The organism is Ancylobacter aquaticus, from assembly GCF_004339465.1.
GTDB lineage: Bacteria > Pseudomonadota > Alphaproteobacteria > Rhizobiales > Xanthobacteraceae > Ancylobacter > Ancylobacter aquaticus.
The window spans coordinates 1,063,260-1,172,230 of sequence record NZ_SMFY01000002.1 but is presented as its reverse complement, the minus strand read 5'-3'; the positions used below and the strand labels follow the sequence as shown (position 1 = coordinate 1,172,230).

The window sequence follows — 108,971 nt, the reverse complement described above, 5'->3', positions numbered from 1 at the left end:
CCAGGCGGCGACGTCGGAAAAGCCGGATGTGAAGCGCTTCGTCGGCTCGGATGGCGCCTATGGCGAGAAGCTCGGCCTGACCAAGGACTGGGCGACGCGGATCGTCAAGAGTGTCGGCAATTACGGCGAAGTGTTCGAGCGCAATATCGGCGCGCAGTCGAAGCTCGGCATTCCGCGCGGCATCAACCAGCTGTGGAGCGCCGGCGGCATCCAGTACGCGCCGCCGATCCGCTGAGGCCGATCGTTTGAACGTCATCCCGGAACGGCCTCAGGCCGTATCCGGGATCGCGCAATGAGCGGGGAGCGATCCCGGCTCTTCGGCCGGGACGACGGCATGTGCCCCGGCTATTCCCCCCGCCACTGCGCCGGGCGCTTGGCGAGGAACGACTCCACGCCTTCGCGGAAATCGGCGCTGCCATAGATCTCGCGCACAAGGTCGGCGTCCGGCGCGTGCGGGTCGTTCGCGAGGCGAGCCAGCATCTGCTTGGTGACGCGTAACGTCAGCGGTGCATTGGCGGCGAGGCGCGCGCACAGCGCGTCCAGCGCCGCGTCGATCTCGCCCGGCGCGTGGATCGCGACATAATCCCCCGGCATCTCCTCGGCGGTCGGCATCTCGGCGGCCAGCAGCATGCGCCGCACAAGGCTCACTCCCAGTGTCGTGACGAGGCGCTGGAGGTTCGAGGCCGAGAGGCAGTTGCCCAGCGTGCGGGCGATGGGCACGCCGAAGCGCGCCCCCGGCGTGGCGACGCGGAAATCGCAGGCATTGGCGATGGCCATGCCGCCGCCCGCTGCCCAGCCCTCGACCACCGCAATGGTCGGTACCGGCACCTGCTCCAGCAGGCTGATATAATGGTCGACCTTCTCCTCATAGGCGATGCCGTCCGCGCCGCAGGCGAAGGCACGGAACTGCTCGATATCTGTGCCGGCGACAAACGCCTTGCCGCCGGCGCCGCGCAGCACGGCGACGCGGATGGACGGGTCGGCGGCAATGGTTGCGCAGGCCTGCGCCATCTCGTCATACATGCGCCAGGTCATGGCGTTGCGGGCGGTGGGGCGGTCGAAGACGAGGCGGGCGACAGCGCCCTCGCGGGTCAGGTGAACGCGGCCCTCGCCGGGTGCGGTGCTGGAGTCCATCGGGGTGGCGAGGTTCGGGGTGGCGAGGTTCATGGCGCAAAGGCTCCGCGCGCGGCGAGGCTCTCGACGGCTTCGGCGTCGAGGCCGACTTCCTTCAGCACCTCGTCATTGTGCTGCCCGAGCAGCGGGGGATGGCGGCGCACTTCCTGCGGCGTGCCGGTGAGCTTCACCGCGAAGCCGATATTGGAGACGGTGCCCTCGTTAGGATGGTCGATCTCCATCCGCATCTGCCGGTGTTGGCCGTGTTCGCTCTCGAAGGCTTCCGGGTAGGAATACATCGTGCCGGCCGGGATGCCGACGGCGAGCAGGCTCTCCACCCAGTCATCCGAGGTGCGGGTGACGAAGCTCTTCTCCAGTTCCTCGATCAGTACCTCGCGATGGGCGAGGCGATCGGGGTTGGTGGTGAAGCGCGGATCATCCACCAACTCCGGGCGCTCCAGCGTCTCGCAGAGCTGCAGCCAGAGCTTCTGGTTGGTGGCGCCCATGACGAAATAGCCGTCCTTGGACTTCACCGCCTGATAGGGCGCGCTCATCCGGTTGGCGGTGCCAAGCGGGATCGGCTCCGTGCCGCGACCCCAATATTCCGAGATGTCCCACACCGAGAAGGCGAGCGCCGCCTCGAACAGCGAGGCGTCGATATACTGGCCCTCGCCGGTGTTCTTCGCGCCGATATAGGCACCGAGCACGGCATAGGTGGCGAACAGGCCGCAGCCGATATCGGCCACCGGAACACCTGCCTTGACCGGCGGGCCGCCGGGATGGCCGGTGACGCTCATCACGCCGGACATGGCCTGCGCCATCAGATCGAAGCCGGGGCGGCCGGCCCAGGGGCCGGTCTGGCCGAAGCCGGAGATGGAGGCGTAGACGAGGCGGGGATTGTATTTCTGCACCGTCTCATAGTCGCATTTCAGCTTCTTCATCACGCCGGGGCGGTAGTTCTCGACCAGTATGTCGGCGGTCTTCACCAACTCGTAAAACGCCTCGCGGCCGGCCTCGGTCTTGAGGTTGAGGACCACGGAGCGCTTGTTGCGGTTCATGTTTAGGAAGCCCATCGAGTCGGGCCCCTTCATCTTGAAGCCCATGGCGCCGCGCGTCTGGTCGCCGGTGCCGGGCGGCTCGATCTTGATGACGTCGGCGCCGAGATCGCCGAGCAGCATGCAGCTATAGGGGCCGGCCATCACCTGGCTGACATCGAGCACCCGCACGCCGGCCAGCGGAAGCGGGCGGGCCCCGCGCGGCGTTGCGGCAGGGGTCTCGCCGATCGGGTCTCGAACATCGCTCATCGGGTGTCCTTTCTGCGGATAGCGGCCGCATTCACAATCAATAATTACAGATTGACCGCTTCGCTCCCCATGGGGAAGTAGAGGATCAGGAAGTGCGAAGGGCCGCCATGCGCCCGGCGCGGGAGGCAGGGGCCTTTTCAGTGCGGGCGCGTTCGTCCGCCTCGCTGCGCTTGGCGGCCTGGCTGCGTTCGATGAAGGCGTGGGCAATGCCGGCGGTGGTGCCGGTGACATGGCGCTCCAGCAGATCGGCCAGGCGCGGGGCGTCGCGGGCCTCCAGCGCCTCGATCATCGCCTTGTGCTCGTTCACAGCCGCCTCCCAGTGCGCGCGGCTCTTGCGCACCACGAAGCGGCAGGCATGGATGCGGGTGAGGATCTGCTGGTAATAGGCCGACAGGGTCGCGTTGCCGGCGATATCGAAGAAGGCTTCGTGGATCAGCCGGTTGTGGCGCAGATAATCCGCCTCCTCGTCGTTCTCGAAATGTCCCATCATCCGATCGTGCAGCGCGCGCACGCGGGCGATGTCGGCGTCCGAGGCGCGGGCGCCGGCGAGCAGGCCGGCAAGGCGCTCCAGCGACGCCATGATCGGGAAAAGCTCCTCGATCTGCTCCTCGGTGATGCGGGCGACGATGGCGCCGCGATGCGGCAGGATCTGCAGCACGCCCTCCGCCGCCAGCACCTTCAGCGCTTCGCGGATCGGCGTGCGCGACACGCCGAAGCGCTCGCAGAGCTGTTCTTCCGGCACCTTGTCGCCGGGCCGCAATTCGCCCTGCAGGATCATCTCGCGCAAAGGCGCCACCAGCGATTCATGCAGGGAATGTCGAACGATGGTGGATGACGGCATGCGGTAGTCCTCGGGCGGCCCGGTGCCCCGGCCTGCTTCCTCGCCAGTGAGAGCCGGGCGCGTTCGCCTCACACGGCGCTCGCTCGACGAACGGGCTGCGGATGTCGTTTGCTTAGCGCATTCGGGCGTTCTCATCAATAATTACGGATGGAGCGCGCGCCCCGCCGGGCGTGCAGAACGGCGTCAGCCCGGCCGCGGCGTCTGCGCCGGGGGCGCGTCCGGCGCGCCGCCACGGCGGTCGAAATCGGCCTGCGCCTCGGCGATGCCGGCGAGGTTGGCCTGCGCCCATTGGCCGAGCGCCATCACCGGCTCGCGCAGCGAATGGCCCAGCGGCGTCAGCTCATAATCCACGCGGGGCGGGATGGTGGGGAAGACCGTGCGCGAGACCAGCCCGTCGCGCTCCAGCCCGCGCAAGGTGAGGGTGAGCATGCGTTGGGAAATGCCGTCGACCATGCGCTTCATCTCATTGAAGCGGCGCGGCCCCCCGGCCAGCAGCATGACGATCAGCACGCTCCATTTGTCGCCGACGCGGGCGAGCACGCGGCTGACGGCAAGACAGCCCTCAGTGTGGAAATGCGTTTGTTCCTCAGTCACTTCCCTGTGCCTCAGGTTCAGCGATGTGCGTTCTTGCGGACTATACGAACAGGCACGTAATTAGTCCAGGTTACAAATCGTAACTAGCAAATCACGGTCGTCCCCATGTCCCTCGCTCTTCTTCACCTCGATTCCTCCATCCTCGGCGATCATTCGGTGAGCCGGCAGGTCAGCGCCGCCATTGTGGCGCGGCTGACCGCCGCCGATCCCTCCCTCGCCGTCCTCTATCGCGATCTCGCGGCCGACCCGCTGCCGCACGCGACGCCCGCCAGCATGCCGGCCGACCACCCGCTTTCGGGCGGCAAGGGCGATGGGGCGAGCCAGCAGGCGCTCGACGATTTCCGCGCCGCCGACATCGTGGTGATCGGCGCGCCGATGTACAATTTCTCCATTCCCACCCAGCTGCGCGCCTGGATTGACCGCATTCTCGTGCCCGGAAAGACCTTCGCCTATGGCGATGGCGGCAAGGTCACGGGACTGGCGGCCGGCAAACGGGTGATCGTGGCGCTGGCGCGCGGCGGCTTCTATGCCGACCCGGCCTTCGCAGTGGCGGCCGAGCATGCCGAGACCTATCTGCGCTGGGTGTTCGGCTTCATCGGCATCACGCCGGAATTCATCATTGCCGACGGCATCGCGGCCGGCCAGCGCGAGGCGGCGCTCGAAAGCGCGATGAAGAGCGCCGGCGAACTGAAGGCGGCGTGAGGGGCGGGCGCGAGGCCGAGGGTCCCGCCCTTTCACGTCATTCCGGCCAAAGGCGAAGCCGCAGGGCCGGGATCGCGCACCCGCATGACTACGGTCCCGGATCGGCCTTTGGCCGTCCGGGATGACGCGGTATCGGAGGTGCGGTGACGGGCCTATTCGGCGGCGCGGGCGAGGTCGACGAGCGATTCATGCACCATCGCCGCCTTGTGCCGCAGATGCTGCTTGAGGATGGCGCCGAGCCGGGCGCCGTCGCGGGCGTGGAGCGCGGCCATCATCTCCTCATGGTCCTCCACCGCCTCGCGCCAGCGCTCGCTCGATTTCTGCGCGACAAAGCGCACCGCGTGGATGCGGACCATCAGCGTCTGGTAGAGCTGGGTGAGGGCGTTGTTGCCCGCCATGTCGAAGAAGGCTTCGTGGATGCGGCGGTTGAGCCGGAGATAGGCAGCGGGGTCGCTGGCGCGGTAATGCACCAGCATCTCGTCATGCAGCGCCTGCACGGCGGCGATATCCGCATCGCTGGCGCGGGCACAGGCGGCCTCGCCGGCCAGCGCCTCCATCGCACCCATGATGGGGAAAAGCTCGTCCACCTCGTCGGGAGAGACGCGGGCGACGCTGGCGCCGCGATTGGGCGAGAGAATGACAAGCCCCTCATTGGCGAGCACCTTCAGCGCCTCGCGCAGCGGTGTGCGCGACACGCCGAAGCGCTGGCACAGTGCCTGTTCGGAAATCTTGTCGCCGGCCTTCAGGTCGCCGCGCATCAGCATGTCGCGCAGCTGCGCCGCCAGCTCGTCATGCAGGCTGCGCCGGGGAATGATGGCCGTGTCCGACATCGCCACAGGCGAATCTCCAGGTCGCCGCGCACCCGGCGCGGCATGACGTTCTATGTACCCTTAAATCGCTCCGGCCGGCGAATTTCGCAAGGTCAACGAAGGTCGCGCGCCTGCCGGAGCGATGGATCACGCGGCCGCGCTGAGCGTGCCGCGGGCGCAGTCGGCGAGGTAGTCCATCGCGGCCTGCGCTCCGCCCTTCTTGTGCGGCACGCCGGCCACCGACAACCCCATCTCGACGCCCGACAGCGCGCCGAGAATGGTCAGGTCGTTGGTGTCGCCGAGATGGCCGATGCGGAACACTCGGCCCGACAGCTTGGTGAGGCCGGTGCCGAGCGACATGTCGAAATGGTTCAGCGTCTTCTCGCGGAAGGCGTCGGCGTCGTGGCCCTCCGGCATCAGCACGGCGGTGAGCGAGGAGGAGTAGTATTTCGGCTCGCGGCAGAGGACTTCCAGGCCCCAGGCGCGTACCGCACGGCGGGTCGCCTCGGCATGGCGGTCGTGGCGGGCGAAGACGTTGTCGAGGCCTTCCTCGTGCAGCATGTCGATCGCCTCGGCGAGGCCGTAGAGCAGGTTGGTGCCGGGCGTGTAGGGAAAATAACCCTTCTCGTTGTGCGGCAACTGCTCCTCCCACGACCAGAACAGCTTGGGCGTGGTGGAGGTCTTCGCGGCAGCCAGCGCCTTGTCGGAAACAGCGTTGAAGGAGAGGCCGGGCGGCAGCATCAGGCCCTTCTGCGAGCCGGAAACCGTGACGTCGACGCCCCATTCGTCATGGTGGAAGTCGATCGAGGCCAGCGAGGAAATGGTGTCGACCATCAGCAGCGCCGGATGGCCGGCATTGTCGATGGCCTTACGAACCTCGGGGATCAGCGAGATGCAGCCGGTGGAGGTCTCGTTGTGGACGACGCAGACCGCCTTGATCTCGTGCGCCTTGTCCTCGCGCAGCCGTGCCTCGAGGGCGTCGGCATCGGCACCGATGCGCCAGTCGGATTCGATGAAAATCGGGTGCAGGCCGAGCTTGATCGCCATGTTCCGCCAGAGCGTGGCGAAATGGCCGGTCTCGAACATCAGCACCTTGTCGCCGGGGGAGAGCACGTTGGCGAGCGCGGCTTCCCACGCGCCGGTGCCGGAGGCGGGGTAGATGATGACCGGGTTGGCCGTTTTGAAGACGGTCTTCATGCCCTCCAGAACGCGCTTGCCGAGCTTCTGGAACTCGGGGCCGCGATGGTCGATGGTCGGCATGTCCATCGCGCGCAGGATGCGGTCGGGCACCGGGGTCGGCCCCGGAATCTGCAGGAAATGACGACCCGCGACCCGGGCGGCATTGCTGGACATTTTCTTCTCTCCCTTGGTCGGCGCGGCTGATGCGCCTCTTCACGGATGCGCGGGGGTGGCAGGCGAAGGCCCGCTTCGGCGTCCCCATCTTGCATAAATGAATTATGAATGCAAAATGCGTTTAAGTCCATGGCGGCGCGCCGGCGCTGCCGAGACGGGCGTGAGGGAGTGAGCGATCATGGCGGCACGGCTGACGCCCGGACTGGAGCGGCGTCTGAAAGCGGACGTCTCGGGAGACGTGTGGTTCGACCGCTTCAATCGCGGACGCTACGCCACCGACGCCTCGTTCTACCAGATCATGCCGCTGGGGGTCGTCGTGCCGCGCACGACGGAGGAGGCCGAGCGTGCCATCGCGCTGGCGCGCGCCGAGGGCATTCCCGTCACCCCGCGCGGGGGTGGCACCTCGCAATGCGGGCAGACCATCAATGATTCGCTCGTCATCGACGGTTCCAAGCACCTCAACCGCATCCTAGAACTCGATGTGGCGAACCGGCGCTGCGTGGTCGAACCGGGTATCGTGCTCGACGACCTCAACCGCGTGCTGAAGCCGCATGGGCTGTGGTTTCCGGTGGATGTTTCCACCGCCAGCCGCGCCACCATCGGCGGCATGGCTGGCAACAACAGCTGCGGCGGGCGCTCGCTGCGCTACGGCACGATGCGCGACAATGTGCTCTCCATCGACGCCATGCTGGCAAATGGCGACAAGGCGTATTTCGGTCCGGTGGACCACAACCTGTCGAGCCTGCCGCCCGATTCGCCACTGGCCCCGCTCGCCCGCGACCTGTTCGATCTCGGCGCCCGCGAGGCAGGGGAGGTGGCGGCGCGCTTCCCCGCCGTGCAGCGCCGGGTCGGCGGCTACAATCTCGACGCGCTGGTGCCGAATCCACGCGGCGCCAACCTCGCCCATATCCTCGTGGGTTCGGAAGGCACGCTCGCCTATTCCACCCGGATCGAGCTGAAGCTCTGGCCGCTGATCGGCAAGAAGGTGATAGGTGCCTGCCATTTCGGCAGCTTCTACCAGGCGATGGACGCCGCCCAGCATCTGGTGAAGCTGAAGCCCATCGCGGTCGAGTTGGTGGACGCGACGCTGCTGGCGCTGGCCGGCGAAATCCCGATGTTCCAGGCGACGCTCAAGCAGTTCGTGCGCGGCACGCCGGACGCCATCCTGCTGGTCGAGTTCGCCGAGGACGAGGCGGAGAACGAGCGCCGGCTCAAGCTGCTGGAAGACACGGTGGGCGATCTCGGCTTCGGCTGGGACCGCGAGGGCGCCAACTGGGGCGGCGTGGTGAGCGTGCGCGAGGCGGGGCTGCAGGCGGCGATTGCCGACGTGCGGACCTCCGGGCTCAACATCATGATGTCGATGAAGCAGGCGGGAAAGCCCGTCTCCTTTGTCGAGGACTGCGCCGTGCCGCTGCCGCACCTTGCCGACTACACGGCGCGGCTGACGGAGGTTTTCGAGAGAAACGGCACGCGCGGCACCTGGTACGCCCACGCCTCCGAGGGGTGCCTGCATGTGCGCCCGGTGCTGAACCTGCGGCTGGAGAAGGACGTGAAGGCGATGCGCGCCATCGCCGAGGAAGCCTTCGCCATGGTGCGCGCGTATAAGGGCTCGCATTCCGGCGAGCATGGCGACGGCATCGTGCGCTCGGAATTCCACGAGACCATGTACGGCACGCGGCTCGTGCGCGCCTTCGAGGAGGTGAAGGACCGCTTCGACCCCGGAGGGCTCTACAATCCCGGCAAGATCGTCCGCGCGCCGAAATTCGACGATCGCAGCCTGTTCCGCTACGCCCCCGACTACAAGGTGGCGCCGATCAAGGCGGCGCTCGATTGGTCCGGCTATTCCGGCGAGGGCGGCGGCCTGCAGGGCGCCATCGAGATGTGCAACAACAACGGCGCCTGCCGTAAGGCGGTGGGCGGCGTCATGTGCCCGAGCTACCGGGTCACCCGCGATGAGAAGGACGTGACGCGCGGGCGCGCCAACACGCTGCGCCTCGCCCTTTCCGGCCGTCTCGGCCCCGACGCGCTGGCCTCCGACGAGATGATGGAGACGCTCAAGCTCTGCGTCTCCTGCAAGGGCTGCCGGCGCGAATGCCCGACCGGCGTCGACATGGCCAAGATGAAGATCGAGGCGCTGGCGGCGCGGGCGAAGGCGAAGGGCATCACCCTGCACCAGCGGCTCGTCGCCTATATGCCGCGCTATGCCGGCCTCGCCTCGAAAGTCCCGTGGCTGCTGAACCTGCGCGACACCCTGCCGGGGGCGGCGAAGCTGTCGGAGATCGCCGCCCAGTTCAGCGCCCGCCGCACCCTGCCGCGCTGGCGGGCCGACGCCTTTCGCCAGACCGACATTGCCTTCGGCCCGGAGGGCGGGCGCGAGGTGGTGCTGTTCGCCGACACCTTCAACCGCTGGTTCGAAAAGGAAAACGTGGTCGCCGCGCTGGAGGTGCTGGTTGCCGCCGGCTACCGCGTTCACATGCCGCGTCCGGTGGATGGCGGCCGGCGCGCGCTGTGCTGCGGGCGCACCTTCCTTTCCGCCGGGCTGGTCGACGAGGCGAAGGCGGAGGCGCGGCGGGTGGTCGAGACCTACGCCCCCTTCGTCGCGCGTGGCGTGCCGGTGGTGGGGCTGGAGCCGAGCTGCCTGCTCGCCTTTCGCGACGAACTGCCCTCCATGCTGCCGGGGGAGGGGGCGCAGGCGCTTTCCGCCCATGCGCTGCTGATCGAGGAGTTCATCGCCCGCGAGATCGACGCCGGGCGCTTCGACCTGCCGCTGGCGCCGCTGGCCGAGAAAGCGCTGCTGCACGGCCACTGCCACCAGAAGAGCTTCGGCGCCATGGGCGCGGTGGAAAAGGCGCTGCGTCTCGTGCCGGGGCTGCATGTGGAGACGGTGGAATCGAGCTGCTGCGGCATGGCCGGGGCCTTCGGCTATCACAGCGAGACCATCGACACCTCGCTCGCCATGGCTGAATTGTCGCTGCTGCCGGCGGTACGCAAGGCGGAGGCGGGAACGCTCATCGTCGCCGACGGCACCTCCTGCCGCCACCAGATTCATGACGGCGCCGCCCGCGAGGCGGTGCATGTGGTCGCCGTGCTGGCGCGCAGCCTCAAAGCCGCACGAGCTGAAGGGCTGGTGGGCCAGTTGACGGCGGCGGAGTAGACCCCAGGCGCCCGCCTGACCTTCTCAAGGCCCCCGCGCTCGCGCGGGGGCCTTTTTCATTGGCTCGGTCGCCCGTGCATGCGGACAAAAAAAGACCTCCCCGGCGTTGGCCGGGGAGGTTGGGGGCGTTCGGTCGTGCGGCCGTCAGTTGGCCGGCATGGCGCCGATGGAGGGGTCTCCATAGAACCACTGCGTCGGCGCCAGGGCGAACCAGGGCACATAGGTGCAGATCATCAGCACCGTGAGCAACACGAGCAGGAAGCCGAGATTGGCCTTCGTCGTCTGCCAGATATCCGACTTGGCGATCGAGCAGGCGGCGATGAGCACCGAGGCGACGGGCGGTGTCTGCTGGCCGATGGCGAGGTTCAGCGTCAGCACCAGTCCGAAATGCACCGGGTCGATGCCCACCTGCTGGATCAGAGGCAGGACGATCGGCACGGTCAGGATGATCGCCGCCGCCGAATGCAGGAACATCCCGAGAATGAGGAACAGGATGTTGAGCAGCAGCAGCACGAGGTAAGGGTTGGTGGTGAAGTCGGCGATCGAGCTGGCCAGCGCCTGCGGCACCCGGCTCTCGGTGAGGAACACGCCGACCAGCGCCGAGGAGGCAACCAGCAGCATCACCACCGCCGTCTGCAGCGCGCCGTCGACCAGGGCACGGTACAGCGCCATGAAGCTCAACTCGCGGTAGATGACGACGGCGATGAACAGCGCCGCGCACACGGCGACCGCCGCGCCCTCGGTGGCGGTGACGAAGCCGCCGAAGATGCCGCCGAGAATGATGACCGGCAGCATCAGCGCCCACAGCGCTTCCCGGAACGCCGTCACCAGCCGGCTCCAGGCGAAGCGCTGCTCAATGGGGAAGTCGTTCTTCACCGCGTAGTACCAGCTCGCCAAAGCGAGGCCGGCGCCGCCGAGCAGGCCGGGCAGCAGGCCGGAGATGAACATCTTCACCACCGAGACCTGCGCCATAACCGCGTAGAGGATCATCGGAATGGACGGCGGCAGGATGATTGCGAGACTTGCCGAGGAGGACGAGATCGCCGCCGCGAACTCCTTGCTGTAACCCCGGCTCTTCATGGCCGGGATGAGCAGCGAGCCGAGCGCCGCGACGCCGGCCACCGCCGAGCCGGAAATCTCGGCGAAGAACATCGAGGAGCCGATCGTCACCATGGCGAGGCCGCCGCGCACGAAGCCGAGCATGGCCGAGGCAAGGTTGATCAGCCGCCGCGAGATCGACGACGAGTTCATGATGCCACCCGCGAAGATGAAAAGCGGGATGGCGAGCAGCGGGAAGTTGGTGGCGCCCTCGAACATGACCAGCGCCACGTTCGGCAGCATGTCGGCACCCTGTGTCGCCCAGATGGCGATCACTGCCACCATGCCGAGCGCCACCGCGATCGGCACGTTCAGCAGCACCATGCCGAACAGGCCGAGGAACATCAGACCCATTGTGCTGCTCATCGGGGCGTGCCTCCGCTTGCCGGGGTCTCTTGAATGGTTTCCAGCGCTTCCTTCAGCTCATGGTCCTCGAAGCCGGAACCCCGGGCGGCGGCCAGCACCTCCGGAAAGCGCATCAGTTCGGCGATAATGAACAGCACCGCCGTGATCGGGATCACCGACTGGGTGACGACCAGCGACACGTTTGGCAGCGAGACGAGCGTGCTGCCCTGGAGGATGTCCAGCACCTCAAGGCCGGTAACGGTGAGGATGACGAAGAAGACGAGCACGATGATTTCCGCCACGATGGTGGAGGCCACGCGCAGCGACGGCGGGAAGGCGTTCACGATGCCGGGAAAGCCGATATGGGCGCCGCGCAGGGCGGCCAGGGCGCTGCCGTAATAGGTCAGCCAGCACAGGCCGATCGAGGCAATCTCGTCATACCAGACCAGCGACAGGTCGATAGCCCGGAAGACGAAGCCGAGCACGATGATGACGGTCAGGGCCGCCATCAGCACTGCGGCGATGATTTCCAAGATCCGGTCGTAGGATCTTCTGAGTGCGAGCATGTTCCTGTTCCACGGGCGCGGGCGCTCGGCCGCGCGTTCTGTAAGGAGCGGGGGGAAGGTTCGTGCGGCGTTCCGGCCGGCGCGCCGCTGGGGCTGCCGGCCGGAAGCGGGCTCAGGAGCCCTTGCCGAGGGCGAGGGAGTCGTCGACCAGCTTCTGGCCGCCCGGCACTTCCTTCGCGAACTCCTCATAGACGGGCTTCGACGCCTCGATGAAGGCGGCCTTGTCGACCTCGTTCACCTGCATCCCGGCCTCCTTGAGCTTGCCGAGCAGTTCGTCGTCGAGTCGGGCCGCGATCTCGAGAGCGACAGGCTGCATCTCGACGGCGGTCTCGGCGAGCGCCTTCTGCACGTCCGGCGGCAGACGTGACCAGCTGCGCCCGGCGGTGACATAGGCCGGCGTGTAGACGTGGCCGGTCATCGACAGGTACTTCTGCACTTCCTGGAAGCGCGACGGATAGATCTGGGCCAGCGGATTCTCCTGCCCATCCATCACCCCGGTCTGCAGCGCGACGAAGACTTCCGACAGCGCCATCGGGCTCGGCGTCGCGCCATAGGCCTGGAACATCCGCACCCGCCACACGCCCTGCGGGACGCGCAGCTTGATGCCCTTAAGGTCATCGGGCTTGTCGATCGCCCGAGTGTTGTTGGTGACGTGGCGGATGCCGTTCTCCCACACGCCGATGATCTCGTAGCCCTTATCCTTGGCGATGGGCACGAGGACCGGGGTGATGACGGCGTCGCGAATCTTGGCGGCGTGGTCGCGGTCCTTGACGAGATAGGGCATCTCGAACACGCCGAACTCCGGCGCGACCGTCGTCATCACGGTCGAGGGGAGGGCGAGGTCGACGGTGCCGAGCTTCAGCTTCTTGAGCAGTTCGGTGTCGCCGCCGAGCTGGCTCGAGCCGTAGATGGTGACATGGGCCTTGTCGCCGAGCTTGGCGTTGGCGCGTTTGGCGAATTCCTGCGAGGTCTGATCGAACAGCGAACCAGGCTCGCCCACATGGCCCAGCTTGATTTCGATCGGCGCGGCTGCCGCCGTGGCGGCAAACAATACGGTGCCGGCAATTGCCGACACGATTCGCGTGAGGCGGATCATGGCGTGCTCCTTGGGTTTCCGTGTGCCCGGTTTTCCGGTGCTTGTGTCTCGCGCGGCAGGGCCATGGACGGACGCCAGACGGGCATCCGCGATCCTCGGCCAAACCGAACTATGAATTATGAATGCAAAATTTAGCCGTCATGGCAAGGCGAGACTTGACGGTCGGGTCGCGAAAGGCACAGTCGGGGTCGGAAAAACACGCCATACAGGGAAAACGCATGCCCGATCTCAGCCTCGACGCCGCCCAGACCATTCTCTCCACCGCGCTTGGCCATTGCCGGGCCGGCGACTTCAAGCCGATGGCAGTGGTCGTGCTCGATGCGCGCGGCGCGGTGAAGGTATCGGCGGCGGAAGACGGCACCAGCCTGAAGCGCTTCGAGGTCGCCCATGGCAAGGCCTATGGCGCGCTCGCGCTCGGCATTGGCTCCCGCTCGATCTTCAAGCGGGCGAAGGAGCAGGCCTTCTTCGTCGCCGCCGTGGGTCATCTCGCAGGCGGGGCGCTGGTGCCGGTGCCGGGCGGCGTGCTGATCCGCGACGGGGCGGGCGAGGTGATCGGCGCCGTCGGCATATCCGGCGATACCTCGGAAAATGACGAGGCGGCAGCGGGCGCGGGCATCGCGGCGGCGGGCTTTACGGCCGATCCCGGCGCCGACTGACGTTCAACGTAAATAAATACCGCTGATGGAAGGCGCGCGGGAACCCTGCGCGCCTTTTCGCGTTATGGCCTTCGAGGGCCGCGCTGTGGCTACTATGAACGCTTGTTCAGGAATCTGTCGTATTAAAATAGATTTCGTTCAGCCAGCATTCATCGGCAGGCCGTTATTACATAGCAACGGTCAAGATAACGGAGGAATGCTACGATGAAAAAGTTTTCCATTGCCATTGCTGCGGCCGCGATGGTCTTCACATCTGTCGCCGCGCCTGCTGTGGCGCTGCCGATGATGCCGCAGACAGTGGCTCCGGCTCCGCTCACCGCGACCAGCCCGATTCCGGGCGTGGAGAATGTCCAGTATCGCCAGGGCAACCGCCGCGCCTATAGGCAGGGCTACCGCCAGGGGAACCGTCAGGGTTACCGCCAGGGCGCGCGCCGTGGTTATTGGAACCAGGGTGGCAACCATTACTACAATGGCTACCGTGGCTACAATTATTACCGCCCCGGCTACCGCCAGTATAATGGCTGGTACTTCCCGGCCGGTGCTTTCGCCGCTGGCGCGATCCTCGGCGGCGTGATCGGCGCGGCTGCGTCCCAGCCCTCTCAGTCCTACTCGGGCAATGGCCATGTTCAGTGGTGCGCGAGCCAGTACCGCTCCTACCGCGCGTCGGACAACACGTTCCAGCCCTATAACGGCCCGCGCCAGCAGTGCGTTTCGCCGTGAACCAGCCGCGTCAGCGGTGAAGAAAAGCCCGGCTTCGGCCGGGCTTTTTTATGCCCACGGCAAGGAGATGCCGCGACGCACAGCGCCCACCCATAGGAATCGCGTCGCGCGTTCAGCGGGTGGAAGACGGCCCGGCAGTGCCGACGCGGCCGTTGGTGCGCAGGCCCGGCCGCGATATCATCCGGCCATGGACCCGATCCGCATTCTCCTGGTCGACGATCATCCGATTGTACGCGAGGGCTACCGCCGCCTGCTCGGGCGTCAGCCCGGCTTTTCCGTGGTGGCCGAAGCGGGAGACGGCGTGGACGCGCTGAGTGCCTTCGCCGAGCACCGGCCCGACATCGTGCTGATGGACCTTTCCATGCCGGGGGGCGGGGGCTTCGCGGCGGTGGAGGCCATCCTCGCCCGCGATGACCAGGCCCGCATCATCGTCGTCTCCATGCATCAGGGCGCCGTTTTCGCGCAGAAGGCTATGGCGGCCGGGGCGAGGGGCTTCGTTTCCAAGGCCAGCCCGCCGGACGAACTCGTGCGCGCCATCGCGACGGTGATGGGCGGGAGGCGTGCTCTTTCCACCGACATGGCGCAGGAATTCGCCCGCGCGGTGGTCGAGGCCAGCCCCGTCGCGGGCCTGACCCCGCGTGAGCGCGACATCCTGCTGCTGCTGATGCGCGGCATGAACGGCCGGGCGATTGCCCGCGATCTCAATCTCTCCTCCAAGACGGTGCAGAACAACTTGTCGCAAATCCGCGCCAAGCTCGGCGCCTCGGGCGACGCGGACCTCGTTTTGAAGGCGCAGCGCGCCGGCCTCGTGCCCGCGCTATGATGCGCGGCCTGCTGCCTCAGCTGGTGCTGCGGGTGCTGGCCGCCGGGCTGCTCACCCTGTTGGTCGCCGCCTTCTGGGTGCTGTGGGACACCGGGAACGCGGCGCGCCGGGATGCCCAGACCACCGCCACCCTCGTCGCCGACGCCATCGCCGCCCGGCCCAGCTTCGAGGGGCTGGCCTTCGGCGGCGTGGCGCCGACGCCGGTCTTCCGCGACTGGCAGGAGTTCCCCGCCTGGAGCCTGATCGCGCCGGGGATCTGTGTCGAGCTCGGGCCGCGCGACCACCCGATCCAGCGGCGCTGCGGCCCTTATGTGGCGGCGCCCACGCCCCCGGAATGGTTCGTCTGGCTGGCGCAGCGTCTCGGACTGGTGCCGGGATCGGTCGCCGTGCCGGTGCGCACCCGCTATGTCACCAACGCCTATGTGACCGCTATCGCCGACCCCGGCGTCATCGTCACCCGCGCCTGGGCCCGCACCGGCGACCTGATGCGCGTCGCGCTGGGTATGGCAATGGGCGGGGCGCTGCTGACCGGCCTGTTGGTGATGCGCCTGCTGGCACCGTTCCGGCTGCTGCTGCGTGGCATCGAACGCCTGCAGCGGGGGGATTTCGCCGCCCGCCTGCCGCCGCTGCGTGTGGCCGAATTCGATCGGCTGAGCACGGCGGTGAACGACACGGCCGCCACCCTGCAGGACGCGCAGGCCATGCGCGCCGAGCTTACGCGGCGGCTGTTCACCGTGCAGGAGAGCGAGCGGCGGGCGCTGGCGCGGGAACTCCATGACGAGTTCGGCCAATGCCTCACGGCGACCCGCGCCATGGCGGCCGCGATCGCGCAGTCCGGCGAGACCACCGCGCAGGACGGGGCACGCATCGCCGAGATCACCGGCCAGATGATGGACAGCCTGCGGGCCGAACTTGCCCGGCTGCGTCCGCCGGACCTGGACGATCTGGGCCTGCGCCCCGCGCTGGAGCGGATGGTGGCGGATTGGCGCGCGCGCGTGCCGGCGGTGCGCTTCGGGCTGGAACTCGCCGGCCCTGTGGACGCGGTACCCGACGATCTGGCGCTCAGCCTCTACCGCATCGCCCAGGAATGCCTGACCAACGCGATCCGGCATGGTGCGCCCACCACCGTTGCCCTGCGCATCGCGGTCGGCGAGGACATCACCCTGACCGCGACCGATAATGGCTCGCCCCGCCATGACGGCGAGATCGGCGATGGCTTCGGCCTGCTCGGCATCCGCGAGCGGGTCGACGCGCTCGGTGGCAGCTTCGCGTTGACGCCGGTGGCGGGCGGCATGCGCGCCCTTGCCCGCCTGCCGCTCTGACCCGGGCGATCTTCCCGGGTCGGCCGGGAAGGCCTCTCTGGCGGCCTGTCCCACCCGCCCGCATCCTCGGAGCCGCCGGGGAATCGGGCACGGGAAGATCGCCACATGAACGACATGAGCCATCCGATTGCGCGGCTCGGCGCCGCCGTCGCTGCCGGGCTTATCGGCCATGAGGAACTGGTCGAAAGGCTGCTGATCGCCCTTCTCGCCGGCGGCCATGTGCTTATCGAGGGACCGCCGGGCATCGCCAAGACGCGGGCGGTCAAGCGGCTCGCCGCCCATCTCCCCGGCAGCCATGCGCGCATCCAGTGCACGCCGGACCTGCTGCCCTCGGACCTCACCGGCACGCAGGTGTTCCGCCCGGAAAGCGGCGGCTTCGATTTCGTGCCTGGCCCGCTGTTCCACGCGCTGGTGCTGGTGGACGAGATCAACCGCGCCCCGCCCAAGGTGCAGTCTGCGCTGCTGGAAGCCATGGCCGAGGGCCAGGTGACGAGCGCGGGCATCAGCCGCCCGCTTCCCGATCCCTTCATGGTGGTGGCGACGCAGAACCCGATCGAGCACGAGGGCACCTTTCCGCTGCCCGAAGCACAGATGGACCGCTTCCTGCTGCATCTCTCCCTCGGCCTGCCGCTGGCCGAGCAGGAGCGCGCCATTCTTGACCTCGTCTCCGCCGAGCGGATCGCCGGAGCGACCTTTCTTGCCAGCCCGCTGACGGCGGAGGCGCTGCATGAGGCGAAGGCCGAGGTGGCGCGTGTGCATCTGGCGCCGGCGCTGAAGGACTTCATTGTCCGGCTGGTCATGGCGTCGCGGCCCGGCGGTGCGGTTGCGCAATGGGTCGAGCATCCGGTCTCCCCGCGCGGCACGCTCGCCCTCGCCGTGGCCGCGCAGGCGCGCGCCTGGCTGAAGGCGCGTGACTATGTGCTGCCGGAAGACGTCATCGCCCTCGCGCCCGACGCGCTCGCCCACCGGCTGATACCGAGCTGGTCGGCCATCGGCGAAGGACGCAGCGGGCGCACCCTCGTCACCGACATATTGCGCCTGGTCGAGCCATGGTGAGCGCCGCGCTGGAGGCGCCCGGAATCCGGCTTCACGCCCGCGAATTGCTGGCGCTTCGCGAGGGGGCTCCCAGAACGGGGCGAACGCAGCCCGCGTCCCGTCGGCCGGGTGCCGCTGCCGCCAGGCCGCCGGGCGCGGGGATGGATCTGCGCGAGATCCGCGCCTTCGCCGAGGGCGATGACGCCCGCCGCATCGACCCTTCCGCCACCGCTCGCACGGGCGCCCCGCATATCCGCGCCTTTCACGAGGACCGGGACGACACGCTGCTGCTGATCGCGGATTTCCGGCCGCCCATGCTGTGGGGCACCGGCGCGTCGCTGCGCTCGGTGCGCGCGGCGCGGCTGGCGGCGCGGCAAGGGTGGGAGGCCGTGGCGCGGGGCGCCTCGCTGGCGGCGATCGCCGTCACCGCCGAGGGCGTGGCGGCGGTGCCGCTGGGCGGCGGCACGCCGCAGATGATCCGCATATGCCACATGCTCGCCAGCCGCCACGACCAGGCTCTCGGCTCCGGCCGCGAGGCGCCGTCGCTGGAGGAAGCGCTGATCCGCGCCGCGCGGCTTTCCCCGCCCGGCGGCGCGGTGCTCATCGCCACCGGCCCCGAGGGCCTCGCGCCGGAGGACGAGCCTGCGCTGGGCCGGCTCGCCCGCCGGCGCCGGGTGCAGGTCGTGCTGCCGCTGGACCCGCTCGAGACCGCGCCGCCGCCGGCGCCGCTGCCCGTCCAGGCCGGCGCGCTCACCCGCCTTGCGCGGCTGGCTCCCTTCAACAGCGCGGCGCTGGCGCAGCGGCTGCGGGCGCTGAATGTGAGCCTCAAGGCGATGGCCGATGACGCAGGCTGAACTCATCGCCGCCCTGCCGGAGGGACGCCTGCCGCCGGCGCTCATGCAGGTGAACGCGACCGACCTGCTGGCGCTGTTCGGTGCGGGGCTGTTGCTCGCGGCGTTGCTGGCGCTGCTGGCGGCGCCGTTCCTCGCGCGCCGTCCCTCGCGGCGGGCGCTCATTCGCGCCACGCGCGGAATGCCGCCGCAGGAACGGGTGCTGGCGATCGGCCGCCTTCTCGGGCACCTGCCGGAGGAGCTGCGCGCGCTGGCCTATGGCGGCGGGCCGCCGCTCGCGCCGGAAGCCATCGAGCGCATCGCGCTGAAGGCGAGCGAGCGCATTGCGCTCAAGGCGAGGCGTGCGCGCCGATGACGCTTGCCTATCCGCTCGCCCTGCTGCTGCTTCCGATCCCGTTGCTTGCGCGGTTTCTTCTCGCCGTGCGGGCGCCGGCGGAGGCCGCGCTGCGCGTGGCACCGGGTGCCTTCGCCGCAGCGCTGCCGGCGCGCGGAGGCGGGGACAGGGCTGGGCAGGCGGTCCTCCTCGCCGCCTGGATCGCGCTGGTGCTGGCGCTCGCCGGCCCGCAGATGGCGGCGACGCGCGAGGTGGTGACGGCCTCGGGCCGGGAGATCCTGCTGGCGCTCGACCTCTCCGGCAGCATGCTCAAGGAGGACTTCGTTCTCGACGGCAAACCGCTCTCGCGGCTCGATGCGGTCAAGCGCGTCGCCGCACGCTTCGTCATGGCGCGGCGGGGCGACCGGATCGGGCTCGTGATCTTCGGCGACAGGGCCTATGTGGCGCAGCCGCCGACCTTCGACGTCGCTTCGGTGGCGCGTGCCATCGACATCGCCCAGATCGGCATTTCCGGCCGCTCCACCGCCATATCGGACGGGCTGGGGCTGGCCACGCGGCGGATCATGGGCAGCGATGCCACGAGCAAGGTCATCGTCCTGCTCTCCGACGGGGTGGATACATCGGGCAAGGTTCAGGCAGCGGACGTGGCGCGGCTCGCGGCGAGCCATGGCGTACGGGTGCACACCATCGCGCTCGGCCCGGAGGATAGCGAGAACCAGCCGGCCTCGCGCGACGCGGTGGACGCCGTCGCCCTGCGCGCGATTGCCGAGGTCGGCGGCGGCACCAGCTTCCGCGTGCGCGACATGGCGGATCTCGAAGCCATGGCCGCCACGCTGGACCAGCTCGAACCGAACCCGATGAAGCGCCCCCCGCTGCTCTACTGGCGCCCGCTCTGGATGTGGCCCGGCGCGCTGGCGCTGGCGCTGATGCTGCTGCTCGCGACGTGGAGGCGGGCGTGAGCGAACTGGTGCTGCTGCGTCCCCTGTGGCTCGCGGTCTTGCCGCTGCTCATGGGCATTGCGCTGTGGCAGTGGTGGCGCGGTCCCGCTTCCGGAGGGTGGGAGCGGGTGATGCCGCCGGCCATGGTGGGGGCGATGCGGGCGCTGGGACAGTTGCGGGGAGGGGCCGACAACCGGCGCGTGGCCTCGCTCGCGGCGGCGGCCTTGCTTTGCCTCGGCCTCAGTGGCCCGGCCGTGCCACGCAAGAACGCGCCCCTTCTGGCGGGGAGCGGGGCGATCCTGATCGCCATCGACCTGTCGCCCTCGGTGGCGGAGGGGCCGGCCCTCGCCGATGCCCAGGCCGCTGCCGCTGCCCTGCTGACCGCCGCCGCCGGACGTCCGGTCGGCCTGCTGGTCTATTCCGGCGAGGCCTATGAGGTGGCGGCGCCGACATCCGACCCGGCGACGCTGGAGAGCCAGATCGCCGTGCTCGGCCGCGAGACCCTGCCGGGCGGCGGCAGCCGACCCGCCAGTGCGCTGGCGCTGGCGCGGCAGATGCTGCAGGCGAGCCGTGACGCCGACCTCGTGCTGATCTCCGACGGCGGCGGCCTCGACGACGCCGCCCGCGCCGAGGCCGAGCGCCTTGCCGGCGAAGGCGTTCGCCTCTCTATATTGACGCTGGATGGCGCTGCCGGGGGCACGGCCGACATCGCCGGGCTGGAGACGCTCGGCAGCCTCGCCGCTGCCGCCCGCGCGCCCGCGCCGGTGTTGCGGCGCCTCGCGCGGCAGGGCGCGCTGGAGCCGGACCCGGTGCTGGCGACGCTGGCGTTCCTCGATCTCGGCCCCTTTCTCGCCGGGCTGGCCGGGCTGTCGCTGCTCGGCCTTTTCCGGAGGCGCGGATGAACCGTCCGGTGCTCTTCCGCCTCGCCCTCGTCGCGAGTGCGGGTCTGGCCTGCATGCTCCTCGCCGGTCCTACCGCCTGGGGGCGTTTCGCGCTGCGGATCGGCGCGCCGAGCGCAGCCGCGCGGCTGCTGGACGAGCCGGCCGCGCGCGGCCTCGCTTTGTACCGGGCGGCCGACTTCGCGCGTGCCGATGCGGCGTTTGCGCAGGCGGGACGCAGCCAGACCTTCAATCGCGCGCTGACGCTCGCCGCCAACGGCCGGCACGCCCTCTCGGTCGCCTATTTCGACGCGGTGCTCTTCGCCAATCCGTCGGATGCCGACGCACGCCGGCTGCGCGACATGGTCGATGCCATGGTGCCGAAGACGACAGGCGAGTCGACCGTGCCGGGCCGGCTTCCGGGGGAAGGCGGTCTCGGCCCCATGCCGCAAGAGGGCGGCCCGACACTGGCCGGCACGCCCGATCCCGAATGGAAAAAGCCGATCGACGCGCGCGGCTTCGCCGCCTCCGATGCGTGGCTGGAGACACTGGCCGACGATCCCGGCGAATTTCTGCGCCTGCGGTTGCGCAAGGAATATGAGCGGCGGGCCGGACTCGGCCTGCTGCGGCCCGAGGAGGGCGAGAGATGGTGAGGTGGATCGTCCTGCTGCTGCTCCTGATCGCCGGCGACGCCCATGCGGACAGTCTGCGTCTCCTGCTGCCGGAGGGCGCGCATCCGGTCGCCGGCGAGATGATCCCGGTGACGCTGAGGGGCGAATACACCAGCCGGATCGCGCTGGAGACGCTGAACTTCCCCGGCTCGGCGGCGTATGACTGGATGCAGCTCGCGCGCGACCAGTGGCGGGACGAGGAGATCGCCGGGCGCACCGTGCGGGTGTTCGAGCGGCGCCTCGCGGTCTTTCCCCGTCACGCGGGGACGCTGACGCTGGGGCCGGTGACACATCACCTCACCGTGGTCGATGAGACGAATCTGCGCGCCCCGCTCGATGTGACGGCGGCGCCGGTTACTCTTGCGGTGGCCCCCTATCCCGGCGAGGGAACGCCGCTTTCCGCCCGCAGCCTCACCGTCGAGGACACGCTGTCCGCCGCCCCGGGGGAACTGCGCGACGGCGAGACGCTAGTCCGCCGCGTCACGCTGAAGGCCCAGGGTGCGCTGCCGCACATGCTGCCGCCGCGCCCTATCCTGCGCGAGCCGTGGCTGATCAGCTTCGCCGCGCCGGAACAGCGCGAGATGCTCCCGACGCCGGCGGGTCCGGTGACGACGGTGGTCTGGGAATGGCACCTGCGCCCCACAACCGGAGAGCCGGGCGTGCTGCCGCCGGTGCCCATCGCCTGGTTCGACACGGCGGCCCGCGAAATGCGAATGGCGGAGATCACAGCTCTTCCTTTCGGCTATGCCAGTTTCCGGGATAATCGCAGCGGCACGGAGCGGCTACCGGCCGCCGAATCGGGCGCGGGCTGGCTTGCGCTGGTCGCGGGTGGCCTGACCGGCATCAGCCTCTGCGTCACCGGGCTGGCGCCGCGCCGACGGGCGCAGATCCTGCGCGACCTGCGGCGGCTCTCCCCCTTCGATCCGACGCGGCGCTGGCTGAAGCGGGCGGCCCGCACCGGCGACCTGTTCGCAATCCGGCGTGCCGCGGAGGCGTATCTGCGCCGTCGGCGCGAACTCAACCTGCCGGTGAACGGGTGCGAGACCACCGAACTCGACGCCATGCTGTATGGGCGGACGGCCGATGCGACCGGGTTCGACCGGGAGGCGGTGATAAGAACCATCCTCGCACACGCACCGAGGGACCGGCGGGCGTGATCGCTGCCGGTCCTCCAGGGCTCACGACGCGCCGGCGTCCCGTGCGGCGTGCCGGCCGTTCCGGTGAGCGGCACGCGTCCGGCGCGCCGGTTTCGGCGGCGCGGGCCATTCGGCGATTGTACCGCTCGCAGGTGGCGCGATAGGGTCGCGCTTCCGTTGCGCGCGGCCCCATGGTGTAGGAAGACGGGACAGCGACCACCGGGTCGTTGCACATGCGTACCCCTGAAAAGAGCCGCCTTCTCGGAGAGAGAGCATCATGGTGAAACACGTCGGGCAACGCCCGCTGAGCTGGCTGCACATCACCGCCGCAGTGCTCGTCAGCTCTGTTCTTGCCGTCCCGGCCCTGTCCCAGACCGTGCCGCTGACGCTGGGCGCCATTCCGCCCGAGGATATGGTGCCGCTGGCGAAAGGCGGGCTTGAGAAAGCCCTGGCGGACCTGCCCGCCGCCGTGGAGAGCGTGCTGAAGCGCAGCGGGGTCCCCGGCGCCGCCGTCGTCGTGGTGCAGGGAGGCAAGACGGTCTTCGCGCGCGGCTTCGGCGTTCGCGAACTCGGCAAGGACGCGCCCGTCGATACCTCGACCGTGTTCCAGATCGCCTCGATGTCGAAGCCGATCGCCGCCACCATTGCCGCCATCGAGGTGACGGCGGGCAAGGTGAGCTGGGACGACCCGATTGAAAAACACCTGCCGGGCTTTGCCGTAGGCGATGCCTATGTGACCGCCCATGGCACGGTGGGCGACTATTATTCGCATCGCTCCGGCCTGCCGCACGCGGCGGGGGACACGCTTGAGGATATCGGCTTCGACCGGAAAACCATCCTCGAAAGGTTGCGGATGCTGCCGCTGGTGGCGTTCCGGACCAGCTTCAACTACTCAAATTTCGGCTTCACCACCGGCGCCGAGGCGGTGGCGGCAGCGGCCGGCAAGACGTGGCACGAACTGGCGCAGCAGGCGCTGTATGGCCCGCTCGGCATGACCGCCACCAGTTCGCGCTATGCCGACTTCCTCACGCGCGACAACCGGGCCACGCTGCACACGCTGCAGGACGGGCATTTCGTCGCCGGCTTCACGCGCGATCCGGACCAGCAGTCGCCCGCCGGCGGCGTGACCTCCAATGTGGTCGACCTCGCCGAGTGGCTGAAGCTGCTGCTGGCCGATGGCGAGCGCGATGGCAAGACCCTTATCTCTCCCGCCGCGATGTTGCCGGCCCTGCGTCCACAGGCGTTCAGCTCGCCGGCCCGGACCATCGCCTCGCGCTCCGGCTTCTACGGCTTCGGCTTCAACGTGGCGGTCAATGCGAACGGCCGGCCCGACATGAGCCATTCCGGCGCTTTCGTCACCGGTGCCGCCACCAATGTGCATATCCTGCCCTCCGCCGATCTCGGCATCATTGTCCTGACCAACGCCGGACCCGTCGGCGCGCCGGAGGCGATCACCGGCCATTTCCTCGATCTTCTCCAGTTCGGGGAGGTGACGCGGGACTGGTACGCGCTGATGCACCCGCTGCTGATGCAGAACTATGACCCGGTGGGCGATCTTGTGGGGCAGACCGCGCCTATCTCCCCCAGGCCGGCCCGCCCGCTGGCGGAATATGTCGGCACCTATGACAGCGCCTATTTCGGCCCGGCGACCATCTCGCAGGGGGAGAGCGGCCTTGTCCTCACGCTCGGCCCGGGGGCGATCAAAATGCCGATGACGCATTGGGACGGCGACACTTTCTCGATCGCGCCCCGCAGCGAGAACGCGCCCTATGGCTCGCTTTCCTCGGTGCAGTTCAAAGGTCAGGGCAAGCCGGAAACGGTCCGCATCGACTATCTCGACGACGCGGGACTGGCGATCTGGACGCGCTAGGGTCCGACCCGTCGATCCACCAGGAGCTTCTGGCTCCACTCGTGACGAATAACGATGCTTGGGCGTGAGGACGTGAGCCATGGTGGCCGACGTGGATGTTCTTGTCGTGGGCGCTGGCCCCACGGGCCTGCTGCTGGCCGCCGAGCTTGTGCGGCGGGGCGTCGGATGCCTGCTGATCGACGAGCATGATCGGCCGCTGTCCTGGGACCGGGCGACCGTGGTGCATCCGCGCTCCGTCGAGATTTTCGACGCGCTTGGCCTTGCCGGCCCGCTGCTTGAGGCAGGGGTTCGCCAGCGTATGGCGCGAATCCACTCCGATGGGGCGGTGCTCGGCGAGATCGACCTTGCGCTGTCGGGGAGCCGCTTTCCCTTCAATGTCGGCGTTTCCGAAGAAGTCACCGAAGGCATACTCACCCGCCACCTCGAAGGGTTCGGCGGGCGGGTGACGCGCGGTACGCGGCTGGTGGGCCTGGAAGAACAGGACGAGCAGGTGATGGCCACCGTGCGGGACAAAGCCGGGGAGCGCACACTGGCCGCCCGCTGGGTTGTCGGCTGCGATGGGCATCACAGTCTGGTTCGCACGCTTGCCGGCATCGAGCAGGACGGCCATGCCATCGAGGAGCCGTGGGCGGTATTCGACGCGGCCATCGACGGCTGGCCGCACTCGCATGAGGGCAATTTCGCCTATTTCGACTCTCCCCCGATCATCCTCACGGCCCTCCCGGGCCAGCGTTGGCGCGTATATGTCCGGCCCAGCGCCGAGAATTCCGATCTTGTGGCGGATGCCTCGCTCACGCTGAAGCGCTATTTGCCCGACGCCGCCTTCTCCGCGATCGCCAATCCGGTCCGCTTCCATTGCTACAGCCGGGTCGCACGGCAGTACCGGGCGGGGCGGCTGCTGCTCGCCGGCGATGCCGCCCACACCTGCAGCCCGCTGCAGGGGCATGGCATGAATACCGGGCTGCAGGACGCCTTCAACCTCGGCTGGAAACTTGCGCTGGTCAGTTCGGGCCACTGCGCCGAGACGCTGCTGGACAGCTATGAGGCGGAGCGCCGCCCTGTCGCGCAGAAAGTGACGGATATGGGCGACGAGATGGACCGCGCGCAGCTCTTTCTCGACGCCGGCCAGCGGCTCCAGCGCGATGCGGCGATCCGGGGCGCGCTCTCCGACCCCGTCACCCGCCATCAGGAGGCGACGGCGGAAGCGGAACTCGACATCGACTACCGCTCATCGCCGATTGTCATCGGGAGTGCTTCCGATGCGGGCGTCGGCGCCGGGGCGCTCTGGCCGCATCACCCCCCTGCCGCTGGCCACGCCGGGCCGGACATGATCGCCGCACGGGCGGGACACATGGCGGTGCTGGTCGCCGGGGCGGCGTGCGCGCCGGAGAGCCTCGCGGACCTCCAGCGCGCCGTTGCCCGCCATGTCGGCGGCGCCATCGTGGAGATGGGTTTCACCCTTTCCGCCCATGGCACACACGTCGATGGAAGTGACGGCCTGGACCCCGCGCTGGCGGAACGGCTCGGCGTCGAGGGCCTTGCCCTCTTCATCGTTCGGCCCGACGGCTATCTCGGCCTGCGCGCCGACGAGCGCCAGAGCGAGGCGCTTGCAAGCTATGTCGCAGCGCTGGGGGCGACGTCGCCCGCATAGGTGCCGCCGTTCGGCCGGGGCGGTCGCGCGGCGAACTGGCTTCTTCCGGAAGACTTCGCTAACCCATTGAAATATCATGGGTTCGAGTGGTAGCGGGAGAGGGACTTGAACCCCCGACCCCAGGATTATGATGCTTTGTCGGATGCCCGTGATTTAAGGGTTTCCGGATCTCATGTCGCGTCTATGTCGCGTGCGGCATGAGCAGCGCCCGCTCTGCGGCCGCCATTTCGTCGGCATCGTCGGCGCGAGGAAAAAGATGGCCGTACACGTCGCCGGTCATGCTGATCGTGGCATGGCCCATGCGTTCCTGCACCACCTTCAGCGGCAGGCCGAGCCCTCCATCACGGGGTCTGTTTATGCACCAAGACGCGAAGAAGTGCCGCAAGGCGTGCAGGCCTCCATACTTCCCGGCGAGGATCGGCTGCCCTTCCTTGTCGATTTTCCCGGATAGGACCGAGACGCCGGCAGCGATCTGCACGGGCCCGAAGCCCCGGCGCAGAATATTCTTGTAATTCTCGACCTTGCCCAGCCCGTTGGGAAACACGAGGTGCAGCTCTGTCGCTGCCTTCCCCGTGTCATCTGTCCTGCGGGTTGCCCGGCGCGGGCACGCCAGTCTCCACTCCCGCAAGGTGTGGACGACGATGGGCGGCACGGGGATGTCCCGGATTCCGGCTTCCGACTTCGGCGGGCCAATGATGCCGTATTCATCCGCGCGCTGCCGCACGCGGACTGTGCGCTCGTCGAAATCTATGTCCTGCCAGCGCAGCCCGCGGAGCTCCGAGGCTCGCATCCCTGTGAACACCGCAGTGATGAGCAACGGCCGCCAGCGGCCGGAGGCGGCTTCAAGGATCCTCCGAACCTCATCGGGTGTCGGGATGTCCTCGCCGACCGTCAGCCGGCTCTTCTGGCGCCCCTCCGCACGGCGGCCGCTAGCGCCGCGCCGCGATTTCATATCCCTGACGGGATTTTTCGCCGCAAGGCCGCGCTCTTGGGCGTCCGACAGGATCGAGCCGAGACTGACCACTAGCTTCTTGACCATGGCGGCAGAAGTGCCCTTCGCCCGGAGCTCGTCTTCGAACGAGCGCACCGCTGGCACCGAGATTTTGCTGACGAGGGTAGGGCCGATCAGCGGGACGATATGGAGAGCCAGGTGGCGCTTCCGTTGGGCGATTGATGATCGCTCGAGCCCGTTGGCCTCGCCGCTGGCAAGCCACATGTCCCCAGCTTTCGCGACAGTGATGCTGGCGGAATCGGCGACGTGGGTTCCCTCGCGTACCTCAACGTTCGCCGTCGCGGCGAATGCGTCCGCGTGCTTCTTCAGCTTGAACGTCTTCAGCCGGCGCGTGCCTTTGGCGTCGAGATAATCAGCAACCCAAGCGGACTTTTCTTCGCCCTTCGGTGTAGTCCAGACGCGCTTGCGGACGGACATAACTAGTCCTCTGTATTTTTATCAATACGGCGCAATAATTCTAGCCCAACGTCCGTCTTCGCTCCGATGTGGTAGGCGGCCTTCGTCACAAGTCTATTGACTAGATCTTCCATTGATAGGCCGCGTTTCTCGGCGGCTTCTCTTAACGTCTGCACAGCCGCCGCCGGCAATTCTACTATATGCTCGTCCTCGAGAAGTTTATCGCCAAGAGCGGCTAGTGCTTGCAAGAGCATGTCCTGCGGCGGGCCGAACGAGGTCTCCAGTCGGGAGATCATCTCGGCAGTCATGCTCCGGTTGTTCGCATCGGCACTGGCCGAAATGCGCCCCTTCAGAGCCTCGGGTATCCGTAACCGGAAATGCAGATCTTCTCTCGACATGCCGCACCGATGCCACACTTTTTCCTTGACGGCCATGCCGCACCGATGACACACATTGGATGACACACGGATGCCGCACGCACAAGGAGCTTTGCATTGGAACAGCGCAGTCAGGATCTCGATCTAATCTGGGGGCTTGAAGCGATCGCAGTCGCGATCGGCCGGACCGTTCGTCAGACGCATTATATGCTCTCGAACGGCAAGCTCCCCGCGAAGCAGATCGGCAACCGATGGGTCGCCGAACGCAGCGAGTTGGTGCGTTTTTTCCGTCAAGCCGCGTGAGGGGGCCCATCATGACAGGCACCCGAGAGCGCTACACCGCAATTTACCGATTTGAAGGTCAGACGGCCGACGACAGGTTCGTGACCGTCCTCATCGAACCTCATGGCAAGTGGTGGCCGATCTCGCCTCACCTTGCGGATCGCTCGCTCGCGATCGAGGTTGCGCAGAACCTGGCCGAGGCGCTCGCCGTTCGTTGCGAGCCTATCCCGATGCGAGCCGGCACGTGGTCGCAAGGCGGTGCCGCATGACGGGGGCCCTTGAAACGCAAAACGCCCCCGAGGGTGGCTTCCTCGGGGGCGCTGCAGAAGATAGGCCGCGGAGAATAGCCTTCAGGAAATCTAATCTCCGGAAGGCCAAAGCGCAAGTTTTTCTTATCGAGCACCCCACAGCTATCTATGACGGCATGACGCGCATGGGCGCGTTCGCCGAGGTCGGTTCACGCCATTTCCAAGCGTTCGATGCCGCCGGCGAACTGATCGGTGAACACCCGACGAGGCAGGCGGCTCTCGCCGCCGTCTCCGATCGCCACCGCCAGCGCCCGCTCTGACGATCGGGCCGGCTTCGGCCGGCCACTCCAATTCTACGATCGTCGGCAGCGGGCACCTGGTGAGTGGTGCTCGGAGGTCCCGCCACTCTCGAAGACCCGCACCGCGATCGTGGCACCTGCCGCGGTCTCGACCAGACCTGCCCCGCGGCGGCGCCTTAGAGCGCCTCGATGAGCGTCTGCGCACCTGCCGGGAGTGCTCAAAAACTCCGGAATAAAAATGCGGGCGCTGGTGTGCCCATTCCATCCCGCAGCCTGAACGGTACCCGGCACCACCGGGGAAAGGTCGAGGAACGGCAGTTGCGGTCATCTGGGTGGCTTCCAGACACGCAGCTCTCGTGGAGGCGCCTGAAAAAGCCTCCGGCGGACGGTGCGGGGACAACGCGCCGGGGACCATCAGGTCCAAGGGGTAGCAAGTACGCGGCGCGCTCAGGCGCGCTCCCCATGGCCAGGGGCTCGCGGTTTCCGAGGGGAGACCGGGAGGCGGAAAGGGCGGAGCCGTGCCTAGAGCGATGCAAACGAGGAACGAGCGATGGAAGTCGAGACGGAAAAGACCAGCCAGCGAGACGGCCGCCCGGGCTCCGGGTTTGCCGGCTTTGCCGCCTGCCGCCTGGCGCACCCCTTCACGCTCGGCGGTCGCCTCGTCGAAGAGATCAGCCTGCCACCGGTGGCGCTTGGTATCGCGCTCGATGTGCAGTCCGGCATGCATGAGACAATCTTGGACGTGTTGGCCGCCACCACGGGGGAACCGCTCAGCCTCTTCCGCGCGCTGCGCGGCGGCGACGAGCAGGCAGTAATCGGCACTTTCGTATCAACGTTGCCGGAATCGATCCGAGCCCTCATTGAGGGGGCCCGGTAATGGCGAGCCTCACCTCAATTCTCAGCGTCCGGCTCGTCGACGGAGTGACCGCCCCAGCTGCAAAAGCGGGCGCTTCCGTTCGGCGTCTGCAAAGCACCGTGACGCGCGCCAGCGTGGCAACGGCAATGGCTGGCAGGGCGAGCGACGCGGCGGCGATCGCATCGACGAGGGTGCTCGGCGCCGTGGGTGGCATTGCCGGCGCTGCGATCGGAATGCGCGCGGCGATCACGTCGTTCGCTGAACTTGAGCGGACGATGACCCGGGTCGGGATCACCGCCGGCGCGTCGGCCGGCGAGGTCAAGACAGCCACGGCGGATGTCGGCACGATCGCCGACAAGGTAGGGGTGCCGCTCGATCAAGTCGTCAGCGGTCTGGAAGCCCTCGTCGCCGCCGGTCGATCGCTACCTGAGGCGATGGCGTTCCTGCCCGCCGTCGTCGCCACGGCCCACGCCGCCGGCGCGCAGACGGCAGACATCGCCAGCACTGCCGATGCTCTGGCGACGAGTTTCAAGATCGCCGGGAGCCAGATGCAAGCGGCATTCGACATTTTGGTTCAGGGCGGCAACCTGGGGAAATTCGAGCTCCGCGACATGGCCCGCTATCTGCCCAGCCTCGCGGCTAATGCCGCCGCGGTCGGCCTGCGCGGCGAAGAAGGTGTCCGCAAGTTAGTGGCTATGCTGCAGGTGATGCGGTCGCAAATGGGGAATTCTGAAGAAGCCGCGTCGTCGATGTCAAACATCTTCGCCAAGATGGAATCGCAGGAAACCGCCAAACGCTTCATGAAGTTCGGCGTCAACCTCCGGAAAGAGATGGCGCAGGCTCGGCGCGAGGGCAAAGACCTGCTTGAGGTCTTTATCGACCTCGCCGCCAAGGCGACCAAAGGCGATCTCTCGAAAATCCCGCAACTTTTCTCAGATATGGAATTTGCGAGAGGCATGAGATCGCTGCTCGCGCAGCGTGAAGAGGTTGGCAGGATCGAGGCCCAGCTGAAGAACTCCGCTGGATCGGTTGCCGGCGCGCTGTCGCAGCTCTCGGGTGACACGATGACCGAGCTCGACCGCCTTTCAAACAAATGGGACGACTTCGTCCGTGAGATCGGCGCGCTGACCGCAGCGCCAGGCGTCGGCCTCATGGAAGGGATTTTGCAAGACATCCGGGGCGCCAAGGGCGAGCTCGACGACTTCAGCAACTGGTTGCGATCCACGACCGGCATGTCCCTGGCCGACGTCATGGAGGTCGCCCGCAAGGGGCTGGGCATCGCGACGCCGGAGGAGAAGAAGGCGGCCAATGATCGCCGCGACGCCGAGCGCGCCAATCCTGATCTCGCCCGAGCCCGGGAGATCGATGCCCGCGATGCAGCGCGGCAAAAGGAAATGGCTACGGTCGAGAAACAGATTGCAGCGGCGCAAGCCGATTATGCCGCCCTGACACCGACGGCGAAGGATCTCGGCTTCGGTGCGGAGATCGTCCGCGATATTGAGAAGCTGACCGAGGCGCTCAAGCGCCTTCGCGAAGCCAGCCAGTGGGACAAGATCGCGGCAGAGAACCTGCGGACGCCACCGCCGCCGGTAGAGGTACCGATCGACGCTGCAACTGGCCGGGCTTCCTTCCACAACTGGCGGGCACGGCAGGCGGAGAAGACGGCGCAGCCGGCGCCTCCTGCGGCGCCGATGCCGGAGCCGAACCCGCTGCGCGGCCCGGCCATCACCGTCCCGCCGGCGGCCTTCGACGAGCCAGCCCCGCCCAAGGTGCCCGGCGATCTCGGCGCCGCTGGTGCGGCCGCTCTGGGCGATCTATCGGCGAAGGCCGGGGAGGCGAAGAGCGCCCTCGACCAGGTCGGAGCGACGCGGGTCGCCCCTGCCATCGACGCGGGCTCGATCGACGAGGCGCTGGCGAAGATCAGGCTCCTGCGCAGCGAGATCAACGCGGTGAATGCGTCCACCGTGGCGCCGCGCATGGGGCGCGGAGACCTCGGGCAAAGCCTTCGTGGCATCCATTCTGACGCCGGTATCGATTGACCCGGCCCGGCAGCGGGACAGCCTTCAGAACCCTCGGTGGTCAGGTTGCTCGCTCAGCTGCTCTTTTGTCCAAGACGTTACCGCGTGAACCGATCCGTCGTTATCTCGCATGAAGTCGAGATTGCTGATCGGCAGGGCCACCGGCTTTGCCCCAGCGCCCAACATGCTGTGCAGGTCGACGTCGACAACCACCCGGCTGTCGGGACCGGTCCCGTGCAGCTGAGAGACGATCCCGATCTTCTCGTTGTGAGGACCGAAGACCGCCGCGCCTTCGAGGTTCTGCGGGATGAGCTCTGTCGGGGTGAGCCTGACGTGTTTGCTGTGATCCATTCAGCGGCACTCCTAAGGTAGTGCCTTATCAAGCCGGCCTGAGCCGCGGCAGTTCCGATCCGGCTTCGTGGAGGCGTCACACGCTCCAGCCATGTTGTGCTTTGGCGTGTCCCTCTCTTGTTACTATGCTGCCACAATGGACCTGGAGAACGCGACCCTCGGCGAATGCATCGACCTCGGACTTGGGGTCAGAGCGACATGTTTGGTGTGTTGGAAAACCCGCATGCTCGATCTCTCGTTTCTAGCCCTCCAGCTTGGTCGTGATCATCGCGTGTCGCATAAGGCGATGGTGCGGCAGTTTCGGTGCGGCGAATGCGATAGCAGAAAGATCTCGCTTGTCGCGGTTCCAGCCCCCAGCCGCTGATCGTCGAGCGAATGTCTCGCGGCGGGTCGCCAGGTCGAGATCGGCGCACCCGTGCCAGCGTTTCCAGGGCCCGCCTGTTCCAAGAATTCATGTCCTGGCGGAAACAGAACCGGCGGGTCCGGGTTGCTGAAGGGGGAACGTGCGAGGTGCGACGTGCCAACTTACTCCTTCAAATGGTCCGACCGTCGTCCGATCCATGAGATCGAACTGACCAGCGATGACCACGCGTGGTCGGAAGCCGTCGCCTCTGTCGGACAATTGCTTCGGGATGTTGACGGGAGCATGGCGCCCGGCGAAGGCGTGGCCCTAGAGGTTTTCGATGGCGAATCCAGGCTGATCGCTTCCGTCTCTGTCAATGCAATTCGGCACCGCGGCGGATTGTGAGCGACGCCTGTCGCGGTGCGCCGATACTCCGGTAGATCAGAGCGACGTTGCGCGGTATCCCTGCCCTGACGTGTTTGTCATCATCGTGACACTAGGAGCTCGGTTTGGAATCGGCGATAGGAGCGGGTGTGACATCGCGATCTGGAATGGAGTCAAGCATGGCCGAGAGTGCAAAGTCCGTTCCGAAGCGGTCAGTGATTACGAACGGGCAGAAAACCAGCGTATCCCTCGAGGACGAATTTTGGTCGTCGCTGAAAGACATTGCCCGCGACCGCGGGCAGTCGATCGCGGAGCTCGTCTCAAGCATCGATTCACTTAGGGTATACGGAAGTCTCTCCTCAGCGCTGCGCCTATTCGTTTTGCAGCACTACCGGCACAATCCCGGCTCCTGAGGAAGCCCGGTCGGGAGCGAGCGACATTTATGGTCAGAACAGTACACGCCACAGGATGGCTTCGCGCAAGCGGCCTCGGCTCATCGACCGCCACCTTCGAAATCAGCTTCGAGGATGGGAGGGCGAGCGGAAGGGTACTCTCCGAGATGATCATGATCATCGAGGCGCGCGCGGCTGGCAGGGCCATTCTCGTGACGGAAGCCGGACGCTGGATCAACATCAAGCCGACCGATCTCACGGCCGCCGGCCTCGGCTTTATAGTGCTCCAGGACGCGGACGAGGTTTCCCGCTTTTTCATCTGAGGCATGCAGACTACTCTGGCCCGAGAATACCTCTTGGCAGAGAGAGTATCTGCCCTGATATAGTCGCCGCCGGCACATGTGTAGGTGGAAATGTCAGGAGCACCACCGTGAAAAAGACTGAAGATACCGCCAGGGAGCTCTGCGCCATTGATCTGCGAAACCGAAATGTCAACGAAGCTGATATTCCTGCGCTGGTGGATCGCTATTGGCCGGTCCTCGCCAACGAAATCCGGCAGGGTATCGTCGACGGCGTCTGGCCTTTCAGCGCCGAGGAGATCGAAACGATGACGGCCGAATACCTTGAACTCATTAAAGAACCTTGAGCGAGATCAGACGTCCTCGCTCTGGCGCTACCGGCATCATCGCTGACCTAACGATCTCGCCCACCTTCATATGGCTGCAGTTGATGCTGCAGAGGGAACATGCGTTGTCCCCGCCCGTTCCTCCCCCGCCGAACTTATCGGTAGGAGGAACGCCATGAAGATGATCGCACTCTGCGCCACGTTGTCCCTGATGGCCGGCGCCGCTTACGCCGGTCCATGCACGGAGCGTATCGCCCAAATTGAGAAGGACCTTTCCGCGACGGACGCCGGGTCTGGGCCCACACAATCGGCCCCGGCGGCGACGACTGCTTCGGATCCCGGCGTGCCGCGTGCTGGGGAAGCACCCGGAACCGGCGGCACTGCCGGCATGAACGCCACCGTCGGAAACAAAGCCACGTCGCCGGCCGATGTCCGGGCCCAGACCTCTGGGCAACCGACGGCCGCGCAGGGAGGTGCCTCTTCGGCCAAGCAGGTCAGCGACGCCGTAGCCCGCGCCAAACAGGCTGATAAAGCCGGCGACGACAACGCATGCCAGAAAGCACTCGACGAGGCGGAAAAGCTGATGCGCGGCTAGTATGGGGCTGTTCGCGGTAAGGAGGGCGCCAGCGGTGCCCTCCTTGTTCCATCACCGGATTCGGAGGCTTTCGTGTCCAACGCCAATGATGACCTGCAATCCTATGCCGATCCATTGGAAGCCCGGTGTAAGCCGGAGCCCATCGACAAGGCCGTGCAGCGGATCGAAGACGCCGCCGTATATATCCGGCAGCAAGGCGCACAGGTATATCGAAGCACTAACCAGACGTTTCGTACGACAATTTCCCCCCTCAACGGGGTCCTAATCGGCGCGGCGCTTGGCTTTGTCATCGGTGCCTGGTGGCAGGCCCGACGGTAACCATTCTATGTTGGCCAGACCCCTTCAGTCGCCAGTGAAGCTTCTCGCGAGTGCGGAGGAGGTTAATTCCGCTCGGAATGCCGCCAGAGCTGGCGTCAAACGTAGAATTCTAGCGCTCTACCGGCTGCGGCGGCTTCGTCCCACCCGCGGCTCGAGTTGAATGCGTCGTGATGCGTTTGTGGCTGTCGGTTCCCAAACAAGGCCTCCGTCGGCGAGTATTGCCGCCGCCTGCAGCGGAACGCTCGCATCGGCGCGCTGTTTTTCCTTCGCGACTGGAGGACCGCAAATGGATCGTTTCGAGAGCGGCTTGGCCCGCACCATCTCAGCCGGTCTGGCGAGCGGCACGGCCTTTCATCTATGTCTCGACATGCAGCGTCTTTTCTCGCCTGAAGGGCCCTGGCCAACGCCATGGATGGTCGGGGTACTGCCGAACATTGTTGCGGTCGCGGAGCGCCTCGCTGAGCGGACAGTCTTCACCCGCTTCATCCCGGCTGCCGATCCGGAAGCTGAGATCGGCACATGGCGGCAATATTACCAGCGCTGGTCACATCTCACGCTGGAGAGACTCGACCCGGCGGAGATTGCGTTAGTCGAGGATCTGGCTTGCTTCGCGCCGCCGGCCCGCACGGTGGACAAGCGCCGCTTCTCTGCGTTCTCAGCGCCCGCGCTGGCGGCAATCCTCAACCGTCACAGCGTGGACACCCTGATCGTCACCGGAGCGGAGACCGACATGTGCGTGCTGGCCACCGTCATGGACGGGGTCGACAGAGGATATCGCATTGTGATTGTGGATGATGCTGTCTGTTCGTCATCAGATGAGGGACATGAAGCGGCGCTTACAATTTACCGAACCCGCTTCGCCCAACAAATCTACATGGTCGCCACGGAAGATTTTCTGGGAGCGGTATCCTCATAGCCTTTATCAACGCCGGGAACGAAGAGCTTCTCACGCGGTTCTCCGCTCGAGCTTGGGAGAGAAACGCACGGAGATTGGAAATGGCCGAGAAAAACCTCGAAGTACTCTTTCACGAGACCCTCAAGGACATTTATTACGCCGAGCGCAAGATCGTGAAGGCATTGCCGAAAATGGCGCGGGGCGCGCAGTCGCCCGAGCTGAAGGCGGCGTTCGAGAAGCATCGGGATGAAACCGAAGGCCAGATAGAGCGCCTTCAGCAGGTATTCGAGCTGCTCGGCAAGCGCCCGCAGGGCAAAACCTGCGCCGCCATCGAGGGCATCCTCGAGGAAGGCGAAGAGATCCTTGAGGAATTCAAGGGCCAGCCGGCCCTCGACGCCGGTCTTGTCGCAGCTGCCCAGGCTGTCGAGCATTATGAGATCGCTCGCTATGGCACGCTCAAGCGCTGGGCCGAAGTGCTCGGCATGAAGGACGCCGTCAAGCTGCTGGACGCGACGCTCCAGGAAGAGTCGCTGACCGACGACAGTCTGTCGGCGCTGGCCGACCAAGTCGCAAACCAGAAGGCCCTCAAGGCCGCGTGAGGGTGTATGGGCGCCGGCCGGATGGTTGGCGCCCGCCTTGCCTGCCTAATAGTCCAAATGCGGCGAGGTGCCGCCCTGAACCTTCGAGGAGCCCATGAAAGCGCTGACCTGGCACGGCAAGGGCGACATACGCTGCGAGAGCGTACCCGATCCCAAGATCGAGGATGGCCGCGACGCCATCATCAAGGTCACCGCCTGCGCCATCTGCGGGTCGGACCTTCATATCTATGGCGGCATCATTCCCGGCATGGAGCAGGGCGACGTGCTCGGCCATGAGACCATGGGCGAAGTGGTCGAGGTCGGTGCCGGCAACAGCAAGCTGAAAGTCGGCGACCGCGTTGTGGTGCCCTTCACCATCTCCTGCGGCGAGTGCTTCTTCTGCAAGCGGGGTTATTTCTCCGGGTGCGAGCGCAGCAACCCCGACCGGGAGAAGGCGGCCAAGCTCTGGGGCAATTCCCCCGGCGGCCTGTTCGGCTATTCGCACCTGCTGGGCGGGTATGCCGGCGGTCAGGCCGAGTATCTGCGCATTCCCTATGCCGATGTCGGGCCTATCAAAGTGCCGGACGGGCTGAGCGACGAGCAGGTTCTCTTTCTGTCTGACATCTTCCCCACCGGTTACATGGCCGCCGAATTCTGCGAGATCCAGCCGGGCGACACGATCGCGATCTGGGGCTGCGGGCCGATCGGCCAGATGGCGATCCGTTCCGCCTTCCTGCTCGGCGCCGAGCGGGTGATTGCCATCGACACCGTGCCCGAGCGTCTCGCGCTCGCGCGGGCCGGCGGCGCGCTGACGCTCGATTTCCACGAAGAGGATATCTATGAGCGCATCATGGAACTCACCCATGGGCGCGGGGCGGATGGCTGCATCGATGCGGTGGGCACCGAAGCAGATACAACGGCCAGTGCCGATTCCGTGCTCGACCGGGTGAAGACCGCCCTGTTCATGGGAACCGATCGCCCGCATGTGCTGCGCCAGGCGATCCATTGCTGCCGTAACTTCGGCACCGTTTCCATTGTCGGCGTCTATGGCGGCTTTCTCGACAAGGTGCCGATGGGCTCGGCGATCAATCGAGGCCTGCGTTTCCGCATGGCCCAGACGCCGGTGCAGCATTATCTGCCCATGCTGCTCGAGCGGATCGAGAAGGGCGAGATCGACCCGTCTTTCGTCATTACTCATCGGGCGACGCTGGAAGAGGGCCCCGATCTCTACAAGACGTTCCGCGACAAGCACGATGGCTGCATCAAGGTCGTGCTGAAACCCTGAGGAAGCCATGGCCTACGTTGCCAAGCTGCTCGCGCCATGATCAGAAAATTGCAGCGCGAGCCTTCCATCGAGCAGGCGGCGCAGAACTGCGCGGCGAGGCGCCGACGTTGTCGGGGTTGAGACCGAAATCAGCGCAGAGAAGCGCCACAGGAATGCCGCTAATAGGCAAGGCGCACGCTGCGGCAGACGGTGATGCCGACACCGATACGAGGTGCGGTTCGGTTTCTGTCTGGCCGGCTGGGGACTATGGCGCCATCGCCTCGGCCGCTCCCGCTGCGCCGCGGCTGACGCTCTTTCGAGCGCATCCCGGGCGGCAGCCTTTGCTCCGCAGGAGTTCGGACAGCAATTGCATCCGCGCGAGGGGGGAGCGCGCCTCGGGTCCGGACTTGGCAAGCGTGCCGGCCTCAAAGGCGGAGATCACGCTATCATGGACATAGCTGGTGCGGCAGACCACCAGCGTGTTGGCGAGTTCGTCGGCCAAGGGGGCGATCGCCTGCCGGATCTGCTGACGCCTGCCGCGCTCATTTCCGGCCGGCTCCAGCCGGCCGAGCCGATCGAGCACGCCGAGCGATGCGGTGAGGGTGCGGAAATCCTTCAGCGAGATTGCCTGCCCGCTGATAGCTTTCAGAAAGGCGTTCACGTCGGCGCCACGTACCGCGTAAACGCCGCCATCCTCGCCCCGGTATTTGAACAGGCGCACGCCGGGAATCTCCTTCAGCCGCGCAAGTGCCCGGGCGAGATCGGCGTCGCGGCACTGCTTGCGGATGGTCTTGCCGCCCTTGCCCTTGAAGGCCAGTGCCACCTCGTCGTCGTTGAGCCGCAGATGCGATTTCAGCAGCGTCGTCGCTCCGCGCGTGCCGTGCTCACGCACATACTCCTCGCTGCCGGCGCGGATCGCGGTGAGCGCGACGAGTTGCACCACGGCGGCGAGCGCGAAGCGGCGGGGAGACGACGGCTGGCGCAATTCCCGGCGTACACAGCGCAGGATGCGAGGTAGCGCCTGCGCGAGGCCGGAAAGCCGGTCGGCCTTCAACGTCTCGCGCACCAGCGTCCAATCCGGATGATAGCGGTATTGCAGCCGCCCGGCGGCATCTTCGCCGATCGCCTGGAGATGGGCGCGCGGATCAGCGGCGAAGCACACATTGCGGTAGGCCGGCGGCACGGCGAGGCCGCGCAGCCTTGCCAGTTCCTGAGCGTCCTTCAGCTGTACGCCGTCGGCGGTCTCGTAGCTGAAGCCACGTCCGCGACGCTTGCGGCGGATCGTGAGACTTGCGGGTGAGACGATCTTGAGATCGAAGCGGCGCGCCAGGCGCCGGATGGTGGTTTTTTCTGCCATGTCGATGAACGCGCCTCCGCACGACTGACGCTCAACGTGCCTCGGTGTCGCCGGTTCCGGCCGGAACGGTCCGGGCCTACAGCGCGTTCTCGCTAAACAAGCGGGAGGAACTCCATGGACGAACGTGACGAAACCATACGCGCGCGGGCCCACCAGATCTGGGAGCAGGAAGGCCGCCCGGAAGGCCGGGCTGAGGATCATTGGGTCCAGGCCAAGGAGATTCTGGCGATCGAGGAAGGGCGGCCCGAGACGCTGCTCTCGGTCGAAGAGACATCCGGCACACCGGTTGAGCCGATCGAAGCGCTGGTGAATGCCGGCGAGTTCCCGACTCTTACGGATCAGGGGGAAGTGGCGATTCCCAGCCGCCCTTCCAGCGTTAAGGCTGGCCAGTTCTAGTCGAAAGAGGATGACGCTCGGAAGGTGTCCCACAAGGGGCTGTCGGCATGGATACGGCCGGCGGCTTGGCTATACGGGGTCGAGAGACGCCAACACGAAATCCGCGCGCTGTGTTGTCGGCGTCTGCGGCAGCGGGTGAACCTCCCCGGCTTTTACGGCATCGCGACGCTTGAGGGGCGGGAGCCGATAGGGCGGGCGATAAGGCGGTCAACGCTGTGCGTCACTGGCTGAGGATCAGCGGGTGAGCGTCCGGCGATGTCATCGCCCGCTAGTCCTCCTTGCCCTCCGCACTCTCATCAGTCATCTCATCCATTGCCTTCCGCCATTCGACGTCCGGGCCGAAGTCCAAGGCGATCTGGATGGGGGCAAGGTGCGGGTTTTGAGAATTCCAGCGGTCGGCGTCGTAGATCAGATGCACCGCGTCGCCGACCATCTGCTCACGGCGCTTTGTCAGCGAGCGATGCATCTGAGGGCGGGTAGCGTCCTCGATGTCAACGAATACGAAAGACACCTGTCCATCCGGGTGCTGGATCGGCAGGGAGTGGTAGGCTCGATATGGCCGATTCGTGGTTTCGTCTCGGCGAAGTTCTTCACGAGCCGCTGCACTGATTTCTCGCGCCAGCAGGTCCAGAGGGTCTTTCGGATCCGGCAGCGCAACCCCGTTCCGGGCAGCGAACTCGGCCATCTTCCGAGGATCGAGTTCGGTTTCGCCTGTCTTCAGGCGGTAAAAAGCAATGATCTGCTGAAGCTGTTTCTTTCCTGCCAACGTCTAAACCCTCACATTTCTATCGGGTGAATGTTGCCCCAGCCGTCCACCTCGGCGGTGGGAAGAACGAATTCACGAACTGTCGCGAGATGGCTGCGGAAGTGGTTGTATCTGCCGGTCCGGAACTGAAGCTGTCCGGCTACGAGACCTGGATGGACCTTCAGCACGCGCGCGAAGCCGATAAGATCCAGATCAGAGAAGTAGGGAGCCTTGCGGGCGACAAAAGCGTCCATGTCCCTCTGCGGGACACAAAACTCTCGCGCCGCATCGTTGGCGACGCGTTCCTGGGTTTCCAGTTCATGGTCGGCATGACGCCCCACATCGACGTCTATAACTGGCGTCTCGATGCCGTCGCGCCGACGAACGTGTTCAAGCTCATGCCTCAGCACAAAGAGGAAGTTGTCGATTCGATCGAAGCGAAGGGACATGCCAATAACCGGCGTGCGCTCGTCGAGCCAGAAACAGGCGCCATCGATCTTGCCACCCGGCAGACTTTCCACCACCACATAGCGAATACCAGCCTCAGCAAGGATCCTCGGAACGCGAGCCATATGCTCGGGATGCGCACGCAGCGGGGAAATCTTGGCGATGGCCTCATCGACCTTCTGAGGAGAGTAGGAGCCTATCAGCATTTCGCTCGCGATCATCTTCACTCGATGGAGCCAAGCGAGCTGGGCTGGGCTGGCACCGCCGCCCGCGCCTGTCTTCTTCGCGGCAAAAGCGAAGGCCGATACATCTTCGATCCGGTTGACCTTGAAGAACCGTCTAAGCGCGGCCTCGACCGCTTCAGGGTCTCGCATGCCCTCGACGTCGACCCATCCGCGCTTGACCATCTCCGCCACTGGCAGATAGCCGTAGATCTTGGCGCGCACAGCGCGCTTGGGATCAGGTCGCGACAGGATTCGCGCTTTCGCGAGATCGACGCTGCCTTGCAAGGCGATGAATCTCTGCGCAGGAACGCCGAATACATCCTCCAGCGCGATAGCCATCGCAGCATCAATGGGGCGCTTGTCGCTGGCCATCCGGCTCACAATGGGTTCGTTTACCTCGAGAACAATCGCGAGCACGCGATTGGTCCAGCCGCGCTCCTTGAGTAGCTCGGTTATAAGTTGGCCGGGAGTGCGGGGCTCTTCGCTCATTGTGATGCTCAACATAGGCAAGTTTGCATTTTGGCGCAAACTCGAAAAAATAGGGATATCGCCGCGGGTTGGTCGGGGACTCAGTTTCGGAGGGCCGGCCCCTCCCGCTCTTACAACGGATCAAGCGGCATGACGCACAGCACATGCAGCAACCGCCCGACCGCCCCTATCGAAAAGCCGAGCCTGTCGGCAATCACCGCGCGGGGCTCCTGTGCGAGGATGGGCGGCCGCGACATCGGGCGCGGGCTAGCGCAAGTTTCACCATCAGATGTTCGTTGGCCTCGCTCTCCTTCGTGAGGGCGGGGCCATTTTTGCGTTTCGATAGCCGAAAGGCGCAGGCTATCGCGGCGAAGCGCCAGAAGAGGAGTTGGACAGTCCTGACGGACGCGCGATCTATCGATCGCTCCACGCGGTCCATTCCGCATCGTCGAGCAGCCGCAGCATGGCGCGGCGCTTGCCCGCGCTCGTGCACCGCATGCCGTGGGAGGCGTTGTCGCCGAGCCGGCGGACTTTTGCTCCTACGTCTTGTGCGACAGGGGCATGCCCTCACGGAACGTTCTTCCATGTTGCAGGTTGGAGCGGCGATGGGGCGCTAAAGTGTTAGCGCAAGGAGACAAATGCCCATGCAAGTCATCCGGCGCCTGCAAGGTATTGGTACCCTTTATGCCGATGACCACCCGCCGACAAAGGCGGAGTATTTTCTCACTGTCTGCCGCCTCACCAAGGGGCTGGACGCAGGCGAGATCGTGGTCACCGGACAGATCGAGGCATCCTTGAATGTGATGCTGTCGGCTGAAGAGGGTCGAGCGTCGCTGGCGCTTCAAGACGGGAGCACTCATGAGGTCGTCTTGCGCAGCCTTACCGGCACCGGTTCCGAAGTCCGTTTTCTGAAGCCGACCAGTTCCCTCGTCCCTTAATGCAATCCGGTCGGGATGGACCGACGCCCTGCCGATCCCGTATCCTCGACAGCGAGGGGGACGGGATCATGGACCAGAGCTTGAAGACACCGCTAGCACGCGAGATTGTGCTCAACATCGATCCTCCTCGAGTGCTTGACACCCTTCTGTCGGCGATCGAATTTTTGAACTCTACTCGTGACGCCAACGGGCCAGAGATCGACGCCCTGATCGATGAGATAATGACAGCGGCCGTCAGCGAGGACCCTGCGCAGATTGAGGCCGTAACGACCCGTATCGAAAGCGTGCTGCGGCGGATCGAAGGTCTGAATTGATCATCTCGCCCTGCACTTCCCAGGCTCGATCATCGGTGAGCGGCTTCACGAGCTTCAGATAGCCGCGACGCGTGATGGATCACGGTGGCCGGCGTTCCACCCTGCGGACGCGTGAAACCAAGCGTACGAATTTCGTCCGGCTGGTTCAGCGTGGCGAAATCCTCGCCCTCGACGAAGCGCTCGCGGTTCTCGCGAAAGGTCCGGCCTGGCCGCTCACGCACCACCTCGTTGCACCACATGTGGAACTCGGGCGAGAGATACTTCGCGTAGGCGAGGCCGATCTGCCAGTGCGCGAAGGTTCCGCCATTGTTGCCACGGCGCGTCGAAATGTGGTTCTGGCCCACATTTGAAACCATGACGATTTCGATGAAATCCTTCGTCGAGTCCTGCCGGAGCCATTCGGCCGGGCGCTTCGTTTCGGGCTCGCCCGCCGCCTTCCACATATCCGTCAGCGACAGCATCTCGTTGCGGTCGCGGGTTGCGGCGTAGTGCCAAAGCGTCCTCTACGAAGTCAGCGCTTCAATAGGGATGGATAAGCGGACCGCCAGGCCGGTGCGGCGCCAGTCGTAGCTGATCGAACCGCCGAACTGCCGTTCAATTGTGAGCTTTGCCAGCTTCGATCCAAAACCCGACGTGGACGGCGGGCCTGAAATGGACGGTCCACCCGTCTCTTGCCAGTCGAGTTCGAGCTGTTGCTCGCGCACCGCCCAGGTGATCTCGACTTTCCCTTCGTCGCTGCTGAGAGCGCCATATTTGGTCGAATTCGTCGCGAGCTCATGCATGGTCAATGCAAGGCCATTGATGGCCCGCTCCCCGCACGCCAATGAGGGGCCGCGGATGTCGAAGCGGCTGTCCGCCACGTCGTGCGGCGCCAAGATTGCCAAGATCAACTCGCGGACATCAGCGATAACGGGGACCTCGTCGCCCGTAGCAAAGGTCCGTCTCACAAGGCCATGCGCTGTGGAGAGAGCATGAAGGCGCCCAAGCGCCTTTTCCGCGAGATCTTCTTTATCAGATGCCATACGGGCGCTGTTGCGCAGGATGCTGCTCACCATCGCGAACAGGTTCTGGATCCGATGACCCATCTCCCGAGTGAGGGTTTCCTGTTCATCAAGCGCGCGAGACAGGCGTTGTTGAGAACGAAGCATCTGCAGCGCGACGCTCACGAACGCCGCCAATTCCTCGGCTATCCGGGAATGGCCGCTGTTGAAATGTCCCTCTTGCTCCGACACAATCCACAGCGTCCCGAGGGCGTCTGCGTCCCCCACATGCAGGGGGACAAGCAAGACCTCAGGCACGACGATACCGGCGTCCGAAATCCAATCATAAATCCGCTCCGGATGAAGGGACAGCACAGGGCGGTTCTCGTCCAGAGTGACACCGCATGGGCTGAAATCGCGAGGCGTCGTCGCGCCGTCAAATGGCGAGAGCACGCCCTTCAGATAGGCCCAGCGGAACTGGCCTGGCGCCGGCTCCGGCTCGTAAAGGCTCAAGCCGGCCGAACTGCCACCCGTCAGCTCGATCGCGAGCTCAACGAATCGAGGCAAAACCCGATCCGGCTCATTCGCCATCGTGGCCGCGAGCAACTGAATTGCCCGCTTTTCCTTGAGATAATCAGGCGCTGTGGACGGGCGTCGCGACAGCTCGTCCGTGATGTACACGTCCGGTCTCGGTTGTGAGGCGTGTGCTGCGGTGCTCATTGAATTCAGCATAGCTGCCTTTGCCGGCGCCTAGGAGTCCAGAAGCGGATAACGGAGCACCTTTGGCGCCTTTTTGAACAATCTCCTATGGCCTTCGACATCGCCTTTGCAGCCATCGCCAGGATGTCGCGCGCAGGCGTGTAACATCTCGTTCCGGCAGCAGCGCCGATCACGATTTGCCCTCTGTGCGCCGAGCCATGGCTGCACACCGGCGCGGGACACGCTCAGTCCAGTGGACCGGTTTGTCGTGCGGCTGCGGCCCGGGTCTCTTGGCCGGCGGCGAGCTTTTCGTCCAGCGCACGGCGGACAAAGCCGGGGTCGGCTACCTCCGCGGCGCTGCGCTGAAGGCTTTCAAGAGCTCACCCACTGTGAGTGGGTCAGTCGACAAGCGCGCGCCGCATCTCATCCTCTGGACGGAGCGCGGCGCCCGGAGCTTTGGGAGATCGCGAGAACCTCCACCGTGCCGAGCTGACGGCGCTGGAACGGGACGAGCAGGTCGCGCTGTGGCTGAAGCTGAGTGCCGAGAAGGTTTCGGCTCAACTTGAGCCGAAACCCGGCCGCCCCGAAGGTGGCGTACGCGCAGCAGCGCGTGAACTTGGCATAGATCCGACGACGCTCGTCGCTCGCGACCTCGACATAGGCAAGCGGCTGGGATTGGCCCGCCCCCGAGTGATCCGCCAGCTGATCGATCGCAATCTGGCCGAACTGGAGGCCTTAGGGCCGGTTTGCCGTACCGCGCGGCAAACCTCCGTAAAGGGCAGGCCTCAGGCGCGCCTGGCGCGCCCGCTGGGAGGCTTAGCGCCTCATGCCCGCGGATTATGATAAAGTCGGCATCCATGAACACTGTCGAAGAAAAGCTCGCTTCCTGGGGGGCATCGCTGCCAGCGACCATAGAGGTCGCCGGGCTGCTGGCCCGCAATCCTGTCGTCTACAAGTGGAAATCGCCGTTCCGCTCGGTCGCTCTTCGGGAGGGATTATTTTGGCGGGTTCACGACCTGATGATGCAATCGCATGCGCTGTTCGAGGACGGCCACGGGCTGGGCGCTCGCATTCTGCTGCGAAGCGGGTTCGAGACCGCTGCACTTCTGATTCATCTGAATCAGATCACTCAAATGGTGATCGAGGGGAAACTACCCTTCGAAGACTTTAATCGGAAGACGAGCCAGCTTTTGTTGGGTTCTCGCCGGACGACGTCGAGCATTCAATCCATCAATATAGTTACCATTATAGAAAAGGTTGAGAAGAATTATCCGGGATTGACTGAAATATATGCAGGCCTTTCCGAAGTCGCCCACCCAAATTATGAGGGCGTTATATACGGCTATCCCCGAATTATTCGATGTGATTACGCGACTAAATTCGAAAATAGATGGAACGCCCTTGTGTTTGACCATTTAGATCTAATGGATATCTGCATGGGCGCGTTTGAATTTGAGTACAATTCTGTATGGCCGGACTTAATCAATGAACTCGAGCGTTGGATCGAAGCAAACGACGCCATGTTAAGCGAAGTCGATCCTCCTGAATGATGGTCGGCCTTTCCAACCTGCCGTGAGCCACCCGACTAGGGAGAACGGCTTGTCGTCATCCCTCCTTCTTCAGCCTGACACCCGGCCCGCCGTCCTTCACCTCGCCGCTCGCCAGGAAGACGACGCCGAGGTCCTCAAGGGCATGTCGCAGTGCCTCAAGGGTTCCCGCGCGTGGCGCACGCGCGCCTCGCTCGAAATCAACGATGGTCCGATGGGAGACCTTCGAGGCATCGGCAAGCCGCTCTCGCGACCAGTCCACGAGGGCTCGACCAGCTCGGCATTGTTCGGGGGTCATTGGGCTTCATCCAAATTGCTAAAATCATGTTGACTTCAATCGAAGCAAGTTGCAAGTTTCGTGTCGACTTTGCCTTAACAAATCGTTTGGAGCAACCACCATGTCGCGCAACACAGCGCCGGCAATCGCCGGAATCACGCCTACCGAACGCGAGATCCTCGAAGCCTACCGGGAATGGCTGCATTTCGAGGCCCAGCTGTTGGGTGTCCAGCTGTATCCCAGCCTACCGCCTGCCAATGCGGCGCGATGGGTGCCGCAGGGCACGCTGGCAGCGGGGTTTCACTTCCCGGAATCAGGGGCGGACGGCCACACCTGGCGGGATGTTCCTAAGCCGTCGACCCGCGCTGAGATGGTGCTGCGCGCGGTCGGCGCGCTGCCGTGACATGGCCGACCATGTCGCATTCCATGTCGCGTGGAGTTGGCGCGCCCCGTCGGAAACCGTTGTAAATCAACGAAACTGACTTGCAACACGGATGCGACATGGCGGGCCTTTTCAGGCCCGCTGCAATGTCTCTAAGTTATTGAATTTGCTTCGCTTTATTGTGGTAGCGGGAGAGGGACTTGAACCCCCGACCCCAGGATTATGATTCCCGTGCTCTAACCAGCTGAGCTACCCCGCCACAACAAACCGGCCTCACTGTCCCGTGACGGCCGACCTGCGAAGTGGCGCGATATAAGGAAGCGGCCCGGACGGTGTCAAGGCGGGAAAGCGCGTTGCCCCCGACGGCTTCACCCCGCGGCCTCACCAATGTGCCGGCGCGCGCCGGCCTTCCAGCACTTCGGCAAGGCGCCGGCGCGTGGCGGGGGTGGTGTCGGGCGGCAGGGCGTCGGCGGCGAAGAAGCCGATTTCGGCGATCTCGCGATTCGGCACGCGTGCCGTCCCCCGCTCGAAATGCGTCACGACATAGACCGCGACATGGTCGCGCGCCCCCAGGTTGAGATTCAGCAGCAGGCCGTGCAAGCGCGGCGGCGCCGTGGGGGTGACGGCGGTTTCCTCGAAGAGTTCACGGATCATCGCCGCCTCGGCCGTCTCGTGGGGATCGACCGCGCCGCCCGGCAGGTGCCAGCCCGGCACGTAGGTATGGCGCACCAGCAGCACGGTACCGTCTGCGTCGATCACCACGGCGCGCACGCCGAGCGTGACACCACGCGTCCATCGTCCCCACAGATGCAGCACGCGCACCAGAAGCCGGCGCGACACCGGCATGGGCGGGGGCACACTGGCAAAAGCGTGACCGCTGGTGCTTTCCTTTCCCCTCCGCGGACTGATAAGGAAACTCCCGTGTTTGTCCTTGCCCATGTCACCGACGCCCATCTGGGACCGCTGCCGCGCGCTCGCTTCGCCGAGTTGGCGGGAAAGCGGGCGCTGGGCGTGCTCAACTGGCGGCGCGGACGGCGGCGACGATTCTCCATCGCCACGATCGACCTGCTGGTCGACGACATCAAGGCGATGGCCCCCGATCATATCGCTGTGACCGGCGATCTGGTGAATGTCGGTCTCGCCGCCGAATTCGCCACCGGGCTCAACTTCCTCAAATCGCTGGGCGAGGGGCCCGATGTGACGGTGGTGCCGGGCAATCACGATGCCTATGTGCGCTCCACCGCCCATCACTCGCTGCTCAACTGGGGCGACTATATGCGCGGTGACGGCGTCAATGGCGACGTCACCGACGAGAGCGCCTTCCCCTTTGTGCGCCGTCGCGGCGATGTGGCGCTGATCGGCGTTTCCAGCGCCATTCCCACCCACCCTTTCATGGCGACCGGCAAGGTCGGGCGCGAACAGCGCGATCGGCTCGGCGCGGTGCTGGACGAACTCGGCGCCGAAGGTCTGTTTCGCGTGGTGATGATCCATCACCCGCCGGCCGGCATCCGCGCCGGCCACAAGCGGCTGATCGACGAGGCGGCGGTGCGCGACGTGCTCGCCCGCCATGGCGCCGAGCTGGTCATTTGCGGGCACGACCATGTGCCGATGGTGGAGATGATCCCCGGCCCGAATTCCGGGCTGATCCCCGTCGTCGAGGCGCCGTCCTTCGCCGCCGGACCGGAAGACCGCCACTGGCCGGGCGGCTATCATCTTTACCGCATCGAGCGGGTCGGCGGGGCCGGCTTCCCGTGGCGCTGCACCATGGAGGCGCGCGGCTTCCAGCGGGGCGAGACGACGGTCGCGGCGCGCAGCACGCGGGTCCTCACCGCGGCAATAAGCGGTCGGTGATTTCAGGATAGAGGGTCGCGAAGGCCACGATGGCGAGCGCCCCGAGAATCAGCCCGAGCAGGAAGGGCAGGGCGCCGCCGCGCCGGTTCCCTGTCGGGGCGGGCGGACCCGAAACGGGGTGGTGCGGCGCGGGATGCGGCAAAGCGGCCTCGATTTCCGGCGGGACGCCGACGCTCACCATCGCCTGCTCGCGGGCGATCAGCCGGCGGGCGATATAGCGCGTCACCGCATCGACAATGTCGTTGGGGTTGGTGCTCTCGGCCAGCACATGGCGGCCCGAGCGGGTGTCCTGCAGGAAGCGGTAGGTGCGGCGGTCGCGGGCCAGCGTCACATGGGCCACCATGTCGATGAACAGGCGCGGAATTTCCCCGGGCATCAGGCCACGGTCGAACAGGTCGACATGGTCCAGCGGCACCTGCGCGAAGACCGGGTCGAGCAGTTCGTTCAGCATCGACAGCCGGGCGAGGGTGGCATCGCGCAGTTCGACGATGACGCCGGAACGCTCGGCCGCCTCCATGCGGGCGGTGCGGATCGCCTCGCGCAGCGACAGGCCGGGCGTCTCGCCCCGCAGGCGCTCGTCGTCCATCGCCCTAGATCCCCGTTTCCTGTCGCCCCATCATGGCGCCATCCGGTTAATGGGCCGTTCGCGACGCCCTGATGCTGCATCATCGCCCACAAGCGACTATGAAGCGCACGGGCCGCGCCGAACAGCGGCACCGGGGCAGTGGGGACAGCATGCCGAGCGATTATGCGATACCGCCGGGCGTGGTGGCGCTGGAGGATTACGAGACGCTGGCACGCGAGCGGCTGAGCGCGCAGGCCTACGCTTATTTTTCCGGCGGCGCGGCGGATGAAGCGACGCTGGGCTGGAACCGCGCGGCGTTCGAGAAGGTGAGGCTCGCCCCGCGTGTGCTGGGGAACTTCAAGGGCGGCGGCACGGAGCTCTCCCTGTTCGGCCAGTCCTTCGCCCATCCCATACTGGTCGCGCCCACCGCCCATCACGGCCTCGCCGTGCCGGAGGCGGAGATCGCCACCGTGGTCGGGGCCGGCGGGGCGAAGGCCGGCATGGTGGCGAGCACCGAATCCGACGTCACGCTGGAGGAGATCGCCCGCGCGGCGCGCACGCCGCTGTGGTTCCAGCTCTATATCCAGCATGATCGCGGCTTTACCGCCGAACTGGTGCGACGTGCCGAGGCGGCGGGGTATGGCGCGCTGGTGGTGACGGTGGACGCGCCGGTTCACAGCCTGCGCAACCGCGAGCAGCGGGCGGGCTATGTCGGGCCGAAGCTCTCCGAGCACGCCAATCTGCGCGGGCTGCACACGCGCCATATCGCCGAAGCCGCGCTGGGCGAGAGCCTGATGTTCCGGGGCTTTCTCGATGTCGCGGCGCGCTGGGAGGACATCGCCTGGCTGCGCTCGCTCACCCTGCTGCCGATCCTGCTCAAGGGCATCATGACGGCGGACGACGCCGAAACGGCGTTGTCGCACGGCGTCGACGGGCTGATCGTTTCCAACCATGGCGGCCGGGTGCTCGACACGGTGCCGGCCAGCCTCGACGCGCTTCCCGCCGTGGCGCGGCAGGTCGCCGGGCGGGTTCCGGTGCTGATGGATGGCGGCATACGGCGCGGCACGGACGTGCTGAAGGCGCTGGCCTTGGGCGCGAGCGCGGTGCTGGTGGGGCGGCCCTGCCTTTACGGGCTGGCGGTCGCCGGCCCGGCCGGCGTCGCCCATGTGCTGCACCTGCTGAGGTGCGAGTTCGAGGTGGCGATGGTGCTGACCGGCTGCCGCACGCTGGCCGATATCGGCCCGCAAGTGCTCTGGCGCGAGGAGTGATCTGGCGCGAGGGGGACGCCGGCGCCCCTCAATAAAGCGTGGCGCGGTAGCGCTCCAGCATCTCCGCCTGCGTCTCGGCGCCGGCCATGCCGAGCTGGTCGCGCATCATTTCGCCCATGCTCGGAAGCCGGTCGCGCGGCAGGAAGCTCTCCGGCTGCCACGCCCCCGAGCGCATGAACGCCTTGGCGCAGTGCAGATAAACCTCTTCCACCGCGATGCGCAGCACTGTGGTCGGCGCCTTGCCGTTCACCACGAAGCGGGCGAGCAGTTCGGCATCGTCGCGGATTTCCGCCCGGCCGTTGATCCGCAGCGTCTCGTCGACGCCGGGGATGAGAAAAAGCAGGCCGACAGCCGGGTTTCCGATCAGGTTGGTCAGCGTGTCGAGCCGGTTGTTGCCGGGCCGGTCGGGGATCAGCAGCGTGGCGGGGTCCTCCACCGCGACGAAGCCCGGCGCATCGCCACGCGGGGTCACGTCGGCGCGCCCGTCCGCGCCCATGGACGAGAGCATGACCAGCGGCGAATAGCCGATGAAGGCGCGCGCATGCGGGTCGATGGCCGGCAGCACCTTGCGGCGGCTGCGCTCGCGCACCTCGCCATAAAGCGCACGCAAATCCTCAAGTCGGGTGAGGGCGGCCATGCTCTGTCCTTTCAGGTTTTCACGACAAGCTGCACGCGATCGGCGCAGAATCGGGCGTGGGAATACTGGATCGGCCGGCGCTGCGGATCGCCATTGATGGCGTCCACTACCATGACGGTGCGGCCGGAGGGGAGAGCGAGCAGGCGGCAATCCTCCTCGTCGGCGGGGCGGGCGGTGATGCGGGTTTCAAGCCGGCGATAATCGCCGAGACCCAGCGTCTCCAGCGCCCGCGTCACCGAGCCGGTGGCGGCGACCAGCAGGTCGAGGTCGCGGCAGCGGTCGGCCTCGTACCAGTGCGAGGCGACGGTGATCGGGACCCCGTCCGCCTCGCGGATCACATCGACCCGCAGCACCTCGGCGCCGGGGGCGAGGCCCAGTGCCTGCGCGATCTCGGCCGAGGCGGGCTCGACGCGCGAGCCGATGAGCCGGCCGCTGGGCGCGCGGCCCTCGCGCGAGACGATCTCGGAGAAGCGGGTGCGGGCATTGATGGGGTAGCGGATCGGCGGCTCCTTCACGAAGGTGCCGCGCCCCGGCGTCGCCTCGATCAACCTTCGCTCGGTGAGGGAGGCCAGCGCCCGGCGCAGCGTGTGGCGGTTCACGCCGAAGCGCTCCGCCAGTTCGTTCTCCGTCGGCAGGCGCGCGCCGGGGGTGAGGCGGCCCTCCACAATCTCCGCTTCGATCCGCTCGGCGATCTGCTTCCACAGCGAGACGCCGGTGCCGCGCGCCACGTCCTCCGCCGGGGAGAGGGGCGATGTCACGGCGCTGTCGTTGGTCGGGTCCATATTTTCACCGCGGTGCGAAAACTGCGCTTGCCTGTTTGTATAGATGAATATACAAATCCGCCGAAATGTAAACGGCCTTTACGGCACGTCAGGCGCGGATCCCCACATGCAGCCTTCCCCAGCAGACCCCCGCGACGCCAACGCCTGCCGCACTGCGCGGCAAGGCATGATGGCGGTGATGGCGCGGGCGGAATCGACTGAACTGGACGCCATCCTGGCGCAACTCGCCCCGCTTCCCGCCGCGTCCAACCTCAAGCCACCGGAAGTCGGGCTGGTGATGCTGCGCGGGCGGACCGGGGGCGATGGCGCGCCGTTCAATCTCGGCGAGGCGACGGTGGCCCGCGCGGCGGTGCGGCTGGAGGGCGGCGCGAGCGGCTTCGCCTATCGGCTCGGCCGCGACGTGAAGGCGGCGCGCCAGTCCGCCATTCTCGATGCGCTGTGGCAGGACGAGGCGCGGCGCGCGGCGGTGGAGGATGCGCTGGCCCCGGTGCGGGCGCGGCTTTCCAGTGAATCGGCCGGTGCGCGGGCCGAGACGGCGGCGACCAAGGTCGACTTCTTCACCCTCGTGCGCGGGGAGGACTGACATGCCTGCCACACTTCTTGCGAACGGCTTCGACGATCCGGTGTTCGATTCGCAGGCCGCCTTCCGCACCGCCATGTGGGCGCTGGCGCGGCCCGGGCGCGTCGAGCCGATCATCACCGCGCTCACCCCGCCGGCCCCGCTCAATCCGGAAGCGGCCGCGCTGGTGCTGGCCTTGTGCGACTACGAGACGCCGCTCTGGCTCGATGCGGCGCTGGCCCGCGTGCCTGAGGTGGGCGATTTCCTGCGCTTCCACACCGGCGCGCCGATTGTCACGGATGCACGCGAGGCGCGTTTCGCGCTGATCGCCGAACCCGCCGACATGCCGGACTTTTCCGATTTCGCGCAGGGCTCGCCGGAATATCCCGACGCCTCCGCCACGCTGATCGTGCAGGTGGAAGCCTTCACCGGCGGGCTGGTGCTGGAAGGGCCGGGCATCAAAGGGCGCGCGGCGTTCGGCGCCACGCCGCTACCGGCGGATATCGTCGCCCGCCTGGCGGAAAACCGCGCTCTCTTCCCGCTCGGGGTCGATCTTCTGTTGGCCGGGCCGGGCGGTGTCGCCGGCCTGCCGCGTTCCGTCACCGTGAAGGAGGGTTGAGCGATGTATGTGGCGGCCAAGGGTGGCGAGAAGGCCATCCGCAACGCCCACGCGCTTCTCGCCAAGCGCCGGCGCGGCAACACGAACCTGCCCTCGATCACGCTCGACCAGATCGCCGAGCAACTCACGCTGGCGGTGGACCGGGTGATGGCGGAAGGCTCGCTCTACGATGTCGAGCTGGCGGCGCTGGCGGTGAAGCAGGCGCGCGGCGACCTGATCGAGGCGATCTTCCTCATCCGCGCCTTCCGCACCACCTTGCCGCGCTTCGGCTATGCGAAGGCGCTGGACACGGCCGAAATGCTGGTGCGCCGGCGGGTCTCCGCCACCTACAAGGATCTGCCGGGCGGCCAGTTGCTGGGGCCGACCTTCGACTATACCCACCGGCTTCTCGATACCTCGCTCGGGCTGGCCGACGAGGCGCGCGAGGGGAACGATCAGGCCACGCGGGTGGATGACGCTCCTGCCCCGGTTTCCATGCCGCGCGTCACCGACCTGCTGGGGCAGGAGGGGCTGATCGAGGGCGCGCCGGACGATGACGGCGCCGAGCCCTTCGACATCACCCGCGCCCCGGTGTCGTTCCCCGTCGACCGCTCGACCCGGCTGCAGACGCTGGCGCGCGGCGATGAGGGCTATCTGCTGGCGCTCGGCTATTCCACCCAGCGCGGCTATGGGCGCTCGCACCCCTTTGTCGGCGAAATCCGCTTCGGCGATGTCGAGGTGATCTTCGACGCCCCGGAACTCGGCTTCGAACTCTCGCTCGGCACCGTTCAGGTGACGGAGTGCCAGAGCGTCAACCAGTTCAAGGGCTCGGCGACCACGGCGCCGCAGTTCACCCGCGGCTATGGCCTCGTCTTCGGCCAGTGCGAGCGCAAGGCGCTGTCCATGGCGCTGGTGGAGCGGGCGCTGCGCTGGGAGGAACTCGGCGAGGAACGCGGCGCCCCGGCGCAGGACGAGGAATTCGTGCTCTCCCATTGCGACAACGTGCAGGCGACCGGCTTCGTCGAGCACCTGAAGCTGCCGCATTACGTCGACTTCCAGGCCGAACTGGACCTCGTGCGGCGCATGCGGGCCGAACATGCGGCGCAGATGAAGGAAGCGGCGGAATGAACGCCCACAGTGTCGGGACCATGCCCGAGATCACCTACAATTTCGCCTATCTCGACGAGCAGACCAAAAGGATGATCCGCCGCGCCATTCTCAAGGCGATCGCCGTGCCCGGCTATCAGGTGCCGTTCGCCGCGCGCGAAATGCCGATGCCCTATGGCTGGGGCACGGGTGGCGTGCAGGTGACGGCCGCGGTGCTCGGGCCGCAGGATGTGCTCAAGGTCATCGATCAGGGCGCCGACGACACCACCAATGCGGTGGCCATTCGCGGCTTCTTCGAGAAGACGGCACGGGTCGCCACCACCACCTCGGCGGTGGAGGCGACCATCATCCAGACCCGCCACCGCGTGCCCGAGACGCCGCTGTCCGAGAACCAGATCCTCGTCTACCAGGTGCCGATCCCCGAGCCGCTGCGCTTTCTGGAGCCGCGCGAGACCGAGACGCGCCAGCTTCACGCGCTGGCCGAATACGGCCTCATGCATGTGAAGCTCTACGAGGACATCGCCCGCCACGGGCACATCGCCACCACCTATGCCTACCCGGTGGAAGTGGCGGGGCGCTATGTGATGGACCCCTCGCCGATCCCGAAATTCGACAACCCCAAGCTCGACGACTGCCCGGCGCTGCAGCTGTTCGGGGCCGGGCGCGAGAAGCGCATCTACGCCATCCCGCCCTATACGAAGGTGCGCTCGCTGGATTTCGAGGACCACCCGTTCACGGTGCAGCGCTTCGCCAAGCCCTGCGCGCTGTGCGCGGCGACCGGGGTCTATCTCGACGAGGTGATCCTCGACGACAAGGGCGGGCGGATGTTCGTGTGCTCGGACACCGATTACTGCAACGGAAGGCAGGCGGCGGGCCATCGCGGCGAAATGGCGGGGGAGCCCCCGTCATCCCGGCCGGTGCGGAGCGCAGAGCCCGTATCGCGCGACGATGGCGCGCCATTTTCGGGCGACGGTCCCGGATTGTCGCGTGCCATGCTGTCCGGGATGACGATCCAGGGGGGAGACCAGCCATGACCGAACATCCCCTGCTGATTGCCGAAGGGCTGTCGAAGAATTACGGCGCCCGCATCGGCTGCCGCGACGTGGCGCTGGAGGTCTATCCCGGCGAGGTGCTGGCGGTGGTGGGCGAGAGCGGCTCGGGCAAGTCGACCCTGCTCGGCCTGCTCTCCACCGAGCTTGAGCCGAGCGCGGGCCGCGTCTCCTATCGCCTGCGCGACGGGCGGCTCAAAGACCTCTCCACCCTCGGCGCAGCCGAGAAGCGCCTGCTGGTGCGCACCGACTGGGGCTTCGTGCGGCAGAACCCGGCGGACGGGCTGCGCATGGCGGTCTCCGCCGGCGGCAATGTCGGCGAGCGGCTGATGGCGGTCGGCGGGCGCCATTATGGCAATATCCGCCATGAGGCGCTGGACTGGCTGGCCAAGGTGGAAATCGCCGGCGACCGCATCGACGACGACCCGCGCGCCTTTTCCGGCGGCATGCGCCAGCGCCTGCAGATCGCCCGCAACCTCGTCACGCGCCCGCGCCTCGTCTTCATGGATGAACCGACCGGCGGGCTCGACGTCTCGGTGCAGGCGCGGCTGCTCGACCTCATTCGCGGGCTGGTGGCGGAGCTGGGGCTGGCGGTCATCATCGTCACCCATGACCTCGCCGTAGCCCGGCTGCTTTCGCACCGCATGGTGGTGATGCGGCACGGGCGGGTGATCGAGACCGGCATCACCGACCAGGTGCTGGACGACCCGCGCGAGCCCTACACGCAGCTGCTCGTGTCCTCGGTTCTGGCGGCGTGAGGCAGACGATGAACCCCCATCCCGTTCCCCGGCCAAGCGTAGCGCCGGCGCAGCCGGTGCGTAGCGCGAGCCGGGGCCCAGCCTCCCGTGCTGTTGCACGGGGCTGCGTTACGCCGCCAAGGCGGCATTGGCCCGCTACGCAGGTGTTTTTCGCTGGGTCCCGGCGCGGCGCTCCGGCTGCGCCGTCGCTGGACCGGGACACGGCCGCGCACGAAACCCTCTTGTCGCTTCCGATTTGCTGGAAGAGCTACCCATGAACACCCCCATCCTCGATGTCTCCGGCGTCGCCAAGACCTTCATCCTGCACCTGCGCGAAGGCGCGCGGCTGCCGGTGGTGAATGGCGCCGGCTTCCAGCTTTTCGCCGGCGAATGCGTGGCGCTGGGCGGGCCTTCGGGCGCCGGCAAGAGCTCGCTGCTAAAAATGGTCTACGGCAATTACCGCGTCGATGCCGGCGCCATACGGGTGCGCGACGGCGACGAGGTGGTGGATGTCGCCAGCGCCGCGCCGCGCCGGCTGATAAGGCTGCGCGACACCACCATGGGCTATGTCAGCCAGTTTTTGCGCGTGATCCCGCGTGTCGGCGCCCGCGACGTGGTGGCCGAGCCGCTGGTGCATGACGGCGTGCCCGTCGAGGAAGCAACGGCGCGGGCCGGCGCGCTGCTTGCCCGGCTGAACCTGCCGGAACGGCTGTGGAGCCTGCCGCCCGCCACCTTCTCGGGCGGTGAGCAGCAGCGGGTGAACATCGCCCGCGGCCTCATCGCCCACCGTCCGCTGCTCTTGATGGACGAGCCGACCGCCTCGCTGGACGCGGCCAACCGCTCCGTGGTGGTGGAACTGATCGCCGAGAAGAAGCGGGCTGGCGTCGCCATTCTCGGCATTTTCCACGATGCCGAGGTGCGCGAGGCCGCCTGCGACCGGGTGATCGACGTCACCGATTTCGCCCGGGTGGCGGCGTGAGGCAATGATGAACGAGACCGTCTACGCCAATGCACGACTGGTGCTGGATGAGGTGGTGATCGAGGGCCATCTCGTGGTGCGCGACGGGCTGATCACCGAGATCGGCACCGGCGCGGCACCGCGCGGGGCGCAGGACATGGGCGGGGACTATGTGCTGCCCGGCTTTGTCGAGCTGCACACCGACCATGTCGAGAGCCACCTCTACCCGCGCCCGCGCGTCACCTGGAACGCCTTCGCGGCGGTGACCGCCTATGACGCGCAGATCGCCGCTTCCGGCATCACCACCGTGTTCGATTCACTCCGCGTCTGGCCGGACAAGCGCGCGGTGGGCATGGACGGCGACGCGCCGCTGCTCGCCCGCACCGTGCGCGAGGCAGGCGCGGCCGGTGTGCTGAGGGCCGAGCATTTCGTGCATCTGCGCTGCGAGGTGACGGCCGATGGCGTGGTGGAAGAGACCCAGGCGCTGATGGAGAGCGCCGGGGTGCGGCTGATCTCGCTGATGGACCACACGCCGGGGCAGCGCCAGTTCATGACCGAGGCGCAGTTCCGTAGCTACTACAAGAAGAAGAGCGGCATGAGCGATGCCGATCTCGACATCATCGTCGCCGACCGGCAGGAAGCGCACGCCCTCCATTCCCGCCCCAACCGGGCGCGGCTGGTGGCGATGGCGCGGGGGCAGGGCATCGTACTCGCCAGCCATGACGACGCCACCGACGCCCATGTCGCCGACGCCATCGCGGACGGGGTGGCGATTGCCGAGTTCCCCACCACCGAAGGGGCGGCGGAGGGCTCGCACGTTGCGGGCATCCGCGTGCTGATGGGGGCGCCGAACATCGTGCGCGGCGGCTCGCACACCGGCAATGTCGCCGCCGAGAGCCTGGCGCGGCGCGGCGTGCTCGATATTCTTTCCTCCGACTACGTGCCCGGCAGCCTCCTGCTGGCGGTGTTCGACCTGCCGGCGCGGATCGACGCCATCACCCTGCCGCAGGCGGTGGCGATGGTGAGCGCCAACCCGGCGGCGGCGGCGGGACTCACCGATCGCGGCCGGCTGGCGCCGGGGCTGCGGGCCGATTTCATCCGGGTGTCGGATGCCGGGGCCGGCCCGGTGGCGCGGGCGGTGTGGCGCCACGGGGAGCGGGTTTCGTGAGCGAGGAATTGAGGGCGACGCGGGCGGCGGGCGTGGACGAAAAGCTCGGCCCCGGCCTGCTGGTGCTGGTGGTGGGCCCCTCCGGCGCCGGCAAGGACACGCTGCTCGCCTATGCCCGCGCGCGGCTGGAGGGGCGGGACGACATCCGCTTCGCCCGCCGCCGCATCACCCGCCCCACCGACGCCACCGAGGATCATATCGCGGTGGACGAGCGAGATTTCACCGAGGGCGTGGCGCAGGGCCGTTTCCCGCTGCACTGGCAGGCCAACGGCCTGAGCTACGCGCTGGGCGAGGAAGTGGCGCAGGACATCGCTGCCGGCCGCACCGTCGTCGCCAACGGCTCCCGTGCGGCAGTGGCGGAAGCGCGGGCGCGCTTTGCCCGGGTGAAGCTGGTGCATGTGACCGCGCCGACCGAGGTGCTGGCGGCCCGCATCGCCGCCCGCGGCCGCGAGAGCGCGGATGAGGTGCTCGCCCGGCTGAAGCGCGAGCCGGCGCTGGACGGCCCGCCGGATTTGCGCATCCTCAACGTGGATGGCATCGACGCCGCCGGCGAACGGCTGGCGGCGTTTCTGCGGGGGCTGTGAGGGGGGAGGGTTTCCCACCCGGCTGCGCGGGCTATCTTAAGCCATGATCCGCGCGTCGCTCCCCGATTTCCTCAACACCGGCTGCCTCGGGCCCGTCCGGCCCGGTGCAACGATGGAGGAAATCGTCGCCCTGCTGGGAGAGCCGATCAAGGCGATCGGTGAACGGCCGCCGCATGCAACGCAGCAGCCCTACTGGATTTACGGCAATCTTGAAATCAACTTCGCCCAGCCAGAGGACGCGGCGCCCTACGTCGAGTATCTGGTGATTAACAATCCGCGGCGGCTACGAAAGAAAACGCGCCGAGTCGCCCCCAATCTCATGCTGGAGCTTCACGGTCTCAACGCATGTTCACGGCCATCGCAGTTCATTCGAGCGATTGATGATATCGACCGGATCGAAGTTCGACTTGTCAATTTGATCCTTTATCCATACGTCTCGATCACTGTCGACGAATTTTTTGAGATTAATTTTGACCATTGGGCAATGGATCGGGTTGAAACACCGCCGCCTCTTCGCGGGTACATAAGGAAGCTCGAGATAGAAGCGCGGTTGGCGGACATCTTTTCTTTGGACCGCCGGCGCATGTCGTCAAAGCAGGTGAGCGAACACATGTATCCCGGCCGCGACGCACCGTTCACGGTGACGGGGCGCGACTATCTCAAGGCGCTGGAGCGCTGACGCCGCGATATGGAAGCCGGGGCTGGCGCTGAGAGGTCTTCGGGCGGCGGCGGCCGGAAATGTCGGACGCCGTCGCCCCGTTACTGCCGGTACTGCTGGATGCGCGTGGTGCGCAGGCCGGCGAGGCCGTGGCGCTCAATGGACGCCTGCCAGGAAAGAAATTCCTCTGTCGTCAATGTATAACGGCTGCAGGCTTCCTCAAGGCTGAGGAGCCCGCCACGAACGGCGGCAACCACTTCCGCCTTGCGGCGGATGACCCAGCGCCGGGTGTTTGGCGGGGGCAGATCTGCAATGGTCAGCGGACTTCCGTCCGGCCCGATTACATACTTCACCCTCGGGCGATAGGGTTCTGCCATGTTTCACTCACTCAATACACACGACCAATGCCCAAAGCATAGCGGGGGAGATTTAAATATTCTCCTAAGCGAATCACCAATCTGCGAGCGCTAAGTGCTTGCTGCTTCGTTAATATTTGCGAAGGGGTTTGTTTACTTTTAGTGCCGCAACGGCAGCGCAGCCGGCCCGTGGGCGGGAGGAAAGTGTTACCACACGCCGCGACCGACGCCGGGCAGGGTTCATGAAATCGCCCGGGTGCCCTATATAGAGCGACGCACCGCACCGTTTTTTCTCGCCGCGCCTGTCCTCACGCCGTTTCGCAAGCCACCGCCATGATCCGTCTCGACGACACTGCCCGCCCCCCCAGCCAGACGCGCGTCGTGGTCGCGATGTCGGGCGGCGTGGATTCCTCGGTCGTCGCCGCGCTCTATGCGCAGGCGGGCTTCGACGTGGTGGGGGTGACGCTGCAGCTCTACGACCATGGCGAGGCGATGCACCACCGCCCCGGCGCCTGCTGCGCCGGGCAGGACATTTATGACGCGCGCACCGTGGCCGAGAAGCTCGGCATTCCCCATTACGTGCTCGACTATGAAAGCCGCTTCCGCCACGCGGTGATCGAGCGCTTCGCCGATGCCTATGCGGCGGGCGAGACGCCCATTCCCTGCGTCGACTGCAACCGCACGGTAAAATTCCGCGACCTGCTGGAGACGGCCCGCGACCTCGGCGCGGATATCCTCGCCACCGGCCATTATGTCGCCAGCCGCGCGCTGGAAGGCGGCCGGCGCGGGTTGTTCCGTCCGCTCGACGAGAGCCGCGACCAGAGCTATTTCCTCTACGCCACCACGCAGGCGCAGATCGACATGCTGCGCTTCCCGCTCGGCGAGACCACCAAGCCGGAAGTGCGGGCGCTGGCGGAGGGCTTCGGGCTGAAGGTGGCCGACAAGCCGGACAGCCAGGACATCTGCTTCGTGCCCAATGGCCACTACACCGCCATTGTCGAGAAACTGCGCCCGGAAGCCGCCGAGCCGGGCGATATCGTGCATCTCGACGGGCGGGTGCTGGGCCGGCACGCCGGGGTGATGCGCTTCACCATCGGCCAGCGCAAGGGCCTGGGCATCGCCGCCGCCGAGCCGCTCTATGTCGTCGGCATCGATGCGGCGCAGCGCAGGGTGGTCGTCGGCCCGCGCGCGGCGCTCGGCGTCTCCGCCATCCGCATCGACGAGGTGAACTGGCTCGGCGAGGAAACCCTTGAGGCGGCGGCTGCCCGCGAGCGCGAACTCTATGTGAAGGTGCGCTCGGCCCGCGCGCCGGTGCCCGGCTATCTCGCCCGCGCCGAGGGCGGCGGGGTGGAGGTGCGGCTGCAGGGCATCGAGGAGGGCGTGGCGCCGGGGCAGGCCTGCGTGTTCTATGCCGATGGCGAGGCCGGCACGCGCATGCTCGGTGGCGGGGTGATCCGCCGGCCGGCGGCGCCGTTCACCTCCTTGACACCTAAATTGGAGATGATGGCACGTTCGGCGTGAGCCGACGTTAAGGAAAGACGCGGGCCTGCGCCCGGGGCTGTTCAAGGGGGACCCGCATGACCACCGATCTCGACCGCGCCACCGTCGAGGAGGCCTATGCCCGCTGGGCGCCGATCTATGACGTCGTGTTCGGCGCGGTGTTCGAGCCGGGCCGCAAGGCGGCGCTGCGGGCGGCGGAGCGGATCGGCGGGCGTATCCTTGAATTCGGCGTCGGCACCGGCGTCGCCCTGCCCAACTACAAGCGCAGCGACCGGCTGGTCGGTGTCGATATCTCCGAGCCCATGCTGCGCAAGGCGCGCGAGCGGGTGGAGAAGGAGGCGCTCACCCATGTCGAGGGCCTGTGCCTGATGGACGGCGCCCATATGGGTTTCGCCGACAATTCGTTTGACGTGGTGATGGCGCAGTTCGTCATCACCGTCGTGCCCCACCCCGAGGAGACGCTGGACGAGATGGCCCGCGTGCTGAAGCCGGGCGGCGAGATCATCCTGGTCAACCATCTCGGCGCCGAAGACGGGCCGCGCGCGGTATTCGAGCGCTGGTTCGCCCGCCGCGCCCGCAAGCTGGGCTGGCGCCCGGAATTCCAGTTTGCCCGCCTGCACAATTGGGCAGTGCAGAACGGCAGCGTCGACCTGCCGATCAAGCGCGACGTGGCGCTCGGCATGTACACGCTGGTGCGTTTCCGCAAGCGCACGCAGGCGGAGATCGCCGCCATGAGCGAGAGCGTCGCGTTGGCCGGCTGAGGGGGCGTCGGCGGTCATTACACCGCATCGCTCCCGGCCAGCTCGCGCAGAGCTACCGGCGCGCCATCAGTGCGGGAAACCCGGCGGTGGAGGCGATCTCCACCGGCAAGACCACCCGCCCCGGCACCTTCGCCACCGCCGTGCCGCAATGGAAGGCGTGGTTCGACGGGAGATGAGGGGGCTAGGGCGCCCGTTGCAGGTTGACCCACCGCTTCATCGCCACCAGCAATTCGGCGGTCGGGTAATCCCTGATATCCCGCTCCGAGAATCCGGCAGCGAGCTGCTGCTCGTAGTACCAAGTCTGGAAGTCCTCATAGGCGGCGAGTATGCGCGTGGCACCGTCGGCGCGGATGTCGGCATCGCTCACCAGCCAGTTGCGTACCTTGCGGACGGCGGTGCCGAAATGTCCTGCGTGGGATTGGATGTCGCATCCCGCGAGGTCCGAAATGGCCGCCTGGTAGCGATAGGGCTTTTCTTCGAGGATGAGAATTCTCTTGGAGCGATGCTCGCCACCGGAGAATTGCCGGCAGCCATAATCAAGGCCAAGTTCAAAGGGCATGTTGAGCCGGAAATGCTCGCCCCGGCGCCGCGCCTCAATTCGACTGAGATCGTGGATGGAGTATTTAGATTCTTCAATCAGCTTTCTGATCTTGTCGAGGCGAACCGCGCCCGAATCTCCGCTTTCCGTGGAGATGCGGGGCGTGAAGCCTAGATACGTAATGCAGAAAAGCATCGCCTGAAGAATTGGCTCGAATTCTTCGTCGAACGGGCAGTTGATGAAAACGCTTCGCGCGAATTCAGGCAAATATCACCCTTTGGGCGGGAAGGGGTCCTTGCCATACGACGTCCGCTCGCGGATGCGGCCGTCGGTGCCGTGAATGTAAAGCTCGGTGCCGCGCTCCTTGGCTATCGAGCGCGCGCGTGCGACGGCTTCCTGCTGGGTAGCGAAGGTCGCACTGGCGCGACCGGCGCCCGTTGTCCGGACGATCCATTTGCCGCCACGCGGCGCGACGTGCTGGGATTTCGTCGACATGGTCATGCCCGATTTGGTCAATGCCTCTAAAGGAAATATAGGCACCCGTTCCCACCGCGCAATCGAATTTCCGCGGTGGGATCAGCCGAATCGGACGCCCCTCACCCCCACCACACCTCCGGCCCCACCGGCACGATGCCGGTCGGGTTGATGGTCTTGTGGCTCTCGTAATAGTGCCGCTTGATGTGGGTGAGGTTCACCGTCTCCTTCACTCCCGGCAGGGCGAAGAACGCCTTCACGTAGCGCGAGAGGTTCGGGTAGTCGAAAATCCGGCGGACGTTGCACTTGAAGTGGCCGACATAGACCGGGTCGAAGCGGATCAGCGTGGTGAACAGGCGGATATCGGCCTCGGTGAGCGCCTCGCCCATCAGCCAGTCGCGCCCCTCCAGCCGGGCCTCCAGCGCGTCCAGCTCGGTGAACAGCGCGGCGACCGCCTCCTCATAGGCGTCCTGCGTGGTGGCGAAGCCGGCTTTGTAGACGCCGTTGTTCACCGCGTCGTAGACGCGCGCGTTCAGCGTGTCGATCTCCTCGCGCAGGGCCGGCGGGTAAAAATCGTGCCGGTCCTTCGTGAAGGCCTCGAAGGCGGTGTTGAGCATGCGGATGATCTCCGCCGACTCGTTGCTGACGATGGTGCCGCGCGTCTTGTCCCACAGCACCGGCACGGTGACGCGGCCGGAAAAGGCGGGATCGGCGGCGAGATAGACCTCGTAGAGCCGCTGCTTGCCGAGTACGCCATCGGTCGTGGCGCCCTCGCTGGCGCGGGCGGCGTGGTCGGCGAAGACCCAGCCTTCCTCGCCCATGAACGGATCGACCACCGAGACGGAGATGACGTCCTCCAGCCCCTTCAGCGCGCGCATGATCAGCGTGCGGTGCGCCCAGGGGCAGGCGAGCGAGACATAGAGGTGATAGCGCCCCGCTTCCGCCGGGAAGCCGCCCTCGCCGGAAGGTCCGGGCGCGCCGTCAGCCGTGATCCAGTTGCGGAAGCGCGTGACGGTGCGCTCGAAGCGTCCGCCCGTGCTCTTGGTATCGTACCATTTGTCGACCCACTTGCCCTCGACCAGCAGTCCCATGTGCTTCTCCTGTTTGACGCTAAGTCTAGGGCGATACAGCGCACTGGCCAGCCGTCATCGCGTGCGGCAAGGGCAGGGCGGTCTTGCGCAAATGCCGTGGAAAGGCATCGGCCCAAGCCCCGCAGCCCAAGCCCCGCATCCCATTGCCCCACGCTTAGCTCTCGGCGTCGCCGAGCCGCTTGAAATAGAGCAGCGTCGCGGTCAGGCCGCCCTGTGGCTTCAGCGCGAAATCGGGGATGGCGCCGGCGCGCACGAAGCCCTGCTTCTCGTACAGGCCGGCGGCGCCGTCCTCCTGTGCCGTGTCGAGCACCAGCAGCGTGCGCCCCTGCGCCACCGCCAGCCGCTCCGCCTCCACGAGCAGCGCGCGGGCAAGGCCCCTTCCACGAAAGGCCGGGCGGGTCATCATCTTGGCGATCTCGGCACGGTGCGGCTGGTTCTCCGGCAGGGCGAGAAGCAGCGTCACCGTGCTGGCGAGAGCGCCCTCGATGAAGGCGCCGAGCACGATGCGCTCGCCCCTTGCCGCCGCCTCCAGCGCGGTGCGGGCGAAGGCGCGGGCCTTCGCCGGCGCCACCGGGTGCATGAAGCCGACCGAGCCACCCGCCGCCACCGTCTCGATGAGCAGGTTGGCGAGCGTGTCGATGGTGGAAGGGTCCGGGGCGAGGGGGCGGATGTCGGGCGCGGGCATGATGGCGGTGAGGCTATTCCATCCGGCGATCGCCCGGCAACGCTCGACCTCGCGCGCCGTCCGTGCTATCGGGCGCGTCCGATCGAGGAAAGCCCGATGTTCCGGTTGCCGGCCCAGCGACGACGACATGAGCGAGCCCGCCGCGCCAGCGTGCGCGCGTGCCTGCCCGTTGCTGTCCGCTGAGAGCCGTGATGCGCGGTGGCTCGGTGCGGCGGCCTGCCGACCCTGAGCGCCGAGAGCCCCGATGACCGAGCTGTCCATTTCCCTGCTGACCGAGATGCCCGCCGACGATGTCGCCATCGAGCGGCTGATCGCCCGCACCTTCGGCCCCGGGCGCTATGCCCGTACCGCCTTCCGGCTGCGCGAGAACAACCCGCACCGGCGGGATCTGTCCTTCACCGCCTTCATCGGCACCATGCTGGTCGGCTCGGTGCGGCTGACGCCGATTGTTATCGGTGCCCTGCCGGCCCTGCTGCTCGGTCCGCTCACGGTGGAGCCGCCCTTCCGCTCGCACGGCATCGGCCGGCGGCTGGTGGAGCGCGCGCTGGAAGCCGCGAAGGCGGCGCTGGCGCATGAGGGCGCGGCGCGGCTGGTGCTGCTGGTGGGCGACGAGCCCTATTATGGCCGGATGGGCTTCCACCGCGTGCCGCGCGGGCAGGTGAGCCTTCCCGGCCCGGTGGACCCGGCCCGCGTGCTGGTGTGCGCGCTCGACGCGACACCGATGGACGCGGTGCGCGGGCCCGTGCGCAAGGATTTCACCCGCGCGCCGCTTCAGGAAAGCGCGTAGCGCAGCCGCACCATGCCGTTGGCATAGCTTTCCGTCTCGACCAGCGCCAGCCGCCGGGCCGGCGTCGCCTCGGGCGGAAACAGCGGGACGCCACCGCCCAGCAGCACCGGGATGACGAACAGGTCCAGCCTGTCCAGCGCCCCGGCGGCGATAAAGGCGGACTGCAGGCCGCCTCCACCGACGACCCAGACGATTTCGTTCGGCATGTCCCTGAGATGGGCGATCAGGGCGGGCACGCCGCCGTGCCACGCCTCGACCCCGGCCGGGGCGTCGGCGAGGGGGCGGGAGGTAACGACGACGGCGCGCTTGCCGGCGTAGAGCCAGTCGCCCGGCATGGCGGCCACGGTCTCGAAGGTCGCCCGCCCGAGCACGACCGTGCCGATGTCGGCAATGAAGGCCCCATAGCCGGAATCCACGTCGTCGAACGGGGTAAGCCAGTCCAGTCCGCCCTCGCGGTCGGCGATGTAGCCGTCGAGACTGGCGGCGATGAAGCCACGAAAGCTGGTCATGGGCGCGCTCCGATTCGTAGGGAGCGCGAGCATGGCCGGCGCCCGGCGCCCCGGCCAGCCCCTTACAACGCGCCGAGCAGCGCCTTGTGGAATTCCTCCGGCGCCTCGACCTGCGGCGAGTGGCCGAGCCCGTCGAATTCGACCAACCGGGCGCCGGGAATGGCCTTGGCGGTCTGCTTGCCCAGTTCCGCATAATTGCCGAGCGACTGCGAGACCTCCTTCGGGGCCCGGTTGGCGCCGGGTGCGGTCTTGTCGTTGGTGCCGATGAACAGCAGGGTCGGCACGGCTATGTTGCCGAACTCGTGGACCACCGGCTGGGTGTAGATCATGTCCGAGGTCTGCGCCTGGTTCCAGGCGACGATCTCCTTGCCCGGCCCGCCGGCGAGCCCGGCGGACATGGCGACCCAGCGGTCATAATCCGGCTTCCACTCACCGTTGTAGTAGAATTTCAGCTGGTAGTTCTTGATGCTGTCGAAGCTGGTTTTCAACTCGCCCTGATAGAGCTGGTCGATGGTGGCGTAGGGCACGCCCTTGGCCCGCCAGTCCTCCAGCCCAATCGGGTTGACCATCACCAGCTTTTCCGTCGCCCCGGGGAAGGAAAGCGCGTAGCGGGCCGCCAGCATGCCGCCCATGGAATGGCCCATGATCGTCGCCTTCTCGATGCCGAGCGCGGCGAGCAGCTTGTTGGTGTTGTCGGCGAGCTGGTTCAGGCTGAACTGGTAGCCCTCGGGCTTCGTCGAGGCACAGAAGCCGATCTGGTCGGGCGCAACCACCCGGTAGCCGGCGCCGGTCAGCGCCTCGATGGTGCCTTCCCAGGTGGCGCCGCAAAAATTCTTGCCGTGCAGCAGCACCACGGTGCGCCCGTTCGCGTCGCCTGTCGGTGCCACGTCCATATAGGCCATGCTCAGCGCCTTGCCCTGCGACGAGAGGTCGAAGCGCTTGACCTCATGGGGATAGGCGAAACCCTCCAACTGCGGGCCATAGGTCGGGTGCGTGTCGGCGAGGGCTAGGGTGCTCAGGCCGACGAGGGCGGCGGACAGGCAGAGGCGGACGGACTTCACCAGTTTGGGCTCCATGTCTCGGGAAGGCGCGGCGCGCGAACGCGGCGCGTAGCCGAGAAACTAGAGCGTCCAGGCGCGGGCGGAGGTCACAAGGCCGGGAGAGGGACGATTTACCCCCGGCCGCGCGCCCCCCCGGCAGGCGCTTACCGCCCCTCGCGTGCCCAGGCGGCGGCGACGCCCGCGAGCAGGATCAACAGGCCGGACAGGCCGGCGAAGAGCGGGAACAGGCCGAGCCCGCGCACCACGGACACCTCCCGCATCGCGACGCCCATCCAGTCCTCGCCGGCGAAGCGCTCGCCCGAGCGCACGGCGACGACGCGCGGGACAAAGCCCGCCAGATCCGCCATGCGCCAGACGCCGCCGCCCGTCGCCTCGAGGGTCGGGCGCAGTGCCTGGGTGGTCGACGTCACCTCGGCGAATTCGCGCGGGTTGAGCGGGCCGACATTGACCAGCGCGGTATGGGTGCCGTCGGTGGCGCGCCAGAGGCCCAGCCGGTCGGCAGGGAAGGTGACACGGAACAGGCCGGGGGCGGCGGGTTCCAGCGTGACCTGCCTTGTGGTGCCGGTGGGGGTGGTGATGGTCACCGGCGGGGCGCTGTCGCCCATGGTCTGGCGCTCGACCATGAGGTCGCCGCCCTGGGCGACCATGCGCAGGCGCTCCTCCTCCAGATCCGGCTCCTTCATCAGCCAGTGCGAGAGCCGGCGCAGCAGGTCGATATGCGGCCCGCCGCCCTCATAGCCGCGCGCCCACAGCCAGAAATGATCCGACAGCAGCAGCGCCACGCGGCCCTCGCCGACGCGGTCGAGCAGCACAACGGGCTTGCCGTTCGGCCCGTCCATCACGCTGGTGCCGCGCGCGCCGTCGGTATCGACGAGGCGGAAGAAGCGCGACCAGGCCGGCGGGTCGCTTTCCGAGCCCGGCAAGGCGCGGGTGACGGGATGGCGCTGGCCGGCCTCGGTGAGCTGGGCGCGGTAGGGCGTCTGCGTCATCTGCCCGGTGGGGCCGGCCGGCAGGATGGAATCGAGCGGGGTGTAATAGACCGAACCGTCGGAGACATAATCGGTGCCGGCGGCGACCAGCAGCGCGCCGCCCTCTTCCACATAGCGCACGATATTGTCGAAATAGATCATCGGCAGCACGCCCTGCTGGGCGTAGCGGTCGAAGATGATCAGGTCGAAATCCTTGATCTTCTGCTGGAAAAGCTCGCGCGTGGGGAAGGCGATCAGCGAGAGCTCATTGATCGGCGTGCCGTCCTGCTTTTCCGGCGGGCGCAGGATGGTGAAGTGGACGAGATCGACATTGGCGTCGGATTTCAGCAGGTTGCGCCAGGTGCGCTCGCCCACATGCGGCTCGCCGGAAACCAGCAGCACCCGCAGCTTGTCGCGCACCCCGTCAATGGAGACGGCGGCGCGGTTGTTGACGGCTGTCAACTCGCCCTCAAGCCCGGCGGCCTCGATTTCGATGATGTTGGCGCCGGCATGGGTGATCTCGACCTCGATTTCGGCCGGCTGGCCGGCGGTGACGATGGGGCGCGCCACCACCTCGCCGTCGCGGCGCACGGTGACGGAAACGCGGGCGCCGGCCGGGGCGCCCTCATCCTCGACCCGGTAGCCGATGGTCTGGTTCTGGCCGACGATGCCGAAGCGCGGTGTCGAGGTGAGCGCCACGCGGCGGTCGCGCTCGCCTTCCTGGCCGGAGATGATGGCATGCACCGGGGCGTGGAAGCCGAGCGCGGCGATGGTGGCGGGGATGTCGTGGACCCGCCCGTCGGTGAGGAAGATGGCGCCGGCCACCCGTTCGGGCGGCACGTCTGCGAGGCCGGCGGACAGCGCCGTGAACAGGCGGGTGCCGTCCACCTCGCCGGCGCCGCCGCCGGCGTCGATGAAGCGGATCTCGGCGCCCTGTTCCTTCAGCCGGGCGAGGCGGGCCTCCAACTCGGCGCGCGCCGCCTGCGTCATCTGGTTACGGTCGCCGAAATCCTGGCTGGCGCTCTGGTCGACGACGACCGCCACCACGGTAGAGAGCGGCTCGCGCTCCTCCCGCGTCAGCGAGGGGTTGGCGATCGCCAGCACGGCGAGCGCGATCGCCAGCGCCCGCAGCAGCGAGCCACGGGTGCGCGCGACGATGACGAGCAGCGCCACAGCGCCGGCCAGAACGGCGGCGGCGATGAGCCAGGGCAGCGGGATCAGCGGATCGAAGGCGAGGCCGAAATTCATGAGAGGCATCCGTCGGCGCGGGTGTTACCCCCTCTCCCCCCGGGGGAGAGGGATGGGGTGAGGGGTCTACGCCCACCGGCAGCGTCGTCGCCCCTCACCGACCCGCCGCGCGGGCCACCTCTCCCCGACGGGGAGAGGGAGGTGTGCTGGGCGACCTGAGGAAAACTCATTGCCCCAGCCTTTCCAGCAGCGCCGGCACATGGACCTGGTCGGCCTTGTAGTTGCCGGTCAGCACATACATGACGAGGTTGGCGCCGGCGCGGAAAGCGAGTTCGCGCTGGCGCGGGCCGCCATCGGAGACGGGGAGCATGGGCTGGCCGAAATCGTCCATTGCCCAGGCGCCGGCGAGGTCGTTCGAGGTGATGACCACGGGCGACACGCCGTCACCGGCGCGGGCGGGGCGTTCCTCCGCCTCGTCGGCGGCCGGCAGTGCCTCCACCCAGGTGGTGCCGCCGGTGAAGCGGCCGGGGAAGTCGCGCAGCAGGTAGAACGCCTTGGTCAGCACGTGGTCGCGCGGCACCGGCTCCAGTTCGGGAATGTCGAGGCCGGACAGGATGGCGCGGAGCGTGTCATTGGCGGGCGAGCCGGCGCTGCTGGAGCCGGGCAGGGTGGTTTCGGCGTCGCGGGTGTCGAAGATGACGGTGCCGCCCTGCTTCATGAAGGCGTCGACGCGCGCCAGCGTCTGCGGGCTCGGGCGCTCGGTGCCGGGGACGATCGGCCAGTAGACGAGCGGGAAGAAGGACAACTCGTCGCGGCTGATGTCGACGCCCATCGGCTCGCCGGCCTCCAGCGCGGTGCGCTCGCCGAGAAAGTCGGTGAGCCCCTTCAGCCCGGCGCGGCTGATCGCGTCGGTCTCGCCGTCGCCGGTGACGACATAGGCGAGCCGGGTGGAATTGGTCGCCTGGAGCGCGAAGTCGATCTCGCCTTGCGTCATCGGCTTTTCCAGCGCGGCGGCGGGGGGCGTGGCAGCGGGCGGCGCGCTCTGGACGAGCGGCGCGGTCAGCGGCTGGGGCTGGGCCTGCGCCCCGCCCGGCAGGAGGGCGGCGAGGCCGAGCGCCAGCAGGAGGGCGGCCGCCCCGCCCGTGGCGCCCTTTGCGGCGCGGCGGGCCGTGAGGCGGGAGACGCCGCCGGCGAGTAGGAACACGACCATCGCATCGACCAGAAGCAGCGCCAGCAGCGCCACCAATAGGGGCGCGCGCAGGTCGCGCGGGGTGCTGTCGCGGTAGGGCTCCAGCCGGCCGAGGCTTGAGAGATCGAGCGGCACCAGCGTGTCGCGCGGCAGCAGGGCGTTGACGGCCACCAGCCCGTCCGGCGGGCCGTAGAAGCCGGGCGGATGGTCGGCGACGGCGCGGTCGCGATAGCCCACGGGAATTGCCTTGGCGGTCGGCATGGTCGGGCGGAAGGCGCCGAAGCCGTCGAGCAGGCGGGTGGGGGCGAGCGTTTCGCCGTTCAGCACCGGCCCGCCGGCCGCGTCCACCGCCGCCTCGCTGGCGGTGGAACCGCCGAGCGCCACCACCCGGCGCAGCATCTCGACGAAGGCGCCCGAGAGCGGCAGGTTCGACCAGGAGGTGTCGGCGGTGACGTGGAACAGCGCCAGCGTGCCGGCCCCGCGCCGCTCGCCTGTGACGAGGGGCGTGCCGTCGGACAGCGTCGCCCAGGTGCGGGCGGCCAGCAGCCCGTCCGGCTCGGCCAGCACCTGGCGGTTCACGGTGATGTCGTCCGGCACCGGCACGTCGCGGAACGGGCCGTCGGCCGCAAAGCCGCCGAGCGACTGCGGCTGTTCCCAGGAGAGCGAACCGCCCAGCACCCGGCCGCCGCGCCGCAAGGTGACGGGGACAAGCTCGTCCGATCCATTGGCGAGGCGCGGGCCGGCGAAGCGGATGAGCACGCCGCCACCCTCGACCCAGCGGCCGAGCCGGGCCTGTGTCTCCGGCGGCAGGGTGCCGACATCGGAGAGGATGATCACCGGCAGCTTCTGTTCGATGAAGCGGTCTACCGCCTCCGCCGTGGAGGCGCCCTCGGCGGCGCGGATATCGGCGAAGGGGGCGAGCGCCCGGGTGAGGTAATAGGAGGGCGCGAGCAGCGGCTGGCGCTGGTCGGCGGCGACGCCGGAGACGACGCCCACCGCGCGGCGGCGCCAGCGCTTGTCGAGCAGCTGCACCGCGCCGGCGGACGCTTCGTCGGCAATGTCGAGCCGGGCCACCTCGTTGCGGATCTCCACCGGCAAGTCGAAGCGCGCCTCGCCCTCGGTGGCGCCGGGTTCCAGCGCGAACGGGGCCTCGCCCAGCGGCAGGCCGCGCATATCGAAGGCCCGCACCATGCCGGCACGCGGCAGGGTCTGGCGGTCGGCGCGCAGCACCTTGACGGTGAGCGCGTCGACGGCGTTGTCGGCGCCGGCCAGCGCCAGCGGCTCCGAAACCCCGTCGACCAGCGTGGTGAGCGGGCGATCCCCAATGATGGCCAGAAGGTCGGCCGGGGCGGCGCCGGGGCCGTCGAGGGCCACGCCGTCGGAGAGATAGATCACGCTCGCCTGCGGGGCGGCGGCCAGCGCCTTGGCGAGGCTGGCGAAAGCGGCGGCCCGGTCGGGCACGAAGGGCACGGGGCTAAGGGTGCGCAGGCGCTCGCGCGCCTCGTTCGGCGCCATCACGCGGGGCTCCAGCGGCGGCTCGCCGGTGGGAATGAGGATGACGCCGCGCCCTTCCAGATCGGCATCGGCCACCACGCCCTCGGCACTGGCGCGACGGGCGGCCCAGCCGGCGGCGGCCGGCCAGCCGGAATCGATGAGCAGCGCTACCGGGCCGGAAGAGGCCGGGCCGGCAACCGGCGGATTCCAGATCGGCCCGGCGGCGGCGAAGATGATGATGGCCGCCAGCAGAAGCCGCAGCACGGTGAGCCACCACGGCGTGCGGGCCGGAGTCTCTTCCTTCGGCGGAATGTCGAGCAGCAGCCGCATCGGCGCGAAGGCGATCCGGCGCGGGCGCGGCGGCACCAGCCGCAGCAGGAACCACAGCAGTGGCAGCGCAGCCAGCGCGGTGAGCAGAAGCGGGGTGGCGAAGGCGAGAGGCAGCCCGAACAGGTTCATGCCGCATGTCCTGTCTGGTCGGAGGCATCCACACCCGCGCCCTCGCGCGGCGGCACGGCGCCATGGCCCCCGCTCATGCGCGCATGCAGCGCCAGCAGCACTTCGCTGGCCGGGCGGTCGGTGCGGTGGACAAGAAAGCTCCAGGTGCGGCGCTCGGCTTCGCGGCGAATGGCGTCGCGATGGGTGGCGACGCGGGCGACATAGTCCGCCCGCACCGTCTCGGCGCGGCCGATGGTCAGCGTCGCGCCGCTTTCCGGCTCGCGGAACTCGACGCGGCCGGAATAGGGGAAGGTCTCCTCCGCCGGGTCGCACACCTGCACCACATGGCCATGGGCACCGGAGGAAGCGAGACCGGCAAGGCTCGTCACCACCTCGCGCGTCGGGCTCCACAGGTCGCCAAGCAGCACCACCTCGGCCAGCGGCGAGGGCGAAAATGCGGGCGGCAGGCTCTGCGGCAGGCTGGCGGCATGAACCAGCGATTCCGCCATCTTCTCGACGATGCGTCGCGAGGCGGACGGGTTCATGACGCCGGGAATGCCGACCCGCTCGCCGCCGCGCACCAGAAGTTCGGCGAGGGCGAAGGCCAAAATCAGCGCACGGTCGCGCTTGGTCTCCCACACCAGCGGCGAGGCGAAGACCATGGAGGCGGAGAGATCCGGCCAGATCCACACCGTGTGGGCGGCTTCCCATTCGCGCTCGCGCACATAGAGATGATCGTCGCGGGCCGAACGGCGCCAGTCGACGCGGTTCGAGGGCTCGCCATCGTTGAAGCGGCGGTACTGCCAGAAATTCTCGCCGGTGCCGGCGCGGCGGCGTCCGTGCAGCCCGTGATAGACGCTGGCCGCGATGCGGCGCGCCTCCAGCACCAGCCGCGGCATGGCGGCGATAAGGCCGGCGGCATCCTGCGCGGCGCTTCGCACGGCGGTATCGGCCTCGAACTCCACCCGGTCAGGTCTCCGTCACACGGTTACGCGGTACTTGCCGCAGTTAAACAGGTTCAGCCGATCCGCTTGGCCAGCTTGGCGATCACGCCCGGCACGGTTTCGCCATCGGCGCGGGCGGCGAAGGTGAGCGCCATGCGGTGCTTGAGGATAGGCTCGGCCAGCGCCACCACATCGTCGATCGACGGCGCATAGCGCCCGTCCAGCAACGCGCGGGCGCGCACCGCCAGCATCAGCGATTGCGAGGCGCGCGGGCCCGGGCCCCAGGAGATGAACTTCGAGAGGTCGCCCGCCTCGCTGCCCGGACGGGCCGAGCGGACCAAAGTGAGGATGGCCTCGACCACCGATTCACCCACCGGCAGGCGGCGCACCAGCCGCTGGGCGGCGGCGAGTTCCTCGGCGTTCATCACCGCGCGCGGCTTGGTTTCCTCGGCGCTGGTGGTGTCGAACAGGATCTTCCGCTCCGAATCGCGGTCGGGATAATCGACGTCGATCTCCATCAGGAAGCGGTCGAGCTGGGCTTCGGGCAGCGGATAGGTGCCCTCCTGCTCCAGCGGGTTCTGGGTCGCCAGCACATGGAAGGGCTTGGGCAGATCATGCCGCACGCCGGCCACCGTCACATGGCCTTCCTGCATGGATTGCAGCAGCGCCGACTGGGTGCGGGGGCTCGCGCGGTTGATCTCGTCCGCCATCAGAAGCTGGGCGAAGACCGGGCCGGGGATGAAGCGGAACGAGCGGCGCCCGCCGGCGCTTTCCTCCAGCACCTCGGCGCCGAGAATGTCGGAAGGCATGAGGTCGGGGGTGAACTGCACGCGCCGCGCATCGAGCCCGAGCACCACGCCGAGCGTTTCCACCAGCTTCGTCTTGGCGAGGCCGGGCACGCCGACCAGCAGCCCGTGGCCGCCGGAAAGCAGGGTGATGAGCGTGCGCTCGACCACCGTCTCCTGCCCGAAAATGACGGCGCCGATGCCGGCCCGGGCGGCGCGCACATTTGCGGCGGTGGATTCCGCCGTGCGGATGATCATGTCATCGAGGGATTCGAAATTCTCGCCGGTGGCGGACGTCATGCCGTTCTCCTGCAATCCCAAATCCCGCGCTCCACACGGCCCTACCGGGCGTGCCGCGAGACGCTCTGTGTTCCGCCTCTCCGGCATTGTGCACCGCAACAAAGCGATTGCAATGCACCATCCGCGTTTCCGTTGGTCGGGACTCGCGTGCCGGCATGGGCTTCCGAAGGGCTGAGCTTACGCTATCTTGCAACCGCGTCGACTATCGGGCGGGGGATCACGACTACGCGATTGCGTCTGTGTGACACGGATTTGTTCATGAATTCAGCGGTTTCCGGCCGATTTGACGAATTGGTGCGCGCGGTGGAGGGCGGCCCGCAGAAGGCCCTGCCGCCGCTGGAGCGTTGGAATCCGCCCGATTGTGGCGACATCGACATCGTGATCGACCGCGAGGGGGTATGGCACCATGAGGGCCGTCCCATCCTCCGGCCGGCGCTGGTTCGCCTGTTCGCCTCGGTGCTGAGGCGCGAGGGCGAGCGCCATGTGCTGGTGACGCCGGTGGAGAAACTCGGCATCACGGTGGAGGACGCGCCCTTCCTCGCCGTCGACATGGTGGTGGAGCCGGGCGAGGGGGAGCCGCGCCTGCTCTTCCGCACCAATCTCGACGATCTTGTCGTCTGCGACCGCGACCATCCGCTGCGCATCGAGACACGGGCGGATGGCGAGCCGCGACCCTATCTGTATGTGCGTCGCGGCCTGTGGGCCCGGCTGACCCGTGCCGTCTTCCTCGATCTCGCCGAGCTTGCGGAGGAGCGCGTGGTAGAAGGGCGGCCCGTGTTCGGCGTCGCTTCGGGCGGGGCGTTCTTTGCGCTGGCGCCCGCCGGGACGGTGAAGGAGGATGGATGAACGCTGTGCCTGCCACTGTGCTGCCGATGCGAGGGGCTGCCGATGGGGCGCCGCTCGACCTCGATGATTTTCTCGCCCGTGCACGCACGCGTCTGCTCGCCCTCCCGGACCTCGATGGCGACCCGGTGCGCGGCGACCATGAACTGACGCCGGAGTTCCGCGCGCTTGTCGACGCGCGGCCGGTGCGCGGGGCGGCGGTGCTGGTGCCGATCATCGCCCGCGAACGGCCGACCGTGCTGCTGACGATGCGCTCGGCGCACCTCTCCAGCCATGCGGCGCAGATCGCCTTTCCCGGCGGCAAGATCGACCCTGGGGATGACGGCCCGCTGGGCGCGGCATTGCGCGAGGCGCAGGAGGAGGTGGGGCTGGCGCCCGGCCTTGTCGCGCCTCTCGGCTATCTCGACGCCTATCTCGCCCGCACCGGCTACCGCATCATTCCGGTGGTCGGGCTGGTGCAACCCGATTTCGGCCTGACGCTCAACCCGGGCGAGGTGGACGAGGCGTTCGAGGTGCCGCTCGACTTCCTGATGAATGACGGCAACCACCAGCGCGAGAGCCGCGAATGGCTCGGCATGGTGCGGACCTTCCACGCCATGACCTATGAGAAGCGCCGCATCTGGGGCATCACCGCCGGCATTCTGCGCAGCCTCTATGAGAGGATTTACGCCTGATGGCCCGCATCCTTGCCCAGCTCGCGCTCTTCATCCTGCCCTTCCTCGCCTTCGCGCTTTATCTGCGCTACGGCCGCAAGGTCGATTCCTGGCTCGCCGGCTGGACGCTGCGGGCGATGATCGTCTGCTCGATCATCGCCGTGCTGCTGGTGGCGGGAAGCCTGTATGTGCTCGAATCCTCCTCGCGCGGGCCGACCACCGGCCGTTATGTGCCGCCGACCTGGCAGGACGGGGTGATGGTGCCGGGGCACATCGAATGAACCCCCTCGTCGCAGGCCGCCCGGGCCTTGCCCGCGTGCTGGCCGCGCTCGACGGCGCCGGCGAGGAGGCGCGCATCGTCGGCGGCGCGGTGCGCGACTGGCTGATCGGGCGCGGGCTGCGTTCCGACATCGACATCGCCACCACGGCCCTGCCGGAGGAAGTGACGGCCCGGGCCAAGTCCGCCGGGCTGAAGCCGGTGCCGACCGGCATCGAGCACGGCACGGTGACGGTGATCGCGGATGGCGAGCCCTATGAGGTGACGACGCTGCGCGAGGATGTGGAGACCGACGGGCGCCGCGCCCGGGTCGTCTTCGGCCGCAGTTGGGCGCATGACGCGCAGCGGCGCGACTTCACCATGAACGCGCTTTATCTCACCCGCTCCGGCGAACTGGTTGACCTCGTCGGCGGCGCGGCGGATGCGAAGGCGGGGCGGGTGCGCTTCATCGGCGATGCCGACACCCGCATCCGCGAGGACTATCTGCGCATCCTCCGCTTGTTTCGCTTTCACGCCGCCTTCGGCCGGGGGCCGCTCGATCCTGCCGCGCTCGCGGCGGCGATCCGCAACCGGGAGGGCCTGGACCAGCTCTCGCGCGAGCGGGTGCGGGCGGAACTGATGAAGCTGCTGGTCGCGCCCCGTGCGCCCGAGACGCTGGCGCAGATGCAGGAGGCCGGCCTGCTGGCGCCCCTGCTCGGGCGCGAGGGGGAGGTGTCCACCTTCGCCCGGCTCGTCGAGGTGGAATCCGTGCTGGGGCTGGCGCCGGACGCGGTGCGCCGGCTCGGGGCGCTCACGGTGCGCGACGAGGCGGATGTCGAAGCTCTGCGCGCCGGGCTCCGGCTCTCCAATGCGGAAGGCGCGCGGCTCGACGCGCTGGCCGGCCCCGCGCCGACGCCGGCTATGTGCGAGAAGGGGCAGAAGGCGTTCCTCTACCGCATGGGCCGCGAGGCGTTTCAGGACCGCGCGCTGATCGCCTTCGCCCGCTCGAACGCCCCGCTCGACGATGAAGGCTGGCAGGCGCTGGCGACTCTGGCGGCGGACTGGCCGATCCCGGTTTTCCCGCTGAAGGCGGGGGATTTTCTGGCGCGCGGCCTCACCCCCGGCCCCGCGCTCGGCGCCGCGCTCAAGCGCGCCGAGGAGGCATGGATCGACGCGGGCTTCCCGATGGAGGCTCAGGCGCTGGAGGGGATTCTGGAGGGAGCCTAGCTATCTCCCGCCACCGCTCATGCTTGGGCTAGATCCGGGCACCCGGTGCATCGAACCTCACGGCCATTTCACCACCGGCGGCATGGAGGAGAGGATGGAATCCACATTGCCGCCGGTCTTCAGGCCGAACAGCGTGCCCCGGTCATAGAGCAGGTTGAACTCGACATAGCGGCCGCGGCGGATGAGCTGTTCCTCGCGCGCGGCCTCGTCCCACGGGGTCGCCATGTTGGTCCGCACGAGGTGCGGATAGACGTCGAGAAAGGCGAGGCCGACCGCCTTGGTGAAGTGGAAATCGGCGTTCCAGTCGCCCGAATCCAGCCAGTCGTAGAAGATGCCGCCAATGCCGCGCATCTCCTTGCGGTGCGGCAGGTAGAAATACTCGTCGCACCATTCCTTGTAGCGGGGATAGTCGATGTGCGGGCGACCCTCGCAGGCGCCGCGCAGGGCGGCGTGGAAGGCGACCGAATCCGGGTCCTCCTGCGTGCGCCGTGCGTCCAGCACCGGGGTCAGGTCCGCCCCGCCGCCGAACCATGCCTTGGTGGTGACGACGAAGCGGGTGTTCATGTGCACCGCCGGCACGTGCGGGTTCGCCATGTGGGCGATGAGCGAGATGCCGGTGGCGTGGAAGCGCGGGTCTTCCTCGGCGCCGGGGATCTGCTTGCGGAATTCGGGCGCGAACTCGCCATGCACGGTCGAGCAATGCACGCCGACCTTCTCGAACAGCCGCCCGCGCATCAGCGACATGACCCCGCCGCCGCCCGGCGTGCCGGAATGGTCCGTGCGCTCCCACGGGGTGCGGGTGAAGCGGCCGGGGGCGCCGGGATAGAGCGTGGCGGGGGCCTCGTCTTCCAGCCTCTCGAAGGCGGCGCAGATGCGGGTGCGCAATTCCTCGAACCAGGCGCGCGCGGCGACCTGGCGGCTCTCTGTGTCGGCGGCGATCTCGGCGGTCATGGCGGCTTTTCCTGCGGAGGGGCGCGGCCCGCTTCTAGCCTTTTGCGCCCGAGCCCGGAAGGGCGGGGCTACACCATCGTGCCCGACAGCGCGCCGATCGCGGCGGTGGCCGCCATCGCCAGTGCGCCCCAGAAGGTGACGCGCAGCGCCGCCCGGGCCGGGTCGGCACCGCCGGCCTTCGCCCCCGCCACGCCGAGAATGGCGAGGAACACCAGCGCCGCGACGGAAACGGTGATCGTCAGCCCGGAGAGCGGCGCGAGCAGCGCGGTGGCGAGGGGCAGGGCGGCGCCGGCGGCGAAGCTGGCGGCGGAGGCGAGCGCGGCCTGCACCGGGCGGGCGGCGGTGATCTCGTTCATGCCGAGCTCGTCGCGCGCATGGGCTTCCAGCGCGTCCTTCGCCGAGAGCTGGCGGGCAACCTCCCGTGCCAGCGCCGGGTCGAGGCCGCGCCGGACATAGATCTCGACCAGTTCCTGCTCCTCGCCGGCCGGGTCGGCCGCGAGTTCGGCCCGTTCGCGGGTGAGGTCGGCCTGCTCGGTATCGGTTTGCGAGGACACCGAGACATATTCGCCCGCCGCCATCGACATGGCGCCCGCCACCAGCCCGGCAATGCCGGCCAGCAGCACCGCGTCGCGCCCTGCACTCGCCGCCGCCACGCCGACGATGAGGCTGGCGGTGGAGAGGATGCCGTCATTGGCGCCGAGCACGGCGGCGCGCAGCCAGCCCGCGCGGTCGACATAATGGTTCTCGTCATGGCGCGAACGCATGGCCTGTCTCTCCTGAACGGCACGGCAGACTGAGCGGCCATCGTAACATTCGCATGATACCGCTGAGCGGACGCTGACAGGCCGCGTGATTCCGGGCATGGGCGACACAAAGGTGCCGCATCGGCGGCGCAGAAGGCGGCCCATGTTCGCGCGCATCTTTGCCCTGTTCGAGAAGCTGGTCGATCCCTTCCACCCGACGCCCGTCGCACGGCCGCCGGAGGGCCTTCTCGCGTTCTACTGGCACTTCGTGCGGCAGACCGGCTGGGTCTATGTAGCCGCGCTTGCCGCCGCCTTCCTCGTCGCCATCATCGAGGTCTCGCTTTTCCGCTATATCGGCCAGATCGTCGATCTCGTGCAGGCTTCCAGCCCGCAGACGATCTTCTCCGACCATGGCGCGCTGCTGCTGTGGATGGCGTTCGTGGTGGTGGTGGCGCGGCCTTTGGCCAATCTGCTGCACGACGTGCTGGTGCGCCAGTCGATCACCGCCAAGGTCGGGCCGATGATCCGCTGGCAGTCCTATCGCTGGGTGATCCGCCAGAGCGTCGGCTTCTTCAACAACGATTTCGCCGGGCGCATCGCCACGCGCGTGCTGCAGGCCGGCCCCGCCGTGCGCGGCTCGGTGGTCGAGGTGATCGACGCGCTCTGGTACGCCGGCATCTACGCGGTGAGCGCCGTGCTGCTCTTTGCCGAGGCCGACTGGCGGCTCGCCATGCCCATGGTGGGGTGGATCGTCTTCTACGTGCTGGCGCTGGCGGTGTTCGTGCCGAAGATTCGCCATTTGTCGAAGCGCACCGCCGAGAGCAATTCGGCGCTCACCGGACGGGTGGTCGACAGCTACACCAACATTCTGACGGTCAAGCTGTTCGCCCATTCCGACCGCGAGGACCGCTATGTCCGCTCGGCGCTGGCCCGCAACATCGACGACAACAGCCGCCAGCAGCGCCACATCACCCGCATGGCCTTCACCGTCAGCGTGCTCAACAGCCTCATGCTGGGCGGCATTGGCGGGCTCGGCCTGTGGCTGTGGTCGGTCGGGGCGATCAATCTCGGCGCCATCGCGCTCTCCACCGGCCTTGCCATCCGCATCACCAACATGTCCGGCTGGATCATGTGGGTGGTGACGGGCGTGTTCGAGAATGTCGGCACGGTGCAGGAGGCGATCACCACCCTGTCGCGCCCGCGCGAGGTGGCCGACGCACCGCGTGCCCCGGCGCTGGACGTGCGCGCCGGCGAAATCCGCTTCGAGAACGTCTCGTTCCATTACGGCAAGGGCTCGGGCGTCATCGAGGGCCTCGGGCTTACCATCCGCCCCGGCGAGCGGGTCGGGCTGGTCGGCCCCTCGGGTGCCGGCAAGTCGACGCTGATGAGCCTGCTGCTGCGCTTCTATGACCCGGAGGGCGGGCGGGTGCTGATCGACGGGCAGGACGTGCGCGGGGTGACGCAGGATTCGCTGCACGCGCAGATCGGCGTGGTGACGCAGGACACCTCGCTGATGCACCGCTCGGTGCGCGACAACATCGCCTATGGTCGCCCCGACGCCAGCGAAGAGGACATCCGCACCGCCGCACGGCGCGCCCATACGGACGGGTTCATCGACACGCTGTCCGACCCGCAGGGCCGGGTGGGGCTCGACGCCCATGTTGGCGAGCGCGGGGTGAAGCTCTCCGGCGGCCAGCGCCAGCGCATCGCCATTGCCCGCGTGCTGCTGAAGGACGCGCCGATCCTCATTCTCGACGAGGCGACCTCGGCGCTCGATTCGGAAGTGGAGGCGGCGATCCAGGCCAATCTCGACGAGCTGATGACCGGCAAGACGGTGATCGCCATCGCCCACCGCCTCTCCACCATCGCCCGCATGGACCGGCTGGTGGTGATGGACCACGGGCGCATCGTCGAGACCGGCACCCATGCCGAGCTGGTCGCCAGGGGCGGCCTCTACGCCCGCCTCTGGCACCGCCAGTCCGGCGGCTTCATCGACGCCGAGGAGATGGACGCGGCGGCGGAGTAGGGGCGCGCGCCCTCAGATCCTGTCGCCATCCTCCAACCAGGAAATGGACAGGATTTCGAGACTGCGCGGCCCCAGCTGGACCACGTCGCCAACCGCTTTGCCCATCAGGGCGATGGCGACGGGGGAGCCATGCGAAAGTGTAGCCTGAGACGGGTTGGCCTCATCCTCGCCGACGATGCGGTAGGTCTGCACGCGGCCGTCATCGCGCTCGAAACGGACGGTGTGACCGAACGAAACGACGTCGTTTGACGATGGCGGCAACGAAACCCGGGCGGTCTCGACGCGCTGGGAATAGTAACGGATGTCGCGGATCGGAACCGCCGATTGCCGTCGCCTCTCATTGACATCTTCCAGAGCATTCGCGGCCGCGAGCGCCTGCTGGGCGCTTGCCAATTCATCCTGCAGCATCTGCAGGCCGGCTTTGGTGACAAGATTAATGCGATCGGAGATCGGGCGCGCCGGCAGAATGGTTTCCGAGGCGGCCTCGGCACTCTCTTCCTTTGCAAATGCCACGCTCAATTTTTCCAGCTCCTGTCACGCCGTTTCAGATGTCGATGCCCACAGCTAACACCGCAAGGTGTGCGCGGGCTACGGCCCCCGCGCACCGCTGAGGGGAAGTCTGGATCCCCGGGTCAAGCCTGGGGATGAGGGTGATATGGGGGAAATCCCCCCGTCTGCCGCAGCGCCTCGCCGAGAATCATCGCCCCGGCCAGTGCCACGTTGAGCGAACGGGCGCCTTCCATTAGCGGGATGGCGATTCGCGCATCGGCTGCCGCGTGCACCTCCTCCGGCACGCCGGCGCTCTCGCGGCCCAGCAGCAGCACGTCGTCGGGCGCGAAGGCGAAGGCTGTGTAGGCCACCGCGCCGCGCGTGGTGCACAGGATCAGCCGCCGGCGTTCCACCGCGCGCCAATTCTCGAACGCGGTGAAGCTGTCATGCCGGGTGATCGCGGCGCGGTCGAGATAGTCCATCCCCGCCCGCCGGAAGCCGGCATCGCCCACAGGGAAGCCCGCCGGCTCGATGATGTGCAGCGTCACGTCGAGGCAGGCGGCTGCGCGCGCCAGCGTGCCGGCATTCTGCGCGATGTCGGGCTGGTAGAGCGCGAGTGCCAGCGTCATGCCGCGTTGATCCGTGCCGCCGGTTGCCCGACCCGGTGACGCGCGGGCCCGAGCTCCCGGGAGCATTTTGACTCAGTCATGCGGGAGGTATAAATCTGAAAAACTCCGTCAATTCTCTCTCCTAGAAATATTCGATGCTCAGTGTAGGCGTCTTCTATTTAAAATTATTTGCCTGCATTTTTTACGTTGGTGTCTACGCCCCAAGGTTTTTTTCCGCCCTTTCCGACATTGGAACGTTCCCGGTCCGTGTTGGATACATCGTGCTCGCTGCGATTCTCTGGGGCTCGCTTCTGGCGGCAGCCTCCATCGACTCATCGCCGGTGCGGGTGATCGTCGCGGTGCCGCTGGTAGCCTGTGCCTATTTTACCGCCGTCTTCGAGGATGCCAGCGGGCAGCGCCTGAACTACAGCGATTTTTTCAACCTGCTTCGGGGGGCGACCGGCCTTCCGGAAGCAAGAATCCAGCATCGCGCCTCGTTGATTCGCGGGGCCGAGAGCGCGTTCCTGCTGCTGGCGGTTCTGGTTCTTCCTCCGGGCTGGCCCATGCCCCTTGCCGACCTTTGCGCCGCCGCTGCACCGATCGCGGCGGCGCTGGTGGCGGCTATCGTCATGCTGGCGCGCAACCTGAACACCATCAACGGCGCGCCGCCCAGCCTGATGCCCCTGATCTACCTGATGCTTCTCGGCTATGACGCGGCAAGGGGCGCCCTGGGCGCCCGGCAGGCGATCAGCCTTCCCCATTCCGGCAAGCGGCTCTCCGGGAGCGTCGTGCTCATCATCGACGAGAGCGTGGCCGGCCAGTATCTCGACATCAACGCGTCCAGCGGCGTGCCGACTCCCCTCTCGCGGCACTGGCCGGGCCTGGTGATCCACAATTACGGCCTCGCCGCCTCCATCACCCATTGCAGCTTCGGCACCAATCTGACCCTTCGCTACGGTGGGACGCGCGGCGATTATCACCGGATCAACGCGACGGGCCCCTCGATCTGGGCGTATGCGCGCAAGGCCGGCTTGCAGACCGTCTATATGGATGCGCAACTCACCGACGGTCCGCGAGCGCTTGTGATGTACGGCGCCAGCCGCGAGGCGCTGGATCGCTTCGTCCAGTTTCCCGACGTGCCCGTCCCGCAGCGGGACATGGCGCTTGCCGAGGCACTGATCGCCGAGCTTGCCGACCCCACGCCCAAGCTGATCCTCGTCAACAAGATCGGCGCGCATTTTCCCGTGCACGACAAATACCCAGACGACCATATGCGCTATGGCCCGGCGCTGCCGCGCGGGGGCTATGTCGACGCGCCCCATCGCTCCGCGCGGCGCGAAGGGTTCGGCAACAGTGCCGAAGAATGGGCGCGCTATCGCAACGCCTATCGCAACACATTGCTGTGGAACGTGGGGACGTTCTTCGAGACCGTGCTGAGCCGGGCCGATCTGTCGCGCGCGACGCTGCTCTACACCTCCGACCACGGCCAGAACCTGCGCGAGCGCGGTGGCGCCGGGGGGCTGACCCATTGCAGCCCACACCCCGAGCCGGAGGAGGGGACTGTGCCGCTCGTGCTGATTGCGGGCGAAGGCGCTTCCGATATCGACTGGGAGCGCGATCTGCCTGGCAACAGGGATCGTTCGAGCCACTACATGATCTTCCCGACCCTGCTCGTCCTGATGGGCTATGAGGCCGCCGCCGTCGAGGCCGCCTATGGGCGGGGGCTCCATCAGCCTTCGGACGATCCCCGCACGTTCAACACGGTATTCAGCGCCCGGTTCGACATGCCCCGCAAATGGCTCGCGGTGGACGCCGATCTTGTCCAGCGACCGCTCGATTCGGACTGGCGCGGGGCGGAAGACGGCCCGCAGGACGAGGGCGGGCTCCGTTGAAGCCGCGTGCGCCGGATGCCGGGGTCGCGCAGTGGGATGTCGGCCCACCGGCACAGGTGCTTGTCGAGAGGCGCGCGATGCCGGTGCCCGCCTCGCGCGGGCGTGGACAGCCGGGGGGCAGGACGGGTTGCCGCACTGCGTTCATCTGGACAAGGGGCGGCCCGGATGCAATTAGAGGCAATCGAAGGTAGGGTCGACCGCGTGCCACGCGGACGCCTGCCCGTTTCGCGCGAGCGCTCTACGCCGCGCCGGAACGGTCTGGCCGAGGCAGCGGTGACGGGTTCGAGGGGAAAGGAAACCATCGTGGCAGCAACTGAGACGGCGGGTACCACGCGCCGCGACTTTCTCTACATCGCCACCGGCGCCATGGGCGCGGTCGGCGCTGCCGCACTCGTGTGGCCCTTCGTCTCCCAGCTCCAGCCCGACGCCTCGGTTCTCGCGCTGTCCACCACCGAGGTGGACCTGTCGCAGGTCGCCGAGGGCCAGATGGTCACGGTGAAATGGCGCGGCAAGCCGGTCTTCGTGTGGAACCGCACCCCCGATGACATCGCCAAGGCGAAGGCGACCGAACTTTCCGCGCTGCTCGACCCGGTCGCCCGCAACGCCAATCTCGCGGCGGACGCTCCGGCGACCGACGAGAACAGGGCGGGCGAGGGGCACGAGAAGTGGCTGGTCGTCATCGGCATCTGCACGCATCTGGGCTGCGTGCCGATCGGCCATTCGGGCGAATATGAAGGCTGGTTCTGCCCCTGCCATGGCTCGGAATACGACACGGCCGGCCGGGTCCGTCGCGGGCCGGCGCCGACCAACCTCGACATTCCGCCCTATCAGTTCGTGTCCGACACGACGATCTCCATCGGCTGAGCCGGCGTTCAGGGATATTCACAGATGAGCGGACACTCCACGTTCGAGCCGAAGAATCCGGCGCTCAAGTGGTTCGAGAGCCGGCTTCCGCTGGTCGGCCTGATTCACTCTTCCTTCGTGGCCTACCCGACGCCGCGCAACCTGAACTACTGGTGGACCTTCGGCGGCATCCTGTCGCTGATGCTGGTCTGCCAGATTGTCTCGGGCGTGGTGCTGGCGATGCACTACACGCCGCACATCACGCTGGCGTTCGATTCCGTCGAGCACATCATGCGCGATGTCAGCTATGGCTGGCTCATCCGCTACATCCACGCGAACGGCGCCTCGATGTTCTTCATCGCGGTCTACATCCACATGTTCCGCGGCCTCTATTACGGGTCCTACAAGGCCCCGCGCGAGGTGCTGTGGATCCTCGGCTGCATCATCTACCTCCTGATGATGGCCACCGCCTTCATGGGCTACGTGCTGCCGTGGGGCCAGATGAGCTTCTGGGGCGCCACCGTCATCACCAACCTGTTCTCGGCTTTCCCGGTCGTCGGCCCGACCATCGTGGAATGGCTGTGGGGTGGCTTCTCGGTCGATAACGCGACTCTCAACCGCTTCTTCTCGCTGCACTACCTGCTGCCCTTCATGATCGCGGGCGTCGTCGTCCTGCACGTCTGGGCGCTGCATGTGGTGGGCCAGAACAACCCGACCGGCGTCGAGCCGAAGAGCGCCAAGGACACCGTTCCGTTCACGCCCTACGCGACCATCAAGGACGGGTTCGGCATGGTGTGCTTCCTGATCTTCTTCGCGTGGTTCCTGTTCTACATCCCGAACTATCTCGGCCACGCCGACAACTACATCCCGGCCAACCCGCTGGTGACGCCGGCGCACATCGTGCCCGAATGGTACTACCTGCCGTTCTACGCCATGCTGCGCGCGGTCCCGGACAAGCTCGGCGGCGTGCTCACCATGTTCGGCGCGATCATCGTGCTGTTCTTCGTGCCGTGGCTGGATACGTCGAAGGTGCGCTCGGGCGTCTACCGCCCGCTGTTCAAGCAGTTCTTCTGGATCTGGGTGGCGGTGTGCATCGGCCTCGGCTGGCTTGGCGCCAAGCCGGCGGAAGGCGGTTATGTCATCGCCGGCCGCATCCTGACGATCTACTACTTCGCCCACTTCCTGATCATCCTTCCGCTGCTCGGCCTGTTCGAGAAGCCGAAGGCGGTCCCGGCCTCGATCACCGAGGCGGTGCTGGGCAAGAACAGGGGCGCGGCACCGGCCTCGGCGGGCGTCTCGACGCCACAGACCAAGGGTTGAGCGGATCATCATGAGCACCACCATGTCTTTCCGTTCAGCGTCCTTCCGTTCCAGCCTTCTGCGTCCGCTCGCCGTCGCCGCGCTGGCGTTCGGCCTTGCCGCCCCGGCGCTCGCCGCCGAGGGCGCGCCTAAGCCCCCCCGCGAGGAGTGGAGCTTCGCCGGGCCGTTCGGCACGTTCGACCAGGGCCAGTTGCAGCGTGGCTTCCAGGTGTTCAAGGAAGTCTGCGCCTCCTGCCACTCCGCCCACCTGTTCTCGTTCCGGAACCTTGCCCAGCCGGGCGGGCCCTCCTTCAGCGAGGCGCAGGCCAAGACGGTGGCCGAGGAATATCAGGTGCAGGACGGCCCGAACGATGCGGGCGACATGTTCGACCGCCCCGGCCGGCTGTCCGACCGCTGGCCCTCGCCCTTCCCGAACGAGCAGGCGGCGCGTGCCTCCAATGGCGGCGCCTATCCGCCTGACTTCTCGACGCTCGCCAAGGCGCGCACCTATGAGGTCGGGTTTCCCGGCTTCCTGATCGACATCCTCACCCAGTACCAGGAGAATGGCGTGGACTATATCCACGCCCTGCTGGTGGGCTATGAGGAGCCGCCGGAAGGGTTCGCCCTGCCGGAAGGCGCGCATTACAACAAGTACTTCCCCGGCCACGCCATCAAGATGCCGCAGCCGATCTCCGACGGGCAGGTGACGTATTCGGACGGCTCGCCGGAGACGACCGACCAGTATTCGCGCGACGTGACCGCGTTCATGATGTGGATGGCCGAGCCGCACCTCGAAGCCCGCAAGCGCATCGGCTTCCAGGTGATGATCTTCCTCATCATCTTTGCGGGCCTGCTCTACTTCACCAAGAAGAAGGTATGGAAAAGCGCCGGCCACTGAGCCGGGACTTCTCCTGCCGGACATGGATAAGCGAAGGGCCCCTGACGGGGCCCTTTTGCTTCTTTGGCGAGTGACCGGCGCTTGATCTGTCGATGAGACATACCGCAAACTGGCCGCAGCCACGGTAAAGGACGGGAGCCGCTTTCGATGCCACCTCTCGGCACGTTTACCTTGCGCGCGGGCCTTCTCCTCGCCTTTCTCGCGATCGGCGCAGTGGGGGCTCATTCGGCGGATGCGTGCCGGACAGCGTACCGCACCGTCGAGTGGAGCAAGCTGAAAAGGCTTCTCGCGGCGAACGGCATCCCCGAAAGCGAGCGCTCCTTTCTTTCGGCCGGCGCGGAAAAACGCCTGAAGGAACTGACCAAAAGCGACCTGAACGTGCGAGGTGCTCACTGCGGGATCGAGCAGGTCCGCACCCTTGTCCTCGGTTGCCTGAACAGCACGCTTGAGCCCGCCTTACAGGCGGTTCCCATTGATCGCGTGTCCAGGGAGGGCCTGTGGGGTCGGCCGGGCATTTCGGTACGTGCCGGAGTATTTATCGGAATGTTCCACGCCTGTCGTGCAGGAGCCATGAACGCCTTCCTGAATCATTAGCCGTCCCTTGGCGCTTCGAGCCGGGACGATTCTTCTCACTACCGAGCCCGCCTCACCCCTCCAGCCGCTCCACAAAAACGCAATTGGTGAACTCCAGCGCCAGCTCTCCCCCGGGATCGGTGGCGGTTTCGCGGGTGAAGACGAGCCCCCATTCGGGGCGGGTGGCGCTCAGCTTCTTCGCCGACACCTCGCTCAGGAAGGCGAGCGTGTCGCCCGGCCGCACCGGGCGCAGCCATTTCAGTTCCTTGAAGCCGGGGGAGGGGCCAATGCGCGGCACCGGCTTGCCGGCCCGGCGCAGGCCCTCATGCGCGCGCTCCCACGCCTGCGCCCGCAGGCGGGCGGCGATCGCCACGCCATGCCAGCCCGAGGCGACCAGCCCGCCGAAATGGGTGCGCGCGCCCGCTGCTGCGTCGAGGTGAAAGGCCTGCGGGTCCCAGGCGCGGGCGAAGGCGATGATCTCGGCCTCGCTGAAACGGTGCGAGCCGAGCCGCGTGCGGGTGCCGATCTCGATATCCTCAAAGAACAGCATGATTCCCTCAGACCGGCCGAAAGCCGGGATTGCGCCTGCCGAACAGGATGGTGCCGACAAGGTCCGCCATCACCTCGCCGGCGGCGTCGAGAAGCTCGAAGCGAAATTTCACCAGCCCCATTTCCGGCCGGCTCTTCGACGAGCGGGCCTCCAGCACCTGCCGGCGCAGGCTCAGCACCGTGCCGGGATGGACCGGCTTGAGGAAGCGCACCTCCTCCAGCCCCGGCGAGCCGAGGCAATCGCTGCCTATCAGGAAGCCGTCGGCGGCGAGGCGCATGAAGATGCAGCACAAATGCCAGCCGGAGGCCGAAAGCCCGCCCAGCCGTGTGGCCTCGGCGGCGGAATCGTCGAGATGGATGGGCAAGGGGTCAAACTCGCGGGCGAAGCCGACGATCTCCTCGCGACCCACCACATAGCGCCCGGAGGTCGCCACATGGCCCTCGTGAAAATCCTCCCAGAACAGCATTGGCGCGCGCGATCCCCCGGCGCGGCGCGCCGCGAATTGCGACGGCACCGTCTTTGCCGAACGCGATCACACGGGACGATGGTCGCGAGGTCAAGCGCCGGCTTCGTCAGAGGTGGGCGGGAAGGTCAGGAAGGCGGCAGCGGGTCGGCCGGGGCGCCCAGTTCCATATGCACGATCTCGATAGGATCGCTGCCGATCCCATGGGAGAAATAGCCCTTCGCGACGGCCCTGAACCCGTGGCGCCGATAGAAGCCCTCGGCATTTACGGTGGCTTCGACCTTTACAGGCCCGGCGTGTCCCAACCGGGCCTTGCCGATGCCGATGTCCAAAAGTCGCGCGCCCAGGCCGGCGCCGGCTGCGTCCGGCACAAGGAACAGGCGCGTCACCTCGCCGGGCTCCGCGTCGACGAAGCCGACCACGACGCCCTCACGCTCGGCGACGACCACCCCGCCCCGGGCGATCAGTCCCTCGTAGGTGGCCGCAGTGCGGGCCCCCATCCAGCCTTCGATCTGTGCCGGCGAATAAGCGCCTCGGGCGAGGCCCGCGACGGAGAGCTGCGTGATCTCGAACAGGCGGGCACCGTCGCCGGCACGGGCCGGCCTCAGCTCCAAGAGCTTCTCGTTGTCCATGTCACGGCACAAACGGAATCGGAAACTGGCGGGATGAGGACACGGTACAGCCACCAGCGGGAGGAGGGAAGCCAAGGGGTAGCGCCGCCCGCCGCTTGATCCTGCATGACAGGCGCGCACGCGCTGGGTGAAACGGCGAGGCCGCGAGGCCGCAGCCGGCACCCCGCGATAGGTTCTGCAGCTTGGCGAAGCAGCAGCTCCTGCAGCGACATCTGCAGCCGGCCGCCGCCGTTCAGTTGGCGAAGCGGAAATGCAGCACGTCGCCATCGGCGACGACATATTCCTTGCCTTCCAGCCGCAGCCGGCCGGCGTCGCGCGCGCCCGCTTCGCCATTGCCCTTGACGTAGTCGTCATAGGCGATGGTTTCCGAGCGGATGAAGCCCTTCTCGAAATCCGAGTGGATGACGCCCGCCGCGCCCGGCGCCTTGGTGCCCGCCGTGATGGTCCAGGCGCGGGCTTCCTTGGGGCCGACGGTGAAATAGGTGACGAGCTTCAGCAGCTCGTAGCCGGTGCGGATGATGCGGTTGAGGCCGGGCTCCTCAAGGTCGATGGCCTCGAGATAGTCCTTCTGCTCGTCGGCCGGCAGCACGGCGATCTCGCTCTCGATCTTGGCCGAGACGACTACCGCCTTGGCGCCTTCCTTCTTGGCCAGCGCGAACACTTCGGCAGAGAGGGCATTTCCCTCCTTGGCCGAGGCTTCCTCGACATTGCAGACATAGAGCACCGGCTTGGAGGAGAGCAGGCCGAGCATGCGGAACGCCTTCTCCTCCTCCGGCTTCACCTCGACGAGGCGGGCCGGCTTGCCCTCGCGCAGCAGCACGAGTGCGCGGGTCATCAGGTCGAGCAGTTCTTTGGCTTCCTTGTCGCCGCCCTTGGCCTTCTTCTCCAGCGCGCCCGCACGCTTCTCAAGGCTGTCGAGATCGGCCAGCATCAGCTCGGTCTCGATGGTCTCGATGTCCGAAATCGGCGCCAGCTTGCCCTCGACATGGGTGACGTCGGAATCCTCGAAGCAGCGCACCACATGGGCGATGGCGTCGCATTCGCGAATATTGGCGAGGAACTGGTTGCCCAGGCCCTCGCCCTTGGAAGCGCCGCGCACCAGGCCAGCAATGTCGACGAAGGTAAGGCGGGTGGGGATGATCTGCTGGGAACTGGCGATCTTCGCCAGCGTTTCCAGCCGCGCATCCGGCACCGCCACGTCACCGACATTGGGCTCGATGGTGCAGAACGGGTAGTTCGCCGCCTGCGCCGCCGCCGTCTGCGTCAGCGCGTTGAAGAGGGTCGACTTGCCGACGTTGGGCAGGCCGACAATGCCGCATTTGAAGCCCATGATGCGATGCTCGGTCGAGAGGAACGGTTGCCGCCGTGGTTAGGCAGAATGGCGGGCGAGTGCAAGTGAAGGCGCGGGTTTCGGCGGCTCAGCCTGGCTTCTTGGTGCCGGCTTTTTCCGGCGGTCCGAAGCCGCGCGCGTCGAGAAACAGGTGCAGCCGGTTCTGGAACTCGTCCAGCCGGTGGGTGGCGAGCAGGCCGGCGAGATCGGCACAGCCCTCGCACACCGCCTCCACCCAGTCGCGCTCGGCCTTGGCGAAGTCACTCAGTACATAATGATGCACCAGCGCCTTGTCGCCGGGATGGCCGATGCCAAGGCGGATGCGGGCATAGTCATTGCCGCAATGGGCGGTGATGGAGCGCAGGCCATTATGCCCTGCATTGCCGCCGCCGACCTTGTAGCGGACCTTGGCGGGCGGCAGGTCGAGTTCGTCATGGAAGGCGAACACGTCGCGCAGCTCGATCTTGTAGAAGCGCTGCGCCTCCGCGACCGCGCGGCCGCTTTCGTTCATGAAGGTTTCGGGCAGCAGCGCCAGCACCTTCTGGCCCTCGATCTCGCCCTCTGAGGCCGCGCCCTGAAAGCGACGGCGCCACGGCGAGAAACGGTGGCGGCGGGCGATGGCATCCACCGCCATGAAGCCGATATTGTGCCGGTTGCCGGCATATTTCGACCCGGGATTGCCGAGCCCGGTGAACAGCAGCACCGCGTGCCTCCACTATTGCCGAAAGCGCGCCGGGGCGGCGCTGAAATGGCGAGAGCCGGAAGCGGGCTTCCGGCTCTCGATTCACGGAACGTGCGGGCGTAAGCCCGATTTGCGCTCAGCTCTTGGCAGCGTCGGCGGCAGCAGCCGCAGCCTCGTCTTCCTCGGCTTCCTTGAGGCCCGACGGGGCCGCAATGGTGGCCAGCGTGTCGTCGCCATGGCCGGCCCAGGTCACGCCTTCCGGCAGCTTGATCGCCGAGAGGTGGATGGAATCGCCGAAGGCGTAGTCGGCGACATCGACCTCGATCGAGGTGGGAATCGCGTCGGCCGGAACGCTCAGCGAAACGGTGTGGCTGACGATGTTCAGCGAGCCGCCTTCCTTGATCGCCGGCGCGGTGTCGGCGTTCAGGAAGTGCACAGGCACGTCGACCGAGAGAGTGGCGCCAACGGCCACGCGCAGGAAGTCGATGTGCAGCGGGAAGTCCTTGACCACGTCGAGCTGGTAGTCGCGCGGGATCACCCGATGCTTCTGTCCGTCGACCTCGACATTGAACAGCGTGGTCAGGAAGTGGCCGGCATAGATGATCTTGTTGATCTCGACATGGTCGAGCGTGATGCCGACGGGGGCCTTGCCGTCGCCGTAGATGACGGCGGGTACGCGACCGGCGCGGCGTTCAGCACGAGCGGCCCCCTTGCCGACCTTCGTGCGGGCCTGCGCCTTCAGTTCCTTGATGGCGGTCATGGTTGTCCTCAATGGTTGCAAACGGACAAAGCCGCTCGCGCGGCCCGTTCCTTCAGGCTTGGTACGGTGAGCCCACGGCGCGCCTCCAGGGGTGCGGAAAGGCCGGGACCGGGCGCGCTCATAGCAGCAAAAGCCTTGGCCGGCAATGTTCGCCGTGCGAAGCGGGCCTCAGAACTTGCCGAGCACGCCCGCCTTGACGATGCCGCTGGCGTCCGAACCGGGGCTCTGCGAGCGCTGCACCGAGATGAATCGCTCGGCGCTGCCGGCGGGCGCGCGCAGCTCGATGCCGGTGGTCAGGTTCTGGCCCCTGTCCACCTCGACGCTGGCGCCGAGCTTCTCCGGCCCCAGGCCGAGCGGGGCGAGCGGGACGGAATAGGTGCTGCCGACGGCGATGTTGTCATAGATCGTGGCCGCGCCCGGGCTGGCGGAGGCGCCCACCGTGCCGGCGCTATAGACCGTGAGGCTGTCCTGCTGCAGCCCGACGCGACCCTTGATCTCGCCCGAACCGCTGGTGGCGGTGGTGGAAAGCGCGCCGGAGGCCGGGGCGGTGGCCGTGGCATTGGAGGAGACCGTCACCATCGCCGCGCCCTGGCGCAACTCCATCTGGGTCGGGAGCGTGATCCGCGCCCGCTCGACGGGTGCCTTGCGTTCCGGAATCTGCTGGTAGGGCTTGAGAGGCTCCGGCTCGGCCTCTCCCGGGTCGCCGCCGAGGCCGAGCTCGATGGTCTCCCACAGCGAGGGCATGGTCGCTGTCTCCTTGTCGGGGTCGAACGGCTCGAGCGGCGCGTCGGCAGCTTCGGTTGAGGTCTTGGCCGGGGAGGGGGCGGCCGTTTCAGCCTGCGCAGCCTCCGCCGCGCGCTGGGCGGCCTCGTAGGGCGAGTCGTCAAGCGGGTTGATGATGATGACGCCGTGCCACGGGTCCGGCAGGCCCGGCTTCGTCACCGTGCCGATGGACTGCGCCGCCGCCGGCAGGGCCAGACCCAAGCATATGCCCAAACCCGCCACCAGCACCCACAGGCGGGCGAAAGGCGCGGCAAGGGGAATACCGAAGGGATGCGGCAAAAGGGAGCGCAGCATGTCGACGTCCGGATCGTTGAGCGAGCGGACAGGCTGGGGTCAAACTGTGGAGCGATGATGGCGCAGTGCACAATTTCGCTGCGGCGTCTTTTTTTCGATGCGCTTCGGTATCGAAGTGCCGCCGCCCGCCTGCGCTCAGTCAAACAGGCTGGAGACGCTTTCCTCATGCGCCGTGCGGCCGATGGCCTCGGCGAGCAGGCTGGCGATGGAGACCACGCGGATATTGCGCGCCACCCGTACCGCCTCGGTCGGCTGGATCGAATCGGTAATCACCAGTTCCTTGAGGTTCGAGGCGGTGACACGCGAGACCGCGCCGCCGGAGAGCACGCCATGGGTGATGTAGGCGTGGACCTCCGTGGCGCCGCGCGCCAGCAGCGCATCGGCAGCGTTCACCAGCGTGCCGCCGGAATCGATGATGTCGTCGACGAGGATGCAGCGCTTGCCCTCGACGTCGCCGATGACATTCATCACCTCGCTCTCGCCGGGGCGCTCGCGGCGCTTGTCGACGATGGCGAGCTGGGCGTCGATGCGCTTGGCCAGCGCACGGGCGCGCACCACGCCGCCGACATCCGGCGAGACGACGGTGATGTCGGAGAGGTCGAAGCGCGACTTGATGTCCGCGACCATCACCGGGGCCGAGAACAGATTGTCGGTCGGGATGTCGAAGAAGCCCTGGATCTGCCCGGCATGCAGGTCGACGGTGAGCACGCGGTCGGCGCCGGCATGGGTGATGAGATTGGACACCAGCTTGGCGGAGATAGGCGTGCGGCCGGAGGACCGGCGGTCCTGCCTTGCATAGCCGAAATAGGGCAGCACGGCGGTGATGCGGCGGGCCGAGGAGCGGCGCAGCGCATCGGTTATGATGAGCAGCTCCATCAGATGGTCATTGGTCGGGAAGGAGGTCGACTGGAGGACGAAGACGTCCTTGCCGCGCACATTCTCCTGGATCTCGACGAAGATTTCCATGTCGGCGAAGCGGCGCACAACGGCCTTGGTCAGGGACGTGCCCAGATACGCCCCGATCGCCTCTGCCAGCGGACGGTTTGCGTTGCCGGCGACGATTTTGATCGAACCGTTATTTTCTGGCATTCCGGCGTGCTCCCAGCCGTCACTCTTCCGCCGGCTGTCTTAGAGCCGTCGCGCAGCCCTGATAGGCGGGCCGGCCCGGCCTGTAAAGCTTCCAAAGGCCCGCATTGTTGGCTTGTACCTATGCGCTGCCGCATAGGTGGCAGGGGCGGTCAGGGATGAGCGGCAAAGGTGAGCGCGCGTGAGGGCTCGTCCGCGTCCGAAGCTGCCGCAACGGTATCCGCCGGTATGTCGTCCGGTGCCGCCTCGGCGATGGCGGGGCCATCGCCCGGCACCACCGGGGGCGCGTCCGCTGGGTCGAGTTCGGGAGAGGCGGCAGGACTGGCGCTGGAAGAGGGGGCGCCCCCGGACAGGCGGGCGGAAATTTCGTCGAGGCTCTGGGCGGCGATGCGCTGCACCGTCGCGTCGTCGAGCTTGCCCCAGACGTCCTTGCCGGGGCCGAGCTTTTCGCGGCCGGCCACGCGCAGCACGCGGTCGCTGTCGGCGTCGAACACGTCCCACACCCAGTCGACCTCGCCCTTGCCGTTGGTGACACTGGCGGCGAGATAGCCGCGCACGCGATAGGCGGCCGGGGAGTCGCGCGAGACGATGGGTATCTGCCGGGCTTTCGCCTCGCTGGAGAGGTCCGCCACCAGCCGGTCGAACACCGGCTCGGGCGCGCCATCAATAGATTCAAAGGCGATCGTCCTGCTACCTGAGGAAGCCGAGACCGCCGCCACCGGCTTGCCGGTGCCATTGGTCTGGCAGGCGCCGAGGCCGAGGGCGGCAACGAGAATCGCGACCGTCGGCAGGAACCGGCTTCCAAGGATCCCGCTTCCAAGGCGCCGGCCCGGAAGGCGGCGAAGGCGATCGAACATGAACCATCCCCAGAGAGCCGGTCGCGCCGCATATCCCTGCCGAAGCAGGTTCGCAGCTGTCGCCAGCGGACGGGAAATGGTTAAGACTAATTAACGATCAGGTCCAGAGGGGCGGGCGTTAAGCCCTCGTTACCGTTAACGCCGACAAGATAAGTGCGCCCGAGGCACATGGCGGTGCCGGTGTCGCTGTCCATCAGGATCATGTGCGCGAACAGCACCATGCCGGCCTCCAGCACCCACGGGTTTTCCGCATAGAACATCGGCGGGTCCATCCAGGAGGGGGTGAACTTGGCGCCAAGCGAATAGCCGCAGGCCGCCAGCCGGTGCTTTTCCAGCCCGTGGCCATCCATCACATGTGCATGGGCGGCGAAGACCTCTCCGGCTGTCTTTCCCGGCACCATCGCGTGGGCGCACGCTTCCAGCGCTTGCCTCGCCGCCGCGAACAGTTCCAGATGCCGGTCGCGCGGCGGGCCGATGACGACCGTTTCCATCATCGCCGCATGGTAGTGGCGGTAGGCGCCGGCCCATTCGAGGGTGAGCTGGTCTTCCTCGCCAAGCACGCGGCGCCCGCTCTTGTAGCGGCACAGCAGGGCGTCGGCGCCGGAGCCGATGATGAACTCGTTGGCGGGATAATCGCCGCCGCCCTTGAAGATGGCGCCCTGCATGGCTGCCAACACCTCGCCCTCATCGACGCCGGGGGCGATGGTGGCGAGCGCCGCTTCGCGCGCGGCCAATGCCAGCTTGCCGGCCTGCCGGACATAGAGAATCTCCGCCGACGATTTCACCGCCCGCAGCGCGTCGACGAGGCGCGAGGCGTCGACCAGCGTGGCGATGTCGTCAAAGGCGGCGTCGAGCTTCCTGCCGGCGGCGGCGGTGAGGCCGTAGCTCTCATATTCGACGCCGATGCGGCCTCCCGAGCCACCCAGTTCCGCCACCATGACGCGCAGCTGCTGCTGGGGCGTGGCGTCGGCGCGGTCGGTCCAGACGCGGATGTCCTCGATCAGCGAGGTGTGCTGCGCCTGCCGCAGATCCGCCGAGCGTGTGAGCAGCGCCATTCGCCCATCGGCACCGAGCCAGAGCGACTGGAAGAAGCAGAAGCCGAACGTGTCGTAGCCGGTGAGCCAGTACATCGATTCCTGCTGGAACATCAGCAGCCCGTCGAGGCGCTGCTCCGCCATGACGGTGAGCAGGCGCTGGCGGCGACGCTCGAATTCCGGTCCGGTGAAATGCAGGGTCATCTGAATGCCTCAGACCAGCGTGATGGCGGCGATCATCCGACCGTAATCGGGCTCATTGCGGTGGGTGGCGCGGCGATATGAGAAGAAGCGCGCCTCGTCGGCATAGGTGTCGAGGCCGAGATCGTCGATGGTGCCGACACCGAGCGTTGCTAGCCGGGCGGCGATGTAGCCGGGCAGGTCGAACATCGCATGGTCCGGCCGGGCCGAGGCAATCAGGAAGTGCTCATTGCCGGCGGCGAGGCCGATGAGGGTGCCGATGAAGTCCGGCCCGACCTCATAGCTCGGCTGCCGGATCAGCGGCCCGATGGCGGCGACGATGCGCCCGCGCCGGGCGCCGAGCTCTTCCATGCGGGCGAGCGTGGCGTCGAGCACGCCCCCGACCGCGCCTTTCCAACCGGCATGGGCGGCACCCACCACCCGGGCCTCAGCATCCGCAAACAGCACAGGGCCGCAATCGGCGATGGTGACGGCGGCGGCGATGCCGGGGGTGGCGGTGGCCACCGCGTCGGCCTTGGGCCGCTCCTCCCACGGCCGCTCGACGATGACGCAGTCCGGCGAGTGAACCTGCCAGGCGGTGAGCAGGTGCCCGGCCGGCACGGCGAGCGCGGCCTCCATGCGGGCGCGGTTTTCCGCGATATGGGCGGGATCGTCGCGCGAGCCGGTGCCGCCGTTGAGCCCGGCATAGAGTCCTTCGGAAACACCGCCCTCGCGGGTGAAGAAGGCGTGACGGATGCCGGGCAGGGCACTCAACGCGGGAGATTCGACCTTCATACGGGAATGTCCTCGAATGCCTCACCGGGGGCGAATCCGGCCACCATGTCCAGCGCAGGATGCACCAGGGCAAGCGCCTTGAAGAGGGTGCCCATCTGCCCTTCGTCCGGCCCGGCGAGGCGCAGGCGCGCGGCCTCCACCATCTCCCGGTCCGCCTCGCTGGCGGCGCGCTTCAGCCGGAAGGCGCGGTCGTCGAGGCCGAGGCGCTCCAGCAGCATGCCCTGGCCGATGGGCCCGAAGGCGCGGGCGCCGGCAGCCGACGCGGCGCGGGCGAGGGCGGCAAAGTCGACATGGGCGGTGAGGTCCGCCGCGCCCGGGTGGGCCAGCACGTCGTCGAAGGCCCGCCGGTGAAGCGCCTGCAGCGTGTCGCCGAAACCGCCGGAGGCTTCCCGCTCGCCGGCATGGCCGTAGTCGACCAGCAGCGCTGCGCCGCCGGTGGCGGCGAGCCGGGCACCGAGCGTTGCAACGATGGTGAGGCCGAGCGGGCAGGTTTCCAAAACCGCGCCGGGCGGGGCGGAAAGCAGCCGCGCCTGCGCCCGCGCATCGAGCCGGGCGCCGGGACGCAGACCGAAGGCGAGTCCTCCCTCCGGGCCGAGGCCGACCATGCGCTCGGCGATGCCTTCCGCTGTTCGAACGAACTGCCGGATCGGCAACGCGTCGACGAATTCGTTGGCGAGCAGGACCAGCGGCCCCGGCGGCAGGTCCTCGATCCGCGCCATCCATTCGACGGGGTGGCCGCGCAGCGTCTCGGCCTGCTTGACGCGCAGGCGCGGCGAGGCTTCCACCAGCACGACCCGCGCGGCCTCATGAAAACCCGGCACGCGGGCCGTGGCCCGCAGCATGTCGGCCATCATCGTGCCGCGCCCGGGGCCGAGTTCGGCGAGGACGAAAGGCGAGGGCGAGCCCAGCCGCAGCCACGTCTCCGCCGCCCACAGGCCGAGCAACTCGCCGAACATCTGGCTGATCTCCGGCGCGGTGACGAAATCGCCGGAAACGCCAAAGGGCTCGCGCGTGGTGTAGTAGCCAAGCGTGGGATGGAACAGGCACTGCTCCATATAGTCCGCGACCGTGATCGGCCCGGTAAGCGCGATCTGCCGCGCCAGATGCTCGGCCAACGGTATCATGTCGCGCTCGCCGCCAGAGCCGGGCGACGCCGTGCGCGCCAGACAAGCCAGCTTCCCACCGCCAGCATGGGCAGCGAGAGCAGCATGCCCATGGTCAGCCAGCCGCCGAGGAGATAGCCGAGCTGCGCGTCCGGCTCACGGAAGAATTCCACGAAGATGCGGGCGCAGCCATAGAGAAAGACGAACATGCCCGCGACCGTGCCCGGCCGCGCTAGCGCCCCGGCCCGGATGACGATCTGCAGGATGATGAAGATGGCCAGCCCTTCCAGCCCGGCCTCATAGAGCTGGCTGGGATGGCGCGGCTCGGGCCCTCCATGGGGGAAGACGAAGGCCCATGCCACGTCGGTCGGTCGGCCCCACAATTCGCCATTCACAAAATTGGCCAGCCGGCCGAGGAACAGCCCGACCGGCACCACGCTGGCGGCTATGTCGAGCATCGAGACGAAGGGCAGGCCGCGCCGACGGCAGAACAGGTACATGGCGAGGATGGAGCCGAGGAAGCCGCCATGGAAGGCCATGCCGCCATGCCAGAGGGTCAGCGCCTCCCACGGGTTCGCGGTATAGAAGGGCAGATTGTAGAACAGCACATAGCCGATGCGCCCGCCCAGAATGACGCCGACCGCGATCCACACCACCGCGTCGTCGAACTCCTCAGGCTGGATCGGGGAACGCCCGCCCCACAGTGCCGGCCGGGCGCACAGTCGCTTTGCCATCCACCAGCCGAACAGCAGTCCGCCAATATAGGCCAGCGCATACCAGCGTATGGCGAAGGGGCCGAGCTCGATGAGCACCGGGTCGATACTGGGGAAGGGCAGGGCGAGGAGCGGCGGGGCGAGCATGAACATGCAATATCTCGGCGGAAGGCGGGCGAACGCGGGAGCGGCGCAGGCAATGGGCGGCGGTTCCGCTTTGCCCCCGTTGCGTGACGGGATCAAGGCGTCCGTTGTCGGCAGCGGCGGGTTCCGAAGGCGTCTCCCCCTTGCGATAGCCGCCCCGCCGCCCCATTGTCCCTGCAAAGCAATGAGTTTTGCGGGCCCCCTTGCCGGGTCCGCGTGTGGAGATAAGCATGACCCAGACCACCGGCCGAATCTTTGACGATTTTGCCAAGCTGATGAACGACGCGGCCGGCGTCGCCACGGGCGTGCGCCGCGAAGCAGAAGGCGTGATGCGCGCTCAGGCCGAGCGCATCCTGCGCGAGCTCGACGTCGTCACCCGCGAGGAATTCGAGACGGTGAAGGAACTCGCCGCCGCCGCCCGCGAGGAAAACGAGCGTCTCGCGGCCCGCCTCGCCGCTCTGGAGGCGCGGGAAGCCAAGCTTGAGGCGACGATCGATCCGCCTGATTCGCTCGGCTGAGGCTTTTGCGCCAAAGCTTCTTCGCGCGCAACGCTTGTGGACGCTTTGCCTTGGTGCTTGCCGCGCCGGGGCGAATCCCCCGACAAGTCAATTGTGCCAATTTTCGCCATGGCCCGTTTTTCTACGGACCATGGTACAACGGTCGTAGCGAGGTGCGGATTCAGCGCGATATAGTTGGGACGACGGCGATTCGTTCGATTTTGGAACAGCTTGCCGGGAACCGTCGCGTTGCGTGCGTTCGACCCTCTCCGCGTCCACCCTCGCGAGGTCGAGCATGACCTATATTAGTGATTTCGAAACCGACAGCAGCCTGAATCCTCTCGACCTGGTCGAGCGCATGGCCGCGCTCAATGAATGGGCGTTCGAGCGCTCGGCCGAGGACGAGATCACGATCTCGCTCGAAGGGCGCTGGACGGACTGCCATGTCTCGTTTCAGTGGATGGACGAGGTCGAGGCTCTGCACATCGCCTGTGCCTTCGACCTGAAGGTGCCGGAAAAGCGCAAGACCGAAGTGCTGCGCCTGCTCTCCCTGATCAACGAACAGATGTGGGTGGGCCATTTCGACCTGTGGTCGAAGGAGGGCGTCATCATGTTCCGCCACGCTTTGCTGCTGGCCGGGTCGGAAGCCACCGACCGCCAGTGCGAGGTGCTGATGGAATGCGCCATCGAGGCGGTGGAGCGCTATTTCCCTGCCTTCCAGTTCGTCGTCTGGGCCGGCAAGACCGCTCGCGAGGCGATGGACGCCACCCTGTTCGAGACCGTCGGCGAAGCCTGAGGGCGTCGCCGACGCACTCCCGCGCCGAGCATTGCCAAGGGCGCGCGCGAGCGGCTAAGGCGAGGGACGGTGCGCGATCTCGCGCGGACAGGGGAGTTCGATCATGGCCACACTTTCCGACATTCCCGGCCGGGTGCTGCTGGTCGGCGCCGGCAAGATGGGCGGCGCCATGCTGGAAGGCTGGCTCGATCTCGGGCTCGATCCGGCGCTGGCGGCGGTGATCGACCCGGGCCCGCCGCCGGAAGTCGCCGCGATGATCGAGGCGCGCGGCGTGGCGCTCAACCCGCTCAATGGCGGCCCGCCGGCGGTCATGCTGCTGGCGGTGAAGCCGCAGGTTGCCGCCGACGTGCTCGCCCGGGTGGCGCCGCTGGCGGATGCCGGCACGCTCATCGTCTCGGTCATGGCGGGGCGGACGCTCGGCTTCCTCGAATCCTTCTTTCCCTTGGGCACCGCAATGGTGCGCTCCATCCCCAACACGCCGGCGGCAATCGGGCGCGGCGTCACCGTCGCGGTGCCCAACGGTGCCGTCACGCCGGACCAGATGAACATCGCCGACGCGCTGCTGCGCGCCACCGGCGGGGTCGAATGGGTGGGGGACGAGGCGCTGATCGACGTCGCTACCGCCGTTTCCGGCTCTGGGCCGGCCTATGTGTTCCTGCTCGCCGAGGCGCTGGCGGCGGCGGGTGTCGAGGCCGGGCTGCCGGCGGACATGGCCGACCGGCTGGCGCGGGCGACCGTGGCTGGCGCGGGCGAACTGATGCTGCGCACCGGCATCGACCCGGCCCAGCTGCGCCGCAACGTAACCTCGCCGAACGGCACCACGGCGGCGGCGCTCGCCGTGCTGATGGATGAGGACAGAGGCTTTGGCCCACTGCTGACCGAGGCAGTGGCGGCGGCAGCCCGGCGCTCGCGCGAACTCGCCGGCTGACGCTCCCGATTTCGTGCGGCAAGAGCGCGCGGGAGCGCGCGCCGGGGTCTTCTCCTTGGCCGGGGCACGCCTTACATTGAGGTGAAGCAACGTTCAGGACAGGAGGTCATCATGGCACGCTCCCCGGGAACGAAAGCGAGCGCCGACAAACCGAGCGAGACGCGCGCGCTCGCCCTCGACAGTTTCATGCGGCTGCTGGCCCGCAAGCCGTTCGATCGCATTAGCCTCGGCGAGGTGGCGGACGAGGCGAAGCTTCCGCTTTCCGAACTGCGCGCTTCTTTCGGCTCCACTTTCGACATGCTGGCCGGCTTCCTGCGCGAGGTCGATGCCAAGGTGCTCGCCCCTTCCAGCGACGACATGGCAGACGAGCCGGCCAAGGACCGGCTTTTCGATGTGCTGATGCGCCGGCTCGACGTGCTGGCGCCGCACAGGCCGGCGATCCGCTCGCTGGCGGACTCGGCACGGCGCAACCCGTTCTTCGGGCTGGCGCTGAACAAGCTTTCCGTCCGCTCGCAGCAATGGATGTTGGCGGCGGCCAGGATCGACACCGCCGGCCTCAAGGGTGCGGTGCGGGCGCAGGGGCTGGCGCTGGTGTTTGCGCGGGTGCTGCAGACCTTCCTCACCGACGAGGACCCCGCACTGGCACGCACCATGGCGGCCCTCGACAGGGAACTGGCGCGCGGCGAGCGGGCGCTCGGCCTGATCGAGGGCGCGGTCTGCCTTGCCACAGGCGGGCGACGGGCGCGCGCAGGCAAGGCCGCCGGGGCGGAGCCAACCGAGGGATCGTCGGCGGCGCCGGAGGCACCGGCGCCCGCTTGACAGGGTCGGCACCGCGCCTCCAGTAGTCCGGTCTTAGAATGGGCTGCGCGCGCCCTCCGTCATGCCCATCCCTGCACGCCCAGCCTTGAGGAGCCTGCCGTGAGCCTTGCCCCCCTCGAACAGATCACCTTCGGCGATTTCCTTAAGGTCGACATCCGCGTCGGGACCATCATCCAGGCCGAGCCGTTTCCCGAGGCGCGCAAGCCGGCGCTCAAGCTGGTGATTGATTTCGGACCGCACATCGGTTGCAAGAAGTCCTCGGCGCAGATCACGACCCATTACGCCGCAGAGGATCTAATCGGGCGGCAGGTGGCGGCGGTAGTGAACTTCCCGTCGCGCCAGATTGGCCCGATCATGTCCGAGGTGCTCACCCTCGGCTTCCCCGACGAGGATGGCGCCGTGGTGCTGTTCAAGCCGGACCAGGAGGTGCCTAACGGCGCGCGGCTGTTCTGAGGGGCTAGCCGTGCCCTCGCTGGAGTTGATGGCCGCTTTCTTCGCCGCCGCCGCGATCTATGCCTACATGCCCGGCCCTGCCATGCTCTATGCGGCGGCCCAGACTCTGGGGCACGGGCGGCGAGCCGGGCTGATGGCCGCGCTCGGCATCCACCTCGGCGGCTATGTCCATGTGCTGGCCGCGGCTCTCGGCCTGTCGGCCCTGTTCGCCGCCGTGCCGGTGCTCTATCTCGCCGTGAAACTCCTCGGCGCCGCCTATCTCGTCATTCTCGGGCTGCGCCTCCTGTGCCGGCGCGGTGCGCTCCGCCTTGGCGAGGCAACTCCGGCAAGGGCGACGCGGCGCGCCTTCGCCGAGAGCGTCGCCGTCGAGGTACTGAACCCGAAGACCGCGCTGTTCTTCATCGCCTTCCTGCCCCAGTTCACCGATGCGTCGGCGACGCTGCCGCTGTGGGCGCAACTGCTGATCCTCGGCACACTGGTGAACGCGATATTCACTGCCGCCGATCTGGTGTGCGTGTGCATGGCCGGGGTGATCGTGCGGCGCCTGCGCAGTTCGGATCGGCTGCGGCTGTGGGCGCAGCGGCTCGGCGGCGGGCTGCTGATCGGGCTCGGGGCGAGGTTGGCGCTACAGCGCGGCTAGATGGTCGCTAAACCGGAATCCGGATCGCCGCGCGCAGGCCGCCAAGGGCGCTCTCGCCGAGGATAACGTCGCCGCCATGGGCGCGGGCGGCGTCGCGGGCGATGGTGAGACCAAGACCCGAGCCGCCGGCGTCCTGGTTGCGCGCTTCATCCAGCCGGAAGAACGGGCGGAACACGTCCTCGCGCAACTCCGCGGCGATGCCGGGGCCGTCATCATCGACGGCGATGGTGAGCCACCGCTCGTCGCGCGAGCCCGCTATCTCGATGCGCGAGGCGTGACGACCGGCATTGCCGACCAGATTGGCAAGGCAGCGGCGGAAGGCGTCGACCCGTACCATCACCATGGGGTCGCCGGTGTAGCTGGCGCTGACCTTCGCGCCCTGACGCTCGGCATTGACCCGCGCTTCCTCGATCAACCGGGCCATGTCCGCCAGCGCCGGCGGTTCCGCGACGTCCTCGCGGGCGAAGGCGAGATAGGCTTCGAGCATGCTCTGGAGATCGTCGACATCCTTGCGCAGCGCCTCGGTGTCGGCGCTGTCGCCCAGCAGCGCCAGCTCCAGCTTGAAGCGGGTGAGAATGGTCCGCATGTCATGGCTGACGCCGGCCAGCATGGTGGTGCGCTGCTCGATCTGCCGCTCGATCCGCCGCTTCATCTCGAGGAAGGCCAGCGCCGCGCCGCGCACCTCGCGCGCCCCGCGCGGGCGGAAGCCGGCGACGTCGCGGCCCTTGCCGAAGGCGATGGCGGCATCGGCCAGCGCCTCGATCGGCTTGATCTGGTTGCGCAGGAACAGGATGGCGACCGCCATCAGCACCAGCGCTGTGCCGACCATCCACACAAGGAAGATGTGCGAGTTGGAGAGATAGGCCTGGCTGCGGCGGGCGAAGACCCGCAGCACCATGCCGTCCATCTGCACCCGCACCTCTATCAGGTTCGAGTTGCCCACGGTGTCGGTCCAGAACGGGCGGTGCAGCCGCTTCGCCAGTTCGCCGGTGAAGGCGGAATCGAGGGTGGAGAAGAAGGGTTTGGGACCGGGCGGCGGCAGGCGCTCGCCCGGCAGGAAGTCCACAGTCAGGCCCATGGTGATCTGGGCGATGCGCTTGATCCGCTCCTGGTCCTCCTCGGTTGGGAAGGCGAGGGCGAGCTGGGTGACAGCGGTGATGTCCTGCGACACGGCCGCCGACAGCCGGCGCGTTACGGTGTTGTAGTGCCGCTCCATGAAGACGAAGGCGAGCACCGATTGCAGGATCACCACCGGGGTGACGATGATGATCAGCGAGCGGGCGAACAGCCCCTTCGGCATGATGCGGTTGAACCACGCGCCGAAGCGGGCATTGTTCTCGCGCATGCGGCGCTGGGTCAGGCGAAGGCGGGCGCGGGCGGCGCCGACGACGCTGGTGTCCAGCGCGCTCAAGGCGCGACGACCAGCCGGTAGCCGACGCCGCGCACCGTCTGCACATAGGCGGGATTGGCCGGGTCGCGCTCGATCTTGCGGCGGAGCCGGTTCACCTGCACGTCCACCGCCCGGTCGCCGGCGGCAACGCCGGGGGCCACGAGGTCCTGGCGCGGCACCGTCTGGCCCGGCGCCTCGCCGAGCACCCGCAGCATGTCGCGCTCGCGGTCGGTAAGGCGCACCAACTCGCCCTCGCGGGTCAGTTCGCCGCGCGCCAGATGGAAGCTGAACGGGCCGAAGCGCACCGTCTCGATGGCCTGCGCCGGCGGGGTGGCCGAGCGCTTGATGATGTTGCCGATCCGCAGCAGCAATTCGCGCGGCTCAAACGGCTTGGAAAGGTAGTCGTCGGCGCCGGTCTCCAGCCCCTCGATACGGTCGCCGGCCTCGGAGCGGGCGGTGAGCATGAGGATCGGCACGGAAGACGTCTCCCGCACGCCCCGGGCGAGCTCGAAGCCGGTCTCGCCCGGCATCATCACGTCGAGAATGAGCAGGTCGAACGTGAGGCCAGCGAGGCGGGCGCGGGCGTCGGCCCCCGATTCCGCCGTGGTGACGCGGTAGCCATGCTCGCTGAGAAAGCGCGACAGCAGGTCGCGGATGCGCCGGTCGTCGTCGACGATGAGCAGGTGGAAGGCGTCGTCGGCAGGCATGGTGCGGGCTTCCCTTGCGGCCGCGACCGGGCTGTGGCGGGCGTCGAGCATGGCGATCCTCCCCGTCAGCCGGCCGGCCGGCTGCGGGTGGCGCCGCGCGCCTCCACGGCCTGGTCGGCGCGGGCGATCAGCTTCTCGGTCGGGCTGCGATCTTCCGGGTCGATCATGGCGACAAGAAAGCGGCGCACGACATCGCGCGACTCGCTGCCGCTCTCCTCCAGCGCGCGGCGCAGGCGCCGGGATTGGATGGCGACGAATTCCTGCGTCAGCGCCTCGCCCTTCGGCGTGAGGTAGAGCAGCCGCTGGCGGCGGTCGGAGGCGCCGGCGCGGCTGTCGATGAAGCCCTGGTCGACCAGTTCTCGCAGCACCCGGCCGAGGCTCTGCTTGGTGATGCGCAGGATATCCAAGAGGTCGGTGACGCGCATGCCGGGATGCCGGTTGACGAAATGCAGCACCCGGTGATGCGCCCGGCCGAAGCCGAAGCCGTGCAGGATCTCGTCGGGATCGCTGACAAAGTTGCGATAGGCGAAGAACAGAAGCTCGATCAGGTCGAGCATCGGCTCGCCTTCCGGGGCAGGGGACAGGCGCGCGGCGGCCCCCGGCTCGCTCTTGCCGGTGCGCGCTGTCAGCGAGACATTTATGTCAGCCATGTTGACTTTTTTCGTTATGATCGTTACCCAGATGTCCCGTTCAACGAAAGGATCGTTCGGCTAGTCGCCCGATCCGCCTCGGAACAGGATAGAGTCGCGCTCGCACTTACAGAGCTGCGACGATAACGGGACTTCGGCCGCGAGGCAAAGCGTTGCGCTCTCGCCTGACAGGCCGTAGCCACCATGCCGAAGGAAACAGAAGGGCTCCGGCGCCTCCCATGGCGCGTCGGCGCCCCGGTTGGGAGACTTACCATGGCGAGCGAACCTTTCGACAAACGCAGCGGTTGGATCTGGTATGACGGCGCCTTCGTGCCCTGGCAGGACGCGCAGGTCCATGTACTGACCCACGGGCTGCATTATGGCAGCTGCGTCTTCGAGGGCGAGCGCGCCTATGGCGGCGAGATCTTCAAGCTGGACGAGCACACGGCGCGGCTGAGGCACAGCGCCGAGCTCCTTGATTTCCAGATTCCCTATGGCGACGATGAGATCAACGCCGCCTGCCGCGAACTGCTGTCGCGGCAGAAGCTGGTCGACGCGTATCTGCGCCCCGTCGCTTGGCGCGGCTCAGACATGATGGGCGTCTCGGCGCAGAACAACCAGATTCACCTCGCCATCGCGGCGTGGGAATGGCCGAGCTATTTCGACCCCGCCCAGCGGCTAAAGGGCATCCGCATCGGCATGGCGAAGTACCGCCGTCCCGATCCGCTGACAGCGCCCTCGACCTCGAAGGCGGCCGGTCTCTACATGATCTGCACCATCTCCAAGCACGCAGCCGAGCGCGAGGGCTTCGCCGACGCGCTTATGCTTGACTGGCGCGGCCGCGTTGCCGAATGCACCGGCGCCAATGTCTTTTTCGTCAAGGACGGGGTGATCCACACACCGGAGGCCGATGCCTTCCTGAACGGCATCACCCGCCAGACGGTGATCGCGCTCGCCAAGAGGCGCGGCATCGAGGTGGTTGAGCGGGCGATCATGCCGGAAGAGCTGCCGAGCTTCGACGAGTGCTTCATCACCGGCACCGCGGCCGAGGTGACGCCGGTCTCCGAGATCGCCGGCCAGCATTTCCAGCCGGGCCCCGTCACCACGGCGCTGCTGGAGGACTACATGTCCGAAGTGCAGCCGAAAAAGGCCGAGGCGGCCTGAGGGCTGCGCAGAGCGCAGAATGAAAATGCCGGTCGTAGGGCCGGCATTTTTCGTTCGCGAGGTTCTTCCGTCATCAGCCCGATACGCCGGGATCGCCTCACATCTGTCGACGATCCCGGAGCGGCCTGCGGCCGTGCGCTATGACGATTCTCGGCGGGGAGGACCTAACCCCAGCGTTCGGCCGCCTCGTCGTCTTCGTCCTTGGCGGCGATCCAGCCGGTGCCGTCGTCGCGCTCTTCCATCTTCCAGAACGGTGCGCTCGTTTTCAGCCAGTCCATCAGGAACTGCGCCGCCTCGAAGGCGGCGGCGCGGTGGGCGGAGGCGGTGACAACGAGCACGATGTTGTCGCCCGGCACCATGCGGCCATAACGGTGGATGACCGTTGCGCCGATGAGCGGCCAGCGGGCGCGGGCCTGTTCGACCAGACGGCCGATCTCTTCTTCCGCCATGCCGGGATAATGCTCCAGCGTCAGGGCGATGAGCGGCGCGCCGCCCGGGGCGTCCTGCGCCCGGCAGAGGCCGGCGAAGGTGACGATCGCGCCGATATCGGTGCGCCCGCGCGCCAGGGCTGCGGCCTCGGTGGCGGCGTCGAAATCCTGCGCCTGTATGCGGACGGTGAACATCTCCGCCCTCCCGGTTCAGCCGCCCGTCATGGGCGGGAAGAAGGCAATCTCGCGCGCGGCGCCGAGCGCCGTGTCGGGCTTGGCGTGCCGGCGGTCGAGTGCCGCCCGCACGATACGCGGATTCTCGAAGGCATGGGCATAGCCTTCGCCACGCGCACCGAGAAAGGCGGCAAGCTCGGCGACGGTGGCGACGCCTTCCGGCAGATCGATGTCCTCCGCCTCGATGCCGATGCGCTCGCGCACCCAGGCGAAATAGAGCACCCTCACGTGTCGTCCCCGATCAGGTGCTGGGCACCGGCGCGGAAATAATCCCAGCCGGTATAAAGGGTCAGGATCGCCGCGATCCACAGCAGCCCGATCCCGAACAGCGTGATGCCCGGCACCAGCACATCGGCCGCCGGCCCGGCCAGCAGGACGCCCACGGCGACCAGCTGTGCGGTGGTCTTCCATTTGGCGAGGCGGGTGACGGGGACGCTGACCCGCAATTCGGCGAGAAATTCGCGCAGGCCCGATACGAGGATCTCGCGGCACAGAATCACCACCGCCGCCCAGAGCGACCAGCCGCGAATGGTGCCGTCCGAGGCGAGCATCAACAACGAGGCGGAGACCAGCAGCTTGTCGGCGATCGGGTCCAGCATGCGGCCGATGGCCGATTGCTGCTGCCAGGCGCGGGCGAGATAGCCGTCGAAGAAATCGGTGACGGCTGCAATGACATAGATGACAACCGCCACCCAGCGCAGCCAGACGCCGCCTTCCAGTATGTCGGACCAGAACAGGCAGGCCGCCACCAGCGGCACCGCTACGCAGCGGCCATAGGTGAGGAGATTGGGCAAGGAATAGGCGTGACCGCGAGTCACCTTGGCCGGCTCCCGTACCGTCTGCGGGTTTGATGCAACATCGACCATAGTGCGCCGGCTCCCTCACAGGCAGGTAAACACGCGAGCCAGCTACGTCAATTGCGTCGCGACCATTGCATTGCCTGCCGTGGCGTTTTCACGATGCGGCAAGGCTGTGGCCATCCCATGACGGGAATGGCCGGACAGACGCTTCATGTCGCTTTGGCATGAAAGAAGTCATAAACCGCTCGCGCCATCGCCGCGTTCACCCCGGGCACGCTCTCAAGATCGGCCAGCGAGGCACGCTCGATCGCCTTCAGAGTTCCGAAATGGTGCAGAAGCGCGCGTTTGCGCGTGGGGCCGATACCGGGAATTTCCTGCAGGCCGCTCTGGGTGATGTCTTTCTTGCGACGGGCGCGGTGGGAGCCGATGGCGAAGCGGTGCGCCTCGTCGCGCAGGCGCTGCACGAAATAGAGCACCGGGTCGCGCGGCTCCAGCCGAAAGGGCTCGCGGCCATCGGCATAGAAGGTCTCGCGGCCGGCATCGCGGTCCGGCCCCTTGGCGACGCCGACCATCGGCACGTCGGTGACGCCGAGACCGGCCAGGGTCTCGCGCGCCGCCTTCAGCTGGCCGGGGCCGCCATCGATGAGTAGCAGGTCCGGCCAGGTCGACGACGCGGCGGAGACTTCCTCCGGAGCTTCCCCCTCCTCGTCGGGGAAAGGCGGCTCGCCGAGCGGGTCGGGGAGGGCGAGGGCGTTGGCCACGTTCCGCGCGGTTTCTCCCTTACCCCAGTTCTCTTCCCGAGCGGGAGAGGGGGCCGCTTCCCCCGCGGAGACAGACGCGGTGCCGGCAGTAACCGCTCGCGGGTTCTCCTTCAGCAGGCGGGAGAAACGGCGGGTCAGAACTTCGCGCATCATGCCGTAATCGTCGCCGGGGGTCAGTTCGGTCGAGCGGATGTTGAACTTGCGGTACTGGCTCTTCGCGAAGCCCTCGGGCCCGGCCACGATCATGCCGCCCACCGCGTTCGACCCCATGATGTGGCTGTTGTCATAAACCTCGATCCGCCGGGGCGGCGCCTTGAGCGCGAAGGCGCGGGCGAGTTCCTCCAGCAGCCGGGTCTGGCTGGCGCTCTCCGCCAATTTGCGGCCGAGCGCCTCGCGGGCGTTCTGCAAAGCGTGCTCGACCAGTTCGCGCTTCTCGCCGCGCTTTGGCGCCGCGACTTCCACCCGGTGGCCGGCGCGGGTGGAGAGCGCTTCCTCCAATAGTTCGCGCTCGGCGATGTCGTGGCTGATGAGCACGAGGCGCGGGCAGGGCTTGTCCTCGTAG

Annotated in this window: 123 protein-coding genes, 1 tRNA gene and 2 pseudogenes (2 of these 126 cut by a window edge); 68 read left to right on the top strand and 58 right to left on the bottom strand. The window is 67.4% G+C overall.

What is annotated here, in order from left to right; translation table 11 throughout:
- Positions 1-235 carry the 3' portion of an amino acid ABC transporter substrate-binding protein gene (locus tag EV667_RS15085; RefSeq protein ID WP_131836116.1) on the top strand. The gene continues 779 nt to the left of window position 1, outside the view, so 235 of the gene's 1,014 nt are visible here — the last part of the coding sequence; its start codon lies off the left edge, out of view; its stop codon occupies positions 233-235.
- Between the two features lie 110 nt (positions 236-345).
- On the opposite strand, the gene EV667_RS15080 is transcribed toward EV667_RS15085, so the two are convergent.
- From EV667_RS15080 to EV667_RS15065, 4 genes are all read right to left on the bottom strand, one after another.
- Positions 346-1,167 carry an enoyl-CoA hydratase/isomerase family protein gene (locus tag EV667_RS15080; RefSeq protein WP_165901617.1) on the bottom strand — a complete coding sequence of 274 codons (822 nt, stop codon included), beginning with the start codon at positions 1,165-1,167 and terminating at the stop codon, positions 346-348.
- Complete coding sequence (locus EV667_RS15075) at positions 1,164-2,417, bottom strand: CaiB/BaiF CoA transferase family protein (RefSeq protein ID WP_245516164.1); 1,254 nt, start codon at positions 2,415-2,417, stop codon at positions 1,164-1,166. The genes EV667_RS15080 and EV667_RS15075 overlap by 4 nt, the downstream gene beginning before the upstream one ends.
- A gap of 85 nt (positions 2,418-2,502) precedes the next feature.
- Complete coding sequence (locus EV667_RS15070) at positions 2,503-3,258, bottom strand: GntR family transcriptional regulator (protein WP_131836115.1); 756 nt, start codon at positions 3,256-3,258, stop codon at positions 2,503-2,505.
- Positions 3,259-3,441: 183 nt separating this feature from the next.
- Positions 3,442-3,852: a winged helix-turn-helix transcriptional regulator gene (locus tag EV667_RS15065; protein WP_131836114.1), complete on the bottom strand. Its 411-nt coding sequence runs from the start codon at positions 3,850-3,852 to the stop codon at positions 3,442-3,444.
- Positions 3,853-3,957: 105 nt separating this feature from the next.
- Here EV667_RS15065 and EV667_RS15060 point away from each other — a divergent pair, with 105 nt between their 5' ends.
- A complete protein-coding gene (locus EV667_RS15060) occupies positions 3,958-4,554 on the top strand; it encodes an FMN-dependent NADH-azoreductase (RefSeq protein WP_131836113.1) in 597 nt (198 codons plus the stop codon).
- 152 nt (positions 4,555-4,706) lie between these two features.
- Here EV667_RS15060 and EV667_RS15055 read toward each other — a convergent pair whose 3' ends face one another.
- Both EV667_RS15055 and EV667_RS15050 read right to left on the bottom strand, forming a co-directional pair.
- Positions 4,707-5,384 carry a GntR family transcriptional regulator gene (locus EV667_RS15055; RefSeq protein ID WP_245516163.1) on the bottom strand — a complete coding sequence of 226 codons (678 nt, stop codon included), beginning with the start codon at positions 5,382-5,384 and terminating at the stop codon, positions 4,707-4,709.
- A gap of 126 nt (positions 5,385-5,510) precedes the next feature.
- A complete protein-coding gene (locus tag EV667_RS15050; RefSeq protein ID WP_131836111.1) occupies positions 5,511-6,716 on the bottom strand; it encodes a pyridoxal-phosphate-dependent aminotransferase family protein in 1,206 nt (401 codons plus the stop codon).
- Between the two features lie 178 nt (positions 6,717-6,894).
- On the opposite strand from EV667_RS15050, the gene EV667_RS15045 reads away from it, so the two are divergent.
- On the top strand, positions 6,895-9,870 hold the full coding sequence (locus EV667_RS15045) for an FAD-binding and (Fe-S)-binding domain-containing protein (protein WP_131836110.1): 2,976 nt from the start codon (positions 6,895-6,897) through the stop codon (positions 9,868-9,870).
- 144 nt (positions 9,871-10,014) lie between these two features.
- On the opposite strand, the gene EV667_RS15040 is transcribed toward EV667_RS15045, so the two are convergent.
- The 3 genes from EV667_RS15040 to EV667_RS15030 all read right to left on the bottom strand — a co-directional run bounded on the left by EV667_RS15040 (position 10,015) and on the right by EV667_RS15030 (position 12,975).
- Positions 10,015-11,334, bottom strand: coding sequence for a TRAP transporter large permease (locus EV667_RS15040; RefSeq protein ID WP_245516162.1), 1,320 nt, complete (start codon positions 11,332-11,334; stop codon positions 10,015-10,017).
- Complete coding sequence (locus EV667_RS15035; protein WP_131836109.1) at positions 11,331-11,879, bottom strand: TRAP transporter small permease; 549 nt, start codon at positions 11,877-11,879, stop codon at positions 11,331-11,333. The genes EV667_RS15040 and EV667_RS15035 overlap by 4 nt, the downstream gene beginning before the upstream one ends.
- A 112-nt stretch (positions 11,880-11,991) precedes the next feature.
- Positions 11,992-12,975: a TRAP transporter substrate-binding protein gene (locus tag EV667_RS15030; protein ID WP_131836108.1), complete on the bottom strand. Its 984-nt coding sequence runs from the start codon at positions 12,973-12,975 to the stop codon at positions 11,992-11,994.
- 218 nt (positions 12,976-13,193) lie between these two features.
- On the opposite strand from EV667_RS15030, the gene EV667_RS15025 reads away from it, so the two are divergent.
- The 13 genes from EV667_RS15025 (at position 13,194) to EV667_RS14965 (ending at position 25,860) form a co-directional block, all read left to right on the top strand.
- A complete protein-coding gene (locus tag EV667_RS15025; RefSeq protein WP_131836107.1) occupies positions 13,194-13,631 on the top strand; it encodes a GlcG/HbpS family heme-binding protein in 438 nt (145 codons plus the stop codon).
- A 204-nt stretch (positions 13,632-13,835) separates the two neighbouring features.
- A complete protein-coding gene (locus EV667_RS15020; RefSeq protein WP_245516161.1) occupies positions 13,836-14,351 on the top strand; it encodes a BA14K family protein in 516 nt (171 codons plus the stop codon).
- A 187-nt stretch (positions 14,352-14,538) separates the two neighbouring features.
- The gene (locus EV667_RS15015) at positions 14,539-15,174 is read left to right on the top strand and encodes a response regulator (RefSeq protein ID WP_131836106.1); all 636 of its coding nucleotides are present in this window, start codon (positions 14,539-14,541) and stop codon (positions 15,172-15,174) included.
- Positions 15,171-16,496: a histidine kinase gene (locus tag EV667_RS15010; RefSeq protein ID WP_245516160.1), complete on the top strand. Its 1,326-nt coding sequence runs from the start codon at positions 15,171-15,173 to the stop codon at positions 16,494-16,496. Before EV667_RS15015 ends, EV667_RS15010 begins: the two co-directional genes overlap by 4 nt.
- Before the next feature lie 105 nt (positions 16,497-16,601).
- Complete coding sequence (locus EV667_RS15005) at positions 16,602-17,552, top strand: AAA family ATPase (protein WP_131836105.1); 951 nt, start codon at positions 16,602-16,604, stop codon at positions 17,550-17,552.
- A 140-nt stretch (positions 17,553-17,692) separates the two neighbouring features.
- Positions 17,693-18,385, top strand: a complete 693-nt coding sequence (locus EV667_RS15000) for a DUF58 domain-containing protein (RefSeq protein WP_131836104.1) — start codon at positions 17,693-17,695, stop codon at positions 18,383-18,385.
- The gene (locus EV667_RS14995; RefSeq protein ID WP_131836103.1) at positions 18,372-18,737 is read left to right on the top strand and encodes a hypothetical protein; all 366 of its coding nucleotides are present in this window, start codon (positions 18,372-18,374) and stop codon (positions 18,735-18,737) included. The genes EV667_RS15000 and EV667_RS14995 overlap by 14 nt, the downstream gene beginning before the upstream one ends.
- The gene (locus tag EV667_RS14990; RefSeq protein ID WP_131836102.1) at positions 18,734-19,675 is read left to right on the top strand and encodes a VWA domain-containing protein; all 942 of its coding nucleotides are present in this window, start codon (positions 18,734-18,736) and stop codon (positions 19,673-19,675) included. Before EV667_RS14995 ends, EV667_RS14990 begins: the two co-directional genes overlap by 4 nt.
- Complete coding sequence (locus EV667_RS14985) at positions 19,672-20,556, top strand: VWA domain-containing protein (protein ID WP_131836101.1); 885 nt, start codon at positions 19,672-19,674, stop codon at positions 20,554-20,556. Before EV667_RS14990 ends, EV667_RS14985 begins: the two co-directional genes overlap by 4 nt.
- Positions 20,553-21,185 (top strand): hypothetical protein, encoded by a 633-nt coding sequence (locus tag EV667_RS14980; protein WP_131836100.1) that lies wholly within the window; start codon positions 20,553-20,555, stop codon positions 21,183-21,185. Before EV667_RS14985 ends, EV667_RS14980 begins: the two co-directional genes overlap by 4 nt.
- A complete protein-coding gene (locus tag EV667_RS14975) occupies positions 21,179-22,360 on the top strand; it encodes a BatD family protein (RefSeq protein WP_131836099.1) in 1,182 nt (393 codons plus the stop codon). The genes EV667_RS14980 and EV667_RS14975 overlap by 7 nt, the downstream gene beginning before the upstream one ends.
- Positions 22,361-22,616: 256 nt before the next feature.
- Positions 22,617-24,209, top strand: coding sequence for a serine hydrolase (locus tag EV667_RS14970; RefSeq protein ID WP_131836098.1), 1,593 nt, complete (start codon positions 22,617-22,619; stop codon positions 24,207-24,209).
- A 79-nt stretch (positions 24,210-24,288) separates the two neighbouring features.
- Positions 24,289-25,860: an FAD-dependent monooxygenase gene (locus EV667_RS14965; protein ID WP_131836097.1), complete on the top strand. Its 1,572-nt coding sequence runs from the start codon at positions 24,289-24,291 to the stop codon at positions 25,858-25,860.
- Between the two features lie 181 nt (positions 25,861-26,041).
- Here EV667_RS14965 and EV667_RS14960 read toward each other — a convergent pair whose 3' ends face one another.
- Complete coding sequence (locus EV667_RS14960; protein ID WP_131836096.1) at positions 26,042-27,289, bottom strand: tyrosine-type recombinase/integrase; 1,248 nt, start codon at positions 27,287-27,289, stop codon at positions 26,042-26,044.
- A 2-nt stretch (positions 27,290-27,291) separates the two neighbouring features.
- Positions 27,292-27,702 (bottom strand): Arc family DNA-binding protein, encoded by a 411-nt coding sequence (locus EV667_RS14955; RefSeq protein ID WP_245516159.1) that lies wholly within the window; start codon positions 27,700-27,702, stop codon positions 27,292-27,294.
- Between the two features lie 60 nt (positions 27,703-27,762).
- Between EV667_RS14955 and EV667_RS14950 the strand changes: the two genes are divergently transcribed.
- The 5 genes from EV667_RS14950 to EV667_RS14930 all read left to right on the top strand — a co-directional run bounded on the left by EV667_RS14950 (position 27,763) and on the right by EV667_RS14930 (position 31,369).
- Entirely contained in the window at positions 27,763-27,948 is a 186-nt protein-coding gene (locus tag EV667_RS14950) for a DNA-binding protein (RefSeq protein WP_131836095.1), read from the top strand.
- A gap of 11 nt (positions 27,949-27,959) precedes the next feature.
- Positions 27,960-28,196 (top strand): hypothetical protein, encoded by a 237-nt coding sequence (locus tag EV667_RS14945; RefSeq protein ID WP_131836094.1) that lies wholly within the window; start codon positions 27,960-27,962, stop codon positions 28,194-28,196.
- Entirely contained in the window at positions 28,193-28,495 is a 303-nt protein-coding gene (locus tag EV667_RS14940; protein ID WP_131836093.1) for a hypothetical protein, read from the top strand. The genes EV667_RS14945 and EV667_RS14940 overlap by 4 nt, the downstream gene beginning before the upstream one ends.
- 529 nt (positions 28,496-29,024) lie before the next feature.
- Positions 29,025-29,351: a hypothetical protein gene (locus tag EV667_RS14935; protein WP_131836092.1), complete on the top strand. Its 327-nt coding sequence runs from the start codon at positions 29,025-29,027 to the stop codon at positions 29,349-29,351.
- Positions 29,351-31,369, top strand: a complete 2,019-nt coding sequence (locus tag EV667_RS14930; protein ID WP_131836091.1) for a phage tail tape measure protein — start codon at positions 29,351-29,353, stop codon at positions 31,367-31,369. The genes EV667_RS14935 and EV667_RS14930 overlap by 1 nt, the downstream gene beginning before the upstream one ends.
- A 24-nt stretch (positions 31,370-31,393) precedes the next feature.
- On the opposite strand, the gene EV667_RS14925 is transcribed toward EV667_RS14930, so the two are convergent.
- Positions 31,394-31,699, bottom strand: a complete 306-nt coding sequence (locus EV667_RS14925) for a PRC-barrel domain containing protein (RefSeq protein WP_131836090.1) — start codon at positions 31,697-31,699, stop codon at positions 31,394-31,396.
- Between the two features lie 517 nt (positions 31,700-32,216).
- Between EV667_RS14925 and EV667_RS14920 the strand changes: the two genes are divergently transcribed.
- From EV667_RS14920 to EV667_RS14885, 9 genes are all read left to right on the top strand, one after another.
- Positions 32,217-32,447 (top strand): DUF6894 family protein, encoded by a 231-nt coding sequence (locus tag EV667_RS14920; RefSeq protein WP_131836089.1) that lies wholly within the window; start codon positions 32,217-32,219, stop codon positions 32,445-32,447.
- 158 nt (positions 32,448-32,605) lie between these two features.
- Positions 32,606-32,839, top strand: a complete 234-nt coding sequence (locus EV667_RS14915) for a ribbon-helix-helix domain-containing protein (RefSeq protein ID WP_131836088.1) — start codon at positions 32,606-32,608, stop codon at positions 32,837-32,839.
- Between the two features lie 146 nt (positions 32,840-32,985).
- Positions 32,986-33,141, top strand: coding sequence for a hypothetical protein (locus EV667_RS22600; RefSeq protein WP_207907753.1), 156 nt, complete (start codon positions 32,986-32,988; stop codon positions 33,139-33,141).
- A gap of 107 nt (positions 33,142-33,248) precedes the next feature.
- Positions 33,249-33,464: a hypothetical protein gene (locus EV667_RS14910; RefSeq protein ID WP_131836087.1), complete on the top strand. Its 216-nt coding sequence runs from the start codon at positions 33,249-33,251 to the stop codon at positions 33,462-33,464.
- A 154-nt stretch (positions 33,465-33,618) separates the two neighbouring features.
- Positions 33,619-34,038, top strand: a complete 420-nt coding sequence (locus EV667_RS14905) for a hypothetical protein (protein ID WP_245516158.1) — start codon at positions 33,619-33,621, stop codon at positions 34,036-34,038.
- A 72-nt stretch (positions 34,039-34,110) separates the two neighbouring features.
- The gene (locus EV667_RS14900) at positions 34,111-34,356 is read left to right on the top strand and encodes a hypothetical protein (RefSeq protein WP_131836086.1); all 246 of its coding nucleotides are present in this window, start codon (positions 34,111-34,113) and stop codon (positions 34,354-34,356) included.
- 286 nt (positions 34,357-34,642) lie between these two features.
- Positions 34,643-35,272: a cysteine hydrolase family protein gene (locus tag EV667_RS14895; protein WP_131836085.1), complete on the top strand. Its 630-nt coding sequence runs from the start codon at positions 34,643-34,645 to the stop codon at positions 35,270-35,272.
- 80 nt (positions 35,273-35,352) lie between these two features.
- Entirely contained in the window at positions 35,353-35,850 is a 498-nt protein-coding gene (locus tag EV667_RS14890; RefSeq protein WP_131836084.1) for a YciE/YciF ferroxidase family protein, read from the top strand.
- 94 nt (positions 35,851-35,944) lie between these two features.
- On the top strand, positions 35,945-37,114 hold the full coding sequence (locus EV667_RS14885; RefSeq protein WP_131836083.1) for a zinc-dependent alcohol dehydrogenase: 1,170 nt from the start codon (positions 35,945-35,947) through the stop codon (positions 37,112-37,114).
- Positions 37,115-37,358: 244 nt separating this feature from the next.
- Here the strand turns inward: EV667_RS14885 and EV667_RS14880 are convergent, their stop codons facing one another.
- Entirely contained in the window at positions 37,359-38,450 is a 1,092-nt protein-coding gene (locus EV667_RS14880; protein WP_131836082.1) for a DNA topoisomerase IB, read from the bottom strand.
- A 114-nt stretch (positions 38,451-38,564) separates the two neighbouring features.
- Here EV667_RS14880 and EV667_RS14875 point away from each other — a divergent pair, with 114 nt between their 5' ends.
- On the top strand, positions 38,565-38,846 hold the full coding sequence (locus EV667_RS14875; RefSeq protein WP_131836081.1) for a DUF2934 domain-containing protein: 282 nt from the start codon (positions 38,565-38,567) through the stop codon (positions 38,844-38,846).
- 268 nt (positions 38,847-39,114) lie between these two features.
- Here the strand turns inward: EV667_RS14875 and EV667_RS14870 are convergent, their stop codons facing one another.
- Positions 39,115-39,612 carry a hypothetical protein gene (locus EV667_RS14870; RefSeq protein WP_131836080.1) on the bottom strand — a complete coding sequence of 166 codons (498 nt, stop codon included), beginning with the start codon at positions 39,610-39,612 and terminating at the stop codon, positions 39,115-39,117.
- 11 nt (positions 39,613-39,623) lie between these two features.
- On the bottom strand, positions 39,624-40,751 hold the full coding sequence (locus tag EV667_RS14865) for an ImmA/IrrE family metallo-endopeptidase (RefSeq protein WP_131836079.1): 1,128 nt from the start codon (positions 40,749-40,751) through the stop codon (positions 39,624-39,626).
- Between the two features lie 623 nt (positions 40,752-41,374).
- Here EV667_RS14865 and EV667_RS14860 point away from each other — a divergent pair.
- Both EV667_RS14860 and EV667_RS14855 read left to right on the top strand, forming a co-directional pair.
- A complete protein-coding gene (locus tag EV667_RS14860) occupies positions 41,375-41,668 on the top strand; it encodes a hypothetical protein (protein ID WP_131836078.1) in 294 nt (97 codons plus the stop codon).
- 68 nt (positions 41,669-41,736) lie between these two features.
- The gene (locus EV667_RS14855; protein ID WP_131836077.1) at positions 41,737-41,982 is read left to right on the top strand and encodes a hypothetical protein; all 246 of its coding nucleotides are present in this window, start codon (positions 41,737-41,739) and stop codon (positions 41,980-41,982) included.
- 29 nt (positions 41,983-42,011) lie between these two features.
- Here the strand turns inward: EV667_RS14855 and EV667_RS14850 are convergent.
- Both EV667_RS14850 and EV667_RS14845 read right to left on the bottom strand, forming a co-directional pair.
- A pseudogene (locus EV667_RS14850) lies at positions 42,012-42,449 on the bottom strand (KilA-N domain-containing protein); the annotation flags it as partial.
- 36 nt (positions 42,450-42,485) lie between these two features.
- A complete protein-coding gene (locus tag EV667_RS14845) occupies positions 42,486-43,643 on the bottom strand; it encodes a sensor histidine kinase (protein WP_245516157.1) in 1,158 nt (385 codons plus the stop codon).
- Positions 43,644-44,117: 474 nt separating this feature from the next.
- Between EV667_RS14845 and EV667_RS14840 the strand changes: the two genes are divergently transcribed.
- A complete protein-coding gene (locus tag EV667_RS14840) occupies positions 44,118-44,504 on the top strand; it encodes a hypothetical protein (protein ID WP_131836074.1) in 387 nt (128 codons plus the stop codon).
- A 14-nt stretch (positions 44,505-44,518) separates the two neighbouring features.
- On the top strand, positions 44,519-45,211 hold the full coding sequence (locus tag EV667_RS14835; protein WP_131836073.1) for a hypothetical protein: 693 nt from the start codon (positions 44,519-44,521) through the stop codon (positions 45,209-45,211).
- Positions 45,212-45,266: 55 nt separating this feature from the next.
- Here the strand turns inward: EV667_RS14835 and EV667_RS14830 are convergent, their stop codons facing one another.
- Complete coding sequence (locus EV667_RS14830; protein ID WP_342636722.1) at positions 45,267-45,470, bottom strand: helix-turn-helix domain-containing protein; 204 nt, start codon at positions 45,468-45,470, stop codon at positions 45,267-45,269.
- A 136-nt stretch (positions 45,471-45,606) separates the two neighbouring features.
- On the opposite strand from EV667_RS14830, the gene EV667_RS14825 reads away from it, so the two are divergent.
- Positions 45,607-45,888: a hypothetical protein gene (locus EV667_RS14825; RefSeq protein ID WP_131836071.1), complete on the top strand. Its 282-nt coding sequence runs from the start codon at positions 45,607-45,609 to the stop codon at positions 45,886-45,888.
- A gap of 161 nt (positions 45,889-46,049) precedes the next feature.
- Here EV667_RS14825 and EV667_RS14820 read toward each other — a convergent pair.
- Positions 46,050-46,126 (bottom strand) — tRNA-Met (locus tag EV667_RS14820).
- A 122-nt stretch (positions 46,127-46,248) separates the two neighbouring features.
- Complete coding sequence (locus EV667_RS14815; RefSeq protein WP_131836070.1) at positions 46,249-46,713, bottom strand: NUDIX domain-containing protein; 465 nt, start codon at positions 46,711-46,713, stop codon at positions 46,249-46,251.
- A 75-nt stretch (positions 46,714-46,788) separates the two neighbouring features.
- On the opposite strand from EV667_RS14815, the gene EV667_RS14810 reads away from it, so the two are divergent.
- Complete coding sequence (locus EV667_RS14810) at positions 46,789-47,718, top strand: metallophosphoesterase family protein (protein ID WP_131836069.1); 930 nt, start codon at positions 46,789-46,791, stop codon at positions 47,716-47,718.
- On the opposite strand, the gene EV667_RS14805 is transcribed toward EV667_RS14810, so the two are convergent.
- Positions 47,693-48,304, bottom strand: a complete 612-nt coding sequence (locus tag EV667_RS14805) for a hypothetical protein (RefSeq protein ID WP_131836068.1) — start codon at positions 48,302-48,304, stop codon at positions 47,693-47,695. The two genes, EV667_RS14810 and EV667_RS14805, sit on opposite strands and share 26 nt — an antisense overlap.
- 149 nt (positions 48,305-48,453) lie before the next feature.
- Between EV667_RS14805 and EV667_RS14800 the strand changes: the two genes are divergently transcribed.
- Entirely contained in the window at positions 48,454-49,551 is a 1,098-nt protein-coding gene (locus EV667_RS14800) for an alpha-hydroxy acid oxidase (RefSeq protein WP_131836067.1), read from the top strand.
- 28 nt (positions 49,552-49,579) lie between these two features.
- Here the strand turns inward: EV667_RS14800 and EV667_RS14795 are convergent, their stop codons facing one another.
- Together EV667_RS14795 and phnF are read right to left on the bottom strand one after the other, a co-directional pair.
- Entirely contained in the window at positions 49,580-50,188 is a 609-nt protein-coding gene (locus EV667_RS14795; RefSeq protein ID WP_131836066.1) for a pyridoxamine 5'-phosphate oxidase family protein, read from the bottom strand.
- Positions 50,189-50,199: 11 nt separating this feature from the next.
- Positions 50,200-50,970 carry a phosphonate metabolism transcriptional regulator PhnF gene (gene phnF / locus EV667_RS14790; RefSeq protein ID WP_131836065.1) on the bottom strand — a complete coding sequence of 257 codons (771 nt, stop codon included), beginning with the start codon at positions 50,968-50,970 and terminating at the stop codon, positions 50,200-50,202.
- Between the two features lie 106 nt (positions 50,971-51,076).
- On the opposite strand from phnF, the gene phnG reads away from it, so the two are divergent.
- The 9 genes from phnG (at position 51,077) to EV667_RS14745 (ending at position 58,409) form a co-directional block, all read left to right on the top strand.
- Entirely contained in the window at positions 51,077-51,553 is a 477-nt protein-coding gene (gene phnG, locus EV667_RS14785) for a phosphonate C-P lyase system protein PhnG (protein ID WP_131836064.1), read from the top strand.
- Position 51,554: 1 nt separating this feature from the next.
- A complete protein-coding gene (gene phnH, locus EV667_RS14780) occupies positions 51,555-52,148 on the top strand; it encodes a phosphonate C-P lyase system protein PhnH (RefSeq protein WP_131836063.1) in 594 nt (197 codons plus the stop codon).
- A gap of 3 nt (positions 52,149-52,151) precedes the next feature.
- Positions 52,152-53,255, top strand: coding sequence for a carbon-phosphorus lyase complex subunit (locus EV667_RS14775; protein ID WP_131836062.1), 1,104 nt, complete (start codon positions 52,152-52,154; stop codon positions 53,253-53,255).
- Positions 53,252-54,268: an alpha-D-ribose 1-methylphosphonate 5-phosphate C-P-lyase PhnJ gene (locus tag EV667_RS14770; protein ID WP_245516156.1), complete on the top strand. Its 1,017-nt coding sequence runs from the start codon at positions 53,252-53,254 to the stop codon at positions 54,266-54,268. The genes EV667_RS14775 and EV667_RS14770 overlap by 4 nt, the downstream gene beginning before the upstream one ends.
- Positions 54,265-55,041 carry a phosphonate C-P lyase system protein PhnK gene (gene phnK, locus EV667_RS14765; RefSeq protein ID WP_131836061.1) on the top strand — a complete coding sequence of 259 codons (777 nt, stop codon included), beginning with the start codon at positions 54,265-54,267 and terminating at the stop codon, positions 55,039-55,041. Before EV667_RS14770 ends, phnK begins: the two co-directional genes overlap by 4 nt.
- 253 nt (positions 55,042-55,294) lie before the next feature.
- Positions 55,295-55,999, top strand: coding sequence for a phosphonate C-P lyase system protein PhnL (phnL, locus tag EV667_RS14760; RefSeq protein WP_131836060.1), 705 nt, complete (start codon positions 55,295-55,297; stop codon positions 55,997-55,999).
- A 7-nt stretch (positions 56,000-56,006) separates the two neighbouring features.
- Positions 56,007-57,146, top strand: coding sequence for an alpha-D-ribose 1-methylphosphonate 5-triphosphate diphosphatase (locus EV667_RS14755; protein ID WP_131836059.1), 1,140 nt, complete (start codon positions 56,007-56,009; stop codon positions 57,144-57,146).
- Entirely contained in the window at positions 57,143-57,730 is a 588-nt protein-coding gene (gene phnN, locus EV667_RS14750) for a phosphonate metabolism protein/1,5-bisphosphokinase (PRPP-forming) PhnN (protein ID WP_131836058.1), read from the top strand. Before EV667_RS14755 ends, phnN begins: the two co-directional genes overlap by 4 nt.
- A gap of 43 nt (positions 57,731-57,773) precedes the next feature.
- Positions 57,774-58,409 (top strand): hypothetical protein, encoded by a 636-nt coding sequence (locus tag EV667_RS14745; RefSeq protein ID WP_131836057.1) that lies wholly within the window; start codon positions 57,774-57,776, stop codon positions 58,407-58,409.
- An 80-nt stretch (positions 58,410-58,489) separates the two neighbouring features.
- Here EV667_RS14745 and sciP read toward each other — a convergent pair whose 3' ends face one another.
- Positions 58,490-58,765, bottom strand: coding sequence for a CtrA inhibitor SciP (sciP, locus tag EV667_RS14740; RefSeq protein ID WP_131836056.1), 276 nt, complete (start codon positions 58,763-58,765; stop codon positions 58,490-58,492).
- A gap of 312 nt (positions 58,766-59,077) precedes the next feature.
- Between sciP and mnmA the strand changes: the two genes are divergently transcribed.
- The 3 genes and pseudogenes from mnmA to EV667_RS14725 form a co-directional block, all read left to right on the top strand.
- Positions 59,078-60,265, top strand: coding sequence for a tRNA 2-thiouridine(34) synthase MnmA (mnmA, locus tag EV667_RS14735; protein WP_131836055.1), 1,188 nt, complete (start codon positions 59,078-59,080; stop codon positions 60,263-60,265).
- A 56-nt stretch (positions 60,266-60,321) separates the two neighbouring features.
- Positions 60,322-61,005, top strand: coding sequence for a class I SAM-dependent methyltransferase (locus tag EV667_RS14730; RefSeq protein ID WP_131836054.1), 684 nt, complete (start codon positions 60,322-60,324; stop codon positions 61,003-61,005).
- Between the two features lie 35 nt (positions 61,006-61,040).
- Positions 61,041-61,181, top strand: a pseudogene (locus EV667_RS14725) (alpha/beta hydrolase); the annotation flags it as partial.
- A 5-nt stretch (positions 61,182-61,186) separates the two neighbouring features.
- On the opposite strand, the gene EV667_RS22920 reads toward EV667_RS14725, so the two are convergent.
- From EV667_RS22920 to EV667_RS14705, 4 genes are all read right to left on the bottom strand, one after another.
- On the bottom strand, positions 61,187-61,810 hold the full coding sequence (locus EV667_RS22920) for a hypothetical protein (protein WP_131836053.1): 624 nt from the start codon (positions 61,808-61,810) through the stop codon (positions 61,187-61,189).
- Between the two features lie 3 nt (positions 61,811-61,813).
- Positions 61,814-62,044, bottom strand: coding sequence for a DUF2188 domain-containing protein (locus EV667_RS14715; protein ID WP_245516155.1), 231 nt, complete (start codon positions 62,042-62,044; stop codon positions 61,814-61,816).
- 95 nt (positions 62,045-62,139) lie between these two features.
- Entirely contained in the window at positions 62,140-63,108 is a 969-nt protein-coding gene (locus EV667_RS14710; RefSeq protein ID WP_131836052.1) for a glutathione S-transferase family protein, read from the bottom strand.
- Between the two features lie 154 nt (positions 63,109-63,262).
- Positions 63,263-63,793 (bottom strand): GNAT family N-acetyltransferase, encoded by a 531-nt coding sequence (locus EV667_RS14705; RefSeq protein WP_131836051.1) that lies wholly within the window; start codon positions 63,791-63,793, stop codon positions 63,263-63,265.
- A gap of 244 nt (positions 63,794-64,037) precedes the next feature.
- Between EV667_RS14705 and EV667_RS14700 the strand changes: the two genes are divergently transcribed.
- Positions 64,038-64,580, top strand: coding sequence for a GNAT family N-acetyltransferase (locus tag EV667_RS14700; RefSeq protein ID WP_131836050.1), 543 nt, complete (start codon positions 64,038-64,040; stop codon positions 64,578-64,580).
- Here the strand turns inward: EV667_RS14700 and EV667_RS14695 are convergent.
- The 6 genes from EV667_RS14695 to EV667_RS14670 form a co-directional block, all read right to left on the bottom strand.
- Positions 64,565-65,089, bottom strand: coding sequence for a dihydrofolate reductase family protein (locus EV667_RS14695; protein WP_131836049.1), 525 nt, complete (start codon positions 65,087-65,089; stop codon positions 64,565-64,567). The genes EV667_RS14700 and EV667_RS14695 overlap by 16 nt on opposite strands.
- A gap of 62 nt (positions 65,090-65,151) precedes the next feature.
- On the bottom strand, positions 65,152-66,150 hold the full coding sequence (locus tag EV667_RS14690; protein WP_131836048.1) for an alpha/beta fold hydrolase: 999 nt from the start codon (positions 66,148-66,150) through the stop codon (positions 65,152-65,154).
- A 143-nt stretch (positions 66,151-66,293) separates the two neighbouring features.
- The gene (locus tag EV667_RS14685; RefSeq protein WP_131836047.1) at positions 66,294-68,366 is read right to left on the bottom strand and encodes a hypothetical protein; all 2,073 of its coding nucleotides are present in this window, start codon (positions 68,364-68,366) and stop codon (positions 66,294-66,296) included.
- 166 nt (positions 68,367-68,532) lie between these two features.
- Entirely contained in the window at positions 68,533-71,448 is a 2,916-nt protein-coding gene (locus tag EV667_RS14680) for a DUF4159 domain-containing protein (RefSeq protein ID WP_207907752.1), read from the bottom strand.
- A complete protein-coding gene (locus tag EV667_RS14675; RefSeq protein WP_131836046.1) occupies positions 71,445-72,392 on the bottom strand; it encodes a DUF58 domain-containing protein in 948 nt (315 codons plus the stop codon). Before EV667_RS14675 ends, EV667_RS14680 begins: the two co-directional genes overlap by 4 nt.
- Before the next feature lie 53 nt (positions 72,393-72,445).
- The gene (locus EV667_RS14670) at positions 72,446-73,456 is read right to left on the bottom strand and encodes an AAA family ATPase (RefSeq protein ID WP_131836045.1); all 1,011 of its coding nucleotides are present in this window, start codon (positions 73,454-73,456) and stop codon (positions 72,446-72,448) included.
- A gap of 258 nt (positions 73,457-73,714) precedes the next feature.
- Between EV667_RS14670 and EV667_RS14665 the strand changes: the two genes are divergently transcribed.
- From EV667_RS14665 to EV667_RS14650, 4 genes are read left to right on the top strand one after another with little or no spacing between them, the layout of a single operon-like run.
- Positions 73,715-74,302 carry a DUF1285 domain-containing protein gene (locus EV667_RS14665; RefSeq protein ID WP_131836044.1) on the top strand — a complete coding sequence of 196 codons (588 nt, stop codon included), beginning with the start codon at positions 73,715-73,717 and terminating at the stop codon, positions 74,300-74,302.
- A complete protein-coding gene (locus tag EV667_RS14660) occupies positions 74,299-74,973 on the top strand; it encodes a CoA pyrophosphatase (RefSeq protein ID WP_131836043.1) in 675 nt (224 codons plus the stop codon). Before EV667_RS14665 ends, EV667_RS14660 begins: the two co-directional genes overlap by 4 nt.
- Positions 74,973-75,233: a DUF6111 family protein gene (locus EV667_RS14655; RefSeq protein WP_131836042.1), complete on the top strand. Its 261-nt coding sequence runs from the start codon at positions 74,973-74,975 to the stop codon at positions 75,231-75,233. Before EV667_RS14660 ends, EV667_RS14655 begins: the two co-directional genes overlap by 1 nt.
- On the top strand, positions 75,230-76,435 hold the full coding sequence (locus EV667_RS14650; protein ID WP_131836041.1) for a CCA tRNA nucleotidyltransferase: 1,206 nt from the start codon (positions 75,230-75,232) through the stop codon (positions 76,433-76,435). The genes EV667_RS14655 and EV667_RS14650 overlap by 4 nt, the downstream gene beginning before the upstream one ends.
- A 57-nt stretch (positions 76,436-76,492) precedes the next feature.
- Here EV667_RS14650 and hemF read toward each other — a convergent pair whose 3' ends face one another.
- Both hemF and EV667_RS14640 read right to left on the bottom strand, forming a co-directional pair.
- A complete protein-coding gene (hemF, locus tag EV667_RS14645) occupies positions 76,493-77,386 on the bottom strand; it encodes an oxygen-dependent coproporphyrinogen oxidase (protein ID WP_131836040.1) in 894 nt (297 codons plus the stop codon).
- Between the two features lie 68 nt (positions 77,387-77,454).
- Positions 77,455-78,150 (bottom strand): VIT1/CCC1 transporter family protein, encoded by a 696-nt coding sequence (locus EV667_RS14640; protein WP_131836039.1) that lies wholly within the window; start codon positions 78,148-78,150, stop codon positions 77,455-77,457.
- Between the two features lie 142 nt (positions 78,151-78,292).
- On the opposite strand from EV667_RS14640, the gene EV667_RS14635 reads away from it, so the two are divergent.
- On the top strand, positions 78,293-80,155 hold the full coding sequence (locus tag EV667_RS14635) for an ABC transporter ATP-binding protein (protein WP_131836038.1): 1,863 nt from the start codon (positions 78,293-78,295) through the stop codon (positions 80,153-80,155).
- 12 nt (positions 80,156-80,167) lie between these two features.
- Here the strand turns inward: EV667_RS14635 and greA are convergent, their stop codons facing one another.
- Together greA and EV667_RS14625 are read right to left on the bottom strand one after the other, a co-directional pair.
- A complete protein-coding gene (greA, locus tag EV667_RS14630; protein WP_131836037.1) occupies positions 80,168-80,674 on the bottom strand; it encodes a transcription elongation factor GreA in 507 nt (168 codons plus the stop codon).
- 113 nt (positions 80,675-80,787) lie between these two features.
- The gene (locus EV667_RS14625; protein WP_131836036.1) at positions 80,788-81,273 is read right to left on the bottom strand and encodes a tRNA (cytidine(34)-2'-O)-methyltransferase; all 486 of its coding nucleotides are present in this window, start codon (positions 81,271-81,273) and stop codon (positions 80,788-80,790) included.
- Between the two features lie 260 nt (positions 81,274-81,533).
- On the opposite strand from EV667_RS14625, the gene EV667_RS14620 reads away from it, so the two are divergent.
- From EV667_RS14620 to EV667_RS14600, 5 genes are all read left to right on the top strand, one after another.
- Positions 81,534-83,144, top strand: coding sequence for a sulfatase-like hydrolase/transferase (locus tag EV667_RS14620; protein ID WP_165901615.1), 1,611 nt, complete (start codon positions 81,534-81,536; stop codon positions 83,142-83,144).
- Positions 83,145-83,447: 303 nt separating this feature from the next.
- Positions 83,448-84,008: a ubiquinol-cytochrome c reductase iron-sulfur subunit gene (gene petA, locus EV667_RS14615; protein WP_131836034.1), complete on the top strand. Its 561-nt coding sequence runs from the start codon at positions 83,448-83,450 to the stop codon at positions 84,006-84,008.
- Positions 84,009-84,032: 24 nt separating this feature from the next.
- Positions 84,033-85,307, top strand: coding sequence for a cytochrome b (locus EV667_RS23180; protein WP_131836033.1), 1,275 nt, complete (start codon positions 84,033-84,035; stop codon positions 85,305-85,307).
- 22 nt (positions 85,308-85,329) lie between these two features.
- A complete protein-coding gene (locus EV667_RS23175; protein WP_245516154.1) occupies positions 85,330-86,184 on the top strand; it encodes a cytochrome c1 in 855 nt (284 codons plus the stop codon).
- A gap of 147 nt (positions 86,185-86,331) precedes the next feature.
- Entirely contained in the window at positions 86,332-86,778 is a 447-nt protein-coding gene (locus tag EV667_RS14600) for a hypothetical protein (protein WP_131836031.1), read from the top strand.
- Between the two features lie 52 nt (positions 86,779-86,830).
- On the opposite strand, the gene EV667_RS14595 is transcribed toward EV667_RS14600, so the two are convergent.
- The 13 genes from EV667_RS14595 to lgt all read right to left on the bottom strand — a co-directional run bounded on the left by EV667_RS14595 (position 86,831) and on the right by lgt (position 98,172).
- Positions 86,831-87,307 carry a MaoC/PaaZ C-terminal domain-containing protein gene (locus tag EV667_RS14595; protein ID WP_131836030.1) on the bottom strand — a complete coding sequence of 159 codons (477 nt, stop codon included), beginning with the start codon at positions 87,305-87,307 and terminating at the stop codon, positions 86,831-86,833.
- A gap of 7 nt (positions 87,308-87,314) precedes the next feature.
- Positions 87,315-87,773, bottom strand: coding sequence for a MaoC family dehydratase (locus tag EV667_RS14590; RefSeq protein WP_131836361.1), 459 nt, complete (start codon positions 87,771-87,773; stop codon positions 87,315-87,317).
- A gap of 125 nt (positions 87,774-87,898) precedes the next feature.
- Complete coding sequence (locus EV667_RS14585; protein ID WP_131836029.1) at positions 87,899-88,402, bottom strand: GNAT family N-acetyltransferase; 504 nt, start codon at positions 88,400-88,402, stop codon at positions 87,899-87,901.
- Between the two features lie 232 nt (positions 88,403-88,634).
- Positions 88,635-89,732 (bottom strand): redox-regulated ATPase YchF, encoded by a 1,098-nt coding sequence (gene ychF / locus EV667_RS14580; protein ID WP_131836028.1) that lies wholly within the window; start codon positions 89,730-89,732, stop codon positions 88,635-88,637.
- Between the two features lie 88 nt (positions 89,733-89,820).
- Positions 89,821-90,435, bottom strand: coding sequence for an aminoacyl-tRNA hydrolase (gene pth, locus EV667_RS14575; protein ID WP_131836027.1), 615 nt, complete (start codon positions 90,433-90,435; stop codon positions 89,821-89,823).
- 115 nt (positions 90,436-90,550) lie between these two features.
- Entirely contained in the window at positions 90,551-91,174 is a 624-nt protein-coding gene (locus tag EV667_RS14570) for a 50S ribosomal protein L25/general stress protein Ctc (RefSeq protein ID WP_131836026.1), read from the bottom strand.
- A gap of 168 nt (positions 91,175-91,342) precedes the next feature.
- Entirely contained in the window at positions 91,343-92,251 is a 909-nt protein-coding gene (locus EV667_RS14565; protein WP_131836025.1) for a hypothetical protein, read from the bottom strand.
- Positions 92,252-92,386: 135 nt separating this feature from the next.
- A complete protein-coding gene (locus EV667_RS14560) occupies positions 92,387-93,340 on the bottom strand; it encodes a ribose-phosphate pyrophosphokinase (protein ID WP_131836024.1) in 954 nt (317 codons plus the stop codon).
- 149 nt (positions 93,341-93,489) lie between these two features.
- Entirely contained in the window at positions 93,490-94,194 is a 705-nt protein-coding gene (locus EV667_RS14555; RefSeq protein WP_131836023.1) for a hypothetical protein, read from the bottom strand.
- A gap of 86 nt (positions 94,195-94,280) precedes the next feature.
- Positions 94,281-95,432: a M24 family metallopeptidase gene (locus EV667_RS14550; protein WP_131836022.1), complete on the bottom strand. Its 1,152-nt coding sequence runs from the start codon at positions 95,430-95,432 to the stop codon at positions 94,281-94,283.
- 9 nt (positions 95,433-95,441) lie between these two features.
- Positions 95,442-96,203, bottom strand: a complete 762-nt coding sequence (gene pgeF / locus EV667_RS14545) for a peptidoglycan editing factor PgeF (RefSeq protein WP_131836021.1) — start codon at positions 96,201-96,203, stop codon at positions 95,442-95,444.
- On the bottom strand, positions 96,200-97,327 hold the full coding sequence (locus tag EV667_RS14540; protein ID WP_131836020.1) for a class I SAM-dependent methyltransferase: 1,128 nt from the start codon (positions 97,325-97,327) through the stop codon (positions 96,200-96,202). The genes pgeF and EV667_RS14540 overlap by 4 nt, the downstream gene beginning before the upstream one ends.
- Positions 97,324-98,172 (bottom strand): prolipoprotein diacylglyceryl transferase, encoded by an 849-nt coding sequence (gene lgt / locus EV667_RS14535; protein ID WP_131836019.1) that lies wholly within the window; start codon positions 98,170-98,172, stop codon positions 97,324-97,326. The genes EV667_RS14540 and lgt overlap by 4 nt, the downstream gene beginning before the upstream one ends.
- Before the next feature lie 221 nt (positions 98,173-98,393).
- Between lgt and EV667_RS14530 the strand changes: the two genes are divergently transcribed.
- From EV667_RS14530 to EV667_RS14505, 6 genes are all read left to right on the top strand, one after another.
- Positions 98,394-98,681 carry an accessory factor UbiK family protein gene (locus EV667_RS14530; protein ID WP_131836018.1) on the top strand — a complete coding sequence of 96 codons (288 nt, stop codon included), beginning with the start codon at positions 98,394-98,396 and terminating at the stop codon, positions 98,679-98,681.
- Between the two features lie 274 nt (positions 98,682-98,955).
- Positions 98,956-99,456 carry a type III secretion system chaperone family protein gene (locus tag EV667_RS14525; RefSeq protein ID WP_131836017.1) on the top strand — a complete coding sequence of 167 codons (501 nt, stop codon included), beginning with the start codon at positions 98,956-98,958 and terminating at the stop codon, positions 99,454-99,456.
- Between the two features lie 103 nt (positions 99,457-99,559).
- Positions 99,560-100,384: a pyrroline-5-carboxylate reductase gene (proC, locus tag EV667_RS14520; RefSeq protein ID WP_131836016.1), complete on the top strand. Its 825-nt coding sequence runs from the start codon at positions 99,560-99,562 to the stop codon at positions 100,382-100,384.
- Positions 100,385-100,495: 111 nt separating this feature from the next.
- The gene (locus tag EV667_RS14515) at positions 100,496-101,203 is read left to right on the top strand and encodes a PTS sugar transporter subunit IIB (protein WP_131836015.1); all 708 of its coding nucleotides are present in this window, start codon (positions 100,496-100,498) and stop codon (positions 101,201-101,203) included.
- Between the two features lie 99 nt (positions 101,204-101,302).
- Positions 101,303-101,656: a tRNA-binding protein gene (locus EV667_RS14510; protein WP_131836014.1), complete on the top strand. Its 354-nt coding sequence runs from the start codon at positions 101,303-101,305 to the stop codon at positions 101,654-101,656.
- A gap of 10 nt (positions 101,657-101,666) precedes the next feature.
- The gene (locus tag EV667_RS14505) at positions 101,667-102,296 is read left to right on the top strand and encodes a LysE family translocator (RefSeq protein ID WP_207907751.1); all 630 of its coding nucleotides are present in this window, start codon (positions 101,667-101,669) and stop codon (positions 102,294-102,296) included.
- Between the two features lie 7 nt (positions 102,297-102,303).
- On the opposite strand, the gene EV667_RS14500 is transcribed toward EV667_RS14505, so the two are convergent.
- The 3 genes from EV667_RS14500 to EV667_RS14490 are packed head-to-tail and all read right to left on the bottom strand — an operon-like array spanning position 102,304 to position 105,043.
- Entirely contained in the window at positions 102,304-103,707 is a 1,404-nt protein-coding gene (locus EV667_RS14500) for an ATP-binding protein (protein WP_131836013.1), read from the bottom strand.
- Positions 103,704-104,444: a response regulator gene (locus tag EV667_RS14495; RefSeq protein WP_131836012.1), complete on the bottom strand. Its 741-nt coding sequence runs from the start codon at positions 104,442-104,444 to the stop codon at positions 103,704-103,706. The genes EV667_RS14500 and EV667_RS14495 overlap by 4 nt, the downstream gene beginning before the upstream one ends.
- A gap of 14 nt (positions 104,445-104,458) precedes the next feature.
- Positions 104,459-105,043, bottom strand: coding sequence for a MarR family winged helix-turn-helix transcriptional regulator (locus EV667_RS14490; RefSeq protein WP_131836011.1), 585 nt, complete (start codon positions 105,041-105,043; stop codon positions 104,459-104,461).
- Positions 105,044-105,295: 252 nt separating this feature from the next.
- On the opposite strand from EV667_RS14490, the gene EV667_RS14485 reads away from it, so the two are divergent.
- Positions 105,296-106,186, top strand: a complete 891-nt coding sequence (locus EV667_RS14485) for a branched-chain amino acid aminotransferase (protein ID WP_131836010.1) — start codon at positions 105,296-105,298, stop codon at positions 106,184-106,186.
- A 164-nt stretch (positions 106,187-106,350) separates the two neighbouring features.
- Here the strand turns inward: EV667_RS14485 and EV667_RS14480 are convergent, their stop codons facing one another.
- The 4 genes from EV667_RS14480 to uvrC all read right to left on the bottom strand — a co-directional run.
- Positions 106,351-106,809, bottom strand: coding sequence for a molybdenum cofactor biosynthesis protein MoaE (locus EV667_RS14480; protein WP_131836009.1), 459 nt, complete (start codon positions 106,807-106,809; stop codon positions 106,351-106,353).
- A gap of 15 nt (positions 106,810-106,824) precedes the next feature.
- A complete protein-coding gene (moaD, locus tag EV667_RS14475; RefSeq protein WP_131836008.1) occupies positions 106,825-107,076 on the bottom strand; it encodes a molybdopterin converting factor subunit 1 in 252 nt (83 codons plus the stop codon).
- Entirely contained in the window at positions 107,073-107,714 is a 642-nt protein-coding gene (gene pgsA, locus EV667_RS14470; protein WP_245516153.1) for a CDP-diacylglycerol--glycerol-3-phosphate 3-phosphatidyltransferase, read from the bottom strand. The genes moaD and pgsA overlap by 4 nt, the downstream gene beginning before the upstream one ends.
- Before the next feature lie 143 nt (positions 107,715-107,857).
- Positions 107,858-108,971 carry the 3' portion of an excinuclease ABC subunit UvrC gene (gene uvrC / locus EV667_RS14465; RefSeq protein WP_131836007.1) on the bottom strand. Its footprint extends 1,040 nt past the window's final position, so only the last 1,114 of its 2,154 coding nucleotides appear in the window; the start codon falls outside the window, past its right edge; its stop codon occupies positions 107,858-107,860.

Excerpts from the sequence above, each read along its gene's own strand:
- pgsA (WP_245516153.1), bottom strand. The coding sequence starts at position 107,714 with ATGGTCGATGTTGCATCAAACCCGCAGACGGTACGGGAGCCGGCCAAG.
- EV667_RS14490 (WP_131836011.1), bottom strand. The coding sequence starts at position 105,043 with ATGGCTGACATAAATGTCTCGCTGACAGCGCGCACCGGCAAGAGCGAG.
- EV667_RS14655 (WP_131836042.1), top strand. The coding sequence starts at position 74,973 with ATGGCCCGCATCCTTGCCCAGCTCGCGCTCTTCATCCTGCCCTTCCTC.
- EV667_RS14685 (WP_131836047.1), bottom strand. The coding sequence starts at position 68,366 with ATGAATTTCGGCCTCGCCTTCGATCCGCTGATCCCGCTGCCCTGGCTC.
- EV667_RS14945 (WP_131836094.1), top strand. The coding sequence starts at position 27,960 with ATGACAGGCACCCGAGAGCGCTACACCGCAATTTACCGATTTGAAGGT.
- pgeF (WP_131836021.1), bottom strand. The coding sequence starts at position 96,203 with ATGAAGGTCGAATCTCCCGCGTTGAGTGCCCTGCCCGGCATCCGTCAC.
- EV667_RS23180 (WP_131836033.1), top strand. The coding sequence starts at position 84,033 with ATGAGCGGACACTCCACGTTCGAGCCGAAGAATCCGGCGCTCAAGTGG.
- EV667_RS14930 (WP_131836091.1), top strand. The coding sequence starts at position 29,351 with ATGGCGAGCCTCACCTCAATTCTCAGCGTCCGGCTCGTCGACGGAGTG.
- EV667_RS14495 (WP_131836012.1), bottom strand. The coding sequence starts at position 104,444 with ATGCTCGACGCCCGCCACAGCCCGGTCGCGGCCGCAAGGGAAGCCCGC.
- EV667_RS14700 (WP_131836050.1), top strand. The coding sequence starts at position 64,038 with ATGACCGAGCTGTCCATTTCCCTGCTGACCGAGATGCCCGCCGACGAT.
- EV667_RS14670 (WP_131836045.1), bottom strand. The coding sequence starts at position 73,456 with ATGACGTCCGCCACCGGCGAGAATTTCGAATCCCTCGATGACATGATC.
- EV667_RS14860 (WP_131836078.1), top strand. The coding sequence starts at position 41,375 with ATGCAAGTCATCCGGCGCCTGCAAGGTATTGGTACCCTTTATGCCGAT.
- EV667_RS14715 (WP_245516155.1), bottom strand. The coding sequence starts at position 62,044 with ATGACCATGTCGACGAAATCCCAGCACGTCGCGCCGCGTGGCGGCAAA.
- EV667_RS14550 (WP_131836022.1), bottom strand. The coding sequence starts at position 95,432 with ATGACCCTGCATTTCACCGGACCGGAATTCGAGCGTCGCCGCCAGCGC.
- proC (WP_131836016.1), top strand. The coding sequence starts at position 99,560 with ATGGCCACACTTTCCGACATTCCCGGCCGGGTGCTGCTGGTCGGCGCC.
- EV667_RS14925 (WP_131836090.1), bottom strand. The coding sequence starts at position 31,699 with ATGGATCACAGCAAACACGTCAGGCTCACCCCGACAGAGCTCATCCCG.
- EV667_RS14515 (WP_131836015.1), top strand. The coding sequence starts at position 100,496 with ATGGCACGCTCCCCGGGAACGAAAGCGAGCGCCGACAAACCGAGCGAG.
- EV667_RS15035 (WP_131836109.1), bottom strand. The coding sequence starts at position 11,879 with ATGCTCGCACTCAGAAGATCCTACGACCGGATCTTGGAAATCATCGCC.
- EV667_RS15070 (WP_131836115.1), bottom strand. The coding sequence starts at position 3,258 with ATGCCGTCATCCACCATCGTTCGACATTCCCTGCATGAATCGCTGGTG.
- EV667_RS15020 (WP_245516161.1), top strand. The coding sequence starts at position 13,836 with ATGAAAAAGTTTTCCATTGCCATTGCTGCGGCCGCGATGGTCTTCACA.
- EV667_RS14935 (WP_131836092.1), top strand. The coding sequence starts at position 29,025 with ATGGAAGTCGAGACGGAAAAGACCAGCCAGCGAGACGGCCGCCCGGGC.
- EV667_RS14755 (WP_131836059.1), top strand. The coding sequence starts at position 56,007 with ATGAACGAGACCGTCTACGCCAATGCACGACTGGTGCTGGATGAGGTG.
- EV667_RS14530 (WP_131836018.1), top strand. The coding sequence starts at position 98,394 with ATGACCCAGACCACCGGCCGAATCTTTGACGATTTTGCCAAGCTGATG.
- EV667_RS14805 (WP_131836068.1), bottom strand. The coding sequence starts at position 48,304 with ATGGACGACGAGCGCCTGCGGGGCGAGACGCCCGGCCTGTCGCTGCGC.
- EV667_RS14560 (WP_131836024.1), bottom strand. The coding sequence starts at position 93,340 with ATGCCAGAAAATAACGGTTCGATCAAAATCGTCGCCGGCAACGCAAAC.
- EV667_RS15040 (WP_245516162.1), bottom strand. The coding sequence starts at position 11,334 with ATGAGCAGCACAATGGGTCTGATGTTCCTCGGCCTGTTCGGCATGGTG.
- EV667_RS15005 (WP_131836105.1), top strand. The coding sequence starts at position 16,602 with ATGAACGACATGAGCCATCCGATTGCGCGGCTCGGCGCCGCCGTCGCT.
- EV667_RS14835 (WP_131836073.1), top strand. The coding sequence starts at position 44,519 with ATGAACACTGTCGAAGAAAAGCTCGCTTCCTGGGGGGCATCGCTGCCA.
- EV667_RS14555 (WP_131836023.1), bottom strand. The coding sequence starts at position 94,194 with ATGTTCGATCGCCTTCGCCGCCTTCCGGGCCGGCGCCTTGGAAGCGGG.
- EV667_RS14565 (WP_131836025.1), bottom strand. The coding sequence starts at position 92,251 with ATGCTGCGCTCCCTTTTGCCGCATCCCTTCGGTATTCCCCTTGCCGCG.
- EV667_RS14825 (WP_131836071.1), top strand. The coding sequence starts at position 45,607 with ATGTCGCGCAACACAGCGCCGGCAATCGCCGGAATCACGCCTACCGAA.
- phnL (WP_131836060.1), top strand. The coding sequence starts at position 55,295 with ATGAACACCCCCATCCTCGATGTCTCCGGCGTCGCCAAGACCTTCATC.
- phnH (WP_131836063.1), top strand. The coding sequence starts at position 51,555 with ATGCCTGCCACACTTCTTGCGAACGGCTTCGACGATCCGGTGTTCGAT.
- EV667_RS14915 (WP_131836088.1), top strand. The coding sequence starts at position 32,606 with ATGGCCGAGAGTGCAAAGTCCGTTCCGAAGCGGTCAGTGATTACGAAC.
- EV667_RS15060 (WP_131836113.1), top strand. The coding sequence starts at position 3,958 with ATGTCCCTCGCTCTTCTTCACCTCGATTCCTCCATCCTCGGCGATCAT.
- EV667_RS14960 (WP_131836096.1), bottom strand. The coding sequence starts at position 27,289 with ATGTCCGTCCGCAAGCGCGTCTGGACTACACCGAAGGGCGAAGAAAAG.
- EV667_RS15000 (WP_131836104.1), top strand. The coding sequence starts at position 17,693 with ATGGATCTGCGCGAGATCCGCGCCTTCGCCGAGGGCGATGACGCCCGC.
- EV667_RS14640 (WP_131836039.1), bottom strand. The coding sequence starts at position 78,150 with ATGCGTTCGCGCCATGACGAGAACCATTATGTCGACCGCGCGGGCTGG.
- phnF (WP_131836065.1), bottom strand. The coding sequence starts at position 50,970 with ATGGACCCGACCAACGACAGCGCCGTGACATCGCCCCTCTCCCCGGCG.
- EV667_RS14705 (WP_131836051.1), bottom strand. The coding sequence starts at position 63,793 with ATGCCCGCGCCCGACATCCGCCCCCTCGCCCCGGACCCTTCCACCATC.
- mnmA (WP_131836055.1), top strand. The coding sequence starts at position 59,078 with ATGATCCGTCTCGACGACACTGCCCGCCCCCCCAGCCAGACGCGCGTC.
- EV667_RS14895 (WP_131836085.1), top strand. The coding sequence starts at position 34,643 with ATGGATCGTTTCGAGAGCGGCTTGGCCCGCACCATCTCAGCCGGTCTG.
- EV667_RS14730 (WP_131836054.1), top strand. The coding sequence starts at position 60,322 with ATGACCACCGATCTCGACCGCGCCACCGTCGAGGAGGCCTATGCCCGC.
- hemF (WP_131836040.1), bottom strand. The coding sequence starts at position 77,386 with ATGACCGCCGAGATCGCCGCCGACACAGAGAGCCGCCAGGTCGCCGCG.
- EV667_RS14865 (WP_131836079.1), bottom strand. The coding sequence starts at position 40,751 with ATGAGCGAAGAGCCCCGCACTCCCGGCCAACTTATAACCGAGCTACTC.
- EV667_RS14695 (WP_131836049.1), bottom strand. The coding sequence starts at position 65,089 with ATGACCAGCTTTCGTGGCTTCATCGCCGCCAGTCTCGACGGCTACATC.
- EV667_RS14940 (WP_131836093.1), top strand. The coding sequence starts at position 28,193 with ATGACGGGGGCCCTTGAAACGCAAAACGCCCCCGAGGGTGGCTTCCTC.
- EV667_RS14995 (WP_131836103.1), top strand. The coding sequence starts at position 18,372 with ATGACGCAGGCTGAACTCATCGCCGCCCTGCCGGAGGGACGCCTGCCG.
- phnG (WP_131836064.1), top strand. The coding sequence starts at position 51,077 with ATGCAGCCTTCCCCAGCAGACCCCCGCGACGCCAACGCCTGCCGCACT.
- ychF (WP_131836028.1), bottom strand. The coding sequence starts at position 89,732 with ATGGGCTTCAAATGCGGCATTGTCGGCCTGCCCAACGTCGGCAAGTCG.
- EV667_RS14970 (WP_131836098.1), top strand. The coding sequence starts at position 22,617 with ATGGTGAAACACGTCGGGCAACGCCCGCTGAGCTGGCTGCACATCACC.
- EV667_RS15075 (WP_245516164.1), bottom strand. The coding sequence starts at position 2,417 with ATGAGCGATGTTCGAGACCCGATCGGCGAGACCCCTGCCGCAACGCCG.
- EV667_RS14905 (WP_245516158.1), top strand. The coding sequence starts at position 33,619 with ATGAAGATGATCGCACTCTGCGCCACGTTGTCCCTGATGGCCGGCGCC.
- EV667_RS15025 (WP_131836107.1), top strand. The coding sequence starts at position 13,194 with ATGCCCGATCTCAGCCTCGACGCCGCCCAGACCATTCTCTCCACCGCG.
- EV667_RS14980 (WP_131836100.1), top strand. The coding sequence starts at position 20,553 with ATGAACCGTCCGGTGCTCTTCCGCCTCGCCCTCGTCGCGAGTGCGGGT.
- EV667_RS23175 (WP_245516154.1), top strand. The coding sequence starts at position 85,330 with ATGTCTTTCCGTTCAGCGTCCTTCCGTTCCAGCCTTCTGCGTCCGCTC.
- EV667_RS14660 (WP_131836043.1), top strand. The coding sequence starts at position 74,299 with ATGAACGCTGTGCCTGCCACTGTGCTGCCGATGCGAGGGGCTGCCGAT.
- EV667_RS22600 (WP_207907753.1), top strand. The coding sequence starts at position 32,986 with ATGATCATGATCATCGAGGCGCGCGCGGCTGGCAGGGCCATTCTCGTG.
- lgt (WP_131836019.1), bottom strand. The coding sequence starts at position 98,172 with ATGTTCATGCTCGCCCCGCCGCTCCTCGCCCTGCCCTTCCCCAGTATC.
- EV667_RS14800 (WP_131836067.1), top strand. The coding sequence starts at position 48,454 with ATGCCGAGCGATTATGCGATACCGCCGGGCGTGGTGGCGCTGGAGGAT.
- EV667_RS14525 (WP_131836017.1), top strand. The coding sequence starts at position 98,956 with ATGACCTATATTAGTGATTTCGAAACCGACAGCAGCCTGAATCCTCTC.
- EV667_RS14600 (WP_131836031.1), top strand. The coding sequence starts at position 86,332 with ATGCCACCTCTCGGCACGTTTACCTTGCGCGCGGGCCTTCTCCTCGCC.
- EV667_RS14570 (WP_131836026.1), bottom strand. The coding sequence starts at position 91,174 with ATGACCGCCATCAAGGAACTGAAGGCGCAGGCCCGCACGAAGGTCGGC.
- EV667_RS14795 (WP_131836066.1), bottom strand. The coding sequence starts at position 50,188 with ATGGCCGCCCTCACCCGACTTGAGGATTTGCGTGCGCTTTATGGCGAG.
- EV667_RS14540 (WP_131836020.1), bottom strand. The coding sequence starts at position 97,327 with ATGATACCGTTGGCCGAGCATCTGGCGCGGCAGATCGCGCTTACCGGG.
- EV667_RS14485 (WP_131836010.1), top strand. The coding sequence starts at position 105,296 with ATGGCGAGCGAACCTTTCGACAAACGCAGCGGTTGGATCTGGTATGAC.
- sciP (WP_131836056.1), bottom strand. The coding sequence starts at position 58,765 with ATGGCAGAACCCTATCGCCCGAGGGTGAAGTATGTAATCGGGCCGGAC.
- EV667_RS14965 (WP_131836097.1), top strand. The coding sequence starts at position 24,289 with ATGGTGGCCGACGTGGATGTTCTTGTCGTGGGCGCTGGCCCCACGGGC.
- EV667_RS15050 (WP_131836111.1), bottom strand. The coding sequence starts at position 6,716 with ATGTCCAGCAATGCCGCCCGGGTCGCGGGTCGTCATTTCCTGCAGATT.
- EV667_RS15030 (WP_131836108.1), bottom strand. The coding sequence starts at position 12,975 with ATGATCCGCCTCACGCGAATCGTGTCGGCAATTGCCGGCACCGTATTG.
- EV667_RS14770 (WP_245516156.1), top strand. The coding sequence starts at position 53,252 with ATGAACGCCCACAGTGTCGGGACCATGCCCGAGATCACCTACAATTTC.
- EV667_RS15010 (WP_245516160.1), top strand. The coding sequence starts at position 15,171 with ATGATGCGCGGCCTGCTGCCTCAGCTGGTGCTGCGGGTGCTGGCCGCC.
- EV667_RS15045 (WP_131836110.1), top strand. The coding sequence starts at position 6,895 with ATGGCGGCACGGCTGACGCCCGGACTGGAGCGGCGTCTGAAAGCGGAC.
- EV667_RS14775 (WP_131836062.1), top strand. The coding sequence starts at position 52,152 with ATGTATGTGGCGGCCAAGGGTGGCGAGAAGGCCATCCGCAACGCCCAC.
- EV667_RS15080 (WP_165901617.1), bottom strand. The coding sequence starts at position 1,167 with ATGAACCTCGCCACCCCGAACCTCGCCACCCCGATGGACTCCAGCACC.
- EV667_RS14975 (WP_131836099.1), top strand. The coding sequence starts at position 21,179 with ATGGTGAGGTGGATCGTCCTGCTGCTGCTCCTGATCGCCGGCGACGCC.
- EV667_RS14885 (WP_131836083.1), top strand. The coding sequence starts at position 35,945 with ATGAAAGCGCTGACCTGGCACGGCAAGGGCGACATACGCTGCGAGAGC.
- EV667_RS14480 (WP_131836009.1), bottom strand. The coding sequence starts at position 106,809 with ATGTTCACCGTCCGCATACAGGCGCAGGATTTCGACGCCGCCACCGAG.
- EV667_RS14815 (WP_131836070.1), bottom strand. The coding sequence starts at position 46,713 with ATGCCGGTGTCGCGCCGGCTTCTGGTGCGCGTGCTGCATCTGTGGGGA.
- EV667_RS15055 (WP_245516163.1), bottom strand. The coding sequence starts at position 5,384 with ATGTCGGACACGGCCATCATTCCCCGGCGCAGCCTGCATGACGAGCTG.
- EV667_RS14665 (WP_131836044.1), top strand. The coding sequence starts at position 73,715 with ATGAATTCAGCGGTTTCCGGCCGATTTGACGAATTGGTGCGCGCGGTG.
- EV667_RS14680 (WP_207907752.1), bottom strand. The coding sequence starts at position 71,448 with ATGAACCTGTTCGGGCTGCCTCTCGCCTTCGCCACCCCGCTTCTGCTC.
- EV667_RS14990 (WP_131836102.1), top strand. The coding sequence starts at position 18,734 with ATGACGCTTGCCTATCCGCTCGCCCTGCTGCTGCTTCCGATCCCGTTG.
- EV667_RS14890 (WP_131836084.1), top strand. The coding sequence starts at position 35,353 with ATGGCCGAGAAAAACCTCGAAGTACTCTTTCACGAGACCCTCAAGGAC.
- EV667_RS14880 (WP_131836082.1), bottom strand. The coding sequence starts at position 38,450 with ATGGCAGAAAAAACCACCATCCGGCGCCTGGCGCGCCGCTTCGATCTC.
- EV667_RS15015 (WP_131836106.1), top strand. The coding sequence starts at position 14,539 with ATGGACCCGATCCGCATTCTCCTGGTCGACGATCATCCGATTGTACGC.
- EV667_RS14710 (WP_131836052.1), bottom strand. The coding sequence starts at position 63,108 with ATGGGACTGCTGGTCGAGGGCAAGTGGGTCGACAAATGGTACGATACC.
- EV667_RS14625 (WP_131836036.1), bottom strand. The coding sequence starts at position 81,273 with ATGACGCTGGCACTCGCGCTCTACCAGCCCGACATCGCGCAGAATGCC.
- EV667_RS14595 (WP_131836030.1), bottom strand. The coding sequence starts at position 87,307 with ATGCTGTTCTTTGAGGATATCGAGATCGGCACCCGCACGCGGCTCGGC.
- EV667_RS14585 (WP_131836029.1), bottom strand. The coding sequence starts at position 88,402 with ATGGACAACGAGAAGCTCTTGGAGCTGAGGCCGGCCCGTGCCGGCGAC.
- EV667_RS14650 (WP_131836041.1), top strand. The coding sequence starts at position 75,230 with ATGAACCCCCTCGTCGCAGGCCGCCCGGGCCTTGCCCGCGTGCTGGCC.
- phnK (WP_131836061.1), top strand. The coding sequence starts at position 54,265 with ATGACCGAACATCCCCTGCTGATTGCCGAAGGGCTGTCGAAGAATTAC.
- EV667_RS14875 (WP_131836081.1), top strand. The coding sequence starts at position 38,565 with ATGGACGAACGTGACGAAACCATACGCGCGCGGGCCCACCAGATCTGG.
- EV667_RS14590 (WP_131836361.1), bottom strand. The coding sequence starts at position 87,773 with ATGCTGTTCTGGGAGGATTTTCACGAGGGCCATGTGGCGACCTCCGGG.
- EV667_RS14745 (WP_131836057.1), top strand. The coding sequence starts at position 57,774 with ATGATCCGCGCGTCGCTCCCCGATTTCCTCAACACCGGCTGCCTCGGG.
- EV667_RS14635 (WP_131836038.1), top strand. The coding sequence starts at position 78,293 with ATGTTCGCGCGCATCTTTGCCCTGTTCGAGAAGCTGGTCGATCCCTTC.
- EV667_RS14955 (WP_245516159.1), bottom strand. The coding sequence starts at position 27,702 with ATGGCCGTCAAGGAAAAAGTGTGGCATCGGTGCGGCATGTCGAGAGAA.
- EV667_RS14855 (WP_131836077.1), top strand. The coding sequence starts at position 41,737 with ATGGACCAGAGCTTGAAGACACCGCTAGCACGCGAGATTGTGCTCAAC.